General features: G+C 71.5%; 85 protein-coding genes, 4 tRNA genes, 1 pseudogene and 1 riboswitch (1 of these 91 running past the window's edge). Of the genes and pseudogenes, 33 read left to right on the forward strand and 57 right to left on the reverse strand.

Annotated features, from left to right (window positions below):
- The 7 genes from ABT041_RS22800 to ABT041_RS22830 form a co-directional block, all read left to right on the forward strand.
- On the forward strand, positions 1–378 hold the end of the coding sequence (locus ABT041_RS22800) for a phosphatase PAP2 family protein (RefSeq protein ID WP_351187193.1). 501 nt of this gene lie to the left of the window's left edge; 378 of the gene's 879 nt are visible here — the last part of the coding sequence; the start codon falls outside the window, past its left edge; the stop codon is at positions 376–378.
- The gene (locus tag ABT041_RS22805; protein WP_351187195.1) at positions 368–1,435 is read left to right on the forward strand and encodes a hypothetical protein; all 1,068 of its coding nucleotides are present in this window, start codon (positions 368–370) and stop codon (positions 1,433–1,435) included. The genes ABT041_RS22800 and ABT041_RS22805 overlap by 11 nt, the downstream gene beginning before the upstream one ends.
- The gene (locus ABT041_RS22810) at positions 1,426–3,015 is read left to right on the forward strand and encodes a hypothetical protein (protein WP_351187197.1); all 1,590 of its coding nucleotides are present in this window, start codon (positions 1,426–1,428) and stop codon (positions 3,013–3,015) included. Before ABT041_RS22805 ends, ABT041_RS22810 begins: the two co-directional genes overlap by 10 nt.
- A 34-nt stretch (positions 3,016–3,049) precedes the next feature.
- Positions 3,050–4,387: an AAA domain-containing protein gene (locus ABT041_RS22815; protein ID WP_351187199.1), complete on the forward strand. Its 1,338-nt coding sequence runs from the start codon at positions 3,050–3,052 to the stop codon at positions 4,385–4,387.
- Between the two features lie 116 nt (positions 4,388–4,503).
- Complete coding sequence (locus ABT041_RS22820; protein ID WP_351187201.1) at positions 4,504–4,860, forward strand: DUF8844 domain-containing protein; 357 nt, start codon at positions 4,504–4,506, stop codon at positions 4,858–4,860.
- Positions 4,861–5,040: 180 nt separating this feature from the next.
- Positions 5,041–5,670 (forward strand): hypothetical protein, encoded by a 630-nt coding sequence (locus tag ABT041_RS22825; protein ID WP_351187203.1) that lies wholly within the window; start codon positions 5,041–5,043, stop codon positions 5,668–5,670.
- Positions 5,661–5,734: transfer RNA gene (locus tag ABT041_RS22830), tRNA-Lys, on the forward strand. Before ABT041_RS22825 ends, ABT041_RS22830 begins: the two co-directional genes overlap by 10 nt.
- Before the next feature lie 50 nt (positions 5,735–5,784).
- On the opposite strand, the gene ABT041_RS22835 is transcribed toward ABT041_RS22830, so the two are convergent.
- Positions 5,785–7,035 (reverse strand): M6 family metalloprotease domain-containing protein, encoded by a 1,251-nt coding sequence (locus tag ABT041_RS22835; RefSeq protein ID WP_351187345.1) that lies wholly within the window; start codon positions 7,033–7,035, stop codon positions 5,785–5,787.
- A 354-nt stretch (positions 7,036–7,389) separates the two neighbouring features.
- Between ABT041_RS22835 and ABT041_RS22840 the strand changes: the two genes are divergently transcribed.
- Positions 7,390–9,267, forward strand: coding sequence for a putative bifunctional diguanylate cyclase/phosphodiesterase (locus ABT041_RS22840; RefSeq protein ID WP_351187205.1), 1,878 nt, complete (start codon positions 7,390–7,392; stop codon positions 9,265–9,267).
- A gap of 73 nt (positions 9,268–9,340) precedes the next feature.
- Here ABT041_RS22840 and ABT041_RS22845 read toward each other — a convergent pair whose 3' ends face one another.
- Both ABT041_RS22845 and ABT041_RS22850 read right to left on the reverse strand, forming a co-directional pair.
- Positions 9,341–11,050 carry a glycosyl hydrolase family 18 protein gene (locus ABT041_RS22845; protein ID WP_351187207.1) on the reverse strand — a complete coding sequence of 570 codons (1,710 nt, stop codon included), beginning with the start codon at positions 11,048–11,050 and terminating at the stop codon, positions 9,341–9,343.
- A 245-nt stretch (positions 11,051–11,295) separates the two neighbouring features.
- Positions 11,296–12,432, reverse strand: coding sequence for an LLM class flavin-dependent oxidoreductase (locus ABT041_RS22850; RefSeq protein WP_351187209.1), 1,137 nt, complete (start codon positions 12,430–12,432; stop codon positions 11,296–11,298).
- A gap of 316 nt (positions 12,433–12,748) precedes the next feature.
- Here ABT041_RS22850 and ABT041_RS22855 point away from each other — a divergent pair, with 316 nt between their 5' ends.
- Both ABT041_RS22855 and ABT041_RS22860 read left to right on the forward strand, forming a co-directional pair.
- Positions 12,749–13,507, forward strand: coding sequence for an IclR family transcriptional regulator (locus ABT041_RS22855; RefSeq protein WP_017237127.1), 759 nt, complete (start codon positions 12,749–12,751; stop codon positions 13,505–13,507).
- A 76-nt stretch (positions 13,508–13,583) separates the two neighbouring features.
- Positions 13,584–13,657, forward strand: a tRNA-Lys gene (locus ABT041_RS22860).
- Between the two features lie 54 nt (positions 13,658–13,711).
- On the opposite strand, the gene ABT041_RS22865 is transcribed toward ABT041_RS22860, so the two are convergent.
- The 6 genes from ABT041_RS22865 to ABT041_RS22890 form a co-directional block, all read right to left on the reverse strand.
- On the reverse strand, positions 13,712–14,374 hold the full coding sequence (locus ABT041_RS22865; protein WP_351187211.1) for a response regulator: 663 nt from the start codon (positions 14,372–14,374) through the stop codon (positions 13,712–13,714).
- Entirely contained in the window at positions 14,305–15,621 is a 1,317-nt protein-coding gene (locus ABT041_RS22870) for a sensor histidine kinase (RefSeq protein WP_351187213.1), read from the reverse strand. Before ABT041_RS22870 ends, ABT041_RS22865 begins: the two co-directional genes overlap by 70 nt.
- A 498-nt stretch (positions 15,622–16,119) precedes the next feature.
- Complete coding sequence (locus ABT041_RS22875; RefSeq protein WP_351187215.1) at positions 16,120–17,772, reverse strand: long-chain-fatty-acid--CoA ligase; 1,653 nt, start codon at positions 17,770–17,772, stop codon at positions 16,120–16,122.
- A gap of 39 nt (positions 17,773–17,811) precedes the next feature.
- Positions 17,812–18,405, reverse strand: coding sequence for a lytic polysaccharide monooxygenase auxiliary activity family 9 protein (locus ABT041_RS22880; protein ID WP_351187217.1), 594 nt, complete (start codon positions 18,403–18,405; stop codon positions 17,812–17,814).
- A gap of 129 nt (positions 18,406–18,534) precedes the next feature.
- Entirely contained in the window at positions 18,535–19,887 is a 1,353-nt protein-coding gene (locus ABT041_RS22885) for an SPFH domain-containing protein (RefSeq protein ID WP_351187219.1), read from the reverse strand.
- Between the two features lie 1,638 nt (positions 19,888–21,525).
- On the reverse strand, positions 21,526–22,968 hold the full coding sequence (locus ABT041_RS22890; protein WP_351187221.1) for a peptidoglycan-binding protein: 1,443 nt from the start codon (positions 22,966–22,968) through the stop codon (positions 21,526–21,528).
- A 184-nt stretch (positions 22,969–23,152) separates the two neighbouring features.
- Here ABT041_RS22890 and ABT041_RS22895 point away from each other — a divergent pair.
- A tRNA-Lys gene (locus ABT041_RS22895) sits at positions 23,153–23,226 on the forward strand.
- A gap of 292 nt (positions 23,227–23,518) precedes the next feature.
- Here the strand turns inward: ABT041_RS22895 and ABT041_RS22900 are convergent.
- The 13 genes from ABT041_RS22900 to ABT041_RS22960 all read right to left on the reverse strand — a co-directional run bounded on the left by ABT041_RS22900 (position 23,519) and on the right by ABT041_RS22960 (position 36,106).
- Positions 23,519–24,184: a class F sortase gene (locus ABT041_RS22900; protein ID WP_351187223.1), complete on the reverse strand. Its 666-nt coding sequence runs from the start codon at positions 24,182–24,184 to the stop codon at positions 23,519–23,521.
- A 2-nt stretch (positions 24,185–24,186) separates the two neighbouring features.
- Positions 24,187–24,783, reverse strand: coding sequence for a hypothetical protein (locus ABT041_RS22905; protein ID WP_351187225.1), 597 nt, complete (start codon positions 24,781–24,783; stop codon positions 24,187–24,189).
- 74 nt (positions 24,784–24,857) lie between these two features.
- Entirely contained in the window at positions 24,858–25,637 is a 780-nt protein-coding gene (locus tag ABT041_RS22910; RefSeq protein WP_123452652.1) for an HAD-IIA family hydrolase, read from the reverse strand.
- An 80-nt stretch (positions 25,638–25,717) separates the two neighbouring features.
- The gene (locus ABT041_RS22915; RefSeq protein ID WP_351187227.1) at positions 25,718–27,253 is read right to left on the reverse strand and encodes an alkaline phosphatase family protein; all 1,536 of its coding nucleotides are present in this window, start codon (positions 27,251–27,253) and stop codon (positions 25,718–25,720) included.
- A 132-nt stretch (positions 27,254–27,385) separates the two neighbouring features.
- Positions 27,386–28,444 carry a 2-aminoethylphosphonate ABC transporter substrate-binding protein gene (locus tag ABT041_RS22920; RefSeq protein ID WP_351187229.1) on the reverse strand — a complete coding sequence of 353 codons (1,059 nt, stop codon included), beginning with the start codon at positions 28,442–28,444 and terminating at the stop codon, positions 27,386–27,388.
- A gap of 32 nt (positions 28,445–28,476) precedes the next feature.
- Entirely contained in the window at positions 28,477–29,274 is a 798-nt protein-coding gene (locus ABT041_RS22925; protein ID WP_351187231.1) for an ABC transporter permease, read from the reverse strand.
- Positions 29,261–30,157: a 2-aminoethylphosphonate ABC transporter permease subunit gene (locus ABT041_RS22930; protein ID WP_351187233.1), complete on the reverse strand. Its 897-nt coding sequence runs from the start codon at positions 30,155–30,157 to the stop codon at positions 29,261–29,263. The genes ABT041_RS22925 and ABT041_RS22930 overlap by 14 nt, the downstream gene beginning before the upstream one ends.
- A complete protein-coding gene (locus tag ABT041_RS22935) occupies positions 30,150–31,202 on the reverse strand; it encodes an ABC transporter ATP-binding protein (protein ID WP_351187235.1) in 1,053 nt (350 codons plus the stop codon). Before ABT041_RS22935 ends, ABT041_RS22930 begins: the two co-directional genes overlap by 8 nt.
- Positions 31,199–31,891, reverse strand: coding sequence for a phosphonatase-like hydrolase (locus tag ABT041_RS22940; RefSeq protein ID WP_351187347.1), 693 nt, complete (start codon positions 31,889–31,891; stop codon positions 31,199–31,201). The genes ABT041_RS22935 and ABT041_RS22940 overlap by 4 nt, the downstream gene beginning before the upstream one ends.
- A gap of 26 nt (positions 31,892–31,917) precedes the next feature.
- Positions 31,918–33,054 carry a TIGR03364 family FAD-dependent oxidoreductase gene (locus tag ABT041_RS22945; RefSeq protein WP_351187237.1) on the reverse strand — a complete coding sequence of 379 codons (1,137 nt, stop codon included), beginning with the start codon at positions 33,052–33,054 and terminating at the stop codon, positions 31,918–31,920.
- 132 nt (positions 33,055–33,186) lie between these two features.
- Entirely contained in the window at positions 33,187–33,945 is a 759-nt protein-coding gene (locus ABT041_RS22950; protein ID WP_351187239.1) for a GntR family transcriptional regulator, read from the reverse strand.
- A 50-nt stretch (positions 33,946–33,995) separates the two neighbouring features.
- Entirely contained in the window at positions 33,996–34,823 is an 828-nt protein-coding gene (locus ABT041_RS22955; RefSeq protein ID WP_351187241.1) for a hypothetical protein, read from the reverse strand.
- A gap of 236 nt (positions 34,824–35,059) precedes the next feature.
- Entirely contained in the window at positions 35,060–36,106 is a 1,047-nt protein-coding gene (locus ABT041_RS22960; protein ID WP_502976580.1) for an ROK family transcriptional regulator, read from the reverse strand.
- A 77-nt stretch (positions 36,107–36,183) separates the two neighbouring features.
- On the opposite strand from ABT041_RS22960, the gene ABT041_RS22965 reads away from it, so the two are divergent.
- Positions 36,184–37,278 (forward strand): Gfo/Idh/MocA family protein, encoded by a 1,095-nt coding sequence (locus ABT041_RS22965; protein WP_351187245.1) that lies wholly within the window; start codon positions 36,184–36,186, stop codon positions 37,276–37,278.
- Positions 37,279–37,442: 164 nt separating this feature from the next.
- Here the strand turns inward: ABT041_RS22965 and ABT041_RS22970 are convergent, their stop codons facing one another.
- The 4 genes from ABT041_RS22970 to ABT041_RS22985 all read right to left on the reverse strand — a co-directional run bounded on the left by ABT041_RS22970 (position 37,443) and on the right by ABT041_RS22985 (position 40,164).
- Positions 37,443–38,300, reverse strand: a complete 858-nt coding sequence (locus tag ABT041_RS22970) for a fumarylacetoacetate hydrolase family protein (RefSeq protein ID WP_351187247.1) — start codon at positions 38,298–38,300, stop codon at positions 37,443–37,445.
- Positions 38,301–38,438: 138 nt separating this feature from the next.
- Positions 38,439–39,158, reverse strand: a complete 720-nt coding sequence (locus ABT041_RS22975; RefSeq protein WP_351187249.1) for a YidC/Oxa1 family membrane protein insertase — start codon at positions 39,156–39,158, stop codon at positions 38,439–38,441.
- A 92-nt stretch (positions 39,159–39,250) separates the two neighbouring features.
- Positions 39,251–39,547, reverse strand: coding sequence for a DUF6412 domain-containing protein (locus ABT041_RS22980; RefSeq protein ID WP_351187251.1), 297 nt, complete (start codon positions 39,545–39,547; stop codon positions 39,251–39,253).
- Between the two features lie 86 nt (positions 39,548–39,633).
- Positions 39,634–40,164, reverse strand: a complete 531-nt coding sequence (locus tag ABT041_RS22985) for a winged helix-turn-helix transcriptional regulator (RefSeq protein WP_351187253.1) — start codon at positions 40,162–40,164, stop codon at positions 39,634–39,636.
- A 90-nt stretch (positions 40,165–40,254) separates the two neighbouring features.
- Between ABT041_RS22985 and ABT041_RS22990 the strand changes: the two genes are divergently transcribed.
- Entirely contained in the window at positions 40,255–41,616 is a 1,362-nt protein-coding gene (locus ABT041_RS22990; RefSeq protein ID WP_351187255.1) for an MFS transporter, read from the forward strand.
- Here ABT041_RS22990 and ABT041_RS22995 read toward each other — a convergent pair whose 3' ends face one another.
- A complete protein-coding gene (locus ABT041_RS22995) occupies positions 41,617–42,423 on the reverse strand; it encodes a class E sortase (RefSeq protein ID WP_351187257.1) in 807 nt (268 codons plus the stop codon).
- 63 nt (positions 42,424–42,486) lie between these two features.
- On the opposite strand from ABT041_RS22995, the gene ABT041_RS23000 reads away from it, so the two are divergent.
- From ABT041_RS23000 to ABT041_RS23010, 3 genes are all read left to right on the forward strand, one after another.
- The gene (locus ABT041_RS23000; RefSeq protein ID WP_351187259.1) at positions 42,487–43,482 is read left to right on the forward strand and encodes an SEC-C metal-binding domain-containing protein; all 996 of its coding nucleotides are present in this window, start codon (positions 42,487–42,489) and stop codon (positions 43,480–43,482) included.
- A gap of 216 nt (positions 43,483–43,698) precedes the next feature.
- Positions 43,699–44,454: an HNH endonuclease gene (locus ABT041_RS23005; RefSeq protein ID WP_351187349.1), complete on the forward strand. Its 756-nt coding sequence runs from the start codon at positions 43,699–43,701 to the stop codon at positions 44,452–44,454.
- Positions 44,451–44,903 (forward strand): very short patch repair endonuclease, encoded by a 453-nt coding sequence (locus ABT041_RS23010; protein WP_351187261.1) that lies wholly within the window; start codon positions 44,451–44,453, stop codon positions 44,901–44,903. The genes ABT041_RS23005 and ABT041_RS23010 overlap by 4 nt, the downstream gene beginning before the upstream one ends.
- Here the strand turns inward: ABT041_RS23010 and ABT041_RS23015 are convergent.
- From ABT041_RS23015 to ABT041_RS23030, 4 genes are all read right to left on the reverse strand, one after another.
- Complete coding sequence (locus ABT041_RS23015) at positions 44,900–46,063, reverse strand: DNA cytosine methyltransferase (RefSeq protein ID WP_351187263.1); 1,164 nt, start codon at positions 46,061–46,063, stop codon at positions 44,900–44,902. The genes ABT041_RS23010 and ABT041_RS23015 overlap by 4 nt on opposite strands.
- Before the next feature lie 240 nt (positions 46,064–46,303).
- The gene (locus tag ABT041_RS23020; RefSeq protein WP_351187265.1) at positions 46,304–48,130 is read right to left on the reverse strand and encodes a DEAD/DEAH box helicase; all 1,827 of its coding nucleotides are present in this window, start codon (positions 48,128–48,130) and stop codon (positions 46,304–46,306) included.
- Positions 48,127–49,554 (reverse strand): hypothetical protein, encoded by a 1,428-nt coding sequence (locus ABT041_RS23025; RefSeq protein WP_351187267.1) that lies wholly within the window; start codon positions 49,552–49,554, stop codon positions 48,127–48,129. The genes ABT041_RS23020 and ABT041_RS23025 overlap by 4 nt, the downstream gene beginning before the upstream one ends.
- Positions 49,555–49,577: 23 nt before the next feature.
- The gene (locus ABT041_RS23030) at positions 49,578–50,327 is read right to left on the reverse strand and encodes a KpnI family restriction enzyme N-terminal domain-containing protein (RefSeq protein ID WP_351187269.1); all 750 of its coding nucleotides are present in this window, start codon (positions 50,325–50,327) and stop codon (positions 49,578–49,580) included.
- A 655-nt stretch (positions 50,328–50,982) separates the two neighbouring features.
- Between ABT041_RS23030 and ABT041_RS23035 the strand changes: the two genes are divergently transcribed.
- Complete coding sequence (locus ABT041_RS23035; protein ID WP_351187271.1) at positions 50,983–51,288, forward strand: hypothetical protein; 306 nt, start codon at positions 50,983–50,985, stop codon at positions 51,286–51,288.
- 128 nt (positions 51,289–51,416) lie between these two features.
- Here ABT041_RS23035 and ABT041_RS23040 read toward each other — a convergent pair whose 3' ends face one another.
- Positions 51,417–51,884, reverse strand: a complete 468-nt coding sequence (locus tag ABT041_RS23040; RefSeq protein ID WP_351187351.1) for an NUDIX hydrolase — start codon at positions 51,882–51,884, stop codon at positions 51,417–51,419.
- 233 nt (positions 51,885–52,117) lie between these two features.
- Complete coding sequence (locus ABT041_RS39075; protein ID WP_502976577.1) at positions 52,118–52,780, reverse strand: ATP-binding protein; 663 nt, start codon at positions 52,778–52,780, stop codon at positions 52,118–52,120.
- 65 nt (positions 52,781–52,845) lie between these two features.
- Here ABT041_RS39075 and ABT041_RS23050 point away from each other — a divergent pair, with 65 nt between their 5' ends.
- The 4 genes from ABT041_RS23050 to ABT041_RS23065 all read left to right on the forward strand — a co-directional run bounded on the left by ABT041_RS23050 (position 52,846) and on the right by ABT041_RS23065 (position 57,256).
- Complete coding sequence (locus ABT041_RS23050; protein ID WP_351187275.1) at positions 52,846–54,234, forward strand: NsdA family TPR-like regulatory protein; 1,389 nt, start codon at positions 52,846–52,848, stop codon at positions 54,232–54,234.
- Positions 54,235–54,292: 58 nt separating this feature from the next.
- Complete coding sequence (locus ABT041_RS23055) at positions 54,293–54,778, forward strand: TrmO family methyltransferase domain-containing protein (protein WP_351187277.1); 486 nt, start codon at positions 54,293–54,295, stop codon at positions 54,776–54,778.
- A gap of 1,806 nt (positions 54,779–56,584) precedes the next feature.
- On the forward strand, positions 56,585–56,899 hold the full coding sequence (locus ABT041_RS23060; protein WP_351187279.1) for a hypothetical protein: 315 nt from the start codon (positions 56,585–56,587) through the stop codon (positions 56,897–56,899).
- Positions 56,900–56,953: 54 nt separating this feature from the next.
- Positions 56,954–57,256 (forward strand): hypothetical protein, encoded by a 303-nt coding sequence (locus ABT041_RS23065; RefSeq protein WP_351187281.1) that lies wholly within the window; start codon positions 56,954–56,956, stop codon positions 57,254–57,256.
- A 41-nt stretch (positions 57,257–57,297) separates the two neighbouring features.
- Here ABT041_RS23065 and ABT041_RS23070 read toward each other — a convergent pair.
- From ABT041_RS23070 to ABT041_RS23085, 4 genes and pseudogenes are all read right to left on the reverse strand, one after another.
- Positions 57,298–58,566 (reverse strand): annotated as a pseudogene (locus ABT041_RS23070) (DUF445 domain-containing protein); the annotation flags it as partial.
- A gap of 12 nt (positions 58,567–58,578) precedes the next feature.
- Positions 58,579–59,559, reverse strand: a complete 981-nt coding sequence (locus ABT041_RS23075; RefSeq protein ID WP_351187285.1) for an ABC transporter ATP-binding protein — start codon at positions 59,557–59,559, stop codon at positions 58,579–58,581.
- A 24-nt stretch (positions 59,560–59,583) separates the two neighbouring features.
- On the reverse strand, positions 59,584–60,360 hold the full coding sequence (locus tag ABT041_RS23080) for an ABC transporter permease (protein WP_351187353.1): 777 nt from the start codon (positions 60,358–60,360) through the stop codon (positions 59,584–59,586).
- 34 nt (positions 60,361–60,394) lie between these two features.
- Positions 60,395–61,195, reverse strand: a complete 801-nt coding sequence (locus tag ABT041_RS23085; RefSeq protein WP_351187355.1) for an ABC transporter permease — start codon at positions 61,193–61,195, stop codon at positions 60,395–60,397.
- Positions 61,196–61,334: 139 nt separating this feature from the next.
- Here ABT041_RS23085 and ABT041_RS23090 point away from each other — a divergent pair, with 139 nt between their 5' ends.
- Positions 61,335–63,491, forward strand: a complete 2,157-nt coding sequence (locus ABT041_RS23090; protein ID WP_351187287.1) for a transglycosylase domain-containing protein — start codon at positions 61,335–61,337, stop codon at positions 63,489–63,491.
- On the opposite strand, the gene ABT041_RS23095 is transcribed toward ABT041_RS23090, so the two are convergent.
- The 3 genes from ABT041_RS23095 to ABT041_RS23105 all read right to left on the reverse strand — a co-directional run bounded on the left by ABT041_RS23095 (position 63,469) and on the right by ABT041_RS23105 (position 64,630).
- Positions 63,469–63,789 (reverse strand): DMT family transporter, encoded by a 321-nt coding sequence (locus tag ABT041_RS23095; RefSeq protein ID WP_351187289.1) that lies wholly within the window; start codon positions 63,787–63,789, stop codon positions 63,469–63,471. The genes ABT041_RS23090 and ABT041_RS23095 overlap by 23 nt on opposite strands.
- Before the next feature lie 32 nt (positions 63,790–63,821).
- Positions 63,822–63,887, reverse strand: a riboswitch (guanidine-III (ykkC-III) riboswitch).
- 49 nt (positions 63,888–63,936) lie between these two features.
- Positions 63,937–64,272, reverse strand: coding sequence for a GroES family chaperonin (locus tag ABT041_RS23100; RefSeq protein ID WP_351187291.1), 336 nt, complete (start codon positions 64,270–64,272; stop codon positions 63,937–63,939).
- 37 nt (positions 64,273–64,309) lie between these two features.
- Positions 64,310–64,630, reverse strand: coding sequence for a DUF3618 domain-containing protein (locus ABT041_RS23105; RefSeq protein ID WP_351187293.1), 321 nt, complete (start codon positions 64,628–64,630; stop codon positions 64,310–64,312).
- A 134-nt stretch (positions 64,631–64,764) separates the two neighbouring features.
- Between ABT041_RS23105 and bcp the strand changes: the two genes are divergently transcribed.
- From bcp to ABT041_RS23120, 3 genes are all read left to right on the forward strand, one after another.
- On the forward strand, positions 64,765–65,232 hold the full coding sequence (gene bcp, locus ABT041_RS23110; protein WP_351187295.1) for a thioredoxin-dependent thiol peroxidase: 468 nt from the start codon (positions 64,765–64,767) through the stop codon (positions 65,230–65,232).
- A gap of 64 nt (positions 65,233–65,296) precedes the next feature.
- On the forward strand, positions 65,297–65,503 hold the full coding sequence (locus ABT041_RS39080) for a hypothetical protein (RefSeq protein ID WP_502976578.1): 207 nt from the start codon (positions 65,297–65,299) through the stop codon (positions 65,501–65,503).
- Positions 65,504–65,539: 36 nt separating this feature from the next.
- Positions 65,540–65,624: transfer RNA gene (locus tag ABT041_RS23120), tRNA-Leu, on the forward strand.
- A gap of 54 nt (positions 65,625–65,678) precedes the next feature.
- Here the strand turns inward: ABT041_RS23120 and rdgB are convergent.
- The 4 genes from rdgB to ABT041_RS23140 all read right to left on the reverse strand — a co-directional run bounded on the left by rdgB (position 65,679) and on the right by ABT041_RS23140 (position 67,844).
- Positions 65,679–66,287: an RdgB/HAM1 family non-canonical purine NTP pyrophosphatase gene (gene rdgB, locus ABT041_RS23125; protein ID WP_351187297.1), complete on the reverse strand. Its 609-nt coding sequence runs from the start codon at positions 66,285–66,287 to the stop codon at positions 65,679–65,681.
- Positions 66,288–66,321: 34 nt separating this feature from the next.
- Complete coding sequence (locus tag ABT041_RS23130) at positions 66,322–66,678, reverse strand: hypothetical protein (RefSeq protein WP_351187357.1); 357 nt, start codon at positions 66,676–66,678, stop codon at positions 66,322–66,324.
- Positions 66,679–66,788: 110 nt separating this feature from the next.
- On the reverse strand, positions 66,789–67,520 hold the full coding sequence (gene rph, locus ABT041_RS23135) for a ribonuclease PH (RefSeq protein ID WP_351187299.1): 732 nt from the start codon (positions 67,518–67,520) through the stop codon (positions 66,789–66,791).
- 90 nt (positions 67,521–67,610) lie between these two features.
- Complete coding sequence (locus ABT041_RS23140) at positions 67,611–67,844, reverse strand: PTS sugar transporter subunit IIB (RefSeq protein WP_041129428.1); 234 nt, start codon at positions 67,842–67,844, stop codon at positions 67,611–67,613.
- A 214-nt stretch (positions 67,845–68,058) separates the two neighbouring features.
- On the opposite strand from ABT041_RS23140, the gene ABT041_RS23145 reads away from it, so the two are divergent.
- The gene (locus tag ABT041_RS23145) at positions 68,059–69,366 is read left to right on the forward strand and encodes a PTS transporter subunit EIIC (RefSeq protein WP_351187301.1); all 1,308 of its coding nucleotides are present in this window, start codon (positions 68,059–68,061) and stop codon (positions 69,364–69,366) included.
- A gap of 288 nt (positions 69,367–69,654) precedes the next feature.
- Positions 69,655–70,920 carry a PTS transporter subunit EIIC gene (locus ABT041_RS23150; protein ID WP_351187303.1) on the forward strand — a complete coding sequence of 422 codons (1,266 nt, stop codon included), beginning with the start codon at positions 69,655–69,657 and terminating at the stop codon, positions 70,918–70,920.
- A 72-nt stretch (positions 70,921–70,992) separates the two neighbouring features.
- On the opposite strand, the gene ABT041_RS23155 is transcribed toward ABT041_RS23150, so the two are convergent.
- A complete protein-coding gene (locus ABT041_RS23155) occupies positions 70,993–71,748 on the reverse strand; it encodes an MBL fold metallo-hydrolase (RefSeq protein WP_351187305.1) in 756 nt (251 codons plus the stop codon).
- Between the two features lie 202 nt (positions 71,749–71,950).
- On the opposite strand from ABT041_RS23155, the gene ABT041_RS23160 reads away from it, so the two are divergent.
- Entirely contained in the window at positions 71,951–72,436 is a 486-nt protein-coding gene (locus ABT041_RS23160) for a type II toxin-antitoxin system PemK/MazF family toxin (protein ID WP_351187307.1), read from the forward strand.
- Between the two features lie 167 nt (positions 72,437–72,603).
- On the opposite strand, the gene ABT041_RS23165 is transcribed toward ABT041_RS23160, so the two are convergent.
- The 7 genes from ABT041_RS23165 to clpS all read right to left on the reverse strand — a co-directional run bounded on the left by ABT041_RS23165 (position 72,604) and on the right by clpS (position 77,426).
- Positions 72,604–73,554: a PLP-dependent cysteine synthase family protein gene (locus tag ABT041_RS23165; protein WP_351187309.1), complete on the reverse strand. Its 951-nt coding sequence runs from the start codon at positions 73,552–73,554 to the stop codon at positions 72,604–72,606.
- Positions 73,555–73,559: 5 nt separating this feature from the next.
- Positions 73,560–73,838, reverse strand: coding sequence for a MoaD/ThiS family protein (locus ABT041_RS23170; protein WP_351187311.1), 279 nt, complete (start codon positions 73,836–73,838; stop codon positions 73,560–73,562).
- A 107-nt stretch (positions 73,839–73,945) separates the two neighbouring features.
- The gene (locus ABT041_RS23175; protein ID WP_351187313.1) at positions 73,946–74,122 is read right to left on the reverse strand and encodes a putative leader peptide; all 177 of its coding nucleotides are present in this window, start codon (positions 74,120–74,122) and stop codon (positions 73,946–73,948) included.
- Between the two features lie 147 nt (positions 74,123–74,269).
- Positions 74,270–74,695, reverse strand: coding sequence for a M67 family metallopeptidase (locus tag ABT041_RS23180; RefSeq protein ID WP_351187315.1), 426 nt, complete (start codon positions 74,693–74,695; stop codon positions 74,270–74,272).
- Between the two features lie 84 nt (positions 74,696–74,779).
- A complete protein-coding gene (locus tag ABT041_RS23185) occupies positions 74,780–76,216 on the reverse strand; it encodes an amino acid permease (RefSeq protein WP_351187317.1) in 1,437 nt (478 codons plus the stop codon).
- Positions 76,217–76,536: 320 nt separating this feature from the next.
- Positions 76,537–77,121 carry a DUF2017 domain-containing protein gene (locus ABT041_RS23190; protein WP_351187319.1) on the reverse strand — a complete coding sequence of 195 codons (585 nt, stop codon included), beginning with the start codon at positions 77,119–77,121 and terminating at the stop codon, positions 76,537–76,539.
- Positions 77,121–77,426 carry an ATP-dependent Clp protease adapter ClpS gene (gene clpS / locus ABT041_RS23195; RefSeq protein WP_189805257.1) on the reverse strand — a complete coding sequence of 102 codons (306 nt, stop codon included), beginning with the start codon at positions 77,424–77,426 and terminating at the stop codon, positions 77,121–77,123. Before clpS ends, ABT041_RS23190 begins: the two co-directional genes overlap by 1 nt.
- 115 nt (positions 77,427–77,541) lie before the next feature.
- Here clpS and ABT041_RS23200 point away from each other — a divergent pair, with 115 nt between their 5' ends.
- Both ABT041_RS23200 and ABT041_RS23205 read left to right on the forward strand, forming a co-directional pair.
- Positions 77,542–78,870, forward strand: a complete 1,329-nt coding sequence (locus tag ABT041_RS23200; RefSeq protein ID WP_351187321.1) for a nicotinate phosphoribosyltransferase — start codon at positions 77,542–77,544, stop codon at positions 78,868–78,870.
- Positions 78,871–78,967: 97 nt separating this feature from the next.
- The gene (locus ABT041_RS23205; RefSeq protein ID WP_351187323.1) at positions 78,968–79,567 is read left to right on the forward strand and encodes an isochorismatase family protein; all 600 of its coding nucleotides are present in this window, start codon (positions 78,968–78,970) and stop codon (positions 79,565–79,567) included.
- A gap of 155 nt (positions 79,568–79,722) precedes the next feature.
- Here ABT041_RS23205 and ABT041_RS23210 read toward each other — a convergent pair whose 3' ends face one another.
- Both ABT041_RS23210 and ABT041_RS23215 read right to left on the reverse strand, forming a co-directional pair.
- Positions 79,723–80,034, reverse strand: coding sequence for a hypothetical protein (locus tag ABT041_RS23210; protein WP_351187325.1), 312 nt, complete (start codon positions 80,032–80,034; stop codon positions 79,723–79,725).
- A gap of 122 nt (positions 80,035–80,156) precedes the next feature.
- Positions 80,157–82,568: an immune inhibitor A domain-containing protein gene (locus ABT041_RS23215; protein WP_351187327.1), complete on the reverse strand. Its 2,412-nt coding sequence runs from the start codon at positions 82,566–82,568 to the stop codon at positions 80,157–80,159.
- A gap of 328 nt (positions 82,569–82,896) precedes the next feature.
- Between ABT041_RS23215 and ABT041_RS23220 the strand changes: the two genes are divergently transcribed.
- Positions 82,897–83,154, forward strand: a complete 258-nt coding sequence (locus tag ABT041_RS23220) for a hypothetical protein (RefSeq protein ID WP_351187329.1) — start codon at positions 82,897–82,899, stop codon at positions 83,152–83,154.
- Positions 83,155–83,239: 85 nt separating this feature from the next.
- Here ABT041_RS23220 and ABT041_RS23225 read toward each other — a convergent pair whose 3' ends face one another.
- Positions 83,240–83,950: an RDD family protein gene (locus tag ABT041_RS23225; RefSeq protein ID WP_351187331.1), complete on the reverse strand. Its 711-nt coding sequence runs from the start codon at positions 83,948–83,950 to the stop codon at positions 83,240–83,242.
- Positions 83,951–84,015: 65 nt separating this feature from the next.
- The gene (locus ABT041_RS23230) at positions 84,016–85,446 is read right to left on the reverse strand and encodes an RDD family protein (protein WP_351187333.1); all 1,431 of its coding nucleotides are present in this window, start codon (positions 85,444–85,446) and stop codon (positions 84,016–84,018) included.
- A 321-nt stretch (positions 85,447–85,767) separates the two neighbouring features.
- Between ABT041_RS23230 and ABT041_RS23235 the strand changes: the two genes are divergently transcribed.
- Entirely contained in the window at positions 85,768–86,259 is a 492-nt protein-coding gene (locus ABT041_RS23235; RefSeq protein ID WP_351187335.1) for an SsgA family sporulation/cell division regulator, read from the forward strand.
- A gap of 22 nt (positions 86,260–86,281) precedes the next feature.
- Here ABT041_RS23235 and ABT041_RS23240 read toward each other — a convergent pair whose 3' ends face one another.
- Positions 86,282–87,664, reverse strand: a complete 1,383-nt coding sequence (locus ABT041_RS23240; RefSeq protein ID WP_351187337.1) for an FAD-binding oxidoreductase — start codon at positions 87,662–87,664, stop codon at positions 86,282–86,284.
- 98 nt (positions 87,665–87,762) lie between these two features.
- On the opposite strand from ABT041_RS23240, the gene ABT041_RS23245 reads away from it, so the two are divergent.
- Positions 87,763–89,160, forward strand: a complete 1,398-nt coding sequence (locus ABT041_RS23245; RefSeq protein WP_351187339.1) for a tetratricopeptide repeat protein — start codon at positions 87,763–87,765, stop codon at positions 89,158–89,160.
- The last annotated feature ends 173 nt before the right edge of the window (positions 89,161–89,333 follow it).

The raw sequence follows: 89,333 nt of genomic DNA on the forward strand, positions 1-89,333 counted from the left end.
CTCCACGTCGGCTGGGCGCTGTGGTGCGGGGTGATGCTGTGGCGGTACGGGCGCGGCCCGCTCACGAAGGCCTTCGGAGTGGCGTATCCGCTGGTCACCGCCCTGGTGGTGATGGGGACCGCCAATCACTATCTGCTCGACGCGGTCGCCGGGGTCGCCGTGATGGGCGCCGGGCTGCTGCTCGCGCCGTACGCGCTGCGGCTCGCCGACCGGATCCGCGGAAGCGCGGAAGCGGCCCCCTTTGTCAGTGCCGGATGCGAGACTTCCACGGGTGAGCGCATCCCTGGACAGCGGTCTGTCCGCACCACCGCAGACGACAAGTCTACTTGGGGCCTCCCCTGCTCGAGCGAAGCCGAGAGCTTGGGGAATGCTCGCTGAGCTGCGCGGACCGGCGGTCGTACCGCGTCCGCTGGACGCCCGGGCCCTCGCGGCGCTGGCCGCCAATCCGGGCTGCAAGCGGCGGGCCATCCTCGACGGCGCCGGGGTCGACAAGTCGGCGCTCGCCGCGAAGCTCGGCTCCCCCGCGCCGTTCGGACAGTCGCAGTTCGCGATCGTCCGGGGCAACTCCTTCGAGGCGAAGGTCAAGGCGGACGGCGGCCGCGAGCTGCTGCGCCTGATCGGCGTCGAGGAGCCGGGCGAGGTGTCCGTGCCGGATCTCGCGGCGGCCGGGCCCGAGGGCCGGGTCGCGCGCACCGCGCTCGCGCTGCGGGAGGCGACCGCGGCGGGCGCGTGGGCGCTGCTCGACCATCCGCTGCTCGCCCTGGAGGTCGCGGGCTCCCCCGTCTACCTGGAGCCGGACGCGGTGGTCGTGCACCCCGACGGCGGGTGGACGGTGGTGGAGATCAAGTCGTTCCCGATGATCGACGGCTCGGCCGACGCGTCGAAGGTGGGCGCCGCGGCCCGGCAGGCCGCCGTGTACGTGCTCGCCCTGGAGCGGGTGGCGGCGCGTACGGAGGGGGCGCGGGTCGCGCAGTCGGTGCTCCTCGTCTGCCCGAAGGACTTCTCGAACGTGCCGGCGGCCTCCGTGGTGGACGTGCGCAAGCAGCGGTCGGTGACCCGGCGGCAGCTGGCCCGGCTGACCCGGATCGACGAGATCGCGCGGGCGCTGCCGGAGGGCCTCAGCTTCGACGTGGTGGAGCGGACGGCGGAGGAGCTGACGGCGGCCGTGGAGTGCGTGCCCCATCAGTACGCGCCGGAGTGCCTGGCCGCCTGCGAGCTGGCCTTCCACTGCCGGTCGCGCGCCCGTGCGGCGGGCGCGGTGGAGACCCTGGGCCGTTCGGTACGGGGTGAGCTGGGCGGCCTGACGACGGTGGGCGCGGTCCTGGCGGCGGCGCGCGGCGAGGAGGGCGACCGGGAGGATCCGGCGGTGGCGGCGCTCCGAAGGGCGCGGGCGCTGCGCGAGGAGGCGCTGGCGGGGGTGGCGGGATGTCGCTGATCTCCACGCTCGCCCGGATGGAGGCCGTCGAGTCGGGGCGGGCGCAGCCGCTCGCGACCGTCCGGCACCGGCGTCTGACGGAGCGGCCGCTCGTGCTCGTGCCCCTGACGACGGCCGGTGAGGCGGGTGCCCCGCTGGGGGCGCTCGTCGGCACCGACCCCGAGGAGCCCCGGCTGCTCGTGGTGGCGCAGCCGCGCGACCGTGACCTGCGGTTCGCGTTCCTCGCCGACCTGGCCGAGGAGGTCCTGCCGTACATCGACTCGTTCACGGACGTCGTCGAGGCGGCGGAGAGGAACGAGACCGACCCCGAGACCGGCAAGAAGGTGAAGGTCGAGGTCGAGCTGTGCGCCGACGCGCCGCAGCTGATCGTGCCGAGCCGGGCGGGCATCGAGTACGTACGGCTGCTCGGGCGGTCCACGCGGTTCCGGCGGACGGCCGAGCAGGACCCGGAGACGCCGTTCCCCGCACCGCCGCGCGTGCCGCTGCTCGGGCGCTGGCTGACGCACTTCGGCGAGCGGGCCCGGGTGCCCGGCTCCTCGCTGCTCCTCGCGGCGACGGACCTGCTCAACCGGCACTGGGCGACCGGCCAGTCCTCCCTCGAGGACCAGCACCTGGGCGCGCTGCTCGCCTGGATCGACCCCCGGGACGGCGAGTCCGGCCCGGAGGGGGCGCTCCGCGCCGAGGTCGGCCGGGACGCCCAGGGCCAGTTGCTGTGCCCGCCGGCCGGTCCCGCGACCGACCCGGCCTTCGACAACAAGCTCCTCGCGCCCGCGATCGAGCGGTACGACCGGGCCCGGCAGGCGCTCGGCGCGGCACAGGACGGCGAGGCGGCCGACACGGGCCTCGGCGAGCTGCACGCCGCCGAGCGCGAGCTGCGCCGGCTTGTCGTCTCCCGGACGAAGCCGACCTGGGACGCGGTCTGGCGGGCGATCGGGCTGCTGCGGGAGCTGCCGGAGGGCGCCAGGGTCGGGGACCGCTGGACCCGCGACCGCTGGTCCTTCACCGGCCACCGGGACCGGGTCGCGGCCGGGGAGCCGCCGCAGCCGCGCCGGGACGACGCCGTCACGGCCGCCCAGAAGCTCGCCGCCCGCGAGCAGGCGCAGGGCCAGCTGGAGGCGCAGGAGGCCCTCGACGATCCGCTGGTCCTGGCGGGGCGGCGGCTGGCGGGCGAGGCGTTCAGGGCCGAGGTCGTCGAGGTGACGATGGCGTGGACGGAGTCGAAGCGGCCCGCGCCGCGCCCGCTCGTCACGGTCCGCACGGACGACCGGCCGCATCTGGGCGAGAGGGTGAAGGTGTACCGCTCGCTCGACGGCAAGCCGCAGACGGCCGAGTTCGTGCGGTACGAGGAGGACGGCTCGCTGCTCCTGCGGATCCTGGACCGGATGGGCCGCTCCAAGGAGCCCGCGGAGGGCTCGGTGCCGGAGAAGGGCGAGCGGATCGACTGGACGCTGTTCGAGCACGACCAGCGGGTCGGGCCGAAGCTGCCGGACCCGGAGGAGACGCCGTGGACCCACGGCGGCCCGCCGAGGACGGACGCCGTGGAACTCCCGGACGCCGTGACCCCCGAAGACGTGCTGTGACCTTGTTCGACGCCGTGACCTCCGAGGACGACCTGTGACCCCGACCGTGTTCGATCCCGCCGCCGAGGCCGCCCGGGCGACCGACGCCATCCTCGCGGACACCCTGCACGGCACCGCGCGCGGCGTCGTAGTGGACTCCCCGCCCGGCGCCGGGAAGTCGACGCTCGTGGTGCGGGCCGCCCTCGAACTGGCCGCCGCCGGCCGGCCCCTGATGGTGGTGGCCCAGACGAACGCGCAGGTGGACGACCTGGTGCTGCGGCTCGCCGAGAAGGAGCCGGACCTCGAGGTCGGCCGGCTGCACTCGAGCGACTCCGACCCGTACGACAAGGCGCTCGACGACCTGGCCCACGTACGGAAGTCGGCGAAGGCGGGCGAGCTGACCGGGCTGCCGGTCGTGCTGTCCACGGCCGCCAAGTGGGGGCACGTGAAGAACGTCGAGCCGTGGGCGCACGCGATCGTCGACGAGGCGTACCAGATGCGCTCGGACGCGCTGCTCGCGGTGGCGGGCCTCTTCGAGCGGGCGCTGTTCGTCGGCGACCCGGGGCAGCTGGACCCGTTCTCGGTGGTCGGGGCGGACCAGTGGGCGGGGCTGACGTACGACCCGTCGGCGAGCGCCGTGTCCACCCTCCTGGCCCACAACCCGGAGCTGCCGCAGCACCGGCTGCCGGTCTCCTGGCGGCTGCCCGCGTCGGCGGCGCCGCTGGTGTCGGACGCGTTCTACCCGTACACGCCGTTCCGCAGCGGCACCGGTCCCGGGGACCGGAAGCTGTCCTTCGGGGTGGTCTCGGACGGGTCGGGGACGGACCGGGTCCTCGACGAGGCCGCCGAGTCCGGCTGGGGCCTGCTCGAACTCCCGGCCCGGCACACGCCGCGCACCGACCCGGAGGCGGTCGGCGCGATCGCCATGGTCGTGCGGCGGCTCCTGGACCGGGGCGGCGCGGCGGTCTCGGAGCGCTCGGAGATCCCGGTCCCGCTCACCCCGGACCGGATCGCCGTCGGCACCGCCCACCGCGACCAGGCGGCGGCGGTCCGCGCGGCGCTCGCGGACCTGGGCGTGGCGGGCGTGACGGTGGACACGGCGAACCGGCTGCAGGGGCGTGAGTACGACGTGACGGTCGTCCTGCACCCGCTGTCGGGGCGGCCGGACGCGACCGCCTTCCACCTGGAGACGGGCCGGCTGTGCGTGCTGGCCTCCCGGCACCGGCACGCGTGCATCGTGGTGTGCCGCGCGGGCGTGGCGGAGCTCCTCGACGAGCATCCGTCGACGGATCCGGTGCAGCTCGGGGTGGCGGTGTCGTTCCCCGACGGCTGGGAGGCGAACCACGCGGTCCTGTCCCACCTGGAGGAACACCGGGTGCTCTGGACGCCCTGAGCCCCACCTGGCGCGCCCGGGGGCGTACGGGAGGGGCTTCGCGCTCTTGCGGGGCGCGAGACAATGGAAGGCGGCCCGGGTTTCCGGGCCGTGCCTGTGCGAGGAGGAGAAGAACGATGGCGGAACCCGCGGAGCGGAGCGCACAGCGGCGGCTTCGGCCGGCACCGCTGATCTTCGAGCCTGCCGAGGCGACCGCCGATCCGGAGCACTTCTTCGACCTGGAGTCGATAGAGGATCCGCGCGAGCTGCTGTCCCGGGCGACGGAGCTGACGCTCGCGTTCCGGGCGGCGACGGACCGGGCGACCGAGTTCCAGGCGATCGCGGCGGCGCAGCTGGCCGATCCGAAGCGGTTCGACCGGCTCACGGCGGCGGACGTCGCCGAGCGGGCGGACTGGACCGAGGACTATGCCCGGCGGATGATCGAGTTCGGCCGCGACCTGATCCGTACGAACGGCCGTCCGGCGGAGGACTGAGCCCCGCGCTGCCGCCTGCTTGGCCCGGAGACATGGCCGGCTGGCTCGGAGACGCACATCTGACCGAAAAAGCCCCCCTGGCATATGCCGAGGGGGCACGATACTCCTCGCCCGCCCCTCCTGTCCGGGATTCCGGGAACACTCGGCGATCGCGATGTCACGCCCGGTAGATCTGGCTCCATGACGACCTGGCTGCGCGACGACACCCCGCACGACATCTTCCGGTTCCTCCGGGAGGGCGACGAGGGACGGCACCAGACGGCCCGGGTGACCGCCGACGGGGCCTCCTGGCTCGCCTCGGCCGCCGGGGGCCGTGACGGCGCCGCGCTGACCCGCTGGGAGTCCCGGCCGGACTCTCCCGCGGCGCTGCCCTGCGGGACGGTCTTCGACGTCGTGAACGTGGACCCGGTCTTCGGGCGGCGGATGCTGGACCGGCTGTGGGAGGAGGGCCCGGGTTCGGGGCCCGTCGCGATGCACCGGGGCCGGATGATGCTGTTCGCCGCGCCGGGGACGGCCCAGCGGCTTCCGGCGCTGCTCGACTGGGAGGAGTGGGGGGACGCGGTCCCCCGGCCGCTCTGTCACGGGCTCGGGGACGCGGTGACCGTGCCGCCGCTCGTGCCGTCCGGCTCCTCCGGGCCCCGCTGGCTGGTGGCCCCCGACTCGCGGAGCCCGTGGCTGCCCGGTCCCGAGGTCGTGCTCTGGGCCTGTGTGCGGGCCGTCCGGGCGGCCTCCGCCGCCGACGTGCGGGTATCGATTTTTCCTCCGGCCGATCCGGATGCTAATGTCTACGACGTCAGCAGGCGCCGCTAGCTCAGTTGGTTAGAGCAGCTGACTCTTAATCAGCGGGTCCGGGGTTCGAGTCCCTGGCGGCGCACAGACGGAAGAAGCCCCTCGCGGAAGCGGGGGGCTTCTTCGTGTTCCGGATCACCCCTTGCCGGGCGGGGTGATCTTCACGGTCCAGACGCCGGACCCGGTGCGCTCCAGGACCTCCACGCGGACTCCCGTCCCCGGCACGGTCAGGGTCTCGCCCTCCTCCACGGGGGCGTCGGCGAGCGGCGGGTAGACGGAGCGCTCCACGCACGCCTCGGTGTCCGGGTGGCCGTCCACGACCTCGACCGGGCCCTCGCCGGAGGCCGCGCCGTTGCGGACCCGGTAGACGAGCACGCCCTCGGCGCAGGTGTCGGCGTCGTTCCCGGCACTGCTGCGGGCCTCGATCGCGAGGACGCTGTCGGGGCCCGTACGGACGACGGCGAGCCGGGTGCCGAGGGTGCCGCCGGCCGCGGGCGGGGCGTCGGTCGGCTCCAGGCTGACCAGGCGCGGGCCGGAGCCCTGGACGCAGGTCACCTGGGCGCGGGAGAGCCAGCCGAGCTTCCACTTGTGCCAGCCGAAGAGGTCCGGGGAGAGACCGAACTGGCTGCCCATGACGTCCCAGTCGCCCACATGGGTGTCCCAGTCGCCCTTGCCGTCCACCGGGCGGTGGTAGAGGTCGGGCAGGTCGAAGACGTGGCCGGTCTCGTGGGCGAGGACGTTGCGGTCGGGCGGGTGCCGCTCGAAGACGGTGACGACGCGCTTGATCTCGATGCCGTCGACCTCCAGCGGGTGCTCCAGGTTGACGACCTTGGTCGCGTCGGAGTCCACGCCGGGCGCGTCCGGGTCGGCGACCAGGTAGACGATGTCGTACCGGGAGAAGTCGACGTCCTTGTCGGCGGCGGCGATCGCGTCGCGGAGGTAGCCGGCCCGCTTCCCGGCGTCCCAGTCCCGCTGTATGGCGTAGTCGCCCGACTCGTGCGGCATCCGGGTCCACTCCGCCCGGGGGTGCGGGCGCAGGTGGAAGCGGCCGTAGGAGGCGCGGTCGAAGAACTCACTGGTGGCGGGGAAGTGGTCGGCGGCGAGTTCCGCCGGCCGGGTGAGCGGGGCGGAGTCCGGGAACGACAAGAAGATCATGACCGCGTCGAGGGTCTGGTTCGGGCGCGTGTAGGAGCCGTTCCAGGTGTCGAGGCCGAGCGAGTGATGCGCGGCGGTACGGGGCAGGGCGCAGGGACTCGCCGAGGACGCGCCGACGGCGGGGCCCGCGACGAGCCCGGTGGCGGCCAGGGCGGCGAGCGAGGTGAAGGCCGCCGCGCCGGCACGCAGCCGCGGGCGTTCCACTCCCCCGGGTGGCTGCTGACCCCTCACGTGGACCTCCGGATCGGGAATGCGGGACACCCCACCCACCTTGTGATGGTTTGCGGCGTTTCGCATGTTTCCGCTGCCCCGGTCGGGTGAGGGCGTGCCACGGGGTCGACGCGACACGAGCGCGCTTCAGCTCACGGAAAGTCACATTCGGTCAGGCCCCCGACGACCCGTGTCAGACCCGCGCAGAAACGATCGGGCGGGCGTGCGCGGTGGGCAGCCTCACAGCCGCCGTGGCCCCTCGGCGAGGCCTCGAAGCTGGAACGCTCCCCCGGCTGGCTCTATGATCGGCTCACTCTTCCTTGGCCGACCATCCCGACCACATGTGACCGGCCCGACTGCACACGGGAGCGAGCGGTGAGCGGAACCCCCGAAGGACCGGTGCACCCAGAGCCGGCGGAGACACACGCGGCCGAGCCCGCACTCACGGAGCGTCACCTCGCGCGACGGGCGGCCGAACTCGACGACTGCCGCGCCGCCTTCCTCGTCGCCCAGCTCGCCATGGCCGTCGTCGACGAGAACGGCGTCGTCGTCCTCGCCAACGACTCCTTCGGCACCCTCCTCGGCACCGAACCCGCCGCGCTCAGGCAGCAGGCCGCCGCCGACCTCGTCGACCTCGCCTCCGACGGACGCACCTGGCACGCCTACCGCGAGGTGCTCCGCGGCCGCCGCTCCCGCTTCCGCTGCACCCGCCGCCTCAAACACGCCGACGGGCGCTCCCTGTGGGCCGAGGTCACCGTCGCCCCCGTACCCGACAGCCGGCGCGTGCTGCTGTCGATCGCGGACATCAGCGACCGGCGCGAGCTCCACGCCCGGCTGCGCCACCTGCAGATGCACGACCCGGTGACGCGACTGCCCAACCGCGCGCTGTTCTTCGAGCGCCTCTCCGGCGCCCTGGAGGCCGCGGCCCAGGACGCCGCCGCACGGACCGAACCGGTCGTCCCGTCACATGAGTCGCACGAGTCGTACGAGTCGTACGGCTATGGCAGAACAGGGCGGATCGGCCTCTGCTATCTCGACCTCGACGGCTTCAAGGCGGTCAACGACACCCTCGGCCACCGGGTCGGCGACCGGCTCCTGGCCGCCGTCGCCACCCGCCTGACGGAGTGCGCGGACAGCGACGGCTACACCCGCAACGGCGGCCACCTCGTGGCGCGGCTCGGCGGCGACGAGTTCGCGATCCTCGTCGAGGACTCCACCGGCACGGAACAACTGGCCGACCTGGCCCGCTCGGTGCTCGACGCGCTCCAGCGCCCCTTCGACCTGGGCGGCCGGCGGCTCTCGGTCTCCGCCTCCATCGGCATCGTCGAGCGGACCGGACGCGGGACGACCGCGACCGCCCTCATGCAGGACGCGGACACCACGCTGTACTGGGCGAAGGCTGACGGCAAGGCCCGCTGGACGCTCTTCGACCCCGAGCGCAACGCCCACCGGATGACCCGGCAGGCGCTCTCCTCCACCCTGCGGCCGGCCGTGGAGCGCGGGGAGTTCGCCCTGGAGTACCAGCCGCTCGTGGACCTGGCCGACGGGGCGGTGCGCGGCGTGGAGGCGCTGGTGCGCTGGAACCACCCGCAGTTCGGCTCGCTCGCGCCGAATCGGTTCATCGGAATCGCCGAGGAGGACGGCTCCATCGTGGAGCTGGGCCGCTGGGTGCTCAACACCGCCTGCCGGCAGGCCCGGCAGTGGCAGAAGGACCATCCGCGCGAGCGCCCCCTCTTCGTCAGCGTGAACGTGGCGGTCCGTCAGGTGTGGGACTCCGACCTGGTCGCGGACGTGGCCGGCATCCTCGCGGAGACCGGTCTCGCGCCGCACCTGCTCCAGCTGGAGCTGACCGAGTCCGCCGTGATGGGCTCGAACGGCCGGCCGCTGCAGGCGCTCCAGGCGCTGAGTGACATGGGCGTGCGGATCGCGATCGACGACTTCGGCACCGGCTACTCGAACCTCGCCTATCTGAGCCGGCTGCCGGTCTCCGTGCTCAAGCTGGACGGCTCCTTCGTCCGCGGCTTCCAGGACGAGGAGCACGCCAACCCGGCGGACGAGCTGATCGTCGAGGCGCTCGTGCAGCTCGCGCACCGGCTCGGTCTCACCGTGACCGCCGAGTGCGTCGAGACGGCCGGGCAGGCCAGCCGGCTGCGGCGGATCGGCTGCGACACCGGGCAGGGGTGGCTGTACTCGCGGGCGGTGGCCCCGGACCGCATCGCTGAGCTGATCGGCGCGGAGCCGCTGCCGGTGTAGCGCGCGGGCATGGAACTGCCCCCGGCCGGAGGGACATTCCGGGCGGGGGCAGTGGTTCGTTCAGTGGGCGGGATCAGCAGGCACCGAGGTCCTGCCAGACGCCCCACTCACCGGTGGTGCCGGGCTCCTCGTTCTGCGTCCACCACTTGGCCTTCCAGGTGTGGCCCTTGTGCGAGACGACCGAGCCGCCGGTGTAGACCGTGCCGGCCACGTACGCCGGGGCGGTGCAGCCCGTGGGCGGGGTCGTGGTCTGCGTGGGGGTCGGGGTCGGCGCCGTGGTGGGCGGGGTCGTGGTGGTCTGGGTCGGCGTCGGCTGCGTCGTGGGCGGGGTCGTCGGGGACGAGCCGACCGCGGCGACGATGTCCTTGAAGAGGGTCGCGTTGGCGTCGAGGCCGAGCAGCGAGTACATCATCGCGCCGGCGAGACCGCGGCTGTGGGCGTAGTCGGCGCGGGCCTGGATGGTGCGCTTGTCCAGGCCCGTGAAGAACTCGCCGTCCTTGTAGAAGTACGCGGACTTGGCCTGGTCGTCCCAGAAGGTGGTGGCCGCGTTGTCGACGATGCCGCCGAGCTCCTTGTAGTACGCGATGCCGGCCGCCTGGCTCAGCGGGCGGGCGTTGGAGCCGCCGGTCGCGGTCTGCGCGAGGCCGTTGGTGGTCCCGGCGGGGACGCCCTTCCAGCCGCGGTAGTAGAACTCGTAGCCGAGGGTCAGCTTGTTCGCGGGGAAGCCGCCGGTGATGCCGTAGGCGGGCTTGCCGTCGATCCAGGAGTCGATGGCGTTGTCGATCGAGTACTTCTCGGTGCCCGGCTTGATGGCGTCGGTCGGGTCGTTCGTACCGGAGTAGAGCGGGGACTGGTGGTACGTCGGCCCGTCGCCGTCCCAGGCGCCGTGCATGTCGTACGTCATGATGTTCGCGTAGTCGAGGTACGCGCCGATCTTGTCCGTCTCGATGTTCTTGATCTTGTCCTGGCCGGCCGGCAGGGCGGCGGTCAGCAGGTACTTCTTGCCGCCGTGGGCCGCGCCGTACGCGTCGAGCTGCTTGCGGAACTCGGCGAGCAGGAGCGTGAAGTTCTGCTTGTCCTCGGGGGCGTAGTGGTTGCCGAGGTGGCCGTCGGGCGAGCCGGGGTACTCCCAGTCGATGTCGATGCCGTCGAAGATGCCGGCCGCGGTGCCGGGGCCGCCGTAGCCGCCCTCGACCGGCAGGTCGCCCTGGATGTACTGCTTGATGCAGGACGCGACGAACTTCTGGCGGCTGGCGTCCGTCTTGGCGGCGTCCGAGAAGTACTTGGAGTAGGTCCAGCCGCCCAGCGAGATGTTGATCTTCAGGTTGGGGTACTTCGCCTTCAGCTCCTTGAACTGGTTGAAGACGCCCACGATCGGCTGGTCCCACTTGTCGGCGACGCCGTCGACGCTGTCCGCCGCGGAGAAGGACTTCTGGTAGTCGGCGTACGAGTCGCCCGCGCCGTCACCCGCGCTGGGGTTGTTGTCGTCGCCCGCGGCCTTGTTGGCCTCGAAACAGGTGAGGTCGGTGGGGTGGATGTTGCCGAACGAGTAGTTGATGACGTCCAGGTCGGCCGCGATCCCCCGCTCGTCGAGGTGCTTCGGGTAGAAGGCGTTCCCGTAGACGCTCCACTGGTCGTAGTACGCGATCTTCACGCCGCCCGTGGAGGCGGTGGTCGTGGTCTCGGCCGCCTGGGCGGAACCGATGCCGGCCGTGGCGGCGAGGGCGCCGGCGGCGAGGGCCGAGCTGAGAAGCGCGGCGATCAAGGGCTTACGGGGGTGCACGTGCTGCCTCCGGAAGGGGGTGGCGGTACGGAAGTTGGAGCAGTGATATCCGCCGCATGAACAGCGCGTCAATGGTCTGAACCAGATTGAGGACTAGACCAATTTGATGGAGAAAGGCCTTGTCAGAGCGGTGAAGCACAAAACGGAACCGCTCGCCACCATCGGTGACGAGCGGTTTAAGGTTCGCTTAGGGGAGGCCGGTGGTTCGTTCGGGGGTGAACCAATCGCCCTCCGACATCAGGGTTTTACGGCGCGGGAACCTCGGGACGCGCGGGAACCCCGGGCCCCTCCGGCGACTCCGCCGGGTCCGGCAGCTCCGTCAGGTCCGGCAGCTCGTACGCGTCGGCGATCAGCTCGTAGCTCCGCACCCGCTCGGCGCCGCCGTGCCCGTTGGCCGTGATCATCAGCTCGTCCGCGCCCGTCCGCTTCCGCAGGCCGTCCAGGCCCGTGCGGACCTCGTCCGGCGTGCCGTACACGATGTTCGCGAGCCAGCCGTCCACGAACTCCCGCTCGGCGGGGCTGAACCCGTACGCCTCCGCCTCCTCCGGCGTCGGCACCAGACCGGGCCGGCCGGTCCGCAGCCGCAGCATCGCGAGCGCGCCGGCGAGGACCTGGCGGCGGGCCTGCGCCGCCTCCTCGGCGGCGAACGCCGAGACGCCGATCATCGCGTACGGGGCGTCGAGGACCTCCGAGGGCCGGAACGAGTCCCGGTAGAGGTCGAGCGCCGGGATCGTGTTCCTGGCCGAGAAGTGATGCGCGAAGGCGAAGGGCAGCCCGAGCAGACCCGCGAGGCGGGCGCTGAAGCCGGAGGAGCCGAGCAGCCAGATCGGCGGGCGCCCCTTCGGACCCTGCACCGGCCCGGGCACGGCGTGGATCCGCGCGTACCGGTGCCCGTCCGGGAAGTCGTCGTCAAGGAACCGGGTCAGCTCCGCGAGCTGCTCGGGAAAGTCGTCCGCCCCCTCGTCGAGGTGGTCGGTGCGGCGCAGGGCGGCGGCCGTCGCCCCGTCGGTGCCGGGCGCGCGCCCGAGGCCGAGGTCGATCCGGCCCGGGGCGAGGGCCTCCAGGGTGCCGAACTGCTCGGCGACGACCAGCGGGGCGTGGTTGGGCAGCATCACGCCGCCCGAACCGAGCCGGATGCGGCGGGTGTGCGCCGCGAGGTGGGCGAGGATCACGGCCGGCGAGGAGGAGGCGACCCCGGGCATGGAGTGGTGCTCGGCCACCCAGTGCCGGTGGAAACCGCGCCGCTCGGCGAGCCGGCTCAGCTCGACGCTGGTGGCGAGCGCCTGGGACGCGGTCCGCCCGCTGCCGACGGTCACCAGATCCAGTACGGACAGCGGTACGGGGGCGGTCCCCCGCGCCTCTCCTCGAATAGCGTCGCTCACCGTCGGGGCCCTCCTCGGCACACGTACTGACTCCGTCAGAGCCCTAACAGGAGGGTGTCTCCGGTTATTCCACCCCGCGCCCGGCGAAATTTTCTCCCCGCGACCGATGGCCGAACAGCGACGCCCGGCACCCCGGCGCACGCCCCTGACCTGAGGCTCTGCGCACCACCCATGACGTGGGCATATGCCAGGGTGGCGAAGCCCAGCCCAGAGGCCCGGTGCTCCGCATCATTCTCGCCAACAGCCGCCCCGTAAACGGTCCTTGGCGGCTATCGTGGTACGAAAGCTTGCGGTCACAACCTGGTAGGGGGAAACCGTGGCGCTGAAGCCCGAGCCCACCGCGCCGTTCCACTCGGTGCAGTACGCCCTTCGCGTCCTCGAGACGGTCTCACGGCACGGTGGCGGAGTGACAGACGTCCAGATCGCGCGCGAGACCGGCCTGCCCGTCGCCCACCTGTCCTCACTGCTCCTCATGCTCCGGCGCGAGGGGTACGTCGAGCAGGTCGCCGACGGCGCGTACGTGATCGGGGACTCCCTCGTCCTCCTCGGCTCCGGCCTGACCCGCCGCGAAGCCCTGGAGGCCAAGCTCCAGGAGACCCTGACCGAGCTCCGCGACTCCGTCGGAGCGGCGGTGTACATCAGCCGGTACATCGACGGCGAGGTGAAGATCACGCAGTTCGCCGACGGCCCGCGCACACCGAAGGTCAACGAGTGGGTGGACTTCCGCTCGGCCGCGCACGCCAGCGCGGTCGGCAAGTGTCTGCTCACGCAGCTCGACCAGAACGGCCGCCGGGACCATCTCTCCCGGCACAAGATCGCCCGGCTGACCTCCCGGACGATCACCAGTGAGCGGATCCTCTTCTCCAAGCTCGACAGCCAGCCGGCCACCGTGCCCGTGCTCGACCTCCAGGAGTACGCGGTGGGCACGGTCTGCGCGGCCGTCCCGCTGACGGCGGGCTCGGCCGTGGGCTGCCTGGCGCTCTCGCTGCCGATCGAGCACGCCCACCGGCTGCGCGCGGCGGCCGACACGCTGAACCGCCGGGCGGCTCCGGTGGTGCTGTCGCTGGCGATCTGAGGCCGCGGACGGAGCCGGTCCCGTGGGGTGGTCACGAGCACCCCACGGGACCAGGTAGTATTTTCTCTGTCAGCAGGCGCCGCTAGCTCAGTTGGTTAGAGCAGCTGACTCTTAATCAGCGGGTCCGGGGTTCGAGTCCCTGGCGGCGCACAGACAGGGAAGGCCCCCTCACCTCGGTGAGGGGGCCTTCTTGCATGGCCGCGGTCACGCCCGGAGATAGGTGAGGACGGCCAGGACCCGGCGGTGGGTGTCCTCGGCCGGGGGCAGGTCCAGCTTCGCCAGGATGTTGCCGATGTGCTTGCCGACGGCGGCCTCCGTCACGACGAGACGGCGGGCGATCGCCCCGTTGGAATGGCCCTCCGCGACCAGGCCCAGGACCTCGCGCTCCCGCGGGGTCAGCGCCTCCAGGGGGTCCCGGTGCCGGCGGAGCAGCTGCCGTACGACCTCCGGGTCGACGACCGTGCCGCCGTCCGCGACCCGGGCCAGGGCGTCCGCGAACTCCTCCACCTGCCCGACCCGGTCCTTGAGCAGGTACCCGACGCCGGTGCCGTCGCCCGCGTCGAGGAGGTCGGCGGCGTAGCTGCGCTGCACGTACTGGCTGAGGACCAGGACCGGCAGGGCCGGCCGCTCGGCGCGCAGCGCGACCGCCGCGCGCAGACCCTCGTCCTGGAAGCCCGGCGGCATCCGCACGTCGGTCACGACGACGTCCGGGTCGTGGGTGGCGACCGCCTCGCGCAGGGCGTCGGCGTCACCGACGGCGGCGACGACCTCGTGCCCGAAGCGGGCGAGGAGACCGATCAGCCCCTCCCGGAGGAGGACACTGTCCTCGGCGAGGACGACGCGGAGCTTGCGGACAGTGCGGGACACGGGATCTCCACTCGCAGGAGGGTCGGCCCGCCCGGCGGGCTCATGATCGTCAGTGTGCCATCGAGGACGGCGATCCGGTCGGCGAGTCCGGTGAGGCCCGAGCCGCGGTCCGGGTCGGCGCCGCCGCGCCCGTCGTCCTCGACGTCGAGCCGCAGGACGCCGTCCGTGTGCCGGGCGGTGATCCGCGCCCGGTCGGCGCCGCTGTGCTTGCCGATGTTGGCGAGGGCCTCGCAGCCGGCGAAGTACGCGGCGCTCTCGACGGCGCCGGGCAGCCGGGGCAGCCGGGCCAGGGCGTCGGCGTCGGTGTCGACGGGGACGGCGGAACGGTCGGCGGCGTCGGCGAGCGCGGGGCCGAGCCCGTAGTCGGCGAGGACCTGGGGGTGGATGCCGTGGATCAGCTCCCGCAGCTCGGTCAGGACCTGCCCGGCCTCCGCGTGGGCCTTCGCCAGCTGCTCGGCGAGCGGGCCGCCCGGCGGGGCGTCGAGGCGGGCCAGGCCGAGCGTCATGGTGAGGGCGACGAGGCGCTGCTGGGCCCCGTCGTGGAGATCCCGCTCGATGCGGCGCCGCTCGGCCTCGAAGGCGTCGACGAGCCGGGCGCGGGAGGCGATGACCTCGCCGATGCCGTCCTGCCGCTCGCTCTCGCGGGGGGTGAGCAGGGCCCGCGCGAGGGCGGCGCGGGCGCCGGCGACGGCGGCGAGCGGATAGGCGAGGGCGACGAGGAGGGCGGCGCCGAGGAGAGCGGCGGCGAGGGCCTGCGGGTAGGAGGTGACCAGGTACGCCTTGACGACCTTGGCCTCGTGGCCGTCCACGGCCAGCTGGACGGGGGCGCTGAGGAGCGCGACGGGCAGGCCGACGCCGACGGCGAGGGCGAGGAGGTCGAGCGGCCACAGGACGGTGGCGAGCAGCAGGGCGTACGCGAACTCCCGCCAGGTGGCCTGCTCGGCCGCCCGCGTCCGGAACCAGGCGGCGAGGCCGGGCGCGGCGGGCACGCGGTGCGGGTCGGGGGCGGGGGCGAGCTCGACGATCCGCAGCCGGAAGCGCTCGATCCTGCCGAGGGCGATGCCGGAGAGGAGCAGCAGCGGCAGCCCGACGAGGAGCAGGGAGAACACCCCGAGCACCAGGAACAGGGCCCCGGCGGCGGCCCCGACTGCCGCACCGGACGCGAGGTACCCGGCGCCCCGCCAGGGCCAGGCCCCGAGGAGAAACCGGGGCCGGGTGAGTGCCTGCCAGGGGGTACGGGGGTTCATGGGGGCCAACGGTAGGGCGGGGCGGTGGGGTGTGCCATGGCGCTGGGGGGCGCGGCGGGGGTATGGCTGCCCCTACCTCCGGGGGGGTGTGGGCAGGCGCTCACGCCCGTTGTGGGCATGCGTTCTTCCCCCAGACTTCGTCCGGGAGGTGCCCCCAGGGCGATGGGGGTCCCCCCTGCTCGAGCGAAGCCGAGAGCTTGGGGGAGGGTGGGCACAACGGAACGGCGCCCATGCCGGCGCCAGAGGCTCCCGCGCCCTGACCCGCACCCCGTGGCGCCGTACGGCAGGTGCGGGTCCAGGCCCGGAACGCGGAGGCGCCGCTGAGCGCGCCGTCCCGTGTGCCCACCCGTCCCGCCCTGGGGGTCCCCCCGGACGAAGTCTGGGGGAGGGACGATTGCCCACACGGGCGGTGGCGACCGCACCACGCGGGCGCGGGCCCCGCACGGGGCGTGGGCGCCGCCCGCCCGGGCGGAGGCCCACACGGGCAGGCGGGTGTCCTTACGTTGGGGGGTGGCGGTGTTCCTCCTGGAGCGTCGCCCTCTGCCGCGCCGTCAGGGGCTCGTACGCGGCGCCCCGCGCCGGACGCCACCACACCGGGTCCTCGCAGTGGAGGGCGGCCCGGCGGAGGGCCACGCGGTGGATCTTGTTCGTGGCCGTGAGGGGCAGTTCCCGCATCACCCGGACGAAGCGCGGCGGCATCTTCGTGCCCAGGTCCGCCTGGGCGGAGAGGAAGGACGCGAAGGCCGCCGGCTCGAACACCTCTCCCTCCCGGAGGGCCAGCGCCGCCATCACCTGGTCCCCCGCCACCGGGTCCGGTATCGCGTACACCGCGACGCCCGCCACCCGTTCCCAGCGCGCCAGGATGTGCTCGATCATCGCCGCGGCCAGGTTCTCGCTGTCGACCCGCAGCCGGTCGTCCGTACGGCCCGCGAAGTACAGGAAGCCGTCCGCGTCCCGGTAGAAGAGGTCCCCCGTCCAGTACCAGCCGCCGCGCAGCCGCGCCGCCTCCGCCTCCGGGTTCCGCCAGTACCCCTCGAAGGGCGACCGGCCCCGGTTGACCAGCTCGCCGACGGCCTCCGTGGCGTTGAGGAGCCGGCCGGTGGAGGAGAAACGGGCCGGCGGGCATTCCTTTCCCGTCTCGGAGGAGACGACCGCCAGGTCGTCCCCCGGTGCCGCCCGGCCGATCGCGCCCGCCGGCGTGTCCGGGGTCCGCTGGATCGCCGCGCCGCCCTCCGAGGAGCCGTACCCCTCCACCAGCGGGACCCCGAAGCGTTCCCGGAAGCGGGCCGCGTCCACCGCCCCTGCCTCCGTGCCGAAGCCGAGCCGCAGCGCGTGCGCGCGGTCGTCGGGGCCGGGCGGGGTGGCCAGGAGGTACTGGACGGCCCGCCCCACGTACGTGAAGTACGTGGCCCCGAAGCGGCGTACGTCCGGGAGGAAGCGGGAGGCGGAGAAGCGGGCCCGGAGCGCCACCCCCGCGCCGGCGACCAGCGCGGGCGCCCAGTCGGCGATCACGGCGTTCCCGTGGAACATCGGCATGCAGACGTAGTGGACGTCGTCCCGTCCGACCCCGAAGTGGGAGACGAGCGACGCGCCCGCGGCCGCGAGCCGCCCCTGGCTGCACAGGGCCGCCTTCGGCGCGCCCGTCGAACCGGAGGTGAAGGAGAGCAGGAAGCGGCTGTCGGGGCGTACGGGGCCGAGGGTGGCGTCCCCCGGCCGGGCGCCCTCGTACGGGGCGAGGAGTTCCCCGTACGCCTCGGTGTCCGTGACCAGGATCCGTATCCCCGGCAGCGCGAGCCCGTCCAGGAGCGGCAGGTGGGCGCGCTGGGTGACCAGGACCCGGCAGGCGGTGTGCCGGATGTCGCGGGCGAGTTCGGCGCCGCGCCGGGTGGGGTTGATCCCGGCGACGGCGGCCCCCGCGAGGGCCGCCGCGCTGAGCCAGAGCGGGTACTCCGGCGTGTTGTCGAGCAGGATGCCGAGGTGCGGCTCGCCCCCCGGCACGGGTGGCATCAGGTCCACGAGCAGCGCGGCCCGCGCGGCGGCGCCCGCGGCGACCTCGTGGTGGGTGAGGGTGTGGTGCTCGTCCCTCAGGCCGATCCGGTGGTCGCCCCATTGGCGCCGTACGAGCTCCGCGACGGTGTCCGCGCTCCTCATGGGCCGGACTGTAGCTGACGGCCAGTCAGAACTGAACGGTCAGAACCTGACGTCCGAGCAGGCGTAGAAGGCGTTCGCGGTGTCCGCGATCGTCCACACCGCCAGGATCAGGTGCCGGCCCGTCTTGCCCGCCGGGATCGTCCCGGAGTGGGTGAGCGTCGACGGCGGCTGCTGGTTGTTGTAGGGGATGGTCAGGAACGGCTGGGGGTCGAGATCGGCCCGGGTCAGCGCCTTGGTCCCGGTCCAGCCGTTCTTGGTGATGTAGTAGCGGAAGTCCGTGGTGGCGTGGCGGGCGGTGAACTGCCAGCGGAAGCTGTAGCTCTGGCCGGACACGAGCGTCGTCGTCGGCCAGGCGCCGCCGCGGGGGTCGTCGAGCTGCGCGAAGCGGGAGTTCCCGCCGGCGCAGATCTTCCCGTCGGCGGGGCCGGCGGCCGGGAAGCCCTTGAGCCCCTCGACCGACTGCGGCTCCCACTGGATGTCGCCGCAGTTGGTCACGGTGCCGTTGGCGCAGAGCTTCTGACGGCTGATCGGCGCGTCGGTGTAGCCGTGGCTGCCGGCGCTGCCGGTGGCGAGGACGGTGGCCCCGGCGATGCCGAGCGCCACCACCGCCGCCCCGAGTGCCTTGTTGCGCATGCTGTCGCTCCTGGAGAACGTGGGGAGTTCCTTGGGGCCGTGCGCGCGCGTACGGGGTACTGCTTCATGTGCGTTTTGGTCTGGACCAAGTACCAAAGTAGGGAGGGAAGTTGAACATGTCCATCCCCGTCACGCACCCTCCACCGGGCCCGTCCTGCCCGTGTAGAACGCCACCGTCAGGTCCTTGACCAGCGCCTTGCGCTCGTAGTCGTCCAGCTCCACCAGACCACGACTGGTCAGCCGGTGGACCACGTCGTCCACCGCGTCCACCACCGAGGTCAGGACGCTGTCCCGGTGCTTCGCGTCGATCGCCGCGATCCGGCGCCGGCGCATCGCGGCGGCCACCTCCGGCGCGTACTCGATGCGCGTCGGCTGCGCCGAGAACACGTCCACGCCGACCGGCGCGCACTCCGCCGACAGCATCCGCGTCAGGGCCTCGCCGACCGCCTCCGCGTCCCGCAGCGTCGGCGCGTCCTCGTGGAACGCGTCCGCCGGCAGCTGCGAGAGCACCCGGGCCATCGCCGCCTCCACCTGCTCCCGCAGATAGTCCTCGTGGCCGTCGACGCCGAGCGAGGCCCGGACCGTGTCCCGCACCCGCCACACCACCAGGACCGTCACGTCGAGCGCGGTGCCCTTCGCGTCCACCGCGGACAGCGGCTCACTGCGCCAGTGCCGCAGCCGGACGTCCACCCGGCGGCGCAGCAGCAGCGGACTGACCCACAGCAGGCCCGTACGGCGGACCGTGCCGCGGTAGTCGCCGAACAGGGTCAGCACATAGGCGTAGCCGACCCGGCCACGGCCGAGACCGCCCAGCGCGAAGAGGGCGACCACGACGCCGAGAGCCAGGAGGGCCCACTGTCCGAGCGGGATGCCGTTGTACGGGCGGGCCGGCAGCCGCAGCATCCGCGCCGCCTCGGCGGGCACCGCGCCGACCCACCACACGAGCGCGGCGCACCAGGCGACGGCGAGGGCGCCGACGAGCACGCCGACCCAGCCGGGCAGCACGGGCCCGGGCCGCTCGACGAGGGCGGGATCGGCGGTGGGGGCGGGCCGGGAGGGCGCCTGTTTCTTTGACCGCGCCGTGGACTTCGTCTCGCTGACGGCCTGCTGGACCTTCGACGGGCCGGGGATGGCGGGCCGGCGGACCGCGGCCGCCGGCGGCATGGTGGGCGCGGCCATGGCGATGGTGTCGGGCCCCTCGTCGTCGTCCGCCGCGACGGCCCTGCCCGGCTCGTCACGGAAGAGCAGGTGCACCGGGATGGATCCGGTGGTCTCGGCCCCGATCACGTTCCTCCGCCGCGCGACCCGCACGACACCGGCGACGGGCACGGCGAGGGAGGCGACCCGCGCCCCACGAATCCGCCCGAAGTCGAGGGCGTCGACGGGCGCCTCCGGCGAGGGCGCGCGGACGGGGGCGGAGGCGGGTGTGCCGGCCGGCCGGCCCGGGGCCGTACCGGTACCGGTACCGGGCCCGCCGGGCACCGCACTGGCTCCGGCCGCCGCCGAGGGGCGCGGCGCGGCGCCGGAGGCGGACCCCGCCGAGGAGGGCGTGCGAACGGGAGTCGGGGCGGCGGCCGCCGTGCCCGAGGGGGCTTCGGCCGTCCCACCCGGAGCCGTACCGGTATCGGACCCGCCGGGCACCACACGGGATCCGGCCGCTGCCGAGGGCCCGCGCACGGAGGTCGGGGCTCCGGCCGTCCGGCCAGGAGCCGTACCGGCATCGGACCCGCCCGGGAATCCGGCTCCCGTCGACGGACGCGGTGCGGCGCCGGACGCCGACCCCGCCGGGGCCGAAGCGGCAGGCCCACTCGCGGCCCCTGCCGGGGCGGCCGGAACCGCAGCGGACGGGGACACCGCCGAGGCCGTCCCTGTCACGCCCGCCGGGGTCACCGGCGGCGCCGGGGACACGGAACCAGCGGAGGCAGACCCGGCCGCGCGGGACGGGGACACCGCCGGGGCCGTCCCCCTCACGCCCGCCGGGGTCACCGGCGGCGCCGGGGACACGGAACCAGCGGAGGCAGACCCGGCCGCGCCGGAGGCCGGCCTCGCCGAGGGGCCCTGCGTGGCGCCCCGCACGGGCACCGCCGCCGAGCCGGACGCGGGCCCCTCAGGGGCCGCAGCCGCAAGCCCACTCGACACGACCCCTGCCGGGGCGACCGGCACCGCACCGCGCAGGGGACCGGCCCCGGCCACGCCGGACGCGGACCCTGCCGGGGGCGCCGACGCCCCACCGGACACCGACCCGGCGGGGGCAGGCCCGACCGCGCCGGACGCAGCCCCCGCCGGGGTCACCGGCGCACTACCTGACACGGAACCAGCGGAGCCGGGCCCCGCCGCACCGGACGCAGCCGCCGCCGGGGGTGCGGGCGCCGCACCGGACACGGGACCAGCCGACGCCGCGCCGGGCGCACCCGCCCCGCCCCCCGTCGAGGGTGCCGCCCCCGCGCCGGACGTTGGCGCCGTCGTCGCACCAGGCACGGGGCCCGCGGAGGCCGCGCCGGGCGCAGAGCCTGCCGACCCCGCCCCCGGTGAACCCGCAGCAGCCGGCGCCCGGGGCACCGGCGCCGTACCCCCGGGGGCCTCCCCCGGACCACCCGGCCCCGGCCTCGCCGGGGTCACCCCTGACGAACCGGCCCGGGATCCTGCGGCGTTCACCGGCGCCGCACCGGACGGGGGGCTGCCTGCGCCGAGGCCCACCGCACCCGACGCGGGCGCGTCCGCGCCGAGTCCGGCCGCGATCCCCGCCCGGGTCACCGACTCCGTACCAGACACCGCTCCCCCGGAACCCGGCGCCCCGGACCCCGGCACCGCCGAGGCCGGCCCCGGCGCGCCCGCCGTCGGAGTGCCCGGCACCGCCCCCGTCGGCGGAACCGGCGACGTACCCGACACCGCCCCCGCCACGGGCGCCGGCGACGTGCCCGGCGCCGAGTCCGCCGGCTGCCCGTCCGGTACCGGCGGTGCCGCCGCGCGCTCGGGTGCCGGGGGCGGTGGGGGCGTGCGCCGGAGGGTGCCGTCCGTCAGGCGTCTGGCCGTGCGGGCCGCGTCGCGCGAGGCCGCCGCTCCGGAGTCCGCGGGGTTCGGGGTCGATGCCGTCATTCGGTCCACCTCATGCTCTCGGGGTCATCGGAACAAGCGCCGCCAGGTCTCCGGGCCCGGGTAGCCGTCGGCCGCTGCGCCGCGCCAGCCCTGTGCCCGCTGGAACGCCTCGACGTTGCGGCGGTCCGCCTCCGTCCAGCGCGGACCGGGTCCCGACAGGTAGTGCTTGCCGAAGCCCCGCTTCACCAGTTGTTTGCCCAGCTTCTCCACATATGCGTTGGATTGCCCCGGACGGAAGTAGCCACGCCCGGGAAACCCCGTCGCATTCGTGCTCGGACCGGCCGAACCACTCGAACCGCCGATGTCCTTGCCCCCGCCGGTCACGAGGAGCCGCCACGTCTGCGGCCCGGGAAGGCCGTCCGCCTCCCGGCCCTTCCAGCCCTGCGCGAGCTGGAACGCCTGGGTCGCCCTGCGGTCCGCCTCTCCCCACTTCGGACCGGGCCCCTGGCTGTAGAACCTCTTGCCGCCGCGCTCGACGAGCAGCTTCCCGAGCTGGGTGACGTACGGGTTGTTCGCGCCCGGCCCGAACTTCCCCACCCCCGGGTACGGCGCCGCCTCCACCGGCTCCGACCCGCCGCCGGTGCCGCCGCTGACCACGCCCTTGTAGCGGTAGGCCACGTAGCGGTCGGAGTTCTCCCAGTACGCCATCGGCGTCGCCTGCTTGCGCGTGCGCGGCTTCGTCTGCTCGTAGGCGATGTACGAGGTGTGCGTGTAGTCGGTCCAGCCGCCGAAGATCGTGACGTGCGAGCCGCGCGTGGGGTTCGCCGGGTTGTGGAACAGCAGGATGTCGCCGGGCTGGAGCTCCGTGCGGTCGATCCGTACGGCGAAGCGGTCGAGGCTGCCGGTCCACTCGTTGCTGCGCAGGTTCCAGGCCATCGAGATGTAGCCGGAGCAGTCCTGCCGGTACCCGTCCGACCAGTACCTCTCCATCGAGTACGGGACCTGCGCCGAGACCCATGTCTTGGCCCGGTTGATGATCTCCGCGCGGGTCGTCTGCCGCAGCGACTCCGTCGAGATCTGACTGGTCGTCGGGACGGCGTCGGGGGCCGGGGCCGAGCCCGGTCCGGGCGCGCCGCCGTGCAGCGGGCCCCGCCCGCCCTGCGGTGTGTCGGGCCCCGGCCAGGCCGAGTCGGGGATGTCGGGGGTGACGGGGGACGCGGGGGACCCCGCGGTCGCCGGCCCCCGCAGGACCGCCGAATCCGCTGCCACCCCGTCAACCCCGTCCACCGCGTCCGCCGGGGTCACGGCGCCCGGGCCCGTGAGGGCCGTCGCCACCCCGGCCCCTCCCCCGCCCAGGACCACACCCGCCGCCGTCACCAGGACCAGCGCGCGACGGGCGCCGTGCGCCGCCGGGTGGCCGCCCGCGCGGACGGGCAGGCCCAGGGCGAGGTCGCGCCGCTGCCGGGCGCAGCCCGGGCAGCCGCAGTCGGCCGCGGGTTCGAACTCCTCGAAGACCGGCACGCTCATGCGATTCCCCTCCACACTCGTCAAGATCTTTTTGACCCTCGGTTCGGGCGTCAGTGTCTCAACTGTCTGGACAAATCGCATTTTGACGGATCGAAGGCCTGATACGACCATCCGACAGGCCGGAGGCGACCGGTATTGGTCAGGAGCACGCCCTCACGTCAGGTAGAGTTCTCTTTGTCAGCAGGCGCCGCTAGCTCAGTTGGTTAGAGCAGCTGACTCTTAATCAGCGGGTCCGGGGTTCGAGTCCCTGGCGGCGCACGCAGAGTCAAGGCCCCCTCACCAGTGGTGAGGGGGCCTTGGTCTTTCTCCGGGTTCCTTCGCCTCAACTACCGCGTGTTTCCGGTCCGTTACGCCTGATCCCTGGGCCGGGCGAGGGCGCGGCCTCTACAGTGTGCGGAACCCCGACCTCCCGCGGCGGCACCGGGCTCCTCCCGCGGCCCGTGAGCCCCGCGGTCGAGGACCGGCCCGGTCGGCGGCGGCCCGGGACGCGCCCCGCCGACCGGGGCCCGGTTCATCCCGCTTCATCCCGTTTCACCTGCAGAAGGGGACCTCAGGCGCGCGTGCCCGTCAGGTACGCCGACACCACGACGTTCGCCGTGTACGTCCCCGCCGCCCGGTCGAACGTGCCGCCGCAGGTGATCAGGCGCAGCTCGGCGCGGTGCGGGTCGCGGGCGCCGTAGACCTTGCGCGCGTCGAATTCCTCGCGCGGGAAGACCTGGATGTCGTCGACGGTGAACTCGGCGACCGATCCGTCCGTCCGGGTGACGCGGACCTTCGCGCCGGGGCGGGCCGCGCTGAGGCCGTAGAAGACGGCCCGGCGGGTCGCGGTGTCGACGTGGCCGACGAGCAGGGCCGCGCCGGCCGCGCCCGGCCGGGTGCCGGAGCCGAACCAGCCCACGGTGTGCGGCATCTCGAAGGGCGGCGGATCGATCGCACCCGCGGCGTCCAGGCCGCGCGCCACGACGGGCGCGCTGATGCCCAGGGAGGGGATGTCGATCCGCCGGGGTTCGAGGGGCGGCAGCGGGGCGCGGGCCGGGGGCAGCGGCTCGCCGAGCGGGCGGCCGACGGCGGCGATGTCGCCGGTGGTCGGCGCGGAGCTGCCGCCGGGGCCGTCGCTGGCCTCGCGGCCCCAGAGCCAGAGCCCGGAGAGCAGGACGGCCCAGGCCACGCCGGTGACGAGTCGCCCGGTGCCCGCCGGGCGGGTTCCGGACGACACGGTCACTCGCCGTCGCCGCCGGTGCCGGTGTGGCGGCGCGAGCTGCGGAAGGCGACCGCCACGGCGGCGATCGCGGCCATGCCGAGGCCGAGCAGGGTGTACGGGGTCCCGAGGCCGCTCTCGGAGGTGGTCTGGGCGACGCCGGGGGCGGCCGGCGCGGCGAAGGCGGCGGCGCCTCCCCCTCCCGCGCGGACGGGGGCGACGGGCGTCGCGTGGTGCGTCGGCCGGTGGGTGGGCTCCTGGTGGTGCCGGATCCGCACCGTGCCGACGCCCCGGTGGTCGTGGCCGTCGCAGGTCACGCTGACCTTGTACGTACCGTCCTGGAGGCCCGATCGGACGGTCGTGTCACCGAAGAGCGGGTTGCCCCCGCCGTCCCGGCCGGTCAGCTCCGCGTCGGCGACGAAGGCCGGGGACTTGGCGGCGCCCGTCGTGCCCTTGCAGCCCTGGACGCGGACGTCGACGTCGGCGCCGGGCGAGGCGGCGGACGGGGTGATGGTGGCCTTCACCCCGTCGTGGGCGTACGCGCCGCCGGCCGCCTGTGCCAGTACGAGCACCACGGCCGCCCCTGCGGCACGGAGAGCAATGGGACCTGAACGCATCGTGACCTCCTGATACTGGCAGGGTCACCCGGATCGGCGCTTCTCGCATCCGCAGGGAACGGCGCGGGGGGCCGTCAGACGCGGTCGACGATGTCCGCGATCGACTGGACGATCTTCGACGGGCGGAACGGGAAGCGGTCGATCTCCGCCTGCGTCGTCAGACCGGTCAGGACCAGGAAGGTCTGCATGCCGGCCTCCAGACCGGCCAGGATGTCGGTGTCCATCCGGTCGCCGATCATCGCGCTGGACTCGGAGTGGGCGCCGATCGCGTTGAGGCCGGTGCGCATCATGAGCGGGTTCGGCTTGCCCGCGAAGTACGGCTCCTTGCCGGTGGCCTTCGTGATGAGGGCGGCGACGGAGCCGGTGGCCGGGAGCGGGCCCTCCAGGGAGGGGCCGGTCTCGTCGGGGTTGGTGCAGATGAAGCGGGCGCCGGCGTTGATGAGGCGGACGGCCTTGGTCATCGCCTCGAAGGAGTACGTACGGGTCTCGCCGAGCACCACGTAGTCCGGGTCGTGGTCGGTGAGGACGTAGCCGATGTCGTGCAGCGCCGTGGTGAGACCGGCCTCGCCGATGACGTACGCGGTGCCGCCGGGACGCTGGTCGTCGAGGAACTTCGCGGTGGCGAGGGCCGAGGTCCAGATGTTCTCGACGGGGACCTCGAGGCCCATGCGGGCGAGGCGGGCGTGCAGGTCGCGGGCGGTGTAGATCGAGTTGTTGGTGAGGACCAGGAACGGCTTCCCGGTCTCCCGCAGCTTCTTGATGAACGCGTCGGCGCCGGGGATCGGCACGCCCTCGTGGATGAGGACGCCGTCCATGTCGGTCAGCCAGGATTCGATCGGCTTGCGCTCTGCCATGGGTGCGGGACTCCTGCCGTACAAAACGTGCGGTGTGCTGGGGGCGCCGCGACAGCGCTGTGGCGACGCCCCCAGCGTAATCAGGAAGTGCTGATCTTGACCCCGTCGATCGTCCAGTACCAGTTGTTGGAGCCCGTGTACCGGAAGCGGAAGCTCACGTTGGAGGCGCCGGCGGGGACGGCGACCGTGAGCGACTGGGGCTGGGAGACGACGTCGGAGGTGTAGCTCTTGACGACGGTCGGCGTGCCGCCGTTGAAGCTCGCCAGGATCTGGGCGGTCTGCGGGGCCTCCTGGCGGTAGAAGGTGGTGAAGTCGAGCGTGACGCGGGCGGCGCCGGTGACCGCGTACGCCGGGCTGACCAGCGTCGAGTCGTACGTGCCCGAGAAGGTCTTGTCGGCCCACTCGTCGGAGTCGGCGACGGCGAACACGCCCCGGGCGCGGACGTTGAGCTCGCGGGACTGGTCGCGCTGGGTGCGGGACCAGAACTCGTCGGTGGCGAAGGACCAGCCGCGCCACTCGGTCATGCCGCCGGTGCCCATGGCGTTGTTGATGACGGACCAGCCGCTGGGCGGGGTGTGCGTGAAGCCGAGGACGCCGGCGGGGATGCCGGTCTCGTCGACGCGGCCGGAGAGGGACGGGTAGAGGGTGTCGAAGGGGTCGGTGGAGCGAAGCTGGACGGGCTTGCCGTCGAGGCCCCAGGACGGGTCGGGGACGATGCCGAGCTGCTGGAAGACGGTGGCGGCGACGTCGACGAGCCGGGTGTCGATGGGGCGGGCGCCGGCGGCGATGCCGGGGCCCTGGGCGAGGACGAAGGTGCGGCGCTCCTCGATGGTGGAGCCGCCGTGGCCGCCGGCGTCGAGGTGGCCGTGGTCGGTGGCGACGATGACGGTCCAGCGTTCGGTGGCGTAGGTCGGCCGCGCCTGGATCGCGGCGAGCAGCCGGCCGAGGTAGCCGTCCTGGACGTCGATGGCGTCGAGGTACTTCTGGCTGGCGGCGCCGTAGCTGTGGCCGATCTCGTCGGTCTCGCCGAAGTAGACGAAGAGGACGTCGGGGTTCTGGTTGCGGAGGATGTCCTCGGTCGCGTCGGTGATCAGCGCGTCGTTGACGGCGTAGTTGTTGTTGTGGACGAGCTTGGCGTCCGCGCCGGGGGTGACCGTGCCGTAGGTGTCGAGCTCGGGCCAGTCGACGGCGGCGAAGATCGAGAGCTCGGGGCGGACCTGGTGCAGGCGGGCGAGGAAGCCGGGGTACTGGCCGTAGTTGCGGCCGGCGAAGGTGTTGTCCTTCACGCCGTGCTTGTCGGGCCAGACGCCCGTGGAGATGGTCGACCAGCCGGGGCCGGAGGAGGTCGCGGCCATCGGGTTGGCGTAGAGCAGGGAGCGGCCGTAGGTGCCGTTCGCCATCAGGGACTTGAGGGCGGGGGCCTTGGCGGCGTCGATCCGGTCGTACCGCAGACCGTCCATGCCGACGACGAGCACCTTGTCCTTGCTGGTGCCGTCCGGCAGGACGGGAGCCGCCGCGCGGGCGGCGGGGGCGGTGACGATTCCGGTGGCGGCGACGGCCGCGGTGGCCCCGGCGGCGGCGAGCACGGTGCGGCGGGAGATGCCGTTGATCGGCATGTCGGAGTCCTCCGTGGAGTCCGTGGAAGTGTCTGGGGACGCGCCAACGCCCCTGATCTCTCAGGGGCGTTGGTCCGTACCCGTTATCTTTCCGCGATGTTCGGAGGCTTTCCAGAGTGGGCGGGTGAACTCTTAGCTTCCGGTGGCGGACTTCCACGCGTCGACGTACGCCGTCAGGTTCTCGTCGATGTCGGACCAGTCCGGCTCGAAGACCTCGACGCCCTCCATCAGCTTGGCCAGTTCGATGGCGTTGGCGTCGGTGGCCTTGACGTCCTTGCGGGCCGGGAAGCCGCCGCCGATCGCGCTGACCTCGCGCTGGGCGCCCTCGCTCAGCATGAAGTCGAGGAGCTTCTTGCCGTTCTCGGTGTGCGGGGCCTTGTTCACCAGGCCCGCCGCGTACGGCAGGGCGAAGGTGGTGGGCTTCCCGCCGTCCTTCGCCGGGAACCAGATGCCCAGGTTCGGCATGGACTTGGCCTGGGCGAAGTTCATCTGGACATCGCCGTTGGCGACGAGGAGTTCGCCCTTGTCCACCTTGGGGGCGAGCTTGGAGGTGGAGGAGGACGGGCCGACGTTGTTGGCCTGGAGCTTCTTCAGGTACTCCATCGCCGGCTCCTTGCCGCCGAAGTCGTGCATCGCCTTGATGAGGACGGCCGTGCCGTCGCCCGCGACTCCGGGGGTGGAGTACTGCAGCTTGTCCTTGTACGTGGCGTCGAGCAGCTCCTCCCAGGTCTTCGGGGCCCCGGGCAGCTCCTTCTTGTTGTGGACGAAGCCGAAGTAGTTGTTGACGACGGAGGTCCAGGTCCCGTCGCCGGACTTGTCGCCGCCGTTCACCTGGTCGGCGCCCTTCGGCTCGTACTTCTGCAGCAGGCCCTTGGAGCCGGCCTGCTGGATGAAGGGCGGCAGGGTGACGAGGACGTCCGCCTGGGTGTTGGACTTCTCGCGGAGGGCGCGCTGCACCATCTCGCCGGAGCCGCCCTCGACGTACTTCACCTTGATGCCGGTCTGCTTCTCGAAGTCGGCGAAGACCTTGTCGTACCAGCCGTCGCCCGCCTCGCCCTTGAGGCCGTCGGCGCTGTAGACGGTGACGACCTTCTCGTCGGAGGCGGCGGAGGAGCCTTCGCAGGCGGTGAGCGTGGCGGCAAGGACGAGGGCGCCGGTGACGGCGGCGACCGGCTTGGCGTACGTACGCATAACGTTGTTCTCTCCTGGCGGTCTTGGCAGTACTAGCGGTACGAGGCTTTGGTACGGATGCGGGAGACGGCGAGCAGGGCCAGCAGCGTCGCGGCCATGAGGACCACCGCGAGCGCCGAGCCGGTGAACAGGGAGCCCCGGTCGGTCGCGGTGAAGATGAGCACCGGCAGCGGGGTCCAGTCCGGCGGGTAGAGCATCATCGTGGTGCTGAGCTCTCCCATGGACAGGGCGAAGCAGAGTCCGGCGGCCGCGTTCAGGGACGGCAGCAGGAGCGGGAGCTTCACCCGGAGCAGGACGTACGAGGGGCGGGCGCCGAGACTGGCCGCCGCCTGCTCGTACATCGGGTCGAGGCGCCGGATGGCGGCCGAGACCGACTGGTGGGCGAACGCCGTGACGAGCACGGTGTGCGCGAGGATCACGATCCAGCGGGTGCCGTTGAGGAGCATCGGCGGCTGCGAGAACGCGACGAGGACGGCGAGTCCGACGACCACGGACGGCACGGCGACCGGCAGCATGAACAGGGCGTCGAGCAGCCGCTTGCCCTTCCTGCCGAGGGCGGCCGCGGCGAGCGCCGCCCAGGTGCCGGCGGTCAGCGCGATCACGCTCGCGGTGACGGCCGTGACCAGGCTCGTGGTGAGCGCCTGGAGGGACTCGCCCCGGGTGGCCGCCGCGTAGTGGGCGGTGGTCGGCCCGGAGGGGAAGGCGCCGGACCAGTGCGTGGAGAACGAGGCGGCGAGGATGACGAGGAGGGGCAGTGCGAAGAGCGGGACGAAGAGGACGGCGAACAGGGCCCAGGCCGTCCACCTGCCCGTACGGCTATGCACCAGCACGGCGGCTCACCCCCCGGTAGAGGACGTAGAGGCCGACCGAGAGCGCGACGTTGACGACGGCGACGACGCAGGCGGCGGCGTAGTCGGATTCGAGGATCGCCTTGCTGTAGACGAGCATCGGGAGCGTCGTGACGCCCTTGGCGCCGGTGAAGAGGACGATCCCGAACTCGTTGAGGCACATGACGAGGACGAGGCTTCCGCCGGCGGCGAGCGCGGGCAGCGCCTCGGGCAGGATCACCTGCCGGACGATCCGCAGCGGCCGGGCGCCGAGCGAGGACGCCACCTCCAGCTGGGCGGTCTCCATCTGCGAGAACGCGGCGAGGAGCGGACGCATCACGAACGGGGTGAAGTACGTGATCTCGGCGAGGAGGACGCCCCACGGGGTGGTGAGGAACCGGAAGGGCCCTGCCGGGTCGCCGGTGACGTCGGTCCAGATGCCGTTGGCCATGCCGACCGTGCCGTACAGGAACAGCAGGGCGAGCGTGATCAGGAAGGACGGGAAGGAGAGGAAGACGTCGATGAACTTCGACACCGCCTTCGCGCCGGGGAACGGCACGAACGCGATCACGAGCGCGAGGACGAACCCGAGGACGAGACACCCGACGGTGGCGGCGACGGCCAGCCACACGGTGGTGACGAGCGCCTCGCGGAAGGAGACGGAGGAGAACACCTCGGCGTACGCACCGGGCGCGAGGGACTCCTGGACGACGAGGGCGAGGGGATAGAGGAAGAGGAGGGCGAGAACGGCGACGGGAGGGAGGGCCCAGAGCACCGTTGTGGGCAGGCGTTCCGCCGGGGCGTGGGGGCCCCTCCCGGACGGAGTCCGGGGGAGGGTGGGAACGACCCCCGGTGCGGGCCGCCGTTCGATGAGACCCTCAGCCATCGCCGACCCCCGCCGCCAGCAGCACCGCATCCTCCGGTGCGAAGTGCAGCATCACCTCGGTGCCGAGTGCCGGTGTCTCCTTGAGCTCCCGCACGTCCGCCTTGACCCGATGCCCGCCCACCTCGACGTACAGCCGGTGCGTGGACCCCCGCCACTGGACCTCGGCGATCCGCCCGCTCAGGGCGTTCGGCCCGGCGCCGAGACCGACGAGGTGGGGCCGGACGCAGAGGGTCGCGGCGGCGCCGGGTACGGCCTCGGAGGCCGGCACCTCGAGCTCGGTGCCCTCGAAGGTGACCCCGCCCCGGGCCACCGTCACCGGCAACAGGTTCGCGTTGCCCACGAACGACGCCGTGAACTCCGTACGAGGCCGCCGGTACAACTCCTGCGGCGTCCCGCAGTCCTGGAGCCGCGCCCTGTCCATGACGGCGATCCGGTCGGCCAGGGTCAGCGCCTCGACCTGGTCGTGGGTGACGTACAGGATGGACACGTCCGGGAGTTCGCGGTGGAGCCGGGCCAGTTCGGCGAGCATCCCGGAGCGCAGCTGGGCGTCGAGCGCGGACAGCGGCTCGTCCAGGAGGAGCACGTTCGGGCGGATGGCGAGCGCCCGGGCGATGGCGACGCGCTGCTGCTGCCCGCCGGAGAGCTCCCGGGGGTAGCGCTGGGCGTAGGCCGCCATGCCGGTCATCTCCAGGGCCTCGGCGACCCGGCCCGGGATCTCGCCCTTGGGGAGCTTCTGGGCCTTGAGGCCGAAGGCGACGTTGGCGTCCACCCTGAGGTGGGGGAAGAGGGCGTACTGCTGGACGACCATGCCGATGCCCCGCTTGTACGGCGGGAGCGCGGTGACGTCGCGGTCGCCGATGAGCACCCGCCCGGCGGCCGGCCGGACGAATCCGGCGACGGCCCGCAGCGCGGTCGTCTTGCCGGAGCCGGAGGGCCCGAGGAGGGCCATGACCTCGCCGGGCTCGACGGTCAGGTCGAGGGAGTCGAGGACGGTGTTGGTCCCGTAGGTGACGGTGACGCCGTCGAAGCGGATGCCGCTGGTCATGCCTCGTACGCCCCTATCAGGGACGGGAGTTCGGCGACCGAGGCGAGGACGTGCGTGGCGCCGTGCTCCTTGAGCGCGGTCCCGTCGTGCGCGCCCGTGAGGACGCCGGCGACGATCCCGGCACCGGAGCGGGCGCCGCTGAGCATGTCGTACGAGGTGTCTCCGGCGACCACGATCCGGCGGACGTCGTCGACGGCTCCGGTACGGAGGAGGGCGGCGAGGACCATGTCCGGGTAGGGCCGGCCCCGGCCGCCCGCGTCGGCCGGGCAGAGGGTCAGCCCGACGAGGTCCTGCCAGCCGAGGGCGTCGAGGATGGCGTCCTGCGTGACCCGGGCGAAGCCGGTGGTGAGGACGACGGTCCGGCCCTGCTCCTTGAGCTGGGCGATGGCGTCGGCCGCGCCGGGGACGGGGGCGACGAGGCCGTCGGCGACCAGCTCTCCGTACGCCGCCTCGAAGGCGAGGTTGGCCTGCTGGGCGCGGGCCTCGTCGCCGCCGAAGAGGTGGCGGAAGACGGAGATCTTGGACTCTCCCATGGTGGCGCGGACGTAGTCGATCATCGTGGCCGGGTCCTCGCCGAGGCGTTCGGCCGCGGCCGTGAAGGCCTGCTCGACGAGGCCGCCGTCGGCGACGGTGGTGCCGGCCATGTCCAGGACGACGAGGTTCATTTCGGTGTTCATGTCGGTGCTCATGTCGGTGTTCGTGTCGGTCACGGTGGTCACCAGCCCAGTTCGTTCGCGGTCGTCTCGGCGATGGCGGGCGAGCAGGTCATGCCGCGGCCGCCGGGTCCCGTCACCAGCCAGACGCCGTCGCGGACCCGCTGGCGGTGCACGACCCGGCTGGTGTCGACGCACTGCGCGTACACCCCGGCCCAGCGGCGCCGGATCTTCGGCAGCGGGCGGCCGAGGAAGGACTCGACGACGCGGGTGAGGTGCTCGTAGGGGTCTTCGAGGGTGTCGAAGGCGAAGGGGTGCTCGTACTCGTGGGTGTCGCCGATGGTCAGTCCGCCGTCGAGGCGCTGCACCATGAGCAGCTGCATCTTGTGGGCGGCGGCGGTCGGGTCCTGCGCCTGGTTCGCGTTGAGGGCGTCGAGGGCGGGGGACGCGTACGCCGGGTAGTAGCGGAAGGAGTCGGCGTCGGCGACGGAGGTGGTGAGCGGCTCGCCCAGGGGTGCGGTCTGCATCATCTGGAGCCGGACGCGGCGGACGGGTATCTCGCCGGCGACCTCCCGGATCAGGCCGGAGAGCCAGGCGCCGGTGCACAGGACGACGGCGTCGCCGGTGTGGGTCTCGCCGCGGTCGTCGCGGACGGCGTTCTCGCCGACGACGTCCCTGACCTCGCGGTTCGGGAGGAAGGTGTAGCGGCCGGTGGCGAGGAGGGCCTCGCGGAGGGCGAGCTGGGCGAGGCGCGGTTCGACGGCCGCGTCCCGCTCGCACCACAGCGCCGCCTCGGCCCCTCCCTTTTCGAACGCCCCGCGCAGGGCCGGGTTGACCGCGCGGGCCTCGGCGGCCGTGAGCAGCTTGTAGCCGCGGGCGGCGGCGTCGGGGCGGGCCAGGGCGGCCTCGGCGACGGCGAGTTCGAGCTCGTTCCGTACGGGGGTGAGGGAGCCGATGGCCCGGAAGCCGAGGCCGGGGACGCGGGCGCCGATGCCCTCCCAGAGGTCACGGGCGCGCAGGGCGGTGTCGAGTTCCTCCCCGCCGGCCCGTCCGCTCACCCAGATCTGGCCGAAGTTGCGGAGGGAGGCCCCGCGCGCCTCCGCCTCGCGCTCGATGTGTACGACCTCGTGGCCGCGTTCCACTGCGTGCCAGGCGTGCATGGTTCCCACCACGCCGGCTCCTACGACGATCACCTTCATGGCGGAAACGGTCGTGGCGGCGGGTGGACCCGACGGGTCCGGCGGACGACGGGGCGGTGAACGGACCGACAAGCTTGGACCAGACCCGTTACCGTTCCGTTATTGACCAGGAGGCTCCGGCCCGACGCGCGATCAGTCCTGCTGGCCCAGATGGGCGGTGAAGCTGAACCGGTCCCCCCGGTAGAGCGTGCGCACCCGCTCCAGGGGCCGTCCCACGGTGTCCCGGGAGACACGGTGGATCAGCAGCATCGGCAGCGCCGGCGGCGTCCCGATGAGCAGGGCCTCGCGCGGGGTCGCGAGGACGGTCTCGATGCGCTCGTCGGCGTCGCCGAAGGAGATGCCGAGCCGGTCGTGGAGGTAGGCGTAGAAGGAGGAGTCCGGGTCGAACTCGGTGTCCAGACGCGGGGCGCGGGCCTCGGATACGTACGTGCTCTCCAGCCCGACCCGCTCGTCGTCGGCGAGGAGCACGCGCTCCATGTGCCAGACGGGCTCGCCGCGTTCGGCGCCGACCTCGGGAGCGAGCGCCTCCGGGCAGGGGAACCGGTCCAGCGAGATCAGGCTGCGGCCGGGGCGGCGGCCCTGGCGGCGCACGCCCTCCGTGTAGCTGGCGAGCGAGAGGGGCTGCTCCAGCTTGGGGCCCGCGACGACCGTGCCCCGGCCCTGGCGGCGCAGCCGCCCCTCCAGGAGGAGTTCGCGCAGCGCCTGCCGGACGGTCTCGCGGGAGACCTCGTACCGGACGGCGAGATCGCGCTCGGTGGGCAGCAGCCCGCCCTCCCCCAACTCGTCGACCATCAGGGCGATCTTCGCCTTGACGGCGTAGTACTTGGGGACGCGGCCGTGCTCGGGGATGCCGGAGCGGACGGGGGCGCCGGGGCTGGTCTGGTAGTTCATCCGGGGATGGTCGCAGACGGGGATGAACGGGAAGGTGTACGGCGCATGACTCAGCGGTGCCGGCGGCGGCGGGCGGTCCGGAAGAGGACCGCGCCGAGGAGGAGCAGGCCGGCGGCGAGCGGGGCGAGCACGTGCGTGTACGTCTCCGACTCCTGTCCCGTACTGGCCAGTTCACGGCCCTCGTCGGCGCCGGCGTCCGGTCTCCGGGTGGCGGGGGCGCTGGGAGCCGGAGGGCGGGCCTCCTTGCCGGGCGGGGCCGATGGATCGGGTCGGGTGGGGGTGCCCGGCACGGCGGGGCCCACGGTCAGGCGGTAGTCGCCGGACTCGCCGACCCAGTCGCCGTCCTCGCCCTGGCGCTGCACGACGGCCGCGTTGACGACGACCTCGTCGGGCGCCGTCTCCGCCTCGAACGTCAGGCGTACGGGGACGGTGAGGGTCCGGCCCGCGGGCACCGCGAAGCCGCCGAAGCCGGTGAAGGCGCCCACGTTCTCCGCCTCGTCGGTCGCCTCGAAGTCCACCGGGTGCCAGCGGGCCGCCCCGGCGTCGTAGAACTCGAAGCGGATCTGCTCCGGGCGCAGGGTCCGGTCCCGGTCGGTGAGGACGAGCACCGGGTGGACGCCCGAGCAGGGGGCGTCGGTGGTGTTGGTGAGGTCGAGCTTCCAGGCCTGGAACGGGCCGCCCGCCGGATAGTCGGCGGGTCCGCCGTGGATCCGGGTGTCGAGCGGGAAGCCGCCGTCGGCGGGCGTACCGCAGGTGGGAGCGGGCGGGTCGGGGGCGGGGGCGGCGGGGGCCGGGGCGGCGACCACGAGGGGGGCCGCGGTGGCGGCGACGACGGTCACGGCACGGACGGCGCGCAGACGCAGGGGGGTCGATGGCATGGGCGTGCCTTTGCTGCTCGCGGGCGCGGGGACGGCGGCGACGCTGCCATGCGGGAGGGGGCGGGCGGGGCAGCGACACCGGGGGGACCCCCGTCAGGACCATGAGATCCGTCCGATCGGCCTACTTTCCGATGATCGGAGGACTGGCGTACCGGCTCACTTCCCGAAGACCGGAGCTACTTCCCGACCACCGGACCTACTTCCCGACCACCGGAGCTACTTCCCGAACACCGGAGCTACTTCCCGAACACCGGGGCCAGCGTCAGCCATGCCGCGCCCTCCGCCACCGCGTCCCGCCCCGTCGCGAGGCCCACGGGGGCCGTCAGGCCGAGGCCGCCCAGCACCTCCCGTACCCCTGCCGCGAAGACCTCCGGCGCTGCGAGCACCGCCCGGCCGCCCAGGAGGACCTGGTCGATGTCGAGGAGCCGGACGAGGTTGGCGGCGCCCGTGCCCAGGATCCGCGCGGCCTCGGCGAGTTCGCCGCGCGCGACGGCCGCCAGGCACAGGACCTCCAGGCAGCCGCGCCCGCCGCAGCCGCACGGCGGTCCGTCGAGCTGGACGGTCTGGTGGCCGAGCTCGCCCGCCCCGGTCCTGTCCCCGCGCAGCGGCGCGCCGCCGAGGACGAGGCCGGCACCGAGCCCCGTACCGAGGTGGACGTAGGCGAAGGAGCCGGGCGCGGCGGGGCGCAGGGCGAGGCCGAGCGCGGCGGCGTTGGTGTCCTTGTCGAGGACGACGGGCAGCCCGAGGCGCGCGGTCAGCTCGTCCCGTACGGGATGACCGGCCCACTCGGGGAAGCCGGTGACGCGGCCGGGCACCCCCGCCCGGTGGTCGAGGGGGCCGGGCATGGCGACGCCGACGCCGAGGACCTCCGCACCGGACGGGGCCGCGCCGAGCAGCGCCCGCACCTCCTCCGTCACCGCGTCCAGGACCGGCTCCGCCCCCGCGCCCAGGTCCACCGGGCGGCGGCGCACCTCGAGGACCCTGCCCGAAAGGTCGGTCAGGAGGGCCGTCAGCTCGTCGCGGTCGAGGTGGACCCCGACGGCGTACGCGGCGGAGGGCACCAGACGCAGGACCGTACGGGGCTTGCCGCCGGTCGAGGCGCGGTGGCCGGCCTCCGCGGCGAGGCCCTCCGCCCGGAGCCGCGCGGTGATCTTGCTGACGGCCTGCGGGGTGAGCCCCGTCCGCTCGGCCAGCTCCAGACGGCTGATCCCCGTCTCCCCCGCCGTGCGCAGCAGGTCGAGCACGAGCGCCGCGTTGTGGCTGCGCAGGGCCGGAACGTTCACTCCCACCAGGTCTTTCCTCACTCCCCCATTGTGGCGGTCGCTTGCACTTTGGCAACAGCGTTGCTTAAGTGGACGGCATGACTGGCAGCACCGACCCCCGCACCCCGCTCCGCGTCGGACTCGTCGGCTACGGCCTCGCGGGCTCCGTCTTCCACGCCCCGCTGATCGCCGCCTCGGAGGACCTCGTCCTCACCGCCGTCACCACCGGCAACCCCGAGCGGGCCGCCGAGGCCCGCGCCGCCCACCCCGGCGTCCGGGTCGCCGCCCGCCCCGAGGAGCTGTGGGAGCGGGGCGCGTCCGCCGACCTCGACCTGATCGTCGTCGCCTCCCCCAACAAGACGCACGTCGCCGTCGCCACGGCCGCCCTGGAGGCCGGCCTCCCGGTCGTCGTCGACAAGCCCCTCGCCGCGACCGCCGCCGAGGCCCACGGGCTCGCCGCGCTCGCCGAGGAACGCGGCCTGCTGCTCTCGGTCTTCCAGAACCGCCGCTGGGACAGCGACTTCCGCACCCTGCGCCGGCTCCTCGACGAGGGCGCGCTCGGCAGGGTCCAGCGTTTCGAGTCCCGCTTCGAGCGGTGGCGGCCGCAGCTCAAGGGCGGCTGGCGCGAGTCCGGCGCCCCCGAGGAGATCGGCGGGCTCCTGTACGACCTGGGCAGCCACGTCGTCGACCAGGCGCTCGTGCTCTTCGGTCCGGTGGTCTCGGTGTACGCCGAGTCGGACGTGCGCCGGCCGGGCGCCGAGGCCGACGACGACACGTTCCTCGCGCTCACCCACGCGAACGGGGTCCGCTCCCATCTGTACGTGAGCGCCACCACCGCCCAGCTCGGCCCGCGTTTCCGGGTGCTCGGGCAGGGTGCGGGCTTCGTGAAGTACGGGCTCGACCCCCAGGAGGCCGACCTCCGCGCGGGCCTGCGGCCGGAGCCCGGCACGGTCTGGGGCGCCGAGCCCGAGGGGCTCTGGGGCCGGATCGGCGCCGGGGAGTCGCCGCTGACGGGCGGCGGCACGCCGGTCGAGTCGCTGCCCGGCGACTACCCGGCGTACTACGCGGCCGTCGCCGCCGCGGTGCGCGGCACCGGCGCGAACCCGGTCACCGCGCACGAGGCGGCCGCCGCCCTCGACGTCCTGGAGGCGGCACGCGTCTCGGCCCGCGAGGGCCGCGTGGTCTCCCTGTGACGACCGCCCGGCTCACACCCGCCGACGACGGCTGACGAACACCGGCACGCGATGTTCTCCATATCGGGGAATGCGCGGAAAGGGTACGAAAGGGGCGACGCTCCACGCGGAGCGTCGCCCCTTTCGTACCCGTGCGGTCAGACGCGGCTCACGGACGACTGCCGTCAGGCGCCCTTGAGCTCCTGCCGCTGCCGGCCGAGGCCCTCGACCTCCAGCTCGACCACGTCGCCGGGACGCAGGTACGGCTTGGGCTCGGGCTGGCCCATGGCGACGCCCGCGGGCGTGCCGGTGTTGATGACGTCGCCGGGGTAGAGGGTCATGAACCGGCTGACGTAGCGGACGACCTCAGCGACCGGGAAGATCTGGTCCGAGGTGTGGCCGTCCTGCTTGAGCTCGCCGTTGACCCACAGCTTCAGACCGAGGTCCTGCGGGTCCGGCACCTCGTCGGCGGTGACGAGCCAGGGGCCGAGCGGGTTGAAGGTCTCGCAGTTCTTGCCCTTGTCCCAGGTGCCGCCGCGCTCGATCTGGAACTCGCGCTCGGAGACGTCGTGGGCGACCGCGTAACCGGCGACGTGCGCGAGGGCCTCCTCGTCGGTCTCCAGGTAGCGGGCGGTGCGGCCGATGACGATCGCGAGCTCCACCTCCCAGTCGGTCTTCACCGAGCCGCGCGGTACGAGCACCGTGTCGTCCGGGCCGACGACGGTGTCGGCGGCTTTGAGGAAGACGACGGGCTCGGCGGGGGTGGCCTGGCCGGTCTCGGCGGCGTGCCCGTGGTAGTTCAGCCCGATGCACACGACCTTGCCGATCCGGGCGACCGGCGGGCCGACGCGCAGCCCGGTGGCGTCGAGCGCGGGCAGCACGCCGGCGGCCGCCGCGCCGCGGACGCGGTCGAGGGCGGAGGCGTCGGCGAGCAGACTGCCGTCGATGTCGTCGACGAGGGCGGACAGGTCGCGGAGCGTCCCGTCCTGGTCGAGCAGAGCGGGACGCTCGGCTCCCGGCGGGCCGACACGCAGCAGCTTCATGGTCTTCTCCCTGTGGTCGAGGTGGGCCCGGGAAGGGCCCTGAGGGTGCCCCGGCCGATGGAGTGCGGCCATCGGAGGATTGGTCGATCCTCCAAGCAAAAGGGTCACTCTGCAAGACCCCGTTCACACACTGGACCCTTACGCGGGAGTAACCAGGGCGGCCTGAGGCATGTCCCGGTAGAGGAAGGCGCGCTCGACGGCGGTCCACGTGGTGCTGGTGACGATGTAGAGCGCGGCGGCCAGCGGTACGACCGCGACCGAGATCAGGGTCGCGAAGGAGAGCAGCGGCAGGTACCGGGCGAGGCCCGCGGCCACCCCGGCCCCCGGCTGGGCGGGGTCCACCGCGACCGGTGCGGGCTGCCGCCTGGCCCGGAGGTAGTTGTACGTGGCGACGGCGCCGACGATCGCGAAGAGCACGAGGTAGACCAGGCCGCCCGGGCCGAACACGCCCCCGTCGGCGAGGGCGTCGGCGTAGTGGTCGCCGAGCGGGGCGGCGAAGAGGCTGTGGCCGGTCATCCGCCCGCTGGAGAAGAGGTGGTACATCAGGATGAACGCGGGCGCCTGGAGGAGGCTCGGCAGGCAGCCGGCGAGCGGCGAGACCTTCTCCTTCGCGTGCAGCTCCATGATCGCCTTCTGGAGCCGTTCGGGGTTCTTGGCGTGCTTCTTGCGGAGGGCCGCGAGCTGCGGGGCGAGCCGGGTGCGGGCCTTCTGGCCGCGGGCGGCGGCCCGGGAGAGCGGGTGGATCGCGAGCCGTACGAGCAGGGTGAAGAGGACGATCGCGGCGGCCGTGGCCGTGGTGGCGAAGAGCGGCCGGAGCAGGTCGGCGAGCTGCTCGACCAGGGAAGCGAAGACGTTCAAGGGAGCCCTCCGTGGGGTCTCGTCGTGCCGGGGTGCGGGAATTCGGCATGACGGATCCGCGAGAGGTGCTGCTTCCTGGTGGGGCGGGCTCCCTACGCGGCCGTCGGGAGGGGACGTCCGGGAGCTCGGGGTCTGCGGCGGCCCGCGGCGTCGGGGTCGCGCTGGGGCAGGAAGGCGGTGCGCCGTTCGCGGTCACGTATGGCGGTGCGAATGGCGTGGGGCGGCACGGCGGGGGCCGTACGGGCACCGAAGAGGGCGAGGACGAGGCCGGTCGCGGCGAGGGCGAAGGCGGCGGAGAGACCGCCGCCCTCGGACAGGACGAGGTCGGCGAGGGCGAGCAGGAAGAACAGGGGCGCGACGAAGCGCAGGACCAGGTCCCTGATCGTCATCCCGTCACCTCCTCGTCTTCTCGACATCGCGGTCTCAGGGAGAGGACGCACGGGAAGGCACGGAAGTTCCCACGCACGAGCACCGCTCAGGAATGCGCGTGTTCCAGGGGGACGAGGAGGCGGCGGGGCCGGAGGAGGGCGCGGCTGACGGGGTCGGCGGGGTCCGGGTCGACTCCGGCGCCGGGCCGCATCTCGATGTCGGCGGGGTGCACGGGGACCCGGCAGGCCGGGCAGTCGCCGTACGGTCCGAGCTCGGTGCCGCAGTCGACGTGGTGGAAGTGGCGCACGGGCACGGCTCCGGGCAGCTCCTCGCGCCCCCACCGTCCGAGCGAGCGCAGGACCGGCCACAGGGCGATGCCGCGTTCGGTGAGGACGTACTCGTCGCGCGGGGGCGACTCCTGGTAGCGGCGCCGGTCGAGGACGCCGGCCTCGACGAGGGCCTGGAGGCGGGCGGCGAGGACGGCGCGGGGGATGCCGAGGTGGAGGAGGAAGTCGTTGTAGCGCCGGACGCCGTAGAAGACGTCGCGGACGACGAGCAGGGTCCAGCGTTCGCCGATGACCTCGAGGGCGCGGGCGATGGAGCACTGCTGCTGGGCGTAGTCCTTGCCGAGAGCCATGACCCCCATCGTACAAATCCCGGGTTCATTGAGCGAACCGACCTGCTACCGTGAGTTCATTCACCGAACCGACAGGTGGAGGTCCCTGCCATGCCCCAGCTCGCCACCACACCCCGGCGCGGGTCCCCCTCCCTCGCCGGCAGGCCCCGGGCGACCCTCGCCGTCACGGCCGCCGCCACCGCGGTCGCGCTGATGAACTACACCGCGCCGATGCTGACCCTCCCGGACATGGCCGCCGCCTTCGGGACCCCGGCCTCGGCGCAGGCCTGGCTGCTCAACGGCACCCCGCTCGGCCTCGCCGTCCTCCTCCTGGTGGCCGGCAGCCTCGCGGACGCGCACGGACGGCGCCGCATCTTCCTCCTGGGCACGTTCACCCTCGGCCTCACCACCGCGCTCGGCGCCTTCGCCGGCACGACGCTCACCTTCACCGCGGCCCGCGTCGCGCAGGGCGCGGCCGGCGCGGCCGTCCTCGCGGGCAGCCTGGGCCTGCTCGCCCACGCGTACCCGGCGGGCCGGGACCGGATCAGGGCCACCGGGATCTGGGGCGCGTCCGTCAGCGGCGGCATCGCGCTGGGCCCCCTCCTCGCGGGCGCGCTGAGCCTGGCGGACTGGCGCCTGGCGTACGGGGCGCTGGGGGCGGCGGCGCTGCTGACGGCGGCAGCGGGAACGCGGACGCTGGCGAAGGAGACGAAGAACCCGGCCGCCAAGGCACGCCCCGACCTCGCGGGCGCACTCACCCTCGGCCTGGCCGTGGCGGCCCTGCTCACGGCCCTGACCCTGGGCCGGGACGGCTGGCTGCGGCCCCCGGTGGGCCTGCTGCTCCTCGCGGCCGCCGCCCTGACGGCCCTCTTCGTGGCCGTCGAGCACCGGAGCCGTACGCCCATGATCGACCTGGCGCTGCTGCGGAGGCCGGCCTTCCTGGCGTCGACGCTGGGCGCGCTCTTCACGGGCCTGGCGGTGATCGGCCTGTTCAGCGTGGTGCCCGCGCTGCTGCAAGGCGGGGCGGGGATGTCGCCGCTGGCCTCGGCGTGCCTGTTCCTGCTCTGGTCGGGCACGGCGTTCGTGGCAGCACTGCAGGCCCGCCGCCTGGCCGGCCGGCTCTCCGCCGCGCACCAACTGGCGCTGGGCTTCACCCTGTCGGCGGCGGGCGTACTCGCCCTGCTCGGCGGTCTCGAAGGCCCCTGGCCGCGCCTCCTGCCGGGCCTCCTGCTGGCGGGCGCGGGCAGCGGCCTCCTGAACGCGGCCCTGCCCCGACTGGCGGTCGACTCCGTACCGCCGGAGCAGGCGGCGATGGGCTCGGGCGCCAACAACACCGCCCGCTACATCGGCTCCTCGGCGGGCGTGGCCCTGACGCTGGCCCTGGTGACGACGGGCACGGACACGGCGCTCCTGGTCTCGGCGGCCCTGGCCCTCACGGGCGGCGCGCTCACGCTCGCACTGGGACGCCGCTGATCACCCGGCGGAGACGAGCTTCGCCCAGACGACGAGCCGGTAGGCACTGCTGAACTCGGGGGTGCAGGTGGTGAGGGTGAGATAGGCGCCGGGGTCGGAGTACCCGTAGGAGGGCCTGACGAGGGACCGCGGAACGGCACGAATGACCCCGACGTCACGGGGCGAAGTGGAAGCCAGCACAAGATCGACGCGATACACATAGGTACGCGCACGCGTACGCAGGAGAATCCGATCCCCAGCACCGAGCCGGTTGATGTACCGAAACGGCTCACCGTGCGTGTTCCGGTGCCCGGCCAGCGCGAAGTTCCCCACACCCCCGGGCGCACCGGTCCCGGGGTAGTGCCCGACGTACCCCTTGTCGAGCACGGACCGCTTGGAGACGCCTTCGGCGACGGGGACGGTGAGCCCGAGCCGCGGGACACGGAGAACGGCGAAGGCGGCGGAGGGCGCGGGGTTGGCCCGGGGTACGCCGACGGCGGGCGAGGAAGCGGAAGGGGCCGCAGACGCATCAGCCTCACGGACCGCGTCAGGCGACTCGGACACACCAGGCACACCAGGGACATCAGGCGCAACATCAGCACCGGGGGGAGAGATGTCCCACTCCCGCTCCAGGACGCGCACCTGGTCGAGTGCCTCGGCGCGGGCCTCCCGGTTGGTCCACCAGAGCTGATGGGCGACGAGAAGCAGGATGAGAACCCCGCAGGTGACGACGGTCTCGGCGGCCAGCCACAGCGCGCGGGCGCTCGTACGAGATCGTCCTCCCGTCTGGACGACGACCGGCACCCGCTGCCGTTGCGTGACGCGCACGCGGGGCACGATAAGCGCTGAGGCGCCAACTCTCCAGGCCCGTACAGCAGTACGGTGGAGGGCATGCGCCCAGACACGCCTGCCGCCCACACCACCGAAGCCGAGCGTCTGCTGCGCACGGCAGCGCAGTACCCGGGAGACCGGGAGCCCCTGTACCTCCAGGCCGCGGCCCACCGCGAACTGGCGGGAGACCGCGAGGGGGCCACGGCCCTGTACGACGAGCTCCTCACGGGGAAGCCGGCGAACCCGCACCTGATCAGGGCGCTGAAGGCGGCGAACCTGTGGGAGTACGGGCACGAGGCCGAGGCGCGGGCGATCATCGAGGGCGTGCGGCGGGCGAAGCCGAAGGACGCCCTGCCCTGGGAGATCACGGCGGAAACGCTGGAAGCGCACGACGAACTGGAAGCAGCGGAGTCGACCCTGTCGGAGGCGGCGACGCTCCTGGCGGGTCCGGACGACCTCCCCCACGCAACCGTGTCGCTCCTGATCACCCGCCACCGGATCCGCCGCATGCTGGCACGGGACCACGACGCCTGGGACGTCCGGGCGGACCGCCTGCACGCGGGCACGGTGGGGCTGGACGAACTCCACGACCCGAAGCGCCTGTGGTCGCTGGGCTCGTCGGACCCGGCGGAACTCCAGGCGGAGATCACCCGCCTCCGCTCGGAACTGGGCACGTACCGCACGGCCCTCTCCCGCCCGTTCCCGGTGGCGGTCCTGCACTGGCCGGAACGGGAACTGGACGAACTCCTGGCGGCCTACCCGGAACTGGAGGCGGAGTACCCCACGTACCGCGCGCACCTGACGGACATCGAGGCGTCCCTCCGCGAACTGGCCGCGGCCGGCACCCCGAACCTGGGCATCGTCCGAGCGACGGTCCCCTCCTACGAAGCCTTCGCCGCCTCAGAATCCACCCACCCGTCGAACGCGGACCTCCTCCCCCAGTACGCCACAACCCTGGCAGCCAGAGCCCGAGCAACGGCCTGGCCCCCGGCCCGGGCGGCGGAGTGTTGGTGCGGGTCGGGGCGGACTTATGGGGAGTGCCACGGGGCGGAGTGAGGCCTAGCCTGGGGGCCTTGCCTCGGGACAACTGCCCTAAGCAATGATGGAGTCGTCTTTCGCCGGCCCCTGAAACCTCTGGACGTCATGCCTCCCGAGACCGAGACACGCCCTCTGCCTCTCCCGGACAGTGCCGAGCTGCACGGCTTGGTCTCCGACGCGGAAACCCGCACGGTCTACCGCGTGCTCTACGACGCCCGGAGCACGCCACTTCCCATGGGAGAGATCAGGGGGCGCGTCCGTTCACTGAGTGGAAAGTCCAACCTTCAGCTGGACCGTCGGCTTCGTTCACTGCGAACCTTTTTCCTGGTTTCCGCTGTCCGGGACCCTGATCACCGCCAACGCTTCACCTACGTGCTGAGGGGCTGGCGCCCCGACGCTGATCAGCGAACAGCGCGAAGGGCCCCGCGGGCTTCCGACCGTGCGCTTACGCTGCACACGTATGGATACCGCTGTGCGGCCTGTGGACGGACTCCCAAGGATGACCACGTCAAGCTTGTGATCGATCACAAGATCCCGCTTGAGCTCGGCGGATCGAACGAAGCTGACAACCTCCAGCCGCTTTGCGAAGAAGACAACCACGCCAAGCAAGCCCTTTTCTCCGATCACGAGGAGAACGCCGAGGCGCTGCGCGTTTCACTCAGCCTGCCCGATGCCCATCTCCGGATCGGTGAGCTACTGAAGGCTTTGGAGGGCATAGAAGTGCCCAAGGAGCTCATAGCGCTCGTCGCCAGGGAAGAAAATCACGGAGATCCCACAAAGCGCATGCGGGAACTTCGAGCGCTAGGCTGGAAGATAAAGAACTCCAGGCGGAAAGAAGGACGGCGCTCGCTTTCGTTCTACCGGTTGGACAGCTGGGAGCCTTGGCCACCTGGCGGCCCTAAAGCAGCCATCGCCAGGATGGAGCATGCGCGTAAGCAAGCTCGCCGCTTGGAAGCCCAAACGACGGACGCTCAAGAAAGAGAAACGTGAGCAGCCCCGAACCCTGGGTGCCCCCGGCAGGCTCCTGGGCATCGTCCGCTGCGCGACGGCGCAACATGCAGGCCATCCGAAGCAGGGACACCAAACCCGAGCAGCTGATCCGCCGCCTTGTCCATGCCCGGGGGCTCCGCTACCGAGTAGCGGCCAAGCCGCTTCCGGAGCTTCGCCGGACAGCAGACATGGTCTTCCGTCCGGCGAAGGTGGCCGTCTTCATCGACGGCTGCTACTGGCACGGCTGCCCTGATCACTACGTTCCGCCCAAAACCAACTCCGGCTACTGGTCGAAGAAGGTTGAAGGGAACATGGCCCGGGATCGCGATACCGACCAACGGCTCACAGCTGCAGGATGGCTAGTACTCCGCTTCTGGGAGCACGCGGCAGCGGAGGAATGCGCTGAGGAGATCGCGCAAACCGTCACCCGAAGGCGGCAGGCGGTTTAGACAAGGGTGCTCTGAGCCGACTCCCACGTCGTGCCGTCGGGCTCCAGGTCTCCGGTCGGGGGGGCGAGCACAGCACCCTGGCGTTCCAGAGCTTCCTTGATCGCACGGCCGACGGCCTCGGCCACCAGGGGCGGGAAAGCGTTACCCACCTGGCGGTACCGCGCAGTCTTCCGGCCAGCGAACTCCCACTCATCCTTCCCCGGAAAGCCCTGGATCATCGCCGCCTGCTCCACAGTCAGCATGGGACCGATCCCCTTCTGGGGATTTCCGAGGTCTCGCTCTAGGTTTACTTCGTGCTCATCGTTGGCAACACCCATGCCGTTCACGCCGAGCGCGGCCCACGCCCTTTTCGCCCGAGTGGGGCCGAGGTCAGCCCCACCATGCTTCTTAGAGCCGCCGACAAGCGTGGGAGCCACACCCCCACCGCTGGCATCATCCAGCCACTTGTCGAAGTCATCAGGGCGGCCGGCATCGACGAAGCGACGCTTCATGGACTCCTCAAGAACCGTGGCCACCGAAACCCGTTCCGCCCTGGGGGCCGGCCAGTCGAAACCTCTGTACTGATCCTCTCGAATGGCGACGAGAATGGCCCTGGGCCGCAGCTGAGGGACTCCGTAGTCGGCAGCCTCAAGAAGCCTCCAGCCGCAGACCACATATCCCGCAGCACGAAGACGCTGCTTGATTTCCTCGCGGTACTCAAAGAACTTTTCCCGCGGCTTGACCAATCCGGCGACATTCTCAATCATCACCGCGCGGGGCTTCAGCTCTTCAACGAGATCAAGCATCGTCGGAAAAAGATCTCGCTCATCATCCCGGCCCAGCTGCTTTCCCGCCACGGAAAACGGAGGACAGGGGACACCTCCCGCGAGAAGCCCAAGCTCCTTCTCCGCGATAGGGCGCTTCATGCGCGCGTTGAACTTCTTGAGATGCTCAGCAGGGCTGAATTTTGTCACGTCCATCTCAAGGACATCGCACTCTGCCGCAACATCGGCTCCCCAGCGCTTACCCTCGATGACGTTGAGCTCCAGCGTCTTCGCTGCATGCGTATCGATCTCAACAAGCGCAAGGTGACGGAACCCGGCCCTGTGCAGGCCAACAGCCTGACCCCCTGCCCCCGCGCAGATCTCAATCGACGTCAGCGGCTGACCGCTGGAACTCATCGAAGCCTCCTGGTGTGACTGACTGCAGACACGCAAGTGTCGCATCCGCCAGTGACATCCCCGGCGTCGCTACAGTCTCCCAGCCCGACTGGCCCCAGCGTGACACTTACTGCCTTGCTCCTCCCGCGCCAGCGCCGCACAGGGGCAGGGATGGCCACCACGCGCCATGGCCACGCCACGGCTGCTTCATACCCCTATGCGTCCTACGGCGGCGAGCGGCTTCGCAGTCGGCGCGCCCCGTCATCTGGCGGCCGGCAGCCCCATGTGACTCAACAAGGCCGCCATGTCGCTCGGCGCCAGCCCGGCAGCCACTGCCGGCTCCTCTTCGAGGTCGGCGAGCTGCTGCACCGAGGGGTCGTCCAGGATCCTCCCCATGAAATCAAGCTTCTGCTCCAGCCTCGTCATCACCACCTCATCGACCGTATTGCGGGCCACGAGCACCGTGGCATTCGTTTCGGTCCCAGGAGACAGCCCAAGACGGTGGATCCGGTCCATGCTCTGGAGGAAACGGCCAGCCATGAAGTCGCGGTCCACGTAGACGGCGTCATGGCACACCTGGTGCAGGCTGATGCCTTCACCCAGGGTGGCAGGATTGGAAATCAGCACCATGCAGTCCGGATCCTCACGGAAGCGACGCAGCTGCTCTTCCCTGTCGGGGGTTCCGCCGTACACAACCGCAGGACCGAACTTCCCGAGTAGCTTCTCAAGAGTGGCAAGGCTTCGAACGAAAGTCGTCCAGACAAGCGTTTTCCGTCCTTTTTCTGCATTCTCCGCCACAATGAGAGCCGCTTCCTGATACTTGGGCGACATCTCATGGTCAGGAAGGTTCTGCATCAGGGTGTACAGCGAGCTACCCTGCGGCACTTCCAGCGGCGGGAGCTGATAGGCAAGCGGGTCATACCGGTTTGCCCCCTCGGTCAGCAGCGCGGGGCACACCGCGGCCATGAGCAGCCGCAGCGCCGTCTTCCCCAGCGCGCTGAGATCCTCGCGCGCCGCGCCACTCGCCTCACCCCCGACCAGCGAAGCGTAGATCTCCTCGTGGAGCGGCGGCATGTCCACGTATCGCATCTGGAGCGACATAGGAGGGAGACCGAGCTCCTGTTTGGTCGTACGAGTGAACAGTGGCCGCAGGACGGTACTGGCATACGCCAGGTCACCGCCGGACACCGCTTGCGTGACCGCTCGCTGGCCATGCCCAGGCCAGACGAAACCGAGCAGATTCTCCAAGTCCTTTGCTCCGTTGGGAGCCGGTGTACCGGTGAGAATCAGCCTCCGCCGGGCAAGCGGCCCGAGAGCCATACAGGCGGCGCCGTAGGTGCCCCGCGCTCCTAGCTTCATGCGGTGCGCCTCATCAAGAATGATCATCGAAGGCTCAGCCTTCAGCCAGGCAGCCAGCATCGTGAGCGACCGGTCCAGCCGCTCATAGTTCACGATGAGCACCTCTGCCCACTGGTCGTAGGACCTGCCGAGGATGTCCGTGCGCAGCGCATGGCGGAAGCAGACCGCGCTCTCGTACTGCCATGCTTCGTATGCGGACTTCGGGCAGACGATGAGCAGCCGACTGGCCTTCCCCTGCGCCTTCTGACTGGCATAGACAGCCAGGCCCACACGTGTCTTGCCAGCGCCGGGAACGCTGAAGTTGGCGCCGTGCTGAAGCGCGAGCAGTTTGGCGACATCACGGCGCTGGAAGTCACTGAGATCCGCCTTCCACTCCTCTCCCAGGAGGAAGGGGACCTCATCGGGCTGGATCTCCCCCGTCTGATGCGGCGCATCCAGGCGCTGCTTGACCGCCTGTGCGTCCTGAAGGACGCCGACGACCAGCTCCTGAAGCTCGGGGGCCCACTCGACACCGGACGCGTCCGACCAGGACGAGAGGGCGCCCAGACCTCCCAGCAGGTCGTTGAGCTCGACCACGGCGGCTACGGGGCTGAGCTGGCCGCCCGAGCGGAAACGGGCGGCCAGCTGGACGAGTTCGTCGCGGTACTCCTTGGTGGTCCGGAAGACGACCTTCGTACGTGTCTCATCGAATTCGAGACGGAGCGACGTCCCTCCGGTGAGATCGCTCATCCCGAGGTCTCCAGGGCAACGGCTTCGATGAGCCAGGCCACACCGTCACCAGGAGTCGCTGCGCCGCGCCCCGCCTGTTGGGCGAGCTTGCGCAGGCTCTCGCGCAACTTCAGTACAGCCTCGTCGAGCGCTTCCTCGTCGAGGCTGCGTGATGCCCGTGCCTGCACGAGCTCCACAACGCTCTGGTCGATGTCGGCACAAGCGTCCGCGATCCTGGCGGGCGCCATCTGCTTCCTCTTTTTGAGCCTGGCCTCACGGCCCGCCGCGTCAATCGCCTGATCAAAGGCTTCGCGTGCTTCCTGGAAGACGTCCTGAGCCCGTTTCCTGTCCTGATCCGAGGCAACCTCGCTTGAGGCGCCGGCCGTCGCCTTCGCGCGAAGCACCTTGTCGTTCAGGGCGCGGGCGGCCGAGACCGCAGAGGAAGCACCAGGAAGCGTCACGCCGCCCAGCCCCGGCACGGACACAGCTGCCTGCTCGCCCGCCGGCTCAATGAAGCCCGGCGACATCGTGCGGGACAGGAACCGGTCCCGGAAGCCCTCATCGATGTGCCGAACGTCCGTCTTGGCGAAGCCCATGACGATGGCTGCCATGCGAAGTTCCTTCAGCACATCCGCACGGTCAGGGTCGACCGCGGCCAGCTTCTCGTACGCGCGGTGGAGCTCCTTGAGCTTCTCCTGATGATCCTCGAAGTCGACAAGCCGTAGCCCAGGCACGTCGCCGTTCGCGCTGCGCGAGATCTGCTCGCGGATCGTGGCGAGGATCCAGCGCTCCTGGTGGTAGGTAGACGGCCGGATGCGGAACTCCTTCGCAATCGCGTCAGGCGTCCTGCCGAGGCCGGCCTGCTCCTCCATGGCAAGCAGACGGTTGATGTACGAGTAGTCCCGCCGGTGATCCCGGCGAAGCTGCAGCGCCAGCTCAACGGAGTTGATGTCGTCCCAGGTGAACCACTCAGGCAGGACGCCCACGCGCATCGTCTGCTGGCCCAGCTCGCGCAGTGCCGCCGTACGCGTGTTGCCGTTGACGAGAATGCCGTGGTGCGTGATGAGGCCCGGGTCGTTCTGTCCGAACTGATCGAGACTTTCCTTCAGCTTGTCGAAATCCGGGTCCCTGCGGTTGGGATCGGCCGGGTCAGCCTGCAGAAGGAACTGCAGGTACTCCTGGCTGGCTCCCTTCCAGGGGTCCGCGGCAAGGGCTGCATCCTTGGCCGGATCATGGCTGCGCTGCGCCCGGATGCGGTGCGTGCCGGGGTTGTAGAAGACGGAGCCGATGGGGCAGTCGATCACCTCGCAGTGAAGCGCCTGGCCATTCCAGTCCACGGTGACCGTCTCGCGAGTGCCGCCGGCGCTCTTCACATCTTCAAGCCGCCTCCTGACCAGCTCGCTGAACTCGGCGGCGCGTGGCGGCGTCGGAAATTCCTGCTTCATTTGGTTGCTCACTCCCCTCGTTGCTACTTGCCCAGGCCGTACACAGCGTCCCGCACCGCATCGCGGGCAACCTCAGGCAGGGTGCGGTACTCGCCCCACAGCCGCTCCAACGGGCTGGGGTCACGGCGGTCGGCGTTCAGCCACCCGATGAACACGTCCCGCTCCAGCGGAGTCAGACCCTCAAGGCGGCCCAGGATGCCGGGCAGATCGACCTGACGGTTACGGCCGCCCACCCTGCACCTGTTGCACTCGGTGACGAGCTGGGTCTCCGACGTACCGTCGGGAAGCTGGACCTGACGCCGCGCCACATCCAGCTGAGCGTCCTGGCCGCCATCCCCGAAGGACTCACCCGCACCGATGCCGCAGGACCGACAGAGGAAGCTGTCAGCGGCCAGAACCTTGGTCCGCTGAGCTGACGTCAGCCCGGACTTCTCCTTCGGCGACTTCGAATGGCCGGGAAGCCAGACATCGGCCCCCCTCTTCACGAAGCGCTGCTCGTCAAGATGGAGCGACTCATCCTCGCGCCGCGTATCGATCTGCCAGTCGTGATCCCGCAGGTCGCGCACCCGCCGGTCGATCTGCGCCACGTCCGGGAACGCGGCCCGCAACTGCCCCTTGGTGAAGACGTTGCCTTCCCCCACCTCCGACACCAGCCAAAGGCCGGCACGCACCTTGCTGCCAAACGTCTTGTCGAGCCACGACGGCACTGCCACTTGCAACCTCCGCTCAACGGACCCCTTGGAAAGCCTGTCACCAGGCAGCACGGGCACCACGTGGGCCCGCCCTGCTCGGCTTCCGGCTGACCCATCCATTCAGCACGGCTCACGAAGGCGCCGTCCATCCCCTGCTGGCTTTGCGCGCAAGGAAGTCAAATTCCTTTGCTGCACAATGGATTGCATCCGGTCGACGGGGGTGGCGATGGCGGAAAGAAGCAGGACAGGCACGACGGGAGCAGACCTGCCGCCGGGCAGAAGAGCACTCGCCCAGGCAGTAGCCGTTCTCTACGAGCATCTGGCCGTACAGACGCTGGCTCAGGCGTCGGAGCTCTTGGCAGCGCACAACTGGCAGAAGGACCCGAGCGAGATGTCCCGCTATCGCAGCGGCCGCCGTAAACCGCCCCTTGCCTTCCTTCTCCTGCTCCGAGAACTCGCTGTCCAGCGGGCGAGGCCGGGTGCCGTTGTAATCCCCGTCGCAGAACTCCGTGATCTCCATGCGTCCGCTGAGGCAACCCTGTGCCGTAGCTGTGGCCCCTTGCGGAGCGAGAACGAACGCCTTCGGGGCGAGAACGGCCGGCTTCTTGCCCAGCAGCCCCCTCTGAGTTCCCCGCAACCAGCCATCACAGATGCGCGAAATCAGGCCGAGCCACCGCCGCGTGGCCCCCTGCCGGTCCCCCCTTCAGCGGGGGACCGGCAGCGGAGAGCGCGCGATGTGGCTGCAGCTCACCAGCTCGCAGCCAGCGCCGCCGCCCTCTACAGAAGGGGAAAGGCCGGCTATGCGGTTGCCCTGATCCAGCACGCCTCGACGTCGCTGACACCCCTGGAGAGCGCGGCCTCGATCGCCCTGCTGCGCGATGGACAGGATGATCTTGCGGACACGGCTATCGGCATCAGCGGCAGAAGCCTTGCTGAAGAGGATGTCATGCGCATCGCGGTCGAACTACATGCCCTGGGTCTCCCAGATGATGCCGGCGCGATCCTCCGCGCCTCTCTTGCGCGGCCGCCAGCGCAAACCTGACAGGGAACGACACGTTGGGAACGGCCATGGCCATTCCTGACCGACAGCAACGGGTGTTTGGAAGGTCCGTCCGCCCCGCGGCGCCGAAGATCTCCGGCGCCGTGGGGCGGACGGAGGCGGCGGGCAGCTCAGCCGAGGTAGGGGTAGGCGCCGACCAGGTAGTCGCTGATCTGTTGGCGCATGCTCGGGTGGATGTCGTACGCGTCGAGGTCGGCGGGGTGGACGAAGCGGACGCCGTCGCCCTCGTCGTCGATGGTGGGCTCCCCGCCTGTGGGGCGGCCGATGTATGTGTTCCCGTACTGCTGGCGGATCTCGCCGTCGGCGTACGCCACGATGTGCCGGGGGTTGGTGTAGATGCCGAGGAAGCCCGTGATCTCGGCGGCGATCCCCGTCTCCTCCAGGCATTCGCGTACCGCGCACTCCGCAGCCGTCTCGCCGATGTCCTGGGCGCCCCCGGGTAGGGCCCATTGGCCGGTGTCACGGCGGCGCTGGAGGAGGATGGCGCCGCTTTCGTCGACTACCAGGAGGTTGCTCGCAGGGATGAGGGTGTTGGCCTTGGGTGCGTCGGGGTCGTTGTAGTACTCGGCTCGACCCAGATGCAGTTGTCCCTTCTGCGCGGGCCGATTCGGTGTCCCGGCTGCCTCGTGCCTCCACCCGCCGGCCGGCTCCGTCACCGTGAGCTTCTCGGGGTCCTCGGCCTCCCAGGTGTCGCCGCCGCCCCAGACATGGCGCAGGACGTACACGGAGCCTCCTCGGACGTCGGTCACAATGGCCTTCCTGTTGGTGGCCTCGTCGTGCACCTGATCGCCCACCCAGGGCTTCCCGTCCTTCACGCGTCGTCCTCTTTCAGCTCGGCCCAGACCTGCTTGCCCCATCGGTACAGCTCGGTCCCCCACTCCTGCGTGAGCGCGTCGACCAGGACCAGACCCCGCCCCCGGAGACGGTCGTCGCCCGCGTCTACCCTCAGGGTCGGGAGGGTCCTCGAGCGGTCGACCACGCCTACGCGAACCCCGTTCACGTAAGGCCGGGAGACGATCACTCGGATCGACGGGAGTCGACCGTGGTCCACCGCGTTCGCGACCAGCTCGGTGATCACGAGCAGGGCGTCCTCCGTCAACGAGTCCAGGCCCCAGACAGTCAGCGCCGTGCGGACCAGCCGGCGAGCGACTGCTGCGCTCCGCGCCTCGCGCGGAAGGCTCTGCGAGTAGGCAGGGTGGCCCGTCGGAAAAGACGTGACAGCCGCAGCGGCAAGGATGCCGATGGGAGGGGGTGCGGGCTCCTCACGTCCACGCATCTCCTTGTCCCCACAGCGCTCTGCGACAACCCGCTGGGGACGCGGAGGGAAGGAGATCGGCGTCGCAGATGGCGACATCGCAGTCGCCTGGTCTTCCTCGTCACCCACGTGGCTGAAAGTCACCAGTTGCCCTCCCGTCGCTGTCGGTTGGTGGTTTCGTGTTCTCTCAGCGAACCGTGATTCGCGATGGGTGGGCATCCCCGTCGAGGCCCCGATGCCGTCAAACCCGTCAAAGGTTGTTCTCTTGTGAACAGGGGCGCAGCATGGCGCGCAGGAACGACGAACTGGCCGCGGTGATCGCGGAGACGGGCTGGTCGCAGCCCGTGGTGGCTGCCGCAGTGGTACGGGTCGCGGCGGAGTCTGGGATCGACGAACTTCTCAGCGTCACGCGCTCGCACGTCGCCATGTGGGTCGCCGGCACCCGGCCCCGGGGCCGAGCGGCCGACGTCCTACGAGAAACTCTGTCGCGACGGTTGGGACGACCTCTCACTCTCGCGGAGATCGGCCTCGCGGAGAACGCCTCGGATACCGTCACCGCGTCCGAGTGGGACACCGACACGCTGACGACTCTGGTCGACCTGGGGAGAAACAGCATGGATCGCGAACGCCGCCGACTCCTCACCGGCGCCGCCGTCTACTCGGTCGGCGGATTGGTCCTGCCCAGGGATCCGTGGTGGGACGAAGCTCCACAGCGGGCCCGCTCCCGAGCGGCCGGCCCGCACCGCAGAGTCGGTGCGACCGAAGTGCGGGCTGTACGCGAGATGACCGAGTTCTTCGCCCGACGCGATCAACGGCACGGCGGCGTCGACGGCCGAACCGCCCTCTACCAGTACATCGTCGACGACGTCGCCCGGTACATCAGCGGAGTCTTCAGCAGTGAGGCCTCTCGTCGTTCTCTGTACTCGGCGGCGGCCGAGGCTGTGTACGTAGCCGGCTGGATGAGTTTCGACGCCTCCCAACACGAGTCGGCACGGCGCTATTTCACCCTCGCGCTCAAGCTTGCGGCCGAAGCCGACGACGCTCCCCTTGCCGGGCACATTCTGCGGGCCATGGCCCATCAGGCCATAGACCTTGGACACACCAGGGCTGCCTTGGACCTCGCCACCGCCTCCGTCGAACGCAAGAGATACGACCACGCCACCCCCCGCGAACGAGCCCTGATCGGCATCGTGCGCGCGCGGGCGCTTGCCGTGGACGGCCAGAGGGGCAACGCCATCTCCGCTGTCCGCCAAGCCGAAACCGACCTCGGCCAGGCCGCAGCGGGAGACGAGGATCCCCAGCGAGTCTGGTTCTTCCAAGAAGCGTCCCTCGCGCATGAGACGGCCCGCACGCTGTGGGCCCTGGGTGACCTCAGCGGCGCCCTGCGCCACTTCCGTGGCAGCGTTCGACTCCGTAGAGCGGATTCCTTCAGCCGAACCCACGCTGTCACGCTCGGCTACATGGGCACCGTCCAGGCAGAGCAGGGCAGTATCGATGCGGCGTGCCAGACCTGGTCCCGGGCCCTGGACGCCATGGACGGCGTTCAGTCCGGCAGGACGCGGGAAGCGGTCGTCACCATGCGGACGACCCTGTCCCCCTTCCGCAGCCGCGGAATCCCTTGCGTCTCGGACGTGGACGAGCGAGCCCGGCTCGCACTTCGCCGAGTAATCTGACGCCATCGAAGCCGCCGTACCCCCAAGTGGCGTTGCCAATAAGGAAGAAGGGTCGACTGTGCCTGCACAGTTCATCGAGGTGCCGGTCATCGCCGACGTCATCGGAGGCCACACCGGAAGGCTCGACGACTTCAAGGGCGGCGTGGAATCGGTCATCCGCCTGCGGCCGGAGTTCCCCGTGGAAACCCTGCAAGGCATCGAGGAGTTCTCTCACCTCCAGGTCACATGGTTCTTCAACCTGGGGTCCCCAGGCGATGTCGCACTTCATGCGCGCAGCCCCCGCGACAACCCCGCCTGGCCGGCGACCGGCACCTTCGTTCACCACAACCATCGGCGTCCTGCCCGGCTTGCCACGTCCTTTCCGAGACTGCTCAAGGTCGACGGGCGAGACCTGCACGTCACAGACCTCGACGCCGACGACGGCACCCAGGTCGTCGATCTCGTGGCGGTCTTCCAAGAGATGCTCCCTCGTGAGCCCGTCACTCAACCGACCTGGCCGGGCGAGATGCTCGCGGACTACTGGCGAGACTCCTCCGAACGCTGAGGAACGGCCAGTCGGCTCCCTTGGGGCGGGCCCGCTTCGTGGGCTTCTGGTGGGACCGCCCTCTTTCCGAGAGTCGCGCCTTCCACCACCGCGTCAAGGGCAAGTCGGCTCCGCCGATGGGCTGCGCCCACCCTTGACCCGGCGGCTCCAGGCGCGAAAGACCTCTCGGAGGGCGGTCCGGGGGCCGGGGTCCCCGCGGGGGCCCCGGGGGCCTGTCCCGCCGTAGGCGGGTGGGGGTGTGTGGGTGGGGCGAGGCCGGGCATCGGCTGGGCGGGTGCTGGCTGTGTGCGCCGGTGGGTGGGGGCTGGGTTCGTAGCGGGTGTGGGTGGGTCCGGTTCGGTGGGTGGGGTCGCGCGGAGTTGAATGGGGCAGCCGGGCGGTGCTTAGCGGGTTGCGGCCGTCGGTTGGCGGGGATTCAGGCCCCGCTGGTCATTCCCGGTGGGTGGAAGGGGCCAGGGAAGCGCCGGGTGGAGTGAAATGCCGAGGTGAGCGCGAATAACTGCCGACTACCGGCGGTAACGACCCCCACTCAAGTGGTCAAAGGGGCGGATCGGTCAACCGGGCCGGGTTACCCGGAGAAACCACCCACGCAGAGCGACCAGCGGGGCCTGAATCCCCGCCAACCGACGAGCGCCACCCGCTAAGCCCTCCCGGGCCGCCCCATTCAACTCCGCGCGACCCCACCCAGAGAACTGGACCCACGCAGCCCCGCCAATAGCCAAGCCCCCACCCACCGGCGCACACAGCCATTACCCGCCCAGCCGATGCCCGGCCTCGCCCCACCCACACACCCTGGACCCGCCTACGGCGGGACGCGGCCCCGGCGCCCACGCGTGGACCCGTCCCCCCGGCCGCCCTCCGAGTGTGAAAAGGCGGACTCCGCCGCCGGGTCAAGGGTGGGCGCAGCCCATCGCGCAGCGACGCCGCAGGCGCCCTTGACGCGGTGGTGGAGGCCGCCACACTCGGAAAGAGGGCGGCCGCACCCGCACCCCCGATGCCGGATCACGCCGAGTGCCTCAAGTCCCGCACCCTCGAAGCCGGATCACATTTCGCCGCACCACCCGTGGCTTCAACCCGGCTGCAGACCTTGTCCGTTGGACGCGTACCCGAGGGTCACTCACACGGGTGTTCTTTGCTCGCCGTGGCCGTTCGGGGGCGTTTCGGGCGCTACGGTCACGCAAAACGGCCCCCGTCGATGGTTGCAGCCATCGGCGAGGGCCTGAACCACTAATGGAATGCGACTCCACCGTGATCTACCGGCACTTTAACGCGCCTGCCCGCGGCTTCACTCAGCTCTCGCACGACATCATTCGCCATCCTCGGCTGTCTTCCGACGCCGTTCGGCTCCTGACCTGGCAGCTCTCCCTCCCCCACGGCGCCCGCGAGTGTCTCTCCCGCACCGCCGAACGCGCCCGGATCGGGGCAACCGCCTTCGGGCGCGCCAAGCGCCAGCTCAAGGAGGAAGGGTTCGTGCACGAGCGGCGGGTGCAGGGAGCCGGAGGGCACTGGGCCACCCAACAGCTCGTATCCAGCACGCCCTTGACCGCCGATCAGGCGATCAAGATCCTCGCCTGGCATTCCGTTGCGTCTTCGCAGGTCGCACCGAGTCCCCGGAAACCGGCCGTCGGTCAGCCGACAGCCCCGTCGCCCGACCGTCATCCAAAGAAAGACCGTGAGGAGAACACCTCCAACCTTCCCCCGAAGGCCCATGAGACGGCCCCGGAGTCCCCTCGACTCGACGACGCTCGCGCGCTCGTCGGTGCGCTGCCCGTTCTCTCCTCCGCCCTGCGCCACATCCCGCCCGGCATGCGCGATGAACTCGCCCACCTCGCCGCCCGCTGGCTCGACGCCGGCCACAGCTCCACCGACGTGCATGAGCACATCCTGCGCGGGCTGCCCGGTGCCGGGACTCCCGTACACCGGCCCGGTGGGCTCGTCCGGTACCTCCTGCGTGACGTACCCCGCCGGGAGCTGCCGTCCCTGGTCTCCGCCGGGCCGCGGATCTCCGCGCGCCTCGAAGGCACCCGGGAGTGCGCCGGTGTCCACACCCAGCCCATGCTGTTCCGGCCCATCGGCGACGAGACGCACTGCGCCGCGTGCACCCTGAACCCTCCCCAGTGACTCCCGTACGCTCGAAGGGCGACCCACCGACCAGTCGACCAGGAAGGCCCGCCCATGCCCCGCATCCCCTCCCCCGCCATAGCCGCCGTCGGGCTCGTCGGGGGTTATGCCGTTGCCCGGTGGACCAAGAAGCGGCCCCTCGGTGGGGTCGTGCTTGCTGCTGCTGGTGGTGTGGCCGCCAAGGAGTGGCAGCAGGTCGGTGGGGTCAAGGCTTCCGTGGGGCTGACGGCCGCCTACGTCGCCGCCTTCGCCGGGTCCCATCCGCTCGCCAAGAAGATCGGGGCCTGGCCCGCGGTGTTCTCCGTCGCCGGGGCGATGGCCGCCGCCTCCTGGGCCGTCACCCGCGGAAACGACTGACCCCCGCCGCCTCCTCGGCCGTCGCCCGTGAGCAGGGTTCCCTAGCCCCCCACCGCCCTGCTCACCGTGTAGATCAAAAGCCCCGCCAGGGCGCCGACCACCGTGCCGTTGATGCGGATGAACTGCAGGTCGCGGCCGATGTTCGCCTCGATCTTGCGGGAGGTCTGGGCGGCGTCCCAGCCGGCCACCGTGTCCGTGATCAGGGACGTGATCTCGTGGCGGTACGTGGTGACGACATACGCTGCCGCGTCCTCCGCCCAGCCCTCCACCTTTCCCTGCAGCCTCGCGTCCGTCGACAGGCGGGCGCCCAGGGAGATCAGGGAGGCGCGGGCGCGGAGGCGGAGCTGGCTCTGGTCGTCCTCGGCCGCCGCGATGATCAGGGACCGGACCGAGGCCCACGCCGAGGCGATGATGTCCTGGACCTCCGGGCGGGCCAGCAGGTCCGACTTCAGGCGCTCCACGCGCGCCCGCGTGTCCGTGTCCGCCTGCAGGTCGGCCGCGAAGTCCGTCAGGAAGCGGTCGATCGCCCCGCGCGCCGGGTGGCCCGGCATGTCCCGCATCTCCGTCACGAAGCGGAGGATCTCCTTGTAGACGCGTTCGCCGATCCGCTTGTCCACGAAGCGGGGTGTCCAGCCGGGGGCGCCGCCCTGCACCGCCTCCATCACCGAGTCCCCGTGCGTGACCAGCCAGTCGTGGGCGCGCGTGCAGATCAGGTCGACCGCCCTGTGGTGCGCCCCGTCGGCGACCACCCGCTCCAGGGTCTTTCCCAGGCCCGGGGCGATCTCCGCCGCCTCCGCCCGGCGCGTGATCGCCTCCCCCACCACCGCCTGGACGTCCGCGTCCCGGAGGACGGTCAGGGCGCCTCGCAGGGCTGTGGAGAGTTCCGCCGTCACCCGGTCCGCGTGCGCCGGGTCCGCCAGCCACTTCCCCAGTCGGGCGCCGATGCCCAGGGCGTGGAGTCTGCCTCGTACCACGTCCGCAGAGAGGAAGTTCTCTCCTACGAACGTGCCGAGCGACGCCCCCAGCTGGTCCTTCTTCGTCGGGATGATCGCCGTGTGCGGGATGGGAAGTCCCAGCGGGCGCCGGAACAGCGCCGTCACCGCGAACCAGTCCGCCAGCGCGCCGACCATGCCCGCCTCCGCCGCCGCGGCGACATAGCCCGCCCACGCGCCCCAGCCCTCGTTCCGCGCCCACGTCGCCAGGGCGTAGATCACCGCGACCGTGAACAGCAGCGACGTCGCCAGGGTCTTCATCCGGCGGACGCCCCTGCTCTTCTCCTCGTCCGCCGCCGTGTACGCGAAACTCACCATCGACTCGACCTCCTACATCAGGGACTCCCGGCGCTCGTCCCGAGTTCCCCCGTACATCTTCGCGATCACCGCCTCGATGTCCGGCTCCCGCACCGAGAGGTCCACGAGCGGGTACTTCGCCGCCACCGCCGTCACCAGCGGGGCCGCCGATTCCGTCGCCGGGAAGGCGAGCCACTGGCGCGGGCCCTCCGACCGTACGAAACGGGCCCCCGGCACGTCCTCGATCGGCGGCAGCTCCCGCTCCAGGTCGACCACCAGGAGCCGCTCGCTCTCGCCCACCGCGTGCAGGCCCGCCAGCTCCCCGTCGTACATCAGCCGCCCGTGGTCGATGACCATCACCCGCGAGCAGAGCTGTTCGATGTCCGTGAGGTCGTGGGTGGTCAGCAGGACCGTCGTGCCCCGGGTCGCGTTCAGGTCCCGCAGGAACTCGCGGACCCTCGCCTTCGACACGACGTCCAGGCCGATCGTCGGCTCGTCCAGGTACAGCACCTCCGGGTCGTGCAGCAGCGCCGCGGCGATGTCGCCGCGCATCCGCTGCCCCAGGGACAGCTGGCGCACGGGGACGTCGAGGAGGTCCCCCAGGTCCAGGAGGTCCACGCAGCGGGCCAGGTTCTCCTCGTACCGGGCGTCGGGGATGCGGTACATGCGGTGCATCAGCCGGTACGAGGAGATCAGCGGCAGGTCCCACCAGAGCGTCGTGCGCTGCCCGAACACCACCCCTATCCGCTGGGCCAGACGGGTGCGCTCCCGCGCCGGGTCGATGCCCGCGACCCGCAGCCGGCCGCCGCTCGGCGTCAGGATGCCGGTGAGCATCTTGATCGTCGTCGACTTCCCGGCGCCGTTCGGGCCGATGTAGCCGACCATCTCCCCGCGCTCCACGCCGAAGCTGATGCCGTCGACCGCCCGGACCTCCCGCTTCTCACGGCGGATCAGCCCCGCCTTCCGGCGGACGGTGAAGGTCTTCTCCAGCGCGTCGAGTTCGATGAAGGGCATGTTCTCCCAGCTTCCCTTGTTCTCTCAGCTTCCCGTCGATCGGTACGAGCGGATCCCCGCGCGCCACGCCAGCCCCGCGACCCCGCAGCTCACCGCAGCCACCAGCGGCGACACGAACGCCGCCCAGTCCGGCACCCCCGCCGGGGCCGGCCGGCCGAGCACGTACAGCGCCGGCAGCCAGCTCACGAACGCCAGCGGCACGACGTACACGACGCCCCGCACCAGCTCCTGCGCGAAGATCGTCGGCGGGTACTGGAGAAGCGTGTTCCCGCCGTACGTGAAGGAGTTCGTGACCTCGGCGGCGTCCTGGATCCAGAACAGGGCCGACGCGCCCACCACCATCACCGCACCGAAGATCACCGCCCCGCACACCACCGTCACCGGCAGCAGCACCACCTTCAGCGGCGTCCACTCCACGTCGAGGAGGAGCAGGCTCCAGACGAGGACGAGAAGGCCCTGCGCGACCCTGCCGAACCTCCGCAGCGCGAACTTGTCCGCCGCGACCTGCGCCAGCAGCGGCGCCGGACGCATCAGGAACGTGTCGAGCGAACCGTCCCTGACCCTCTTCCCCATCCGCTGCAGCGAGCCCATCGTCAGGTCCGCGATCCCGAACGACGTCCCGGCCGTCCCGTACAGCAGGGCCACCTCCGCGAACGAGAACCCGCCGAGCCCCCGCACCTGACCGAACATCAGCAGGATCACGACGAAGTCGAAGAACGTGACGCAGAAGCTGGTGACCAGAGTCAGGGCGAAGGACGAGCGGTACGTCATCGTGGAGCGGATCCACATGCCCGCCACCATCCGGTACGTGAGCCAGGGGCCGGCCACCGGTGACCTATCCACCCTGCACCACCACCTTCCGCGTCGCCGCCGCCTGCGCCGCCCTCCCCGCCCCCAGCAGGACCAGCGCCCAGCAGCCCTGGAAGCCGTACGCCCCCGCCAGCTCCCAGCCCTCGTACCTGCCCAGGTACACATCGGCCGGCACCTGCAGCAGCGACGCCCACGGCAGCACCCGCGCGAACTCGCCCAGCGCGCCCGGGAAGACGTTCAGCGGGAGCAGCATCCCCGAGAAGAACAGGCCGCCCAGCCAGGCCACCTGCACCACCCCCTGGCCGTCGAGCAGCCAGAACGCGCTCATCGCCACCAGGTACCAGATCGCGAAGCCGACCACCGAGCCCAGCGCCACCGCGAGCAGGAACGCGAGCCAGCCGCCCGGCCCGTCCGGCAGCGTGAAGTCGAAGACGAGCGCCCCGAGCGCCATCGGGGCGACACCGCGGCCGAGCAGCTGGAAGGCGGAGCGGCCGGCGTTGGCCGAGAACCACCAGGCCTGGAGGTCGGCGGGGCGGTACAGGTCGACGGCGATGTCACCGGTCCTGATCCGCTCGATCAGCTCGTCCTCGAAGCCGCCTCCCATCAGTCCGCAGACCGTGATCAGCGCCTGGCCGATCCACACGTAGGCGAGGGCGTCGTCCATGGAGTAGCCGCCGAGTCGCGGCCGTTCGTCCCAGAGGGCGATGTAGGTGGCGGAGAGGACGAAGCCGAAGACGCTGTTGGTGAAGACTCCCGCGGCCGTGGCCACGCGGTAGGTGGCGAAGCGCCGGAAGCCGCCCGCGGCCACCGTCGCGTACAGCCGCAGCATGAGAGGCCCTTTCCGGTACGGATGACGGCGAAGCGCACGACCCTAGTGGCTCCGTCCGGCGCGCCGCGAGCGGTTTTCGCGCCACCTACGGGTCGGTTAGGGGAGTTTCAGCGCATTCCATGCAGTATGTAATGCCATGTCCCCTTCCTCCGGTACGAGCAGCACGAGCGGCACGAGCGACGACGATCCCCACCCGAGCGGCTGGGAGCCGAGGGACCCCACCCTTCCCGGACCCCCCGGACCACGACCGCGCAGACGCCTCCGCCGCGCCCTCAGCACCCTCGTCGGGCTCCTCCTGCTCGGCACGCTGCTGCTCGCCGGCGCCTTCGTCGCCGGCTACCTCCTGGTGGAGATCCCGCCCGCCAACGCCGCCGCCGTCGCCCAGTCCAACGTCTACCTCTACCGGGACGGCACCCCCCTCGCCCGCGACGGCGAGGTCAACCGCGAGAACGTCCGCCTCGACCAGGTCCCGCTCACCGTCCGCCGCGCCGTCCTCGCCGCCGAGGAACGCGACTTCCACACCTCGCGCGCCGTCGACCCCAAGGCCATGGTCCGCGCCGCCTGGAACACCGTCACCGGCAAGGGCCGCCAGTCCGGCTCCACCATCACCCAGCAGTACGTCAAGAACTACTACCTCGGCCAGGAACAGACCCTCAGCCGCAAGGCCAAGGAGTTCTTCATCGCGATCAAACTCGGCCGCGAGAAGAGCAAGGAGGAGATCCTCCAGGGCTACCTCAACACCAGCTACTTCGGCCGCAACGCGTACGGCATCCAGGCCGCCGCCCGCGCCTACTACGGCAAGGACGTCGAGCGCCTCGACACCGCCGAAGGCGCGTACCTCGCCTCCCTCCTCAAGGCCCCCAGCGCCTACGACGTCACCACCCACCCCGAGAACCGCGCCAAGGCCCTCGCCCGCTGGCACTACGTCCTCGACGGCATGGTCACCGAGGGCTGGCTCTCCCCCGCGGCCCGCGCCGCCGCCCGCTTCCCCGCCCCGCAGACCGCCCGCGCCGCCACCGCACTCTCCGGCCAGCGCGGCTACCTCGTCCAGGCCGTCGAGGAGTACCTCACCGACCACGGGATCGTCGACGAGAAGACCCTCGCCGGCGGCGGCTTCCGCATCACCACCACCCTGGAACCCGCCAAGCAGGAGGCCCTCGTCGACGCCGTCGAGGAGCGCGTCGTCTCACGGCTCGACCCGGCGAGCGCCCCCACCGACCGGTACGTACGGGTCGGAGCCGCGGCCGTCGACCCCGCGAACGGCAAGGTCCTCGCCATGTACGGCGGCGTCGACTACACCCAGCAGTACGTCAACAACGCCACCCGCCGCGACTACCAGGTCGGCTCCACCTTCAAGCCCTTCGTCTTCACCGCCGCCGTCCAGAACGGCGCCCAGACCCAGCAGGGCCAGCCCATCACCCCGTACACCATGTACGACGGCACCAACCGGCGCCCCGTCGAAGGATGGGCAGGCAGCCCGTACGACCCCGCCAACGAGGACGACGCCAGCTACGGCGACATCAACGTCGGCGCCGCCACCGACCTCTCCGTGAACGCCGTCTACGCCCAGATGGCCGTCGACGTCGGCCCCGCCCACGTCCGGCGCACCGCCATCGCCCTCGGCGTGCCCGGCACCACCCCCGACCTCACCGCCTCCCCCTCCATCGCCCTCGGCGCCGCCACCGCCAGCGTCCTCGACATGGCCTCCGCGTACGCCACGCTCGCCGCGCACGGCCGGAACGGCACGTACTCCCTCGTCGAGGAGATCAGCCGCAACGGCCAGGAGGTCGAGCTGCCCGGCGTCACCCGCCGGCAGGCCGTCAGCCGCGAGGCCGCCGACACCACCACGTCGATCCTGCGGAGCGTCGTCGAGAGCGGCACGGGCACCGCCGCGCAGGTCGCGGGACGCCCCGCGGCGGGCAAGACGGGCACGGCGGAGGACGACAAGGCCGCCTGGTTCGCCGGCTACACCCCGGAGCTCGCGACCGTCGTCGCGATCATGGGCCAGGACCCCGAGTCGGGCGCCCAGGAGTCCCTCTACGGCGCGCTCGGCCAGCCCCGCGTCAACGGCGGCGGGGTGCCGGCCGAGATCTGGGGCAGCTTCACCCGCGAGGCCCTCGCCGGGACGCCTCCCCGGGACTTCGAGCTCCGGCTGATGCCGGGGGCGGAGGCACCGCCCGTCCCGCCGGTGCCGGACGAGCCGGACGGCTGGTACGAGACGGGCGAGGCGGGACCGGGAGCGACACGCCCCTCCGTACGGCCGTCCGGGATCAGTGGCCGCTCGTCGCCTTGAGCCCCACCACGGCGACCAGCAGCAGACAGACGAAGAAGATCCGGGCGGCGGTCGCCGGCTCACCCAGCACCACCATGCCGAGCACCGCCGCACCGGCCGCGCCGATGCCGACCCACACGCCGTACGCCGTACCGATCGGCAGCGTCTTCGCCGCCTGCGACAGCAGCATCATGGAGGCGACGATCCCGGCCGCCGTGAACACGCTCGGCCACAGGCGGGTGAAGCCGTCCGTGTACTTCATACCGATGGACCAGCCGACTTCGAGCAGACCGGCGACGACGAGCAGAACCCAGGCCATGACGAGACACCTCCGCGAGACGGATCAACAGGGGTGCGTCGTCTTGTCGTGAACCCGGTACGGCGCGTCTCGTCGGGGTGATTCCAGGCTAGCAAAGAACAGGCAAAGGCCCCGGTGACTCCGGTCACCAGGGCCTTCACGCGTCTCTCAGAGGTACAGCCCGGTCGAGTCCGTGGTGCCGAAGCGGTCCGCGGCCACCGCGTGCAGGTCGCGCTCGCGCATCAGCACGTACGCGACACCCCGCACCTCGACCTCGGCGCGGTCCTCGGGGTCGTACAGCACCCGGTCGCCGATCTCGACGGTACGGACGTTCTGGCCGACCGCGACCACCTCGGCCCAGGCCAGGCGACGGCCCACCGCGGCCGTCGCGGGGATCAGGATGCCGCCGCCGGACCGCCGCTCCCCCTCCGGGGAGTCCGTGCGGACCAGGACCCGGTCGTGGAGCATCCGGATGGGCAGCTTGTCGTGCGTGTTCTCGCTCACGGACCGAACCTACCTGCCCGGGCGGGCCGGAAGACGATCACCCCTTGTTCCTCCGCGAGGAGGAGACGATCAGCCCCACGACGGCGACGGCGACGACGGCCGCCGGAACGAGGCGCTCCAGGCGGGGGGCGCCGTCCTCGTGGGTGAAGCGGGCCTTCACGTCCGAGACGACCCGGTTGACGGCGACGAAGGCGCGTCCGGCCTTCTGGTCGACCGTCGAGGCGACCTTCGCCTTGGCGTCCCCGATGATCGTCTTCGGGTGCATCCGAATGCCGATCTCGTCGAGAGTGACGGCGAGCTGCTCGCGCCGGCGGACGATGTCCGCCTCGATCTGCGCAGGGGTCCTGGCCTCCGACACCGCGCTGCCTCCGTAGTCGTAATCAGTCGTTGACGGCCAGTCTGTCAGTTCTGCTGCGATCGGGTCGCCCCCGACCCCCGTTAGCCCCCATTAGGCTCTGGACGCGTACGCGAACATTCCGAGGAGAGCCAGCCATGAGCGAGCGACTGCAGCCCGGCGACACCGCCCCCGCCTTCACCCTTCCCGACGCGGACGGCAACGAGGTCTCCCTCGCGGACCACAAGGGCCGCAAGGTCATCGTCTACTTCTACCCGGCGGCGCTGACCCCCGGCTGCACCAAGCAGGCGTGCGACTTCACGGACAACCTGGAGGTCCTCGCCTCCGCCGGCTACGACGTCATCGGCGTGTCCCCGGACAAGCCGGAGAAGCTGGCGAAGTTCCGCGAGAAGGAGAACCTGAAGGTCACGCTGGTCGGCGACCCGTCGAAGGAGACCCTGGCGGCCTACGGCGCCTTCGGCGAGAAGAAGCTGTACGGCAAGGTCGTGACGGGCGTGATCCGCTCGACGGTCGTCGTCGACGAGGACGGCAAGGTGGAACACGCCTTCTACAACGTCAAGGCGACGGGCCACGTCGCCAAGATCATGCGAGACCTGGGCGTCTGACCCCGCGCCGTCGCCGGAACGGCCCGCACCCCGGAAGGGCGGTGCGGACCGTTCCGCGTTTCGGGTGACTCGCACCGTCCGAGCCGCGGCGCCGAAGGCCATCGCGGACACGGTCTTCCGGGTGCGCCCGGAAGGATCGTCGCGCGAGAACCGCGACCGGCTCCATCGCGCCCCCACCGCGGTCGACCACATCAACGGGAACTGGCTCGACAACCGTCGGGAGAACCTTCGCCACCTGTGCCCCAACTGCCATGCCATCACCGCTACCTGATGTCGTGGCGGTGCCCGCTACGATGGCAGGGGTTGCGCGGCGGTGGTGCAATGGCTGACACAGCAGACTTAGGATCTGTGGCCCCTGACCGGGCTTGAGGGTTCGAATCCCTTCCGCCGCACAGAAACGGCCTGCGAATCGAAGGATTGATTCGCAGGCCGTTCGCATACGGCCCTCAGCCCAACAGCTCCCGCACCACCGGTACCAGCGCCCGGAACGCCTTGCCCCTGTGGCTGATCGCGTTCTTCTCCGCCGGGGTCAGCTGGGCGCAGGTGACCTCGTGGCCCTCCGGCTGGAGGATCGGGTCGTAGCCGAAGCCGTTCGTGCCCACCGGGGCGTGGCGGAGGGTGCCCGGCATCCGCCCTTCCACCACTCGCTCCGTGCCGTCCGGGAGCGCGAGGGCCGCCGCGCAGGCGAAGTGGGCGCCCCGGTGTTCGTCCGCGATGTCCGACAGCTGGGCCAGGAGCAGGGTCAGGTTCGCCTTGTCGTCGCCGTGGGTGCCGGCCCAGCGGGCCGAGAAGATGCCGGGGGCGCCGTTCAGGACGTCGACGCAGAGGCCCGAGTCGTCGGCGATCGCCGGGAGGCCGGTGGCCTGGGCCAGGGCGTGGGCCTTCAACAACGCGTTCTCGGCGAAGGTGACGCCCGTTTCCTTGACGTCGGGGATCTCGGGGTACGCGTCCGCGCCGACGAGGTCCAGGTCTAGGCCGGCGTCGGCGAGGATCGCGTGGAGTTCGGTGATCTTGCCCGCGTTGCGGGTGGCGAGGATCAGGCGCTGTCGGGTCATGTCCCCGATTATCCGGGTCGGGCCGGGTCGCCCTTTAGCCCGGCGTGCAGACCTTGGCGACCTCGCCGGCCGCGTCCGTGATCGGCGTGATGTCCGGGGTCGTGTCGCCGTTCTTGACCGCCGTGCGGACCGTGTCCACGCCCTTGCTGAGGTCGTCGACGGCCTTCGAGAGGTCGGCGTTGTCCGTGGTGTTCTTGAGGTTGCCCAGTTCCGTGGAGATGGAGTTCAGGGACTCCTCGATCTGCGTCACGTCGTTGGAGGCGTTCGAGACCGCCTGCTGGAGGTTCTGGACGGACGTGGCTATCGCGTCGGCGGTCTTGACGCAGTCCATCGCCGTGTCGAGGGCTCCGCAGCCGCTCAGGACGGTGGTGAGCGCGGCGGCCGTGGCCATGGCGAGTGCGAGACGGCGCTGCTTCAAGGTGGGTCCTTCCCCAGATACGTACGACGGGCGGGCGCCCCGGAGCCTATCCGGGTGCCCGCCCGTCAGGACGCAGCGAGGTGTCAGAGAGTTCCTTCGAGCGCCTTCCGCTGGATCTCGGCCAGTTCGGCGCAGCCGCCGGAGGCGAGGTCGAGGAGGGCGTTGAGCTCCTTGCGGTCGAAGGGCTCGGCCTCGGCGGTGCCCTGGACCTCGACGAAGCGGCCGTCGCCGGTGCAGACGACGTTCATGTCGGTGTCGGCGCGGACGTCCTCCTCGTAGCAGAGGTCGAGGAGGGGGACTCCGTCGACGATGCCGACGGAGACGGCGGCGACGGTGCCGGTGAGCGGCTTGCGGCCGGCCTTGATCAGCTTCTTGCCCTGGGCCCAGCCGATGGCGTCGGCGAGGGCCACGTACGCGCCGGTGATGGCCGCGGTGCGGGTGCCGCCGTCGGCCTGGAGGACGTCGCAGTCGAGGACGATCGTGTTCTCGCCGAGGGCCTTGTAGTCGATGACGGCGCGCAGGGAGCGGCCGATGAGGCGGGAGATCTCGTGGGTGCGGCCGCCGATCTTGCCGCGGACGGATTCGCGGTCGCCGCGGGTGTTGGTGGCGCGGGGCAGCATGGAGTACTCACCGGTGACCCAGCCCTCGCCGCTGCCCTTGCGCCAGCGCGGGACGCCTTCGGTGACGGAGGCGGTGCAGAAGACCTTGGTGTCGCCGAAGGAGATGAGGACGGAGCCCTCGGCGTGCTTGCTCCAGCCGCGTTCGATGGTGACGGGGCGGAGCTGTTCGGGGGTACGGCCGTCGATGCGAGACATGCCCCGAGCCTAGCGGGACATGACGGAGGGCCCGTTCCCCTGCCGGAACGGGCCCTCGTCGATGTGAGTCGACCGACGTCGGTCGGGGGCTCACATCAGGTCTTCGATCTCCGCGGCGATGGGGTCGGCGTCGGTGCCGATGACGACCTGGATGGCGGTGCCCATCTTGACGACGCCGTGGGCGCCGGCGGCCTTCAGGGCGGCCTCGTCGACGAGGGCGGGGTCCACGACCTCGGTGCGCAGGCGGGTGATGCAGCCTTCGACCTCTTCGATGTTGTCGATGCCGCCGAGCCCGGCGACGATCTTCTCAGCCTTGCTGGCCATGTGTTTCTCCCTGTCCGTTCTGCGTACCGACGGTCCGCTGTGTCACGGTAACCCACGGTTGGCCCAACTTCGCGAGCGAGTGCGGCCGTTCTGCCGAATGATGACGATCACCGGCGGCCTGTCCTCAGCGGGCTCCCGGGAGCCTATCGCAACTGGTCTACACCAGTGTGCATCGAGATGCGGACCCGGCTTGTTCCGGGGAGGGAGGACGCCGATGAGTGCCGACAGCGCCGCGGCCGCACCGAAACCCAAGAAGCCCCTGTCCTGGAACGGCCTCTTCCAGGGGCTCCAGAAGATGGGCCGCAGCCTCCAGCTCCCCATCGCCGTGCTCCCGGCGGCCGGCATCATCAACCGGCTGGGGCAGCCGGACGTCTTCGGCGCCGACGGTCTGGGGTGGGACAACGTCGCGAAGGTGATGGCGGGCGCGGGCGGTGCGCTGCTGGACGGCAGTCTCGGTCTGCCGCTGCTGTTCTGCATCGGTGTCGCCATCGGCATGGCGAAGAAGGCCGACGGCTCGACGGCGCTCGCGGCGGTGGTCGGCTTCCTCGTCTACTACAACGTGCTGCGCCAGTTCCCGAAGGACTGCCCGGCGGGCACGGTGGACGTCAACGGCGGATGCCTCTCGCCCGAGCAGGCCTTCACCGGGTACACGTACCAGAACCCCGGCGTCTTCGGCGGCATCCTCATGGGCCTGATGGCCGCCTGGTTCTGGCAGCGCTACCACCGGACGAAGCTGGTCGACTGGCTCGGCTTCTTCAACGGCCGCCGGCTCGTGCCGATCATCATGACGTTCGTGGCGATCGCGTTCGCCGCGATCTGCCTGTGGATCTGGCCGCCGATCGGCGACGGCCTGGAGAACTTCAGCGACTGGCTGGTCGGACTCGGCGCCTGGGGCTCGGGCATCTTCGGCCTCGCGAACCGCGCCCTGCTCGTCATCGGCCTGCACCAGTTCCTGAACGTGCCCATCTGGTTCCAGTTCGGCACGTACACCAAGCCGGACGGCACGGTGGTCCACGGCGACATCCCGATGTTCCTGGCGGGCGACCCGAACGCCGGTCAGTTCCTGACGGGCTTCTTCCCGATCATGATGTTCGCGCTGCCGGCGGCGGCGCTCGCGATCACCCACACCGCGAAGCCGCACCGCCGCAAGGCGGTGGGCGGCATGATGCTCTCGGTCGCGCTGACGTCGTTCGTCACGGGCATCACCGAGCCGATCGAGTACTCGTTCCTCTTCATCGCGCCGCTGCTGTACGTGATCCACGCCGTGCTGACCGGTGTGTCGATGGCGGTGACCTGGGCGCTGGGCGTGAAGGACGGTTTCAGCTTCTCGGCGGGCCTGATCGACTACGTGATCAACTGGAACCTCGCGACGAAGCCGTGGCTGATCATTCCGATCGGTCTGGGGTTCGCGGTGGTGTACTACGTGATCTTCCGGTTCGCGATCGTCAGGTTCAACCTTCCGACGCCCGGCCGCGAGCCGGAGGAGATCGAGGAGGAGATCGAGCGGGAGAACGTCAAGTGACCCCTCGATCACCCGGCGAGACCTGACCGTTTTCGGGGCTTTCGACCCCCTCGTAAGGCCCTTCGAAGGCCCCCGGACCTGACCGTCCGGGGGCCTTTTGTCGTTCATCTCCGGCTATGGCCGCGCACGCAAAATTCGCAGGTTCCTTATCTAAGTCTCACGTGCTACAACTGGTCTACACCACTCAATGGTGTAGACCACGCGGTCCAGACCACCGCGTTCCACGAGACGTCGCCTCCCCCCGTGTTCACTGTCCCGGGCGGCGCCTTGCCTTACTGGAGGAAGTTGATGAGTACGGCCACCGCCCAGGCCGCCGCTCCCGCGAAGAAGCGCGGATCCGGCCTGTTCCAGGGCCTGCAGAAGGTCGGTCGCAGCCTGCAGCTGCCGATCGCCGTGCTGCCGGCCGCGGGTATTCTGCTCCGTCTCGGCCAGCCCGACGTCTTCGGCGACAAGGGCCTCGGCTGGGACAAGGTCGCCTCCGTCTTCGCCACCGCCGGCGGCGCGGTCTTCGACAACCTGCCCCTGCTCTTCTGCATCGGCGTCGCCATCGGCTTCGCCAAGAAGGCGGACGGCTCCACCGCCCTGGCCGCGCTCGTCGGCTTCCTGGTCTACAGCAACGTGCTGAAGGCCTTCCCGATCACCGAGGCCGTCGTCAACACGACCGCCAACAAGGGCGTCGACGTCGCCGCGACGTACAACAACCCGGGTGTCCTCGGCGGCATCCTGATGGGTCTGCTGTCCGCCGTCCTGTGGCAGCGCTTCCACCGCACCAAGCTGGTCGACTGGCTCGGCTTCTTCAACGGCCGCCGTCTCGTCCCGATCATCATGGCCTTCGTCGGCACCGCCGTCGGCGTCGTCTTCGGCCTGGTCTGGGAGCCGATCGGTGAGGGCATCTCCAGCTTCGGCGAGTGGATGACCGGCCTCGGTGCCGGTGGCGCCGGTCTCTTCGGTCTCATCAACCGCGCGCTGATCCCGGTCGGCATGCACCAGTTCGTGAACACCGTCTCCTGGTTCCAGATCGGCGACTTCACCAACGCCGCCGGCGAGGTCGTCCACGGTGACCTCAACCGCTTCTTCGCCGGTGACCCGAGCGCCGGAATCTTCATGTCGGGCTTCTTCCCGATCATGATGTTCGGCCTCCCGGCCGCCGCGATCGCCATCGCCCACGCCGCCCGCCCCGAGCGCCGCAAGGCCGTCATGGGCATGATGGTCTCCCTCGCGCTGACCTCCTTCGTCACGGGCATCACCGAGCCGATCGAGTTCACGTTCATGTTCATCGCGCCGGTCCTGTACGCGATCCACGCGGTCCTGACCGCCGTCTCCATGGCCGTCACCTGGGCCTTCGGCGTCCACGCGGGCTTCACCTTCTCCGCGGGCGGCATCGACTACCTGCTCAACTGGAACCTCGCGACCAAGCCGTGGATGATCATCCCGATCGGCCTCGTCTTCGCGGCGATCTACTACGTGGTCTTCCGCTTCGCGATCACCAAGTTCAACCTCCCCACCCCGGGCCGCGAGCCCGAGGAGGAGATCGAGGACCTCACCAAGGCGTGAGCCCTCCCCCGCACGACGGTAAGGCCCCGGAACCCACAGGTTCCGGGGCCTTACCCGTTCTGCGCGGGGACCTCAGATCTCGTACACCGCTCCCGGCCGCGCCAGCTCCGACGGGCCCTCGTACACCTCGCGCGCGTCCCGCAGGTTCTGCTCGCCGTCCGTCCACGGCGGGATGTGGGTCAGCACGAGGCGTCCCACTCCCGCCCGGGTCGCGTGCGCGCCGGCCTCCCGGCCGTTGAGGTGGAGGTCCGGGACCTCCTCCTTGCCGTGGGTGAAGGAGGCCTCGCAGAGGAAGAGGTCGGTGCCGTCGGCGAGGTCGTGCAGCGCCTCGCAGACCCCGGTGTCCCCGGAGTACGTGAGCGAACGGCCGCCGTGCTCGAGCCGGATGCCGTACGCCTCGACCGGGTGGCACACCTTCTCCGTACGCACCGAGAACGGGCCGATCTCGAAGGTGCCGCCGGACTTCAGCGTGCGGAAGTCGAAGACCTCGCTCATCGAGGACGGCGAGGGGGTGTCCGCGTACGCCGTGGTCAGCCGCTGCTCGGCACCCTCCGGCGCGTACACGGGGATCGCGTCGCAGCGTCCGCCCTCGTGCCGGTAGTAGCGGGCCACGAAGTACCCGCACATGTCGATGCAGTGGTCCGCGTGCAGATGGCTGAGGAAGATCGCGTCGAGGTCGTACAGACCGATGTGTCGCTGCAGCTCGCCCAGGGCGCCGTTGCCCATGTCGAGGAGCAGCCGGAAGCCGTCGGCCTCGACGAGGTAGCTCGAACAGGCCGAGTCCGCGGACGGGAACGACCCGGAGCAGCCGACGACGGTGAGCTTCATGGAGCGAGAACCTCCGTGGACGGGTGCGGAAAGCGCGCTGAGGGAGGGGAGGCTGTGCGGTCTGTCGAGCGTAAGGCGCACCCGGGCCCGACGCTCCTTCGTGGTGCCCCGTTGTGGGCGAACTCACGGGCTCTGTCACCGGTTCGGATGGATGGCGGGGCGCGGCGGCGGGGTGGGGGGCGCACCGGTACCTTCTTGAGGTATGGACACGTCGTGGTGGCCCGCGCTGGTCGCGGTCGTGGTGATCGCGCTGGTGGTGGTGGTCGCCGACGGGCGGAAGCGGGCCACGCGGCCGGCGCCGTCCCGGAGGCCCACGGGGCGGCCGCGGCCTCCTCGCGGTCCGGCCGGGCCCCGGAGGGCCCCCGCACGACCGGGCCGGGCGCCGAGGGCGGCCGAGATCTGGTGGGCGGACGTGCCCTTCGAGGACGGGCCCGGATCGAAGGACCGGCCCTGTCTGGTGCTCGTGGTACGGGGGGACAGCGCGCTCGTCGCGAAGATCACCAGCAAGTACCACGACGAGCGGCCGGGGGTGATCGCGCTGCCGCCGGGGGCGGTGGGCGACGCGCAGGGACGGCCCAGCTTCCTGGAGACCGATGAGCTGCGGGAGGTGCCGGTGGGGGACTTCCGGCGGAGGGTGGGGGAGGCGGACCCGGTCGTGTGGGACCAGGTCCGCCATCTGGCGCGGTAGCGCCAGTGCGGGGCCCGCTTGGTGCGGGCCCCGACGGTGCGGGTTCAGGCGCGGGAGCCCAGGCGCGGCTCAGCGCGCCGTCCGGTGGGCCCACCCTCCCCCGAGCTCTCGGCTTCGCTCGAGCAGGGGGACCCCCATCGCCCCGGCGGAACGATTGCCCACACCTGCTACGCCCAGAGCTGGCCCTGGACCGTGGCGATGGCTTCCTCTGTCGTCTTGGCCGTGTAGAGGCCCGTCGAGAGGTACTTCCAGCCGCCGTCGGCCACCACGAAGGCGATGTCGGCGGTCTCGCCGGCCTTGAGGGCCTTGTTGCCGACGCCGATGGCCGCGTGGAGGGCCGCGCCGGTGGAGACGCCCGCGAAGATGCCCTCCTGCTGGAGGAGTTCGCGGGTGCGGGTGACCGCGTCGGCGGAGCCGACGGAGAAGCGGGTGGTGAGGACGGTGGCGTCGTAGAGCTCGGGGACGAAGCCCTCGTCGAGGTTGCGCAGGCCGTAGACGAGGTCGTCGTAGCGCGGTTCGGCGGCGACGATCTTGACGTCGGGCTTGTGCTCGCGCAGGTAGCGGCCGACGCCCATGAGCGTGCCCGTGGTGCCGAGGCCCGCCACGAAGTGGGTGATGGAGGGGAGGTCGGCGAGGATCTCCGGCCCGGTGGTGGCGTAGTGGGCGCCCGCGTTGTCGGGGTTGCCGTACTGGTAGAGCATCACCCAGTCGGGGTGCTGCTCGGCGAGCTCCTTGGCGACGCGTACCGCCGTGTTCGATCCGCCCGCGGCCGGCGACGAGATGATCTCGGCGCCCCACATGGCGAGCAGCTGGCGGCGCTCCTCGCTGGTGTTCTCGGGCATGACGCAGACGATGCGGTAGCCCTTGAGCTTGGCGGCCATGGCGAGGGAGATGCCGGTGTTGCCGCTGGTCGGCTCCAGGATGGTGCAGCCGGGGGTGAGGCGGCCGTCCTTCTCCGCCTGCTCGATCATGTGGAGCGCGGGGCGGTCCTTGACCGAGCCGGTGGGGTTGCGGTCCTCCAGCTTCGCCCAGATGCGGACGTCGTCCGAGGGCGAGAGCCGGGGGAGGCGGACCAGCGGCGTGTTGCCGACGGCGGCCAGCGAGGAGTCGTAACGCATGTGGATCAGACCATGCCGCCGGCGACGGCCGGCAGGATCGTGACGTTGTCGCCGTCGGTGAGCTTGGTCTCGATGCCGTCGAGGAAGCGGACGTCCTCGTCGTTGAGGTAGACGTTGACGAAGCGGCGGAGCTTGCCGTCGTCGACGATGCGGGCCTCGATCCCGGCGTGGCGGGTCTCCAGGTCGGCGAAGAGCTCGGCGAGGGTCGCGCCGCTGCCCTCGACGGCCTTCTCGCCGTCGGTGTAGGTGCGGAGGATGGTCGGGATGCGGACCTCGATGGCCATGGCGTGGGCTCCTGTCGGAAGTGGCGTGCTGGGCGCGCTTCTGTGGCCCCGCGCGGAGGGGTCGTACGGTTCTTCGGTCGTACGTGAGGGCGCTCGGCGCCGGTCGCTCAGTGCGCGGCGCGTGAGGTACAGATCGCGCTGGCGAGGCGGCACAGGTCGACGTGCAGGCGTGCCGCTCCGCCTCCGAAGGCTCCGAGAAAAAGAGCGGAGGCGGAGTGAGCGCCAGCGAACGCAGCGAGCACGGCGGTGCTCGGAGTCTCTTCGCTCACGTCATGGGAAACCATGGGCTCATCGTATCGATTCCCGGTCCGGGTTCCGGAATGTGATCTCACATGATGGATGGTTCCCGACCGAGTGGTGGACCTCGGCCGTCAGAGCGGCTGGTCGCGGGCGACCGCCCCGCGGGAGCGGAACGGTCGCCCCCGGCGGTCCTACTCGTACGCCTCGACGATCTTGACCTCTTCCTCGGTCACGACGCCTTCGACGATCGAGAAGGAGCGGAACTGGAAGGGGCCGGCCTCGTCGATGTCGGCGGTGGACACGAGGACGTAGTGGGCGTGGGGCTCGTTCGCGTACGAGATGTCCGTGCGGGACGGGTAGGCCTCGGTCGCGGTGTGCGAGTGGTAGACGATGACGGGCTCCTCGTCCCGGTCGTCCATCTCGCGGTAGAGCTTCAGCAGGTCGCCGGAGTCGAACTCGTAGAAGGTGGGCGAGCGGGCGGCGTTCAGCATCGGAATGAACCGCTCGGGGCGTCCGCTGCCGACCGGGCCGGCGACGACGCCACAGGCCTCGTCGGGGTGGTCCGCGCGGGAGTGCGCCACGATCTGGTCGTACAGGGCCCGGGTGATGGTCAGCATGCCGACAGGATAAGCAGACGGGCCGCCCCGTACCGAGGAATGGTACGGAACGGCCCGAATGGTGAGACCCTGCAGGTCAGGGCGTCAGGAGCGCTTGGCGAAGGCCGCGCCCTGCGGGTTGCGGGCCTTCAGGACCAGGTACGAGACGGCGAGGATCAGGCCCCAGACCGGCGCGCCGTACAGGGCGACGCGGTTGTCCTTGTCCATCCCCATGGTCACGATCACCATGCCGATGAAGGCGAGCGAGAAGACGCTGAACCAGATGCCGCCCGGGGCCTTGAAGGAGGACTGCGGCAGCTCGCCGCGGTCGGCCTTGAGGCGGTAGCGGATCTGGCAGAACAGGATGACGATCCAGGCCCACATGCCGGAGATGGTGGCGAAGGAGACGACGTAGTTGAAGGCTTCGCCCGGCCACTGGTAGTTGATCCAGACGCCGACCATCATCAGGGCGGCCGAGACCGTGGTGCCGACCAGCGGGGTGCCGGACTTCGTCAGCTTGGTGAAGGCCTTCGGGCCCTGGCCGTTGAGCGCGAGGTCGCGCAGCATGCGGCCGGTGGAGTACATGCCCGAGTTGCAGGAGGACAGGGCCGCCGTCAGGACGACGAAGTTGACGATGGCGGCGCCGACGCCGAGGCCCATCCGCTCGAACGCCTCGACGAACGGGCTGACGCCCGGCTTGAAGGCGGTCCACGGGACGACCGACAGGATCATGATCAGCGCGCCGACGTAGAAGACGGCGATGCGCCACGGCACGGTGTTGATGGCCTTCGGCAGGACCGTCTTCGGGTCCTTCGACTCGCCCGCCGTCACGCCGACCAGCTCGACCGCGAGGAAGGCGAACATGACCATCTGGAGGGTCATCAGGGTGGAGAAGATGCCGTCCTCGCCGCCGAAGAAGCCACCGAGGTCCCACAGGTGGGTGACGGAGGCGGTGGCGCCGGCGTCGGAGAAGCCGAGGGTGAGGATGCCGGCGCAGATCAGGATCATGCCGATGATCGCGGTGACCTTGACCATGGAGAACCAGAACTCCAGCTCACCGAAGAGCTTCACGGAGATCAGGTTGGCGGCGTAGAGGATCACGGTGAAGACCAGGGCGGAGAGCCACTGCGGGATGTCCCACCAGTACGTCATGTAGGTGGCCGCGGCGGTGACTTCGGTGATGCCGGTGACGACCCAGAAGAGCCAGTACGTCCAGCCGGTCGCGAAGCCCGCGAAGGGGCCGATGAACTCGCGGGCGTACTCCGAGAAGGAGCCCGACACCGGGCGGTACATGAGGAGCTCGCCGAGCGCCCGCATGATGAAGAAGATGACGAGGCCCGCGACCGCGTACGCGAGGATCAGGCTCGGTCCCGCGATGGAGATGCCCTTGCCCGCGCCGAGGAAGAGTCCGGTGCCGATGGCACCGCCGATCGCGATCATCTGGATCTGCCGGGCGCCGAGTGCCCGGTGGTAACCCTCGCCGGAGGCGGAGTCCGCGGCCTCATTGCCGTCGTGCTGCTTGTCGACCTGCACTGAGGTCATGGTGGTGCGCCTTTCTCCATGCTGATCCGCGCGACTGCGAGTGCGTCTGCCGCGGATCAGATCCTGATCCCCCCGGATGTGGATGGAGTGCTACCGGCGGTCAGCCGGCCCAAGCGCCCTCGGGAACAGGGGTGGCGTGCCCGAGTGGTCGTGAAGATTTATCACGGCGTGTGAGGCGATCGACGGAGTTACGTGTGGCGCACGCCACAAAAAAATACGGACAAAGGGTGCACAAGATGACATGGCGGGAGCTCTGATAACGCATTCGTTATCCGGATTTGAGCGTCCGCTGAGCGAACAGGGGGCGAACGGCAGGCCGGTCAGGCCATCAGGGTCCCGACGAGGGACTCCTGGAGCGCCCCCAGCCAGAGGTACGCCATCACCATCGGCTTGCGGGGATCGGAGTCCGGCAGCCGGTACAGCTGCTCGCTCTCCTCGTCGTCCGTGATCTCCAGACGGGTGCCGATGGTCAGCCGGAGGTCGTTGAGCGCACCCAGCCAGGACCGGGACTCCTCCGGGGTGAGCTTCAGGACCGCGCCACCCTCCCCCGCCGCCTCGGCGGACAGCGAGTCCAGGGCACGGACGACCGCGAGGGCGTCCTCGCGCTTGCGGGCGCGCAGGTCGTTCTCGGTGTAGCGGCGGAAGTCGGAGGCGGCCGCCCGCAGCTCCTCGCTGTCGTCCCCGTACGCGTCGGGGAAGAGGCGCCGGAGGGCGGGGTCGGAAGGCGGCTCGCTCGGCCCCTCGGCGAAGAGCGCGGCCAGCGGGTCCTCGTCCGCGGCGGGCTCGTCGCCCGGCCCGATCAGCTCCATGAGCTGGACGGCGAGGGAGCGGAGGATGGAGATCTCGACGTCGTCGAGCGCGACGGCCGCGCCGCCGCCCGGGAGGGTCTCGAACTGGCCGGCCATCAGAAGCGGTCCTGGGAGAGCGTCGCCCACAGCCCGTAGCCGTGCATCGCCTGCACGTCCCGTTCCATCTCCTCGCGGGTGCCGCTGGAGACCACCGCGCGGCCCTTGTTGTGCACGTCGAGCATCAGCCTGTGCGCCTTGTCCTTGGAGTATCCGAAGTACGACTGGAAGACGTACTCCACATAGCTCATCAGGTTGACCGGATCGTTGTGCACGAGGGTCACCCAGGGCACGTCGGGTTCGACGACCGCGGAGACCTCCTCGGCCGATTCCGTACGTTCGATCTCAATAGGCGCGACGCTCACTCACACCATGTTGTCACCCCTGGGGGCCCGTCGCGCAAACGGGGCACCCGGAAGGACCCACCTGTTCGGGCCCACTATTCGTCACTCTGACGATTTCTGCGCTAGCATCGCTGACATGAACGCTGCGGACCTTGGGCTGCCGGTGGACGTGCCGTCGACCGCGCTCTTCACCGATCAGTACGAGCTGACCATGCTCCAGGCGGCCCTGCGGGCCGGCACCGCCGACCGGCGCTCCGTCTTCGAGGTCTTCACCCGGCGGCTGCCCGAGGGGCGGCGCTACGGCGTCCTCGCGGGCGTCGGCCGGGTCCTCGACGCCGTCGAGAACTTCCGCTTCGACCCCGCCGTCCTGGGCTTCCTGCGGGAACGCGCCATCGTCGACGAGCCGACCCTGGAGTGGCTGGCCCGCTACCGCTTCTCCGGCGACATCTGGGGCTACCCCGAGGGCGAGGTGTACTTCCCCGGCTCCCCCGTGCTGCGCGTCGAGGGCTCCTTCGCGGAGTGCGTGCTCCTGGAGACCGTGATCCTCTCGATCCTCAACCACGACTCGGCCATCGCCGCCGCCTCCTCCCGCATGTCGGCCGCCGCCGGCGGACGGCGCCTGATCGAGATGGGCGCCCGCCGCACCCACGAGCTCGCGGCCGTCGCCGCCGCCCGCGCCGCCTACGTCGGCGGCTTCGAGGCCACCTCGGACCTCGCGGCCGGCTTCCGCTACGGCATCCCGACCGTCGGCACCTCCGCCCACGCCTTCACCCTGCTCCACGACAGCGAGCGGGACGCCTTCCGGGCCCAGGTGGAGACCCTCGGCCGCGGCACGACCCTGCTCGTCGACACGTACGACGTGGCCGAGGCCGTCCGTACCGCCGTCGAGGTCGCCGGACCCGAGCTCGGGGCCGTACGGATCGACTCCGGCGACCTGCTCCTCGTCGCGCACCGGGTGCGGGCGCAGCTCGACGAGCTCGGCGCCCGGGACACCAAGATCGTGGTCACCTCGGACCTCGACGAGTACGCCATCGCCTCGCTCGCGGCGGCCCCGGTCGACGCATACGGGGTGGGCACGCAGCTCGTCACCGGCAGCGGGCACCCGACGTGCTCCATGGTCTACAAGCTGGTCGCCCGGGCCGCCTCGGCCGATCCGAAGGCGCCCCTGGTACCGGTGGCCAAGAAGTCCCTGGGCGGCAAGGCCTCCGTCGGCGGCCGCAAGTGGGCGGCCCGCCGGCCCGACGCGGCCGGGGTCGCCGAGGCGGAGGTCGTGGGCACCGGGCCGGTCCCGCCGGAGCTCGCCGACCACCAGCTGCTCGTCGAGCTGATCAAGGGCGGCGACGTGGTGGCCCGTGAGCCGCTGGAGGCCGCCAGGGCGCGGCACATCGCGGCCCGGGCGGGGCTGCCGATGTCGGCGATCCAGCTGTCGCGGGGCGAGCCGGTCCTGCCGACGGAGTACGCGTAGCCGTCCCCGCAGCAGTCCTCGGGGCCGCCCCCTCCCGAACGGAGGGGGAAGTCTCTAGGCTCGAACCCTCCCTTCCGACGCGCTAAGGACACCCGCCATGCACCGCGCATTGATCGTTGTGGACGTTCAGAACGACTTCTGCGAGGGCGGCAGCCTCGCGGTGGCCGGCGGCGCGGACGTCGCCGCCGCCATCACCGACCTGGTCGGCCAGACGGCGGGCACCTCCTACCGGCACGTCGTCGCCACCCGCGACCACCACGTCGACCCGGGCGGGCACTTCGCCCCGGCCGGGGAGCAGCCGGACTACGTGTCCTCCTGGCCGGTGCACTGCGTGGCCGGCACGGAGGGCGTCGGCTTCCACCCGAACTTCGCGCCCGCCGTCGCCAGCGGGGCGATCGACGCCGTCTTCGACAAGGGCGCGTACTCCGCGGCGTACAGCGGCTTCGAGGGCTTCGACGAGAACGGCCGGACGCTCGCGGACTGGCTGCGCTCGCACCACGTCACCGAGGTCGACGTGGTCGGCATCGCCACCGACCACTGCGTGCGGGCCACGGCGCTGGACGCGGCCCGGGAGGGCTTCCGGACCCACGTCCTGCTCGACCTGACGGCCGGCGTGGCGAAGGAGACCACGGACCGGGCCCTGGAGGAGCTCCGCACGGCGGGCGTGGAACTGACCGGCAAGCCGGTCGTGGCCTGAGGCCACGGTCGCCGCGCGAGGCCCGGGGCCGGGCAGGCCGGTCGTGGCCTGAGGCCACGGTCGCCGCGCGAGGCCCGGGGCCGGGCAGGCCGGTCGTGGCCTGAGGCCCGCACCCGGGCGGCCGGTCGTGGCCTGTGGCTCCGGGCCGGCAGGCCCTACGCGGCGGGCTCCTTCGGGAGGGAGCGGACCGGGTGCCAGAGCTCCTGGGCGGCGCCCGGTGTGGATCTCCACAGCAGGCCCTCCGGGTGGTGCAGGACGGCGGTGATCTCGTCCGGCGTGGGCGGCTCGCTGTTTCCGCGGAGGTAGACCGCCCTCAGCCCCAGGTTCCGCAGCCGGGTCAGGGCGCGGGCTCGGTTGGCGGCGTGGACCAGGAAGCGGACGGTGGCACCGTCGCCGGCCGGGCTGGGAAGCCCTATGGCGACGACCACACTGCCTCCCGGCAGCTTGCAGAACCCTCCGTTGGGCATGCGGAACCACTCCCCCGTGGATCAGATGTCAATAAGAACGGCGTCAGACGCACCTAAACACGATCGGCCGCCGCCCGCTAGAGGGCGACGGCCGATCATGGTTTGACCTGCGGTTTTGCTATTTACTTGGTCGAGGGACCGACCTGAACCGTGATCGTCTGGCCGTTCAGGGGCTCCTTGACGACCTGGATCTTGGTGTTGGTGTCAGTTACCTGGACACCGGCGCGCGGGGTCTCGGCGAACCAGTAGACGCCCTTGCGGTCGTCGAAGGTCGGGTTGCCGGCCTGGGACGGGACCCAGGTGGCGACGCCCTTGTTGTGCAGCTGGAAGCCGTCCGTGCCGGAGATGCTGAACGGCGAGTCGTACGCCTGGACGCGGTTGCGCATCAGCGTGCCGTCGGACCACTTCAGCGGGCTCGGGTGGGCGTCGATCGGGAGGACGCGGCCCACACCCGGGTGCTTGGAGGTGTTGTTGTCCTTCTGGGACAGGTCCCACTTCCAGATGAGCAGACCGTTCTGGTACGGGTAGTGCTCGACCCAGTTCGCCTTGTCACCCGTGAAACCGAAGTTGTACGGGCCGACCTTGAGGGTCTTGTCGTACGAGACGTACTGGCGGTTCTCCGCGATGTAGTACTGCTCGTACTCCTTCGTGAAGCCCTTGCCGACGCGCGAGAAGCCCTTGGCGACCCAGCCGTTGTCGCCGTTCTCGGCGCCGTCCGCGAAGACGGAGGCACCGTCGGCGGTCACCGTGATGGCGTCGGCCGTGAAGCCCTTGCCGCCCGCGCCGCCGTCCGTCTGGTAGCGGAAGCGGAGGTCGACCTTCTTGCCCGCGTAGGCGCCGAGGTCGTACGAGAGCTTCTTGTACGCGCCCGAGACGTCGGTCAGCGCCGGGGCGCCGCTCGCGTCGCGGGGGAGCGCCTTGCCGTCGGCGGTGCCGTCCAGCGCGGTCCAGTTGGCGCCGCCGTCCGTGGAGACCTCGGCGTACAGGAAGTCGTAGTCCTTCTCGATGTCCCACCAGCCCTGGAGGTCCAGGGAGGCCGACGTCTTGCCGGTGAGGTCGACGGAGCGGGTCAGGGTGTTCTTGAGGTCGTCACCCATGTTGCTCCACCACTGCGAAGCACCCTCGGCGGGGGCCACGATGTCGGTGGTGACGGCCTTCTTCGGCAGCTCGACGACGAGCGCCTGCGGGTTCTTGGTGTTGTACTCCGAGACGCCCAGCTTGTGGGTGGTCTTGGTGGCACGCTGCCAGTCGCTGACCTTGGCGTAGTTCAGCCAGCCGAGCTGAAGCTTGTCCCAGGCGGTCATGTCGCCGGGCAGGTCGCCGATGGCGTCCTTGCCCGTGCCGAGCCACGAACCGGAGGACATGAGGGTCCAGAACCCGGTGGAGTTCTCGCCGCCGGAGGTGTCGTAGTGGTCCGGCAGACCGAGGTCGTGGCCGTACTCGTGGGCGAAGACGCCGAGGCCGCCGTTCTCCGGCTGCATCGTGTAGTCGCCGACCCAGATGCCGGTGTCGCCGATCGGGGCGCCGCCGGCCTTGTTGTTCGCCGGGCCGGTCTTGCCGGCGTCGGTGCCGTAGGCGTACCAGCGGTGGGCCCACAGGGCGTTCTTGCCCTCGGCGCCGCCACCGGCCGACTCGTCCTCGCCCGCGTGCACGAGCTGGAAGTGGTCGATGTAGCCGTCGGCCTCGTTGAAGTTGCCGTCGCCGTCGAAGTCGTAGCGGTCCCACTGGTCGTACTGGGCCAGCTCGGACTTGATCTGGGCGTCGGTCTTGCCCTTGGCCTTCTGGTCGGCGACCCAGGCGGTGAGGCCGTCACGGACGGTGTCCCAGACGTTGTTGCAGTTGTGGTCGCCGCACCAGTTCGAGCCGTAACGGGCCTCGTTGTACGGGACCTTGACCCAGTCGGAGACCGTGCCGTCGACCGAGTAGCGGCCGGAGGAGGTCTTCTCGTAGAAGGTCTTCAGGGACTGCTTCGGCCGGCCGGCGGCGTCCTTGCCGGTACCGAAGTACAGGTCCTGGAAGTGCTGCTGGTTGTAGTCCGCCTGCCATGCCGTCGAGTTGTTCGTGGCACGGTCGGGCTGGGCTATGGCGTTGTGCAGCGGGCCGGGCTCGCCGCCGTACTTCGGCTTCAGCTCGGTCGTGTCGTCGTCGTCGCGGTCGACCAGGGTGGTGTTGTCCACCTGGTCGCCGAACTCGACGAGGATGGTGAAGATCTTGTCGGTCTTCTCGCGGCCGAGCTCGACGTACTTCTTGCTGTCGAGCTTGACGACCTGAGAGCCACCCCGGTTCTCGACCTTGGCGTCGCCGTTCAGCACCTGCTCAAGGGCAGCCTTGTGCTGCTGCTCCTGCTGCTTGCTGAAGGGGCCTTCGAGGTCGTGGTCGACCGTCGTCTTGTCGACGGTCTGCATGCCCGCGGCCGGCGTTCCGTTGCCGTTGTTGTCGGCCCAGGCGGTGGTGAAGGTCGAGGCGGTGGCGGCGGTGGCCGCGAGCGCCACGACGACTGCGGACGCTCTGATCGCCCGTCGTCTGTTGGTCACTTGATGTTGTCCTCCCCGGCGCCCACGCCCTCGGACCGAAGGTGGGGTGTCCGTCCGGCGGGGGTCGCGCGTCACAAGTGACGACATTCGACCGGAGTGGGGCGAGAAAAGACAGATCTTGACTTGAACGGGTCAACTGCACTATGCAGGATCGAACTTCCGATTATCGAACACCCAGTGGGCGCGTAGTGAAGGAAGATTGACGGTTTCGTGCCCCTGTGCGCCCCCCGTGCACCGGCAGCGTGGGTAAGGTCACGCTTACCTGTCACACCGCCCGGGCATCCACCGTCGTAGAGTCGAACCGAAGTCTCGAGGGGCGGTACCCGTCATGCAGCGTCCGAACGCCGCACAACTCACCTACGGTTCGGCCACCGTCGTTCTCGCGACCGTCGCCCTGCTGCTGCTCTCCGGCACGACGACGACCCTGGGCATCGCGGTGATCTGCGCCGCCGGCCTGCTGCTCGGCACCCTCGTGGCGGTGACGATGCCGGTGCGCGCGCGGCCCGTCAATACCCCGGTGAACGAAGAGATCCGGGTGCCGGCCCAGCGCGTGGGCGCGGGGGCCGATACCCGGATCGGTTCGTGACGCTTCGTCCGACTCGGCGGCATCGCTGAGGGACGTTCCTGAGGGGCGTTCCTGAGGGATTCCTGAGGGCCGCGACCGAGGGACGCTACTGAGGGACGCTCACCACCACCGTCTTCGCCGCCTTGTCGTGCAGACCCTGCTTGTACGGCTTGTCGACCATGATCAGGATCAGCAGGAGCAGCGGCCACAGGCAGGCGCAGCAGATCAGCGCGGGCAGCCAGAGCACGACGGCGCGCAGCAGCGACTGGCTCATCGGGGGCGTCGTCCCGTCGTTGAGCATCGCGACCCGCAGCTTCATCAGCCTCTTGCCGAGGGTCTGGCCGTTCTTCGCCGTCAGGACGGTGTCGTACGCGACGTACGCGACGATCGTGATGAGCTGGAAGACCAGCTGGCTGCCGCCGTTGAGGCTGTTGACGGTGTTGTCGAAGCCGTCGCCGTTGTTGGTCGCCCGGTCGTAGATGTCGAACGGGATGCCGATGACCGCGAGCGGCACCGCGATGATCACCCAGTCGATGAGCCGCGCGAGGATCCGGCGCCCGGTCTCGGCGAGCGGCGGCATCCCGGAGAGCGGATCGGTCCCTCCGTAACCGCCGCCGTATTCACCGTACGGGGGCGGAGACGGGGGCAGGTTGTCGTACGGGGAGCCGTAGGGGCTCCCCGGAGGGGGACCTCCCGGGGGCGGGCCCCCCGGCGGCGGTCCCGGGGGCGGCGGCCCTCCCGGGGGCGGCTCCGGGGGCCTCTTGTTGAACGGGTCGTCCTCGGGCGGCGGTCCTGGCGGCGGCTGGTCGGTGCTCATGGGGGCAGTGCATCCCGGGGGCGACGGACCCGCAAAAGATCGCCGCCCGTTCGGGGGACCGCCGCTCAGCGCGCCACGAACGTGCGGGCCGCCTTGTCGTGCCAGCACTGACGCCAGGGCCGGTCGAAAAGACACCACAGGACGTTGAGGACACCGATGGCCAGGAGCCCCAGGACGCTGTAGACGAGCCAGCGGCGGAGTGCCTTCCCGAAGGTCGGCGGCTCGTGCGCCTCGATGTCCCGCACCTCGAGCCCGCACAACTTCTTGCCCAGCGTGCGGCCCCACTTGGCGGTGGGCAGCGCCTCGTACAGCACGCCGATGACGAACAGCGAGGCGAGCGCGATGCCGAACTGGACGGAGGTCGTCGAGTCGAGCAGCCAGACCTGGACGGTGGTGCCGGACTGCCGGGCCGCCTCGATCTTGCCCTCGATGTGGTCGACGGCGGCGGTCACGAAGGGCAGGGAGGCCGCGCCGACCAGCGCGCCCAGGACGACGCTGTCGATCAGCCGGGCGAGCAGACGCCGGCCGAGCCCGGCGGGGCGCGCGGCGGCCTGCGCGCGGGCGGCCGCCTGGAACACGTCCTCGACGGGCGGCTTCCAGGGGACGACGGGCTGCTGCGGCTCCTGGGGGCGGGGCTGCGGCTGGGGTTGGGCCTGCGGCTGGGGCTGCCGGGCCCAGGAGGGTGCGGACGGTACGGGCGCGGGGGCCGGGGTCGGAGCCGGGGTCTGTACGGGCGCGGGTGCGGGGGCCGGGGTCTGGACCGGCGCGGGTGCCGGGGCCGGGGCCGGAGTGGGTGCCGCCGCGGCGGGTGCGGGCTGGGGCTTGGGCTGGGGGGTCGGCGAGGGCGTCGGGATCGGGGTGACGGGCATGCCGCCGAGGCGTGCCGCTCCCCCGGTGGCCCGCGGGTCCGCGACGGGGGTCCGCTTCTCCTCCGGCTCGCTCCCTCCCGCGACCGGCCACTCGGCCGGGGTGCGCGGGTCGGGCGTCCGGGGCGCGCCCCAGGAGACCTTCTGGTCGAGGTCGCCGCCGAAGCCGGTCTGGCGGGAGGAGTCCGCCTGCCAGGCCGAGGCGGGCTCCGGCGTGAGCGGCTCCTCGTCGAGGAAGACGGGCCCGGTCTCCTCCACCGTGGGTACGGGTGCGGGCGCCGGTGCGGGTGCGGGGGCCTGCGCCTGGGCGGGCACGTGCGGGGCGGCCTGGACGGGTGCTGCGGACTGCGCGGGTGCCGGGGCCACGGACTGCGCCGATGCCGGTGCCACGGACTGCGCGGGTGCCGCCGCCGGGGCGGGGGCGGGTGCCGGGCTGGAGGCGAGGATCGGGCCGGCCGGGATCGCCGAGGCGGGAGGGCCGGGCGGAACCTCGCCGTCCGGCGGGGCGGGCCGGCTCGTGCCGGGCACCCACGCGCCCCCGTTCCAGTACCGGATGTACCCGGGAATGGACGGGTCCGGGTAGTACCCCGCCTGCGGTACCTCTCCGCCGCCTCCAGGAGGAGTAGCCACTGCCCCGACTCCGTTCAGTCACAACGCCTTTGATCCGCACGGCCGCGCGCCGGGCGTGCCGCGCCCAAGGAGGACAGTAACGAAGAACGTCCCCGAGGGGACAAGGAGCCCGCGAGAAAGCCCGCCTTCGGGGGGACACATACCGGAATCGATCACTCCCGGTGATGTTCGGGCCGGTGCATCCCGGCCGCCGTCCCGCACGAAGACCTACCGAAAAAACTTCCCGAAAAAACTTCCCGAAGTCGCGTAATGAACCGCGGGGACCCCGCTCTCTCCCTGTGAAGGCCCGCGCGGGGCCGTCCGAGACGAAGGAGCACGACCATGCAGAACACCGACAACACCACCGTCGAGCGCGAGCTGGAGCTGAAGCTGGTGCTCTCCCCCGAGCGCTCCGTCCCCGTCCCCGCCCGGCTCGCCTACCGGACCGACGACCCGTACGCCGTCCACATCACCTTCCACGTCGGCACCGACCACCCCGTCTACTGGACCTTCGCGCGCGAGCTGCTCGTCGAGGGCGTCTTCCGGGCCTGCGGCCACGGGGACGTCCGCATCTGGCCCACCAAGGTCGACGGCCGCAGCGTCATCCTGATGGCGCTCTCCTCCCCCGACGGCGACGCGCTGCTCGAAGCCCCGGCCGCGCAGGTGTCCGCGTGGCTGGAGCGGACCCTGCGCGCGGTGCCGCCGGGCACCGAGTCCGAGCGGCTCGGCATCGACGACGGGCTCGCGGAGATCCTGGCGACCACCGTGGTCGCCGACGACCTGTGGCTGCGCGACCCGTGGCCGTCGGACGAGTCCCAGGACGGCGAGCTGTGACCCCGAACTCCTGGACGGGGATTCAGAAGAGCTTGCCGGGATTGAGCAGCCCGAGCGGGTCGAAGGTGGCCTTGATGCCCCGCTGGAGTTCGAGACCGACCGGCCCCAGCTCCCGCGCCAGCCACTCCTTCTTCAGCACGCCCACACCGTGCTCGCCGGTGATCGTGCCACCGAGGGCGAGGCCGAGCGCCATGATCTCGTCGAAGGACTCCCGCGCGCGCCGCGACTCGTCCTCGTCGGTGTGGTCGAAGCAGACGACTGGATGGGTGTTGCCGTCGCCGGCGTGCGCGCAGACGCCGATGGTCAGGTGGTACTTCTCCGCGATCGCCGCCGTGCCGTCGAGCATCTCGGCCAGCCGGGTCCGCGGCACGCACACGTCGTCGATCATCGTCGCGGACTTGATGGTCTCCAGGGCGGTGAGGGAGAGCCGGCGGGCCTGGAGGAGGAGTTCGGACTCGGCGGTGTCCGCGGCCGGGACGACCTCGGTGGCGCCCGCCGCCGTGCACAGCTCCTTGACGGCCGCCAGGTCGGCGGCCGGATCCGGAGTGTCGAAGGCGCACAGCAGCAGCGCCTCCGTGGTGTTCGGCAGACCCATGCGCGCCAGCTTGTTGACCGCCTGGACCGTGGTGCGGTCCATGAGTTCGAGCAGCGAAGGGGTGTGGCCGCGCTCGATGATCGCGCAGACCGCCTCGCAGGCCGCGGCCGCGGAGGGGAACTCGGCGGCGAGCGCGAGCTGCGCCGGGGGCTGCGGCTTGAGCGCGAGGACGGCACCCACGACGATGCCGAGGCTCCCCTCGGAGCCCACGAAGAGCCGGGTCAGGTCGTATCCGGCGACGCCCTTCGCCGTACGGCGGCCGGTGCGCAGGAGGCGCCCGTCGGCGAGGACGACGTCGAGACCGAGCACATACTCGGCGGTGACCCCGTACTTGACGCAGCACAGGCCCCCGGAGGCGGTGCCGATGTTCCCGCCGATGGTGCAGCTCTCCCAGCTGGAGGGGTCCGGTGGGTAGTAGAGGCCGTGTTCGGCGACGGCACGGGACAGCACGGCGTTGACGACACCCGGTTCGACGACGGCGATCCGGTCGACCGGGTTGATCTCCAGGATGCGGTCCATCTTGACGAGGGAGAGCACGATGCAGCCGTCGGAGGCGTTGGCGCCGCCCGACAGGCCCGTGCGGGCGCCCTGCGGGACGACGGGGACGCGGAGTTCGGTCGCGGTGCGCATGACGTGCCGCACCTGCTCGACCGTCCGCGGGAGCACGACGGCCGCGGGGGTGCCGGCCGCGCAGAAACTCGCCATGTCGCGCGCGTAGGAGGCGGTGACGTCCGGGTCGGTGAGGACCGTGTCGTCGGGGAGCCCGGCGCGCAGCCGCGCCACGAGGTCGTTCCGCTGAAGATCGTCCATGCGACCAGCGTGGCACCCGCGTCCATCGGTGTGAACCCGCCGGAGCGGGCGCTTCGTGTGCTCTTCCTACAGGCGGACGCGGGCGCACAGTGAGCGCCATGAAGACCGAGAACGTGTCGAGGACGGTCCTGGCGGCCGGGGTGGGCGCGGTGCTCGCGGCGACGGCGCTGCTGTACGTCCCGGAGTTCGCGGGGCAGGGCCCGCCGTCCCCGCCCGGGCCGGCGGAGCGGGCGGTGATCGCGGCCCACGCGGGCGCGCAGGCCTCGCTGCCCGACCTGGCCGCGCTGATCGCCGACCGGGAGAAGTGGCTGCGGGCCCATCCGGACGACGAGGTGTCCTGGGCGGAGCTGGGCGCGGCGTACACGGAGCGGGGCGGCCGGCTCGGAGACGTACGGGACTACCCGCGGGCCGAGCAGGCGCTGCGCCGCTCGCTCGCCGAACGGCCGGCCGCGGGCGGCAACGCGGAGGCGCAGCTGGGGATGGGGGCGCTCGCGGCGGCGCGGGGCGACTGGCGGGCGGCGAAGGAGTGGGGCGAGCGGGTACGGAAGGCCGATCCGCGCCGCTGGCCCGTGTATCCGGTCCTGATCGACGCGTACGACGGGCTCGGGGAGTACAAGGCGGCCCAGAAGGCGATGCAGAGCCTGGAGGGGCTCCACGCGGGCGCGGTGGTACGGGCCAGGGCCGCGCAGACGTACCGCGACCGGGGCTGGCGGGAGGACGCGGACGCGGCGGCCCTCGACGCGGTGGCGCTCGCGGAGACGGACGCGGAGAAGGCGGCGGGCCTCGCGCGGCTGGGGGACCTGGCGTGGGAGCGGGGCGAGGCGGAGGAGGCCCTCGGGCGGTACGGGGCGGCGCTGCGGCTCGTACGGGACCACGGGCCCTCGCTCGCGGGCCGGGCGCGGTCCCTCGCGGCCCTCGGCCGCACGGACGAGGCGGTGCGCGGCTGGACGGCGGCGCTGGCCCGGCTGCCGCTGCCGGAATACCTCCTGGAGGCGGGCGAACTGTACGAGTCGCTGGGCCGGGACGGGGAGGCGCGGGCGCTGTACGACCGGCTGCGGACCGGGACCTGGCCGGGCGCGGAGGTGCCGCTCGCGCTCCTGGACGCGGACCACGGCGACCCGGCGGCCGCGGCGGCCCGGATGCGGGCGGAGTGGGCGCGGGGGCACCGCTCGGTGCGGTCGGCGGACGCGCTGGGGTGGGCGCTGCACCGCTCGGGGGCGTCGAAGGAGGCGCTCGGGTACGCGAAGCGGGCCACGGAGGAGGGGGTGCGGAGTGCGCTCTTCCTGTACCACCGGGGGGAGATCGAACGGGCCCTCGACCAGACCGGGCCGGCGCGGCGCCACCTGGAGGAGGCGCTGCGGATCCATCCGTCCTTCTCGCCGCTGCACGCGGGGCGGGCGGTGGGGGCCTTGGGGGCGCTGGGGGAACTGTCGGACGAGCTTCCGGCGGAGCTCCGTCGGGAACCGAAGCCGCCGAAGCCGCCCCAAGCGAGGTAGCGAGCCCCGGCCCATCCCCCGTATGGGCCGGGACGGCCCCGGGGCGGTGCCCCCGCCCGTGTGGGCCCGCGCCCGGCGGGGCGGTGCCCCGCCGCCGTGTGGGCAATCGTCCCGCATGGGGGTCCCCCCAGGACGAAGTCCTAGGGGGAGGGACGGGTGGGCACACGGGACGG

This window comes from Streptomyces sp. NPDC002825, assembly GCF_040295385.1.
Lineage (GTDB): Bacteria > Actinomycetota > Actinomycetes > Streptomycetales > Streptomycetaceae > Streptomyces.

Bases quoted from the DNA above. Each gene is read 5' to 3' on its own strand.
- ABT041_RS22805 (WP_351187195.1), top strand. From the start codon at position 368: ATGCTCGCTGAGCTGCGCGGACCGGCGGTCGTACCGCGTCCGCTGGAC.
- ABT041_RS22810 (WP_351187197.1), top strand. From the start codon at position 1,426: ATGTCGCTGATCTCCACGCTCGCCCGGATGGAGGCCGTCGAGTCGGGG.
- ABT041_RS22820 (WP_351187201.1), top strand. From the start codon at position 4,504: ATGGCGGAACCCGCGGAGCGGAGCGCACAGCGGCGGCTTCGGCCGGCA.
- ABT041_RS22825 (WP_351187203.1), top strand. From the start codon at position 5,041: ATGACGACCTGGCTGCGCGACGACACCCCGCACGACATCTTCCGGTTC.
- ABT041_RS22870 (WP_351187213.1), bottom strand. From the start codon at position 15,621: ATGAACCCCCGTACCCCCTGGCAGGCACTCACCCGGCCCCGGTTTCTC.
- ABT041_RS22875 (WP_351187215.1), bottom strand. From the start codon at position 17,772: ATGAGGAGCGCGGACACCGTCGCGGAGCTCGTACGGCGCCAATGGGGC.
- ABT041_RS22880 (WP_351187217.1), bottom strand. From the start codon at position 18,405: ATGCGCAACAAGGCACTCGGGGCGGCGGTGGTGGCGCTCGGCATCGCC.
- ABT041_RS22890 (WP_351187221.1), bottom strand. From the start codon at position 22,968: ATGAGCGTGCCGGTCTTCGAGGAGTTCGAACCCGCGGCCGACTGCGGC.
- ABT041_RS22905 (WP_351187225.1), bottom strand. From the start codon at position 24,783: ATGCGTTCAGGTCCCATTGCTCTCCGTGCCGCAGGGGCGGCCGTGGTG.
- ABT041_RS22910 (WP_123452652.1), bottom strand. From the start codon at position 25,637: ATGGCAGAGCGCAAGCCGATCGAATCCTGGCTGACCGACATGGACGGC.
- ABT041_RS22915 (WP_351187227.1), bottom strand. From the start codon at position 27,253: ATGCCGATCAACGGCATCTCCCGCCGCACCGTGCTCGCCGCCGCCGGG.
- ABT041_RS22920 (WP_351187229.1), bottom strand. From the start codon at position 28,444: ATGCGTACGTACGCCAAGCCGGTCGCCGCCGTCACCGGCGCCCTCGTC.
- ABT041_RS22930 (WP_351187233.1), bottom strand. From the start codon at position 30,157: ATGGCTGAGGGTCTCATCGAACGGCGGCCCGCACCGGGGGTCGTTCCC.
- ABT041_RS22935 (WP_351187235.1), bottom strand. From the start codon at position 31,202: ATGACCAGCGGCATCCGCTTCGACGGCGTCACCGTCACCTACGGGACC.
- ABT041_RS22940 (WP_351187347.1), bottom strand. From the start codon at position 31,891: ATGAGCACCGACATGAACACCGAAATGAACCTCGTCGTCCTGGACATG.
- ABT041_RS22945 (WP_351187237.1), bottom strand. From the start codon at position 33,054: ATGAAGGTGATCGTCGTAGGAGCCGGCGTGGTGGGAACCATGCACGCC.
- ABT041_RS22950 (WP_351187239.1), bottom strand. From the start codon at position 33,945: ATGAACTACCAGACCAGCCCCGGCGCCCCCGTCCGCTCCGGCATCCCC.
- ABT041_RS22955 (WP_351187241.1), bottom strand. From the start codon at position 34,823: ATGCCATCGACCCCCCTGCGTCTGCGCGCCGTCCGTGCCGTGACCGTC.
- ABT041_RS22965 (WP_351187245.1), top strand. From the start codon at position 36,184: ATGACTGGCAGCACCGACCCCCGCACCCCGCTCCGCGTCGGACTCGTC.
- ABT041_RS22970 (WP_351187247.1), bottom strand. From the start codon at position 38,300: ATGAAGCTGCTGCGTGTCGGCCCGCCGGGAGCCGAGCGTCCCGCTCTG.
- ABT041_RS22980 (WP_351187251.1), bottom strand. From the start codon at position 39,547: ATGACGATCAGGGACCTGGTCCTGCGCTTCGTCGCGCCCCTGTTCTTC.
- ABT041_RS22985 (WP_351187253.1), bottom strand. From the start codon at position 40,164: ATGGCTCTCGGCAAGGACTACGCCCAGCAGCAGTGCTCCATCGCCCGC.
- ABT041_RS22990 (WP_351187255.1), top strand. From the start codon at position 40,255: ATGCCCCAGCTCGCCACCACACCCCGGCGCGGGTCCCCCTCCCTCGCC.
- ABT041_RS23000 (WP_351187259.1), top strand. From the start codon at position 42,487: ATGCGCCCAGACACGCCTGCCGCCCACACCACCGAAGCCGAGCGTCTG.
- ABT041_RS23005 (WP_351187349.1), top strand. From the start codon at position 43,699: ATGGGAGAGATCAGGGGGCGCGTCCGTTCACTGAGTGGAAAGTCCAAC.
- ABT041_RS23015 (WP_351187263.1), bottom strand. From the start codon at position 46,063: ATGAGTTCCAGCGGTCAGCCGCTGACGTCGATTGAGATCTGCGCGGGG.
- ABT041_RS23020 (WP_351187265.1), bottom strand. From the start codon at position 48,130: ATGAGCGATCTCACCGGAGGGACGTCGCTCCGTCTCGAATTCGATGAG.
- ABT041_RS23025 (WP_351187267.1), bottom strand. From the start codon at position 49,554: ATGAAGCAGGAATTTCCGACGCCGCCACGCGCCGCCGAGTTCAGCGAG.
- ABT041_RS39075 (WP_502976577.1), bottom strand. From the start codon at position 52,780: ATGCCCACCCATCGCGAATCACGGTTCGCTGAGAGAACACGAAACCAC.
- ABT041_RS23050 (WP_351187275.1), top strand. From the start codon at position 52,846: ATGGCGCGCAGGAACGACGAACTGGCCGCGGTGATCGCGGAGACGGGC.
- ABT041_RS23060 (WP_351187279.1), top strand. From the start codon at position 56,585: ATGCGCGATGAACTCGCCCACCTCGCCGCCCGCTGGCTCGACGCCGGC.
- ABT041_RS23065 (WP_351187281.1), top strand. From the start codon at position 56,954: ATGCCCCGCATCCCCTCCCCCGCCATAGCCGCCGTCGGGCTCGTCGGG.
- ABT041_RS23075 (WP_351187285.1), bottom strand. From the start codon at position 59,559: ATGCCCTTCATCGAACTCGACGCGCTGGAGAAGACCTTCACCGTCCGC.
- ABT041_RS23080 (WP_351187353.1), bottom strand. From the start codon at position 60,360: ATGGTGGCGGGCATGTGGATCCGCTCCACGATGACGTACCGCTCGTCC.
- ABT041_RS23090 (WP_351187287.1), top strand. From the start codon at position 61,335: ATGTCCCCTTCCTCCGGTACGAGCAGCACGAGCGGCACGAGCGACGAC.
- ABT041_RS23095 (WP_351187289.1), bottom strand. From the start codon at position 63,789: ATGGCCTGGGTTCTGCTCGTCGTCGCCGGTCTGCTCGAAGTCGGCTGG.
- bcp (WP_351187295.1), top strand. From the start codon at position 64,765: ATGAGCGAGCGACTGCAGCCCGGCGACACCGCCCCCGCCTTCACCCTT.
- rdgB (WP_351187297.1), bottom strand. From the start codon at position 66,287: ATGACCCGACAGCGCCTGATCCTCGCCACCCGCAACGCGGGCAAGATC.
- ABT041_RS23130 (WP_351187357.1), bottom strand. From the start codon at position 66,678: ATGGCCACGGCCGCCGCGCTCACCACCGTCCTGAGCGGCTGCGGAGCC.
- rph (WP_351187299.1), bottom strand. From the start codon at position 67,520: ATGTCTCGCATCGACGGCCGTACCCCCGAACAGCTCCGCCCCGTCACC.
- ABT041_RS23140 (WP_041129428.1), bottom strand. From the start codon at position 67,844: ATGGCCAGCAAGGCTGAGAAGATCGTCGCCGGGCTCGGCGGCATCGAC.
- ABT041_RS23145 (WP_351187301.1), top strand. From the start codon at position 68,059: ATGAGTGCCGACAGCGCCGCGGCCGCACCGAAACCCAAGAAGCCCCTG.
- ABT041_RS23150 (WP_351187303.1), top strand. From the start codon at position 69,655: ATGAGTACGGCCACCGCCCAGGCCGCCGCTCCCGCGAAGAAGCGCGGA.
- ABT041_RS23155 (WP_351187305.1), bottom strand. From the start codon at position 71,748: ATGAAGCTCACCGTCGTCGGCTGCTCCGGGTCGTTCCCGTCCGCGGAC.
- ABT041_RS23160 (WP_351187307.1), top strand. From the start codon at position 71,951: ATGGACACGTCGTGGTGGCCCGCGCTGGTCGCGGTCGTGGTGATCGCG.
- ABT041_RS23165 (WP_351187309.1), bottom strand. From the start codon at position 73,554: ATGCGTTACGACTCCTCGCTGGCCGCCGTCGGCAACACGCCGCTGGTC.
- ABT041_RS23170 (WP_351187311.1), bottom strand. From the start codon at position 73,838: ATGGCCATCGAGGTCCGCATCCCGACCATCCTCCGCACCTACACCGAC.
- ABT041_RS23175 (WP_351187313.1), bottom strand. From the start codon at position 74,122: ATGGTTTCCCATGACGTGAGCGAAGAGACTCCGAGCACCGCCGTGCTC.
- ABT041_RS23180 (WP_351187315.1), bottom strand. From the start codon at position 74,695: ATGCTGACCATCACCCGGGCCCTGTACGACCAGATCGTGGCGCACTCC.
- ABT041_RS23185 (WP_351187317.1), bottom strand. From the start codon at position 76,216: ATGACCTCAGTGCAGGTCGACAAGCAGCACGACGGCAATGAGGCCGCG.
- ABT041_RS23190 (WP_351187319.1), bottom strand. From the start codon at position 77,121: ATGGCCGGCCAGTTCGAGACCCTCCCGGGCGGCGGCGCGGCCGTCGCG.
- ABT041_RS23200 (WP_351187321.1), top strand. From the start codon at position 77,542: ATGAACGCTGCGGACCTTGGGCTGCCGGTGGACGTGCCGTCGACCGCG.
- ABT041_RS23205 (WP_351187323.1), top strand. From the start codon at position 78,968: ATGCACCGCGCATTGATCGTTGTGGACGTTCAGAACGACTTCTGCGAG.
- ABT041_RS23210 (WP_351187325.1), bottom strand. From the start codon at position 80,034: ATGCCCAACGGAGGGTTCTGCAAGCTGCCGGGAGGCAGTGTGGTCGTC.
- ABT041_RS23220 (WP_351187329.1), top strand. From the start codon at position 82,897: ATGCAGCGTCCGAACGCCGCACAACTCACCTACGGTTCGGCCACCGTC.
- ABT041_RS23225 (WP_351187331.1), bottom strand. From the start codon at position 83,950: ATGAGCACCGACCAGCCGCCGCCAGGACCGCCGCCCGAGGACGACCCG.
- ABT041_RS23235 (WP_351187335.1), top strand. From the start codon at position 85,768: ATGCAGAACACCGACAACACCACCGTCGAGCGCGAGCTGGAGCTGAAG.
- ABT041_RS23240 (WP_351187337.1), bottom strand. From the start codon at position 87,664: ATGGACGATCTTCAGCGGAACGACCTCGTGGCGCGGCTGCGCGCCGGG.
- ABT041_RS23245 (WP_351187339.1), top strand. From the start codon at position 87,763: ATGAAGACCGAGAACGTGTCGAGGACGGTCCTGGCGGCCGGGGTGGGC.